Origin of the sequence: Brevibacillus sp. M2.1A, assembly GCF_013284355.2 — a bacterium.
Lineage (GTDB): Bacteria > Bacillota > Bacilli > Brevibacillales > Brevibacillaceae > Brevibacillus.
Genome location: NZ_JABSUY020000001.1, coordinates 1,517,672 through 1,632,101, shown reverse-complemented (window position 1 = coordinate 1,632,101; position 114,430 = coordinate 1,517,672). Strand labels below are relative to the sequence as shown.

The 114,430-nt window shown below is 45.9% G+C and carries 121 protein-coding genes, 3 pseudogenes, 1 riboswitch and 1 other annotated feature (1 of these 126 only partly in view); of the genes and pseudogenes, 57 read left to right on the top strand and 67 right to left on the bottom strand.

Translation table 11 applies throughout. The features are described 5' to 3' along the window. Positions 1–92 precede the first annotated feature (92 nt). Positions 93–1,340: a threonine ammonia-lyase IlvA gene (ilvA, locus tag HP567_RS07970; protein ID WP_173611373.1), complete on the bottom strand. Its 1,248-nt coding sequence runs from the start codon at positions 1,338–1,340 to the stop codon at positions 93–95. Positions 1,341–1,436: 96 nt separating this feature from the next. Further along, positions 1,437–1,696: a binding site (T-box leader), on the bottom strand. A gap of 152 nt (positions 1,697–1,848) precedes the next feature. Continuing rightward, positions 1,849–2,190 carry a hypothetical protein gene (locus HP567_RS07965; RefSeq protein WP_048031397.1) on the bottom strand — a complete coding sequence of 114 codons (342 nt, stop codon included), beginning with the start codon at positions 2,188–2,190 and terminating at the stop codon, positions 1,849–1,851. A gap of 169 nt (positions 2,191–2,359) precedes the next feature. Between HP567_RS07965 and rlmD the strand changes: the two genes are divergently transcribed. After that, positions 2,360–3,742 carry a 23S rRNA (uracil(1939)-C(5))-methyltransferase RlmD gene (rlmD, locus tag HP567_RS07960; RefSeq protein WP_173611372.1) on the top strand — a complete coding sequence of 461 codons (1,383 nt, stop codon included), beginning with the start codon at positions 2,360–2,362 and terminating at the stop codon, positions 3,740–3,742. Between the two features lie 395 nt (positions 3,743–4,137). After that, the gene (locus tag HP567_RS07955; protein ID WP_173611371.1) at positions 4,138–5,226 is read left to right on the top strand and encodes a hypothetical protein; all 1,089 of its coding nucleotides are present in this window, start codon (positions 4,138–4,140) and stop codon (positions 5,224–5,226) included. Between the two features lie 137 nt (positions 5,227–5,363). On the opposite strand, the gene HP567_RS07950 is transcribed toward HP567_RS07955, so the two are convergent. The 6 genes from HP567_RS07950 to HP567_RS07925 all read right to left on the bottom strand — a co-directional run bounded on the left by HP567_RS07950 (position 5,364) and on the right by HP567_RS07925 (position 8,995). Further along, complete coding sequence (locus tag HP567_RS07950) at positions 5,364–5,624, bottom strand: hypothetical protein (RefSeq protein WP_173611370.1); 261 nt, start codon at positions 5,622–5,624, stop codon at positions 5,364–5,366. 56 nt (positions 5,625–5,680) lie between these two features. Beyond that, positions 5,681–6,082, bottom strand: a complete 402-nt coding sequence (locus HP567_RS07945; protein ID WP_173611369.1) for a hypothetical protein — start codon at positions 6,080–6,082, stop codon at positions 5,681–5,683. Between the two features lie 201 nt (positions 6,083–6,283). Beyond that, the gene (locus HP567_RS07940) at positions 6,284–6,559 is read right to left on the bottom strand and encodes a hypothetical protein (RefSeq protein ID WP_173611368.1); all 276 of its coding nucleotides are present in this window, start codon (positions 6,557–6,559) and stop codon (positions 6,284–6,286) included. Then, positions 6,549–7,691 carry a site-specific integrase gene (locus HP567_RS07935; RefSeq protein WP_173611367.1) on the bottom strand — a complete coding sequence of 381 codons (1,143 nt, stop codon included), beginning with the start codon at positions 7,689–7,691 and terminating at the stop codon, positions 6,549–6,551. Before HP567_RS07935 ends, HP567_RS07940 begins: the two co-directional genes overlap by 11 nt. A 12-nt stretch (positions 7,692–7,703) precedes the next feature. Further along, positions 7,704–7,901, bottom strand: coding sequence for a helix-turn-helix domain-containing protein (locus tag HP567_RS07930; protein ID WP_173611366.1), 198 nt, complete (start codon positions 7,899–7,901; stop codon positions 7,704–7,706). Positions 7,902–7,927: 26 nt separating this feature from the next. Beyond that, positions 7,928–8,995 (bottom strand): replication initiation factor, encoded by a 1,068-nt coding sequence (locus HP567_RS07925; RefSeq protein WP_173611365.1) that lies wholly within the window; start codon positions 8,993–8,995, stop codon positions 7,928–7,930. A gap of 58 nt (positions 8,996–9,053) precedes the next feature. Between HP567_RS07925 and HP567_RS07920 the strand changes: the two genes are divergently transcribed. Then, positions 9,054–9,302, top strand: coding sequence for a hypothetical protein (locus HP567_RS07920; protein ID WP_173611364.1), 249 nt, complete (start codon positions 9,054–9,056; stop codon positions 9,300–9,302). Between the two features lie 231 nt (positions 9,303–9,533). Beyond that, positions 9,534–10,319 (top strand): LexA family transcriptional regulator, encoded by a 786-nt coding sequence (locus HP567_RS07915; RefSeq protein WP_173611363.1) that lies wholly within the window; start codon positions 9,534–9,536, stop codon positions 10,317–10,319. 944 nt (positions 10,320–11,263) lie between these two features. Here the strand turns inward: HP567_RS07915 and HP567_RS07910 are convergent. The 3 genes from HP567_RS07910 to HP567_RS07900 all read right to left on the bottom strand — a co-directional run bounded on the left by HP567_RS07910 (position 11,264) and on the right by HP567_RS07900 (position 13,059). Beyond that, the gene (locus HP567_RS07910) at positions 11,264–11,524 is read right to left on the bottom strand and encodes a hypothetical protein (RefSeq protein WP_173611362.1); all 261 of its coding nucleotides are present in this window, start codon (positions 11,522–11,524) and stop codon (positions 11,264–11,266) included. A 250-nt stretch (positions 11,525–11,774) separates the two neighbouring features. Beyond that, the gene (locus tag HP567_RS07905) at positions 11,775–12,185 is read right to left on the bottom strand and encodes a YjdF family protein (protein ID WP_173611361.1); all 411 of its coding nucleotides are present in this window, start codon (positions 12,183–12,185) and stop codon (positions 11,775–11,777) included. A 343-nt stretch (positions 12,186–12,528) separates the two neighbouring features. Further along, positions 12,529–13,059, bottom strand: a complete 531-nt coding sequence (locus HP567_RS07900; RefSeq protein WP_173611360.1) for a GNAT family N-acetyltransferase — start codon at positions 13,057–13,059, stop codon at positions 12,529–12,531. Between the two features lie 12 nt (positions 13,060–13,071). Between HP567_RS07900 and HP567_RS07895 the strand changes: the two are divergent. Both HP567_RS07895 and HP567_RS07890 read left to right on the top strand, forming a co-directional pair. Beyond that, positions 13,072–13,347, top strand: a pseudogene (locus HP567_RS07895) (hypothetical protein); the annotation flags it as partial. A gap of 56 nt (positions 13,348–13,403) precedes the next feature. After that, positions 13,404–13,973, top strand: a complete 570-nt coding sequence (locus HP567_RS07890) for an SF0329 family protein (RefSeq protein WP_173611359.1) — start codon at positions 13,404–13,406, stop codon at positions 13,971–13,973. A 107-nt stretch (positions 13,974–14,080) separates the two neighbouring features. Here the strand turns inward: HP567_RS07890 and HP567_RS07885 are convergent, their stop codons facing one another. From HP567_RS07885 to HP567_RS07870, 4 genes are all read right to left on the bottom strand, one after another. Next, positions 14,081–14,662, bottom strand: coding sequence for a type 1 glutamine amidotransferase family protein (locus HP567_RS07885; RefSeq protein WP_173611358.1), 582 nt, complete (start codon positions 14,660–14,662; stop codon positions 14,081–14,083). Positions 14,663–14,768: 106 nt separating this feature from the next. Continuing rightward, on the bottom strand, positions 14,769–15,101 hold the full coding sequence (locus HP567_RS07880) for an AzlD domain-containing protein (protein ID WP_173611357.1): 333 nt from the start codon (positions 15,099–15,101) through the stop codon (positions 14,769–14,771). Then, the gene (locus HP567_RS07875) at positions 15,092–15,826 is read right to left on the bottom strand and encodes an AzlC family ABC transporter permease (RefSeq protein ID WP_173611356.1); all 735 of its coding nucleotides are present in this window, start codon (positions 15,824–15,826) and stop codon (positions 15,092–15,094) included. Before HP567_RS07875 ends, HP567_RS07880 begins: the two co-directional genes overlap by 10 nt. A gap of 82 nt (positions 15,827–15,908) precedes the next feature. Next, positions 15,909–16,718 carry a TrmB family transcriptional regulator gene (locus tag HP567_RS07870; RefSeq protein ID WP_012684714.1) on the bottom strand — a complete coding sequence of 270 codons (810 nt, stop codon included), beginning with the start codon at positions 16,716–16,718 and terminating at the stop codon, positions 15,909–15,911. Between the two features lie 145 nt (positions 16,719–16,863). Here HP567_RS07870 and HP567_RS07865 point away from each other — a divergent pair, with 145 nt between their 5' ends. The 9 genes from HP567_RS07865 to HP567_RS07825 all read left to right on the top strand — a co-directional run bounded on the left by HP567_RS07865 (position 16,864) and on the right by HP567_RS07825 (position 25,339). Beyond that, a complete protein-coding gene (locus HP567_RS07865) occupies positions 16,864–17,571 on the top strand; it encodes a DNA alkylation repair protein (protein WP_173611355.1) in 708 nt (235 codons plus the stop codon). Between the two features lie 253 nt (positions 17,572–17,824). Further along, entirely contained in the window at positions 17,825–18,529 is a 705-nt protein-coding gene (locus HP567_RS07860) for an ABC transporter ATP-binding protein (RefSeq protein WP_173611354.1), read from the top strand. A 2-nt stretch (positions 18,530–18,531) separates the two neighbouring features. Further along, on the top strand, positions 18,532–20,856 hold the full coding sequence (locus HP567_RS07855) for an ABC transporter permease (protein WP_173611433.1): 2,325 nt from the start codon (positions 18,532–18,534) through the stop codon (positions 20,854–20,856). Between the two features lie 168 nt (positions 20,857–21,024). After that, positions 21,025–21,462 (top strand): hypothetical protein, encoded by a 438-nt coding sequence (locus HP567_RS07850; RefSeq protein WP_173611353.1) that lies wholly within the window; start codon positions 21,025–21,027, stop codon positions 21,460–21,462. Positions 21,463–21,557: 95 nt separating this feature from the next. Further along, positions 21,558–21,950, top strand: coding sequence for a DUF1259 domain-containing protein (locus HP567_RS07845; protein ID WP_173611352.1), 393 nt, complete (start codon positions 21,558–21,560; stop codon positions 21,948–21,950). Positions 21,951–22,108: 158 nt separating this feature from the next. Next, positions 22,109–22,900, top strand: coding sequence for a TatD family hydrolase (locus tag HP567_RS07840; RefSeq protein WP_173611351.1), 792 nt, complete (start codon positions 22,109–22,111; stop codon positions 22,898–22,900). 149 nt (positions 22,901–23,049) lie between these two features. After that, positions 23,050–23,634 (top strand): hypothetical protein, encoded by a 585-nt coding sequence (locus tag HP567_RS07835; RefSeq protein ID WP_173611350.1) that lies wholly within the window; start codon positions 23,050–23,052, stop codon positions 23,632–23,634. A gap of 111 nt (positions 23,635–23,745) precedes the next feature. Next, a complete protein-coding gene (locus tag HP567_RS07830) occupies positions 23,746–24,276 on the top strand; it encodes an RNA polymerase sigma factor (protein WP_173611349.1) in 531 nt (176 codons plus the stop codon). Further along, positions 24,263–25,339 carry a hypothetical protein gene (locus HP567_RS07825; RefSeq protein WP_173611348.1) on the top strand — a complete coding sequence of 359 codons (1,077 nt, stop codon included), beginning with the start codon at positions 24,263–24,265 and terminating at the stop codon, positions 25,337–25,339. Before HP567_RS07830 ends, HP567_RS07825 begins: the two co-directional genes overlap by 14 nt. Positions 25,340–25,422: 83 nt before the next feature. Here the strand turns inward: HP567_RS07825 and HP567_RS07820 are convergent, their stop codons facing one another. The 3 genes from HP567_RS07820 to HP567_RS07810 form a co-directional block, all read right to left on the bottom strand. Then, positions 25,423–25,884, bottom strand: a complete 462-nt coding sequence (locus HP567_RS07820) for a GNAT family N-acetyltransferase (RefSeq protein ID WP_173611347.1) — start codon at positions 25,882–25,884, stop codon at positions 25,423–25,425. An 88-nt stretch (positions 25,885–25,972) separates the two neighbouring features. Beyond that, positions 25,973–26,716: a suppressor of fused domain protein gene (locus tag HP567_RS07815; protein ID WP_173611346.1), complete on the bottom strand. Its 744-nt coding sequence runs from the start codon at positions 26,714–26,716 to the stop codon at positions 25,973–25,975. Between the two features lie 166 nt (positions 26,717–26,882). Then, positions 26,883–27,806: a GNAT family N-acetyltransferase gene (locus HP567_RS07810; protein WP_173611345.1), complete on the bottom strand. Its 924-nt coding sequence runs from the start codon at positions 27,804–27,806 to the stop codon at positions 26,883–26,885. A gap of 161 nt (positions 27,807–27,967) precedes the next feature. Between HP567_RS07810 and HP567_RS07805 the strand changes: the two genes are divergently transcribed. Both HP567_RS07805 and HP567_RS07800 read left to right on the top strand, forming a co-directional pair. Beyond that, the gene (locus HP567_RS07805) at positions 27,968–28,759 is read left to right on the top strand and encodes an aminoglycoside adenylyltransferase domain-containing protein (RefSeq protein ID WP_173611344.1); all 792 of its coding nucleotides are present in this window, start codon (positions 27,968–27,970) and stop codon (positions 28,757–28,759) included. Between the two features lie 16 nt (positions 28,760–28,775). Beyond that, the gene (locus HP567_RS07800; RefSeq protein ID WP_173611343.1) at positions 28,776–29,348 is read left to right on the top strand and encodes a hypothetical protein; all 573 of its coding nucleotides are present in this window, start codon (positions 28,776–28,778) and stop codon (positions 29,346–29,348) included. 83 nt (positions 29,349–29,431) lie between these two features. On the opposite strand, the gene HP567_RS07795 is transcribed toward HP567_RS07800, so the two are convergent. The 3 genes from HP567_RS07795 to HP567_RS07785 are packed head-to-tail and all read right to left on the bottom strand — an operon-like array spanning position 29,432 to position 33,060. After that, positions 29,432–30,994, bottom strand: a complete 1,563-nt coding sequence (locus HP567_RS07795) for a YcdB/YcdC domain-containing protein (RefSeq protein WP_173611342.1) — start codon at positions 30,992–30,994, stop codon at positions 29,432–29,434. Beyond that, a complete protein-coding gene (locus tag HP567_RS07790) occupies positions 30,978–31,517 on the bottom strand; it encodes an RNA polymerase sigma factor (RefSeq protein ID WP_173611341.1) in 540 nt (179 codons plus the stop codon). The genes HP567_RS07795 and HP567_RS07790 overlap by 17 nt, the downstream gene beginning before the upstream one ends. A gap of 16 nt (positions 31,518–31,533) precedes the next feature. Beyond that, positions 31,534–33,060, bottom strand: coding sequence for a YcdB/YcdC domain-containing protein (locus tag HP567_RS07785; protein WP_173611340.1), 1,527 nt, complete (start codon positions 33,058–33,060; stop codon positions 31,534–31,536). Positions 33,061–33,381: 321 nt separating this feature from the next. Here HP567_RS07785 and HP567_RS07780 point away from each other — a divergent pair, with 321 nt between their 5' ends. Next, a complete protein-coding gene (locus HP567_RS07780) occupies positions 33,382–33,714 on the top strand; it encodes a hypothetical protein (RefSeq protein ID WP_064203004.1) in 333 nt (110 codons plus the stop codon). Between the two features lie 138 nt (positions 33,715–33,852). On the opposite strand, the gene HP567_RS07775 is transcribed toward HP567_RS07780, so the two are convergent. The 6 genes from HP567_RS07775 to HP567_RS07750 all read right to left on the bottom strand — a co-directional run bounded on the left by HP567_RS07775 (position 33,853) and on the right by HP567_RS07750 (position 40,326). Then, the gene (locus HP567_RS07775; RefSeq protein WP_173611339.1) at positions 33,853–34,578 is read right to left on the bottom strand and encodes a DsbA family oxidoreductase; all 726 of its coding nucleotides are present in this window, start codon (positions 34,576–34,578) and stop codon (positions 33,853–33,855) included. Between the two features lie 135 nt (positions 34,579–34,713). After that, complete coding sequence (locus HP567_RS07770; RefSeq protein ID WP_173611338.1) at positions 34,714–35,355, bottom strand: ABC transporter ATP-binding protein; 642 nt, start codon at positions 35,353–35,355, stop codon at positions 34,714–34,716. Then, on the bottom strand, positions 35,352–37,007 hold the full coding sequence (locus HP567_RS07765) for an ABC transporter permease (protein ID WP_173611337.1): 1,656 nt from the start codon (positions 37,005–37,007) through the stop codon (positions 35,352–35,354). The genes HP567_RS07770 and HP567_RS07765 overlap by 4 nt, the downstream gene beginning before the upstream one ends. Before the next feature lie 2 nt (positions 37,008–37,009). Continuing rightward, on the bottom strand, positions 37,010–38,098 hold the full coding sequence (locus HP567_RS07760; protein ID WP_173611336.1) for a Fe(3+) ABC transporter substrate-binding protein: 1,089 nt from the start codon (positions 38,096–38,098) through the stop codon (positions 37,010–37,012). 114 nt (positions 38,099–38,212) lie between these two features. Continuing rightward, positions 38,213–39,652, bottom strand: coding sequence for a sensor histidine kinase (locus HP567_RS07755; protein ID WP_173611335.1), 1,440 nt, complete (start codon positions 39,650–39,652; stop codon positions 38,213–38,215). Further along, the gene (locus HP567_RS07750; protein WP_173611334.1) at positions 39,649–40,326 is read right to left on the bottom strand and encodes a response regulator transcription factor; all 678 of its coding nucleotides are present in this window, start codon (positions 40,324–40,326) and stop codon (positions 39,649–39,651) included. Before HP567_RS07750 ends, HP567_RS07755 begins: the two co-directional genes overlap by 4 nt. A gap of 157 nt (positions 40,327–40,483) precedes the next feature. On the opposite strand from HP567_RS07750, the gene HP567_RS07745 reads away from it, so the two are divergent. After that, positions 40,484–41,020, top strand: coding sequence for a superoxide dismutase family protein (locus tag HP567_RS07745; RefSeq protein WP_173611333.1), 537 nt, complete (start codon positions 40,484–40,486; stop codon positions 41,018–41,020). Between the two features lie 64 nt (positions 41,021–41,084). On the opposite strand, the gene HP567_RS07740 is transcribed toward HP567_RS07745, so the two are convergent. Both HP567_RS07740 and HP567_RS07735 read right to left on the bottom strand, forming a co-directional pair. Further along, positions 41,085–41,930 (bottom strand): 1,4-dihydroxy-6-naphthoate synthase, encoded by an 846-nt coding sequence (locus HP567_RS07740; RefSeq protein ID WP_173611332.1) that lies wholly within the window; start codon positions 41,928–41,930, stop codon positions 41,085–41,087. Then, positions 41,927–42,589, bottom strand: a complete 663-nt coding sequence (locus tag HP567_RS07735) for a futalosine hydrolase (RefSeq protein ID WP_173611331.1) — start codon at positions 42,587–42,589, stop codon at positions 41,927–41,929. Before HP567_RS07735 ends, HP567_RS07740 begins: the two co-directional genes overlap by 4 nt. A gap of 149 nt (positions 42,590–42,738) precedes the next feature. Between HP567_RS07735 and HP567_RS07730 the strand changes: the two genes are divergently transcribed. From HP567_RS07730 to eutH, 4 genes are all read left to right on the top strand, one after another. Next, entirely contained in the window at positions 42,739–43,524 is a 786-nt protein-coding gene (locus HP567_RS07730; RefSeq protein WP_173611330.1) for a class I SAM-dependent methyltransferase, read from the top strand. 332 nt (positions 43,525–43,856) lie between these two features. Beyond that, on the top strand, positions 43,857–44,456 hold the full coding sequence (locus tag HP567_RS07725) for a nitroreductase family protein (RefSeq protein ID WP_173611329.1): 600 nt from the start codon (positions 43,857–43,859) through the stop codon (positions 44,454–44,456). A 247-nt stretch (positions 44,457–44,703) separates the two neighbouring features. After that, positions 44,704–44,904, top strand: a complete 201-nt coding sequence (locus HP567_RS07720) for a cold-shock protein (RefSeq protein WP_048031362.1) — start codon at positions 44,704–44,706, stop codon at positions 44,902–44,904. A gap of 376 nt (positions 44,905–45,280) precedes the next feature. Beyond that, complete coding sequence (eutH, locus tag HP567_RS07715) at positions 45,281–46,552, top strand: ethanolamine utilization protein EutH (RefSeq protein ID WP_173611328.1); 1,272 nt, start codon at positions 45,281–45,283, stop codon at positions 46,550–46,552. Between the two features lie 37 nt (positions 46,553–46,589). On the opposite strand, the gene HP567_RS07710 is transcribed toward eutH, so the two are convergent. The 3 genes from HP567_RS07710 to HP567_RS07700 all read right to left on the bottom strand — a co-directional run bounded on the left by HP567_RS07710 (position 46,590) and on the right by HP567_RS07700 (position 48,149). Next, the gene (locus HP567_RS07710; protein ID WP_173611327.1) at positions 46,590–47,234 is read right to left on the bottom strand and encodes a DUF2625 domain-containing protein; all 645 of its coding nucleotides are present in this window, start codon (positions 47,232–47,234) and stop codon (positions 46,590–46,592) included. A gap of 19 nt (positions 47,235–47,253) precedes the next feature. Then, positions 47,254–47,580, bottom strand: a complete 327-nt coding sequence (locus HP567_RS07705; RefSeq protein WP_173611326.1) for a YnfA family protein — start codon at positions 47,578–47,580, stop codon at positions 47,254–47,256. 83 nt (positions 47,581–47,663) lie between these two features. Beyond that, the gene (locus HP567_RS07700) at positions 47,664–48,149 is read right to left on the bottom strand and encodes an SRPBCC family protein (protein ID WP_173611325.1); all 486 of its coding nucleotides are present in this window, start codon (positions 48,147–48,149) and stop codon (positions 47,664–47,666) included. A 241-nt stretch (positions 48,150–48,390) separates the two neighbouring features. Between HP567_RS07700 and HP567_RS07695 the strand changes: the two genes are divergently transcribed. Further along, entirely contained in the window at positions 48,391–49,272 is an 882-nt protein-coding gene (locus tag HP567_RS07695; protein ID WP_173611324.1) for a YitT family protein, read from the top strand. Positions 49,273–50,152: 880 nt separating this feature from the next. On the opposite strand, the gene HP567_RS07690 is transcribed toward HP567_RS07695, so the two are convergent. Genes HP567_RS07690 through HP567_RS07680 form a run of 3 tightly spaced genes read right to left on the bottom strand, consistent with a single transcriptional unit; the run spans position 50,153 to position 57,592 of the window. Then, a complete protein-coding gene (locus HP567_RS07690; protein WP_173611323.1) occupies positions 50,153–50,386 on the bottom strand; it encodes a hypothetical protein in 234 nt (77 codons plus the stop codon). A gap of 14 nt (positions 50,387–50,400) precedes the next feature. Then, entirely contained in the window at positions 50,401–55,770 is a 5,370-nt protein-coding gene (locus HP567_RS07685) for an RHS repeat domain-containing protein (RefSeq protein WP_173611322.1), read from the bottom strand. Positions 55,771–55,786: 16 nt separating this feature from the next. Continuing rightward, positions 55,787–57,592, bottom strand: a complete 1,806-nt coding sequence (locus HP567_RS07680; protein ID WP_173611321.1) for a hypothetical protein — start codon at positions 57,590–57,592, stop codon at positions 55,787–55,789. Between the two features lie 310 nt (positions 57,593–57,902). Here HP567_RS07680 and HP567_RS07675 point away from each other — a divergent pair, with 310 nt between their 5' ends. After that, entirely contained in the window at positions 57,903–58,397 is a 495-nt protein-coding gene (locus HP567_RS07675) for a GNAT family N-acetyltransferase (protein WP_173611320.1), read from the top strand. Between the two features lie 53 nt (positions 58,398–58,450). Here HP567_RS07675 and HP567_RS07670 read toward each other — a convergent pair whose 3' ends face one another. Both HP567_RS07670 and HP567_RS07665 read right to left on the bottom strand, forming a co-directional pair. Continuing rightward, a complete protein-coding gene (locus tag HP567_RS07670) occupies positions 58,451–60,190 on the bottom strand; it encodes a sensor histidine kinase (RefSeq protein WP_173611319.1) in 1,740 nt (579 codons plus the stop codon). After that, the gene (locus HP567_RS07665) at positions 60,187–60,903 is read right to left on the bottom strand and encodes a response regulator transcription factor (RefSeq protein ID WP_173611318.1); all 717 of its coding nucleotides are present in this window, start codon (positions 60,901–60,903) and stop codon (positions 60,187–60,189) included. Before HP567_RS07665 ends, HP567_RS07670 begins: the two co-directional genes overlap by 4 nt. Positions 60,904–61,012: 109 nt before the next feature. Between HP567_RS07665 and HP567_RS07660 the strand changes: the two genes are divergently transcribed. From HP567_RS07660 to HP567_RS07650, 3 genes are all read left to right on the top strand, one after another. Then, the gene (locus tag HP567_RS07660; RefSeq protein WP_173611317.1) at positions 61,013–61,726 is read left to right on the top strand and encodes an ABC transporter permease; all 714 of its coding nucleotides are present in this window, start codon (positions 61,013–61,015) and stop codon (positions 61,724–61,726) included. Further along, positions 61,726–62,646 carry an ABC transporter ATP-binding protein gene (locus HP567_RS07655; RefSeq protein ID WP_173611316.1) on the top strand — a complete coding sequence of 307 codons (921 nt, stop codon included), beginning with the start codon at positions 61,726–61,728 and terminating at the stop codon, positions 62,644–62,646. Before HP567_RS07660 ends, HP567_RS07655 begins: the two co-directional genes overlap by 1 nt. Before the next feature lie 217 nt (positions 62,647–62,863). Continuing rightward, a complete protein-coding gene (locus HP567_RS07650; protein ID WP_173611315.1) occupies positions 62,864–63,025 on the top strand; it encodes a hypothetical protein in 162 nt (53 codons plus the stop codon). A 76-nt stretch (positions 63,026–63,101) separates the two neighbouring features. Here the strand turns inward: HP567_RS07650 and HP567_RS07645 are convergent, their stop codons facing one another. Then, positions 63,102–63,806 (bottom strand): HAD family hydrolase, encoded by a 705-nt coding sequence (locus HP567_RS07645; RefSeq protein ID WP_173611314.1) that lies wholly within the window; start codon positions 63,804–63,806, stop codon positions 63,102–63,104. Between the two features lie 99 nt (positions 63,807–63,905). Here HP567_RS07645 and HP567_RS07640 point away from each other — a divergent pair, with 99 nt between their 5' ends. Beyond that, positions 63,906–64,181 (top strand): hypothetical protein, encoded by a 276-nt coding sequence (locus HP567_RS07640; protein WP_173611313.1) that lies wholly within the window; start codon positions 63,906–63,908, stop codon positions 64,179–64,181. Positions 64,182–64,186: 5 nt separating this feature from the next. On the opposite strand, the gene HP567_RS07635 is transcribed toward HP567_RS07640, so the two are convergent. After that, complete coding sequence (locus HP567_RS07635; protein ID WP_173611312.1) at positions 64,187–64,597, bottom strand: acyl-CoA thioesterase; 411 nt, start codon at positions 64,595–64,597, stop codon at positions 64,187–64,189. A gap of 140 nt (positions 64,598–64,737) precedes the next feature. Between HP567_RS07635 and HP567_RS07630 the strand changes: the two genes are divergently transcribed. The 3 genes from HP567_RS07630 to HP567_RS07620 all read left to right on the top strand — a co-directional run bounded on the left by HP567_RS07630 (position 64,738) and on the right by HP567_RS07620 (position 66,815). After that, positions 64,738–65,193, top strand: coding sequence for a DinB family protein (locus HP567_RS07630; RefSeq protein ID WP_173611311.1), 456 nt, complete (start codon positions 64,738–64,740; stop codon positions 65,191–65,193). After that, positions 65,190–65,708 carry a GNAT family N-acetyltransferase gene (locus HP567_RS07625; protein ID WP_173611310.1) on the top strand — a complete coding sequence of 173 codons (519 nt, stop codon included), beginning with the start codon at positions 65,190–65,192 and terminating at the stop codon, positions 65,706–65,708. The genes HP567_RS07630 and HP567_RS07625 overlap by 4 nt, the downstream gene beginning before the upstream one ends. Positions 65,709–65,855: 147 nt before the next feature. Next, the gene (locus HP567_RS07620; protein WP_173611309.1) at positions 65,856–66,815 is read left to right on the top strand and encodes a DMT family transporter; all 960 of its coding nucleotides are present in this window, start codon (positions 65,856–65,858) and stop codon (positions 66,813–66,815) included. Positions 66,816–66,870: 55 nt separating this feature from the next. Here the strand turns inward: HP567_RS07620 and HP567_RS07615 are convergent, their stop codons facing one another. From HP567_RS07615 to HP567_RS07585, 7 genes are all read right to left on the bottom strand, one after another. Then, positions 66,871–67,890, bottom strand: coding sequence for a S66 family peptidase (locus HP567_RS07615; protein WP_173611308.1), 1,020 nt, complete (start codon positions 67,888–67,890; stop codon positions 66,871–66,873). 208 nt (positions 67,891–68,098) lie between these two features. After that, on the bottom strand, positions 68,099–68,470 hold the full coding sequence (locus HP567_RS07610) for a hypothetical protein (RefSeq protein WP_173611307.1): 372 nt from the start codon (positions 68,468–68,470) through the stop codon (positions 68,099–68,101). Positions 68,471–68,640: 170 nt separating this feature from the next. Then, positions 68,641–70,077: a sensor histidine kinase gene (locus tag HP567_RS07605; RefSeq protein WP_173611306.1), complete on the bottom strand. Its 1,437-nt coding sequence runs from the start codon at positions 70,075–70,077 to the stop codon at positions 68,641–68,643. Further along, positions 70,077–70,775, bottom strand: a complete 699-nt coding sequence (locus HP567_RS07600; protein ID WP_304502556.1) for a response regulator transcription factor — start codon at positions 70,773–70,775, stop codon at positions 70,077–70,079. Before HP567_RS07600 ends, HP567_RS07605 begins: the two co-directional genes overlap by 1 nt. Positions 70,776–70,970: 195 nt before the next feature. Beyond that, on the bottom strand, positions 70,971–72,305 hold the full coding sequence (gene brnQ, locus HP567_RS07595; protein ID WP_173611305.1) for a branched-chain amino acid transport system II carrier protein: 1,335 nt from the start codon (positions 72,303–72,305) through the stop codon (positions 70,971–70,973). 119 nt (positions 72,306–72,424) lie between these two features. Continuing rightward, positions 72,425–73,354 (bottom strand): DNA-3-methyladenine glycosylase family protein, encoded by a 930-nt coding sequence (locus HP567_RS07590; RefSeq protein ID WP_173611304.1) that lies wholly within the window; start codon positions 73,352–73,354, stop codon positions 72,425–72,427. A 74-nt stretch (positions 73,355–73,428) separates the two neighbouring features. Further along, positions 73,429–74,349, bottom strand: coding sequence for a proline dehydrogenase family protein (locus tag HP567_RS07585; protein WP_173611303.1), 921 nt, complete (start codon positions 74,347–74,349; stop codon positions 73,429–73,431). Positions 74,350–74,550: 201 nt separating this feature from the next. Between HP567_RS07585 and HP567_RS07580 the strand changes: the two genes are divergently transcribed. From HP567_RS07580 to HP567_RS07570, 3 genes and pseudogenes are all read left to right on the top strand, one after another. Beyond that, positions 74,551–76,290 carry a sigma-54 interaction domain-containing protein gene (locus tag HP567_RS07580; RefSeq protein ID WP_173611302.1) on the top strand — a complete coding sequence of 580 codons (1,740 nt, stop codon included), beginning with the start codon at positions 74,551–74,553 and terminating at the stop codon, positions 76,288–76,290. Continuing rightward, positions 76,281–76,553 (top strand): annotated as a pseudogene (locus HP567_RS30110) (winged helix-turn-helix domain-containing protein); the annotation flags it as partial. The gene HP567_RS07580 and the pseudogene HP567_RS30110, both read left to right, overlap by 10 nt. A gap of 924 nt (positions 76,554–77,477) precedes the next feature. After that, a complete protein-coding gene (locus tag HP567_RS07570) occupies positions 77,478–78,734 on the top strand; it encodes an MFS transporter (protein WP_173611300.1) in 1,257 nt (418 codons plus the stop codon). Here HP567_RS07570 and HP567_RS07565 read toward each other — a convergent pair. Together HP567_RS07565 and HP567_RS07560 are read right to left on the bottom strand one after the other, a co-directional pair. Further along, complete coding sequence (locus tag HP567_RS07565) at positions 78,706–79,824, bottom strand: PQQ-dependent sugar dehydrogenase (protein WP_173611299.1); 1,119 nt, start codon at positions 79,822–79,824, stop codon at positions 78,706–78,708. The two genes, HP567_RS07570 and HP567_RS07565, sit on opposite strands and share 29 nt — an antisense overlap. A gap of 339 nt (positions 79,825–80,163) precedes the next feature. Next, positions 80,164–80,784: a PilZ domain-containing protein gene (locus HP567_RS07560; RefSeq protein WP_173611298.1), complete on the bottom strand. Its 621-nt coding sequence runs from the start codon at positions 80,782–80,784 to the stop codon at positions 80,164–80,166. A 119-nt stretch (positions 80,785–80,903) separates the two neighbouring features. On the opposite strand from HP567_RS07560, the gene HP567_RS07555 reads away from it, so the two are divergent. Continuing rightward, positions 80,904–81,077 (top strand): YlaF family protein, encoded by a 174-nt coding sequence (locus HP567_RS07555; protein WP_007722723.1) that lies wholly within the window; start codon positions 80,904–80,906, stop codon positions 81,075–81,077. A gap of 11 nt (positions 81,078–81,088) precedes the next feature. Here the strand turns inward: HP567_RS07555 and HP567_RS07550 are convergent, their stop codons facing one another. From HP567_RS07550 to HP567_RS07540, 3 genes are all read right to left on the bottom strand, one after another. Continuing rightward, entirely contained in the window at positions 81,089–82,144 is a 1,056-nt protein-coding gene (locus tag HP567_RS07550; protein ID WP_173611297.1) for a tetraprenyl-beta-curcumene synthase family protein, read from the bottom strand. A 123-nt stretch (positions 82,145–82,267) separates the two neighbouring features. Then, on the bottom strand, positions 82,268–83,206 hold the full coding sequence (locus HP567_RS07545) for a response regulator (RefSeq protein ID WP_173611296.1): 939 nt from the start codon (positions 83,204–83,206) through the stop codon (positions 82,268–82,270). A 4-nt stretch (positions 83,207–83,210) separates the two neighbouring features. Continuing rightward, positions 83,211–84,494: a sensor histidine kinase gene (locus HP567_RS07540; protein ID WP_173611295.1), complete on the bottom strand. Its 1,284-nt coding sequence runs from the start codon at positions 84,492–84,494 to the stop codon at positions 83,211–83,213. Between the two features lie 167 nt (positions 84,495–84,661). Here HP567_RS07540 and HP567_RS07535 point away from each other — a divergent pair, with 167 nt between their 5' ends. From HP567_RS07535 to HP567_RS07525, 3 genes are read left to right on the top strand one after another with little or no spacing between them, the layout of a single operon-like run. Next, positions 84,662–85,669 (top strand): TAXI family TRAP transporter solute-binding subunit, encoded by a 1,008-nt coding sequence (locus HP567_RS07535; protein WP_173611294.1) that lies wholly within the window; start codon positions 84,662–84,664, stop codon positions 85,667–85,669. A gap of 6 nt (positions 85,670–85,675) precedes the next feature. Further along, the gene (locus HP567_RS07530) at positions 85,676–86,209 is read left to right on the top strand and encodes a DUF1850 domain-containing protein (protein WP_173611293.1); all 534 of its coding nucleotides are present in this window, start codon (positions 85,676–85,678) and stop codon (positions 86,207–86,209) included. Next, the gene (locus HP567_RS07525; RefSeq protein ID WP_173611292.1) at positions 86,210–88,156 is read left to right on the top strand and encodes a TRAP transporter permease; all 1,947 of its coding nucleotides are present in this window, start codon (positions 86,210–86,212) and stop codon (positions 88,154–88,156) included. A gap of 75 nt (positions 88,157–88,231) precedes the next feature. On the opposite strand, the gene HP567_RS07520 is transcribed toward HP567_RS07525, so the two are convergent. Continuing rightward, positions 88,232–89,161, bottom strand: coding sequence for a CvfB family protein (locus HP567_RS07520; protein ID WP_173611291.1), 930 nt, complete (start codon positions 89,159–89,161; stop codon positions 88,232–88,234). Positions 89,162–89,351: 190 nt separating this feature from the next. On the opposite strand from HP567_RS07520, the gene HP567_RS07515 reads away from it, so the two are divergent. Next, the gene (locus HP567_RS07515) at positions 89,352–90,131 is read left to right on the top strand and encodes an undecaprenyl-diphosphate phosphatase (RefSeq protein WP_173611290.1); all 780 of its coding nucleotides are present in this window, start codon (positions 89,352–89,354) and stop codon (positions 90,129–90,131) included. Between the two features lie 33 nt (positions 90,132–90,164). Here HP567_RS07515 and HP567_RS07510 read toward each other — a convergent pair whose 3' ends face one another. Continuing rightward, positions 90,165–90,371, bottom strand: a complete 207-nt coding sequence (locus HP567_RS07510) for a hypothetical protein (RefSeq protein WP_173611289.1) — start codon at positions 90,369–90,371, stop codon at positions 90,165–90,167. Positions 90,372–90,435: 64 nt separating this feature from the next. Further along, positions 90,436–90,795, bottom strand: coding sequence for a toprim domain-containing protein (locus tag HP567_RS07505; RefSeq protein WP_173611288.1), 360 nt, complete (start codon positions 90,793–90,795; stop codon positions 90,436–90,438). A 134-nt stretch (positions 90,796–90,929) separates the two neighbouring features. Here HP567_RS07505 and HP567_RS07500 point away from each other — a divergent pair, with 134 nt between their 5' ends. The 9 genes from HP567_RS07500 (at position 90,930) to HP567_RS07460 (ending at position 99,283) form a co-directional block, all read left to right on the top strand. Beyond that, the gene (locus HP567_RS07500; protein WP_173611287.1) at positions 90,930–91,088 is read left to right on the top strand and encodes a hypothetical protein; all 159 of its coding nucleotides are present in this window, start codon (positions 90,930–90,932) and stop codon (positions 91,086–91,088) included. 49 nt (positions 91,089–91,137) lie between these two features. Next, positions 91,138–91,428: an ArsR/SmtB family transcription factor gene (locus tag HP567_RS07495; protein ID WP_173611286.1), complete on the top strand. Its 291-nt coding sequence runs from the start codon at positions 91,138–91,140 to the stop codon at positions 91,426–91,428. A gap of 77 nt (positions 91,429–91,505) precedes the next feature. Then, on the top strand, positions 91,506–92,690 hold the full coding sequence (locus HP567_RS07490; protein WP_173611285.1) for an MFS transporter: 1,185 nt from the start codon (positions 91,506–91,508) through the stop codon (positions 92,688–92,690). Positions 92,691–92,770: 80 nt separating this feature from the next. Beyond that, positions 92,771–94,018 carry an MFS transporter gene (locus tag HP567_RS07485; protein ID WP_173611284.1) on the top strand — a complete coding sequence of 416 codons (1,248 nt, stop codon included), beginning with the start codon at positions 92,771–92,773 and terminating at the stop codon, positions 94,016–94,018. 124 nt (positions 94,019–94,142) lie between these two features. Beyond that, on the top strand, positions 94,143–95,477 hold the full coding sequence (locus HP567_RS07480) for an ammonium transporter (protein WP_173611283.1): 1,335 nt from the start codon (positions 94,143–94,145) through the stop codon (positions 95,475–95,477). 49 nt (positions 95,478–95,526) lie between these two features. Further along, positions 95,527–96,540 carry a DUF294 nucleotidyltransferase-like domain-containing protein gene (locus HP567_RS07475; protein WP_173611431.1) on the top strand — a complete coding sequence of 338 codons (1,014 nt, stop codon included), beginning with the start codon at positions 95,527–95,529 and terminating at the stop codon, positions 96,538–96,540. Positions 96,541–96,551: 11 nt separating this feature from the next. Next, entirely contained in the window at positions 96,552–97,259 is a 708-nt protein-coding gene (locus HP567_RS07470; RefSeq protein WP_173611282.1) for a 3'-5' exonuclease, read from the top strand. A gap of 54 nt (positions 97,260–97,313) precedes the next feature. Beyond that, on the top strand, positions 97,314–97,805 hold the full coding sequence (locus HP567_RS07465; protein ID WP_173611281.1) for a GNAT family N-acetyltransferase: 492 nt from the start codon (positions 97,314–97,316) through the stop codon (positions 97,803–97,805). Between the two features lie 224 nt (positions 97,806–98,029). Next, a complete protein-coding gene (locus HP567_RS07460; RefSeq protein ID WP_173611280.1) occupies positions 98,030–99,283 on the top strand; it encodes an MDR family MFS transporter in 1,254 nt (417 codons plus the stop codon). A 68-nt stretch (positions 99,284–99,351) separates the two neighbouring features. On the opposite strand, the gene HP567_RS07455 is transcribed toward HP567_RS07460, so the two are convergent. The 10 genes and pseudogenes from HP567_RS07455 to HP567_RS07415 all read right to left on the bottom strand — a co-directional run. Continuing rightward, on the bottom strand, positions 99,352–99,915 hold the full coding sequence (locus HP567_RS07455) for a hypothetical protein (protein WP_173611279.1): 564 nt from the start codon (positions 99,913–99,915) through the stop codon (positions 99,352–99,354). Continuing rightward, positions 99,912–100,400, bottom strand: a complete 489-nt coding sequence (locus HP567_RS07450) for a YbaK/EbsC family protein (RefSeq protein WP_173611278.1) — start codon at positions 100,398–100,400, stop codon at positions 99,912–99,914. Before HP567_RS07450 ends, HP567_RS07455 begins: the two co-directional genes overlap by 4 nt. Next, on the bottom strand, positions 100,397–101,134 hold the full coding sequence (locus HP567_RS07445; protein WP_173611277.1) for an MOSC domain-containing protein: 738 nt from the start codon (positions 101,132–101,134) through the stop codon (positions 100,397–100,399). Before HP567_RS07445 ends, HP567_RS07450 begins: the two co-directional genes overlap by 4 nt. A 24-nt stretch (positions 101,135–101,158) precedes the next feature. Further along, positions 101,159–101,956 carry an NAD kinase gene (locus tag HP567_RS07440; RefSeq protein ID WP_173611276.1) on the bottom strand — a complete coding sequence of 266 codons (798 nt, stop codon included), beginning with the start codon at positions 101,954–101,956 and terminating at the stop codon, positions 101,159–101,161. 100 nt (positions 101,957–102,056) lie between these two features. Beyond that, positions 102,057–102,506, bottom strand: a complete 450-nt coding sequence (locus tag HP567_RS07435) for an NUDIX domain-containing protein (RefSeq protein ID WP_173611275.1) — start codon at positions 102,504–102,506, stop codon at positions 102,057–102,059. Between the two features lie 96 nt (positions 102,507–102,602). Next, on the bottom strand, positions 102,603–103,001 hold the full coding sequence (locus HP567_RS07430) for a YugN-like family protein (RefSeq protein WP_173611274.1): 399 nt from the start codon (positions 102,999–103,001) through the stop codon (positions 102,603–102,605). A 151-nt stretch (positions 103,002–103,152) separates the two neighbouring features. Beyond that, positions 103,153–103,947 carry a hypothetical protein gene (locus HP567_RS07425; protein WP_173611273.1) on the bottom strand — a complete coding sequence of 265 codons (795 nt, stop codon included), beginning with the start codon at positions 103,945–103,947 and terminating at the stop codon, positions 103,153–103,155. Between the two features lie 88 nt (positions 103,948–104,035). After that, on the bottom strand, positions 104,036–105,139 hold the full coding sequence (thiO, locus tag HP567_RS07420) for a glycine oxidase ThiO (protein WP_173611272.1): 1,104 nt from the start codon (positions 105,137–105,139) through the stop codon (positions 104,036–104,038). Positions 105,140–105,735: 596 nt separating this feature from the next. Next, positions 105,736–105,852, bottom strand: a riboswitch (TPP riboswitch). 64 nt (positions 105,853–105,916) lie between these two features. Then, positions 105,917–106,141, bottom strand: a complete 225-nt coding sequence (locus HP567_RS29965) for an excisionase family DNA-binding protein (RefSeq protein ID WP_307723640.1) — start codon at positions 106,139–106,141, stop codon at positions 105,917–105,919. Between the two features lie 15 nt (positions 106,142–106,156). Beyond that, a pseudogene (locus HP567_RS07415) lies at positions 106,157–107,506 on the bottom strand (glucose-6-phosphate isomerase); the annotation flags it as partial. A 210-nt stretch (positions 107,507–107,716) separates the two neighbouring features. On the opposite strand from HP567_RS07415, the gene HP567_RS07410 reads away from it, so the two are divergent. From HP567_RS07410 to HP567_RS07400, 3 genes are read left to right on the top strand one after another with little or no spacing between them, the layout of a single operon-like run. Then, positions 107,717–108,994 carry an efflux RND transporter periplasmic adaptor subunit gene (locus HP567_RS07410; RefSeq protein ID WP_173611270.1) on the top strand — a complete coding sequence of 426 codons (1,278 nt, stop codon included), beginning with the start codon at positions 107,717–107,719 and terminating at the stop codon, positions 108,992–108,994. Positions 108,995–109,020: 26 nt separating this feature from the next. Beyond that, positions 109,021–109,740 carry an ABC transporter ATP-binding protein gene (locus tag HP567_RS07405; RefSeq protein ID WP_047073491.1) on the top strand — a complete coding sequence of 240 codons (720 nt, stop codon included), beginning with the start codon at positions 109,021–109,023 and terminating at the stop codon, positions 109,738–109,740. Continuing rightward, positions 109,737–110,924 (top strand): ABC transporter permease, encoded by a 1,188-nt coding sequence (locus HP567_RS07400; RefSeq protein ID WP_173611269.1) that lies wholly within the window; start codon positions 109,737–109,739, stop codon positions 110,922–110,924. The genes HP567_RS07405 and HP567_RS07400 overlap by 4 nt, the downstream gene beginning before the upstream one ends. Positions 110,925–111,019: 95 nt before the next feature. On the opposite strand, the gene HP567_RS07395 is transcribed toward HP567_RS07400, so the two are convergent. Genes HP567_RS07395 through HP567_RS07385 form a run of 3 tightly spaced genes read right to left on the bottom strand, consistent with a single transcriptional unit; the run spans position 111,020 to position 111,666 of the window. Further along, positions 111,020–111,196 carry a hypothetical protein gene (locus tag HP567_RS07395; protein WP_007724726.1) on the bottom strand — a complete coding sequence of 59 codons (177 nt, stop codon included), beginning with the start codon at positions 111,194–111,196 and terminating at the stop codon, positions 111,020–111,022. Positions 111,197–111,244: 48 nt separating this feature from the next. Next, complete coding sequence (locus HP567_RS07390) at positions 111,245–111,391, bottom strand: hypothetical protein (protein WP_173611268.1); 147 nt, start codon at positions 111,389–111,391, stop codon at positions 111,245–111,247. Continuing rightward, on the bottom strand, positions 111,391–111,666 hold the full coding sequence (locus HP567_RS07385) for a DUF3886 domain-containing protein (RefSeq protein WP_173611267.1): 276 nt from the start codon (positions 111,664–111,666) through the stop codon (positions 111,391–111,393). Before HP567_RS07385 ends, HP567_RS07390 begins: the two co-directional genes overlap by 1 nt. Before the next feature lie 96 nt (positions 111,667–111,762). On the opposite strand from HP567_RS07385, the gene sspK reads away from it, so the two are divergent. The 5 genes from sspK to HP567_RS07360 all read left to right on the top strand — a co-directional run. Continuing rightward, complete coding sequence (sspK, locus tag HP567_RS07380) at positions 111,763–111,894, top strand: small acid-soluble spore protein K (RefSeq protein WP_007724732.1); 132 nt, start codon at positions 111,763–111,765, stop codon at positions 111,892–111,894. A gap of 127 nt (positions 111,895–112,021) precedes the next feature. Then, complete coding sequence (locus HP567_RS07375; protein ID WP_173611430.1) at positions 112,022–112,378, top strand: DUF3905 domain-containing protein; 357 nt, start codon at positions 112,022–112,024, stop codon at positions 112,376–112,378. 143 nt (positions 112,379–112,521) lie between these two features. After that, a complete protein-coding gene (locus HP567_RS07370; RefSeq protein WP_173611266.1) occupies positions 112,522–112,824 on the top strand; it encodes an iron-sulfur cluster biosynthesis family protein in 303 nt (100 codons plus the stop codon). A gap of 68 nt (positions 112,825–112,892) precedes the next feature. Continuing rightward, entirely contained in the window at positions 112,893–114,005 is a 1,113-nt protein-coding gene (locus tag HP567_RS07365; protein ID WP_173611265.1) for a site-2 protease family protein, read from the top strand. Between the two features lie 217 nt (positions 114,006–114,222). Next, positions 114,223–114,430: the beginning of a hemolysin family protein gene (locus HP567_RS07360; protein ID WP_173611264.1), read on the top strand. Its footprint extends 1,130 nt past the window's final position; 208 of the gene's 1,338 nt are visible here — the first part of the coding sequence; its start codon is at positions 114,223–114,225; the stop codon falls past the right edge of the window.

Genomic DNA, 114,430 nt, shown 5'->3' with positions numbered 1-114,430 from the left:
TCTTTCTCTCTCGCTCATTTTCTCTTTATTGCTCCTCTTTTCGCTGTATTCATACATTTTTGCAAATTCCGCATCTGTTGTAACACAAAGGCCTAAATCAGCAGATTGAACAAATACGGATCATTCGTAATCTCTACATAGCGGATACCATGCTGCTTCATCCGACTGACTAATGGCTGATAGTCATCCTTGCATTTCATTTCAATGCCAACCAGCGCTGGACCATTGTCTTTGTTGTTCTTTTTCGTATACTCAAAGCGTGTGATGTCATCGTGTGGCCCCAATACTTTTTCCATAAACTCTCGCAAGGCTCCGGCACGCTGTGGGAAATTGATGACAAAGTAGTGCTTCAAGCCCTCATGCAGCAGGGAGCGCTCCTTGATCTCTTGCATCCGGTCAATGTCGTTGTTTCCCCCGCTGATGACACACACTACGTTTTTCCCGGCGATTTGATCCCGGTAGTAATCGAGAGCGGCAATCGACAGGGCACCTGCTGGTTCTACAACGATGGCATTGCTGTTATACAACTCCAAAATGGTTGTGCACACCTTGCCTTCTGGGACAAGCACGATGTCATCCAGCAGCTCCTGGCAAATACTCATCGTTAGCTGCCCCACTTGCTTGACGGCTGCACCATCGACGAACTTGTCAATTTCATCTAAGGTGACAACATCGTTTTGCTCCAGAGCGGCTTGCATCGAAGCTGCTCCTGCCGGCTCCACACCAATGATCTGTGTGTGCGGGCTGATGCCTTTTACGTACGTGCCCACACCCGCAGCCAATCCACCTCCGCCGATACTCATAAAGACGAAATCAGCTGGTTCTTCCATGTCATTCATAAACTCCAGACCGACTGTTCCTTGTCCAGCTATCACCAATGGATCGTCAAACGGATGGACAAAGGTCCGATCTTCCTGAATGCAATATTTCATCGCCTCTGCGAAAGAATCATCAAAAGTGTCACCGATCAATACAACTTCTACATAGGAGCCGCCAAACAGCTTGACCTGCGATATTTTTTGACGCGGGGTGGTCGCTGGCATAAAGATCGTGCCCTTGATTTGCAAATGGTTACACGAATAGGCTACACCCTGCGCATGATTGCCCGCACTCGCACAGACGACACCACGCTCCCGCTCCATTGTGGAAAGATTCCGCATAAAATGATAAGCACCGCGGATTTTGAAGGAACGAACGACCTGCAAGTCTTCTCTTTTCAAATACACGTTGCAGCCGTAGCGCTCAGACAGTACTTTATTTTTTTGCAAAGGTGTCTTCTCCACCACGTCTTTCAATGCGTGATTGGCTACTACGATGTCTTCCACTCTGACCGTATGCATGTATATGTTCCTCCCAAGTTTCTCAATTGTAGTAAGGACCAGACCAAATCAAAAAGCCCCCGCCCCAAACCAGCTACGCACAATTTGCGTACGGCTGGCTGAGGCGAGGGCATCGCGGTACCACTCAGCTTCTCTGTCTTCCTCACGAAAAACAGACTTTGGCAGTTCACTATGAAACTCCCGTCCGATAACGAGGACGAATTCGTTGTCCTATACTCACTGGCTAAACAAGCTGATTTTCCAGGACAATGCTCCAAGGTGATTTTCAAAACAGGCTGGCGGCCATTCTTTCAGCACGGGGAACGGCTCTCTGCACACTGCTTACTGTTTCTACTCTTCCTTTTCAACGCTCATAGATACGAACTATTCGAATTAGTTAAACATTCTACGCCGAAACCCACAAGTTGTCAATCTTCTTGTTAATTAGCAGGAAAGCAATGACAAAAAAACGGGTTCCCTTTCGAGCTACTGCACTCAAAACGGGACCCGTTTTTCTCTTCAATACATCCTATACTGCTTCGTAAATTGCTTCGTAACGCTTGCCGATTTCTTCATCAGTCAAACCAGCTTCGCGCAGACGGCCAATCAGTGCATTCGCCCAAATCTCAGTGCGTTGCGCCATTTTCGCGTATTTTTTCGCTTCTTTCACTTTGCGCTTGGAGCGATCTTCACCGTTTGACTTGAGGTTGTCGAGGATGAACAGCATGTGCATGGTATCTTCCTCGTTCAGCGTTTGCCAGCTATCATTTAGAAACGCAGTTACCTTTTTGTAGTAGCCATCAAACTCGTCAAAAGAAATCTCAGTATCCATGTTGAGATATTCTTTCATTTTTTCAAATAGATCTTGCATCTAGCGTCACAACTCCCTCATTATTCTCCGCACTATTATAACAAAAACAACGCTGGACAGGAAGTTGCCATTATCTTACTGGCACCCGTGAAGCTCTCGCATACATGCAACGTCTTCCGTAATGCTCTATAATAGGGAAATACTGAATTGCTTGAGGAGAACGGAACAGATGACAACGCATAAAAAAGAACAAGACGCCAGCATCCGTGTCGGCCAGCAAATGACGCTCACGATCAAGAGTTTGGGCATTAATGGCGAAGGGATCGGCTATTTTAAAAGAAAAATCGTCTTCGTAGAGGGTGCCCTCCCTGGCGAGGTCGTCCATGCAGAGGTGACCGAGGCAAGAGAAAAATACGCGACCGCGCGTCTTTTGCGAGTTGTTGAAAAATCAGCATCTCGCACGAATCCCCCCTGTCCGGTCTATGCGGAGTGTGGCGGATGCAGCTTGCAGCACATGGATTATGCCGCACAGCTCGCGAGCAAGCAGGAAATCGTCATCGAATCACTGCGCAAGTACGCTCGACTGAATCAACCACCCGTCGCCCCTACGATTGGTATGGATAACCCGTGGTCGTATCGAAATAAAGCGCAGTTTCAGGTGGGCAAGGAAAAAGGCAAGCTCATCGCTGGACTGTATCAAACAGGGAGCCACAAGCTCGTCAACCTGGAAGGCTGTCAGGTGCAGCATGAAGCAACAACAAAAATTGTCCAAACAGCGAAGCAAATCATCGAGGAGCTCGGGATTCCGATCTACGACGAGAAAAAACGGACGGGCGTCATCCGCACAATCGTAGCTCGCGTCGCTTTTGCTACGGGCGAAACGCAATTAACGCTTGTTACGGCTACCCCAGAAATTCCACGAGTGAATGAGCTGCTTTTGGAACTCCGCACGAGACTGCCTGAACTGGTAGGAATCGCGCAAAACGTAAATACGCAAAAAACATCGCTCGTTTTTGGTGACAAGACCGTATCGTTGTGGGGCAAAGCTTCCATTGCTGAAAAGCTGGGTGAACTGTCCTTCGACTTGTCGGCTCGTGCCTTCTTCCAATTGAATCCCGAGCAGACGCAAAAGCTGTACAATCAAGTGAAAACAGCTGCTGGACTGACCGGAAAAGAGCTCGTACTCGATTTGTACTGTGGTACAGGGACGATTGGCTTATGGCTCGCTCCTTATGCCCGCGAGGTACGCGGGATCGAACTGATTCCTGAGGCTGTCGAGGATGCCAATCGCAATGCAGAGCGTAACCAAGCATCGAATGCCAGCTTTCACGTGGGGCGTGCCGAGGTCTTGATGCCAAAATGGGCCAAGCAAGGGACTCGCCCAGATGTCGTCGTAGTCGACCCGCCGCGGACTGGGCTGGATGATGCGCTGATTCGTTCCTTGTTGGATGTGCAGCCGAAGAAGATTGTGTATGTGTCTTGTAATCCTTCTACATTGGCGAAGGATGTTGGGAAGCTGATGCAGCGGTATGAGTTGAAGAGTGTGCAGCCGGTGGATATGTTCCCGCATACGGCGCATGTGGAGAGTGTGACGTTGCTTCAACTTAAATGAGTAGAGAAAACCCTTGTCATATCAAGGGTTTTTCATATTTTATAAGCTCATTATAAAGTCGAAGATACCGCCACGACCACATATTGACCACATAAGTCTCGTATCAAACCTCTTTAGCAAATATCAATAGTCATTACCCAGTGATAAACTGAATAGTGAGTGGTCAATTTATTTGATCTTAGTCTCATAGGTTAGATAATGGTATATTTTCGAAGGAAAAAACCCCAGTTCTTTAAGAGGTGGGGTTTTAAAAAACGTGTAAAAATCCAATCAAAGATAGTTATTTGGCTGTCGATTTTTAGATATCTTTGTTATTTTCTGTAATCAACAGCGATGTTCTGCTAGAATAAAAGTGAATAATTAGGAGATATTTCCTACTTGGGGAGTGAGAACGAATGAACGTTGGTAAATTCCACTATGTAATTTACACCGTTGAGACAGAAATAAGAAAGAATAATCTCTTAGCGCTACTCGACCAATTCAGATCATCATTTTCAACATATCTATCACAACGTAGTACCGAATCAAATGAAGAATTCAAGAGTTCGCTAGAAAATTTTAAGACAGCTACAGATTCATGCCCTAGTAATAATTTTACTGTTTCTGAACAGAACATATTGCAGCAATTAAAACTGAATGAGATGCATGGTTCAGAACTTACTGGTAAGGGGCTGTACAACAAAGTTCTGAATGCACTAACGATTAATAATGTGACACTAGCCGATGCTCTGCAACAGATAAATGAAGTGTACAACAATCTTTCAACATTCTACTCAACAATTAAGCGTATTGATGATTCTTTTACAGAACTCCAGATCGAGTTTGACGATATGGAAAGAAATGAATGTGAGATCGGATATTTAATACCGAGAGACATAACAGATAATACCATGAAAGGTCTTATTCATGAGTTTAAAAGTATCGACGATTTTTTAACCACAATAAAAGAGATTGTTTCGGAAGAAGCTAGCAGTACCAAAATTCGAACCATAAGCAATAGTGAATTTCAAGTCTTCTTAGAATCAACTCCAGCCGTTATTGGGGCAGTTATGCTTTCAGTAGAGAGAGTTGTAGCATTAATTCGAAACATCATTGAAACGAAAAAACTTTACGAAGAAATGAAAAGTAAATCAATCCCAGCCGAAATTACAGACCCATTGAAAGCATATATTGATGCCTCAGTATCTGAAGGAATAAACAAGTTGGCTGATCAACTTGTAACTGAAAATTATAAGAAGGGAGATGCAGGTAGGGCAAATGAACTGCAAGTTTTGCTGAAAAGACATTTACTTTATCTTGCTGATCGCATAGACAAAGGAGCGACTGTTGAAGTTAGAACACATGTAGAGACTGAGGGAGAGCAATCAGAAGAGCAACAACAACTTACGTTGCAAGTGGAAAATTTCAGGAAATTGATTTCTGAAAGCTCTACCTCACCAAAGAATAGTCTTTTGTTAGTTGCATCAGAAGATGAAAAAAATTGAGCGATAGTCATTATAACCCCCACGAACCTAGCGTGGGGGTTTGTTTCGCAGAATTAAAATTCCACGCCACTATAGTGTAATCACTACAACTTTTTACACTAAATCACTATTTTTGAATCCAGTGAAGGGTTACATACTTATAGATTTTTAGTACCTATCCCTTGTGGTGGATCAAACTCCGTATCAAAGATCGTGACAGGACGGATTCGGGCTATTTCCTCATGTCCTAGGAATGTTAACTTACCGATTCTTGTACGGCGAATCCAGATACCATCAAATGCTTGCTTGGCCAACGACATAGGTAATCCATAGCGCTCCTTATAAAAATGAGCATTGGGTTCTGTTTCAACTCCGATTAGTCTATAGCCTTGAACTGTTTCATATACTTTTTCTTGCATTCCTTAATCCCCTTTCAACTTAGTAGTTCTATTCGAAATCGCACGCCCTATCTTTTTTAAAGTTCTTCCTGGTCAATTAGCCCTTCTTTTTCTGCCTCTAACATTACTTGCGAATTTATTGAATACTGAATAAATTTTTGGACAACCTCGATGTTTCTTTTTTCATCGAATGGTTCATTCAAAGCTATTACGCTTCCGATCGTATCCAGTATTGATAGCATATATTTATCGAATAGTTCGTAATCTCCATCTGCATCATGTTTTAAATCTATTGAACTTATCAAATGTTTTATAGCTGCTAACCTAAGATCCGATCTCCAATAGTTCTCTCTTTCCCCCTGTATAATCAACGAAAGCGTCAAACCATTCTCATTACCCGATCCAGTTATATCAAAAGGTTTGTTAATGTCAAAGCCCATTTCAGTTATCATAGAAACAAAGTTTGATTTATTCTTCATTGTCTACCCTCCTATAATTATGGAACACATATAATTTATCAGTCACAGCCCACGGCGTCGCTTAACGCCGCCATGGGCTTGGCCCTGTATTCCCCGAGAGCAAATACAAGGTACCCTTAATCTGTCCTGCTCAAATATCAGAACTCCAAGCATTAGAATACTCCCTACAGCAGCATTAACCTACTAGACACTATTACCTCATCATTCGTAATCTCTATACTCCCATTCTGCATCATCTAAATCGAGTTGTTCCAAAATCTTATTCCTTTCATCAAAAAAATTAACGTCCTTATACCAATAGTCCTGATATTTCATAATAACTGCCTTAGCTCTACGATGTACTTCAACATCACTAACAGAAGTTAAATCCGTTCCTGACATAAGTTCGAGATATGCAAAGATAAGAAACTCCGTGTAACCTTCAAAACCCACATCATCCATAGTTTCTAAAAAGATTGCTTGCTCTCTAGTCATCATTTGATCTTCCCTCCAATTTCAATGCTGTTTCAAACTTCCTTGCTGCCTCTTTTTGCATATCACTTGTCACATGACTATACACATTCATCGTCATGGCTGCGTTTGAATGTCCCAAACGTTCTGAAACAATCTTTACATGCTCCCCGAGCTTCAAGAGAATTGTTGCGTGAGTATGCCTGGTATCATGGAAACGGATTTTTGGTACACTCGCCTTCTGTATCATTCTCCTGAAATGTCCTGTCAAACTTCTCGGATTAATTGGTTGACCAATTTCATTTGCAGCTATCAAGTCGTAATTTTCGTATACACTTCCCATTTCTCTTTTGTGTAGCTCCTGTTCTAAACGATAAGACTTTAATACCTCGACCACACTGTCAGGTATCGACACCAATCGGTTTGAACGGCTCGTTTTAGGCTCTAAGAAATGAAATTGCTGGTTAGAGTAATACAACGTGTGACAGACGCTAATTTTCCCCTGATTAAGATCGCAATCCTTCCAACGTAGTGATAATATCTCTCCCCTTCTAAGCCCTGTATACAAAGCTAATAGATACACAATGTAGTAGGTCTGGTTTTCCTCTTTAGCAACTTCTAAAAAACGGACTGCTTCGTTAATTGACCACGTCCTTTGTTCTTTACGTCCGATCCTAGGTGGAACAGCAAGTGCGACTACATTTTTTGTAATGTTCTGTAATCTGACTTGATACGTAAAAAAACTCTTTAATATGGAATGGAGATACCGAATATATTCAGGAGACAGTCCTTCTTTTACCAACGTCAAATAGAAAGATTGAATTTGATCTACTTGAACGTCTTTTAGTTTCAAATTACCCAAAGCAGGGATTATTCGTTTCAGTATTGCCTTAGAGTAATTCTCATAGGTTGAGATACGCAAGGTTGACTGTAAAATAGTCTGTAGCCAAGCTTCCATAGCTTCCTGTATCGTCTTTTTACTCGGTTCCAGATAATCTCCCTTGGTTAGTTGCGTGATCAATTCAGCACACGCTTGTTCAGCCTCTCTCTTGGTTTTGAAACCGCCTTTCGTCTTCTGATTTCTTGAACCGTCCCCCTTTCTTCCAATGTCCACTGTAAAAGACCAAAGACTGCCGCGCTTACGAAAGTATCCCTTCATGTTTAACTCCCTCTAGATGTACTGCTCGTTTAACCACTTGAACAACGCTTCTCTAGTTACACGTTTGCACCGCCCAATGCGAATCAGTGGAAAATTCGAAAGCTCCATTATGTTGTATGCCACTCTTTTGGAAACACCGATGATTTCAGCGATGTGACTCGCTGTTAATACCAAGGGATAATCCTCTATTCTAGTGACCTTAATAGTCATTGATTTTTCCTCCAAATCTGTATATGCTAATCATTGAATAAGAATTTTTTTCTTCTACGCTCTTTCTCTTCTTGGAAAGACGTATTTTTTTTGTCTAAACCAATCTCAGTCCATGTTTGAAATAATCGAGTAGTCTCCTCAATAGAATCGTGATTCCCTATCGCTGCTATAGAGAGTAGTATCCCTCTCCCTTGATCTAATAACTGTTTCAAACTGCCTTGTTTCACAAGCTCTCTAGTTAAAGGTGAAGCTTCGTAGTCCATACCAGCTTTTTGAATTACATTCCATTTCCTCTTAATTTTCCAACGGGAAACGTTGTCTCGTGATGGTTGCCTTATTGTAAACCATTCATGTGTGAGATAGGCCCACAAGCCCTCCTCCTTTTCCAGCAAATCTTCTATAGTGTTGATTGAAAACTCTTTTAACACTTCACGGCGCAATTGAAACTCTACTCTCCAGACATCTTTATCTTCATTCCATCCATGTTCTCTCCAGATTTGTTTGAACCAGTCTTTCCCTGATTTTTGAATCTCCATCGTTTTATTGTAGATCCTCGCTAGTAACGGACCACCAATACCAACTCGGAAGCCGCTAAACCTTCTTCCATTCGTGTGCTCCCCACTAACAAAGCAATCTTCCTTTTTTCTCGCTCTAGTTATCACACCTTTGGTATCAATTTGTTTAAACACTACCGAATCACTATCGGCGCATATATCTACACGTGAGACTTGATTACGATAGTAGGAGTCTGTCAATGTTTCAAACCATCCTACAAAGTTTTTATAAGCACCAGCCAAACCGAATGACCATATGTAGCCTGATAAAAAATGAACAAAAACAGGAGAATTCGTTTTCAATTCCTTATCGGCGAAAAAAATGATAAAGTCATCACATGACAATCTGTAGGGATAGAATCGTTTACCAGTACGATGAACAGTCAATGCAACGTTGTTCAACAATATTGTCTTTTCTACCCCTGTCTCTTGTGCTTCATCCTTAAACTTTTTAAAAATGTCTAAATGCGGTCTGAGACTAGATTCGTAGTTTTCAACATTTAAACCAAATTCAAGAGTATCAAAACCTTTTAATATCAAGCTTTCTACCACCTTTTCATTGTAATTTGAGAGGCGCATGTTATAGGGGTTGCGCCCTATGCGAGTGGCTAACGCCTCAGTCTTGACATGGAGCCTCTACGAGTGTGCAGGACAAGGCTTAGCGGTCAAGCCAAGTGCGGGCTTGTCCGCTAAACCAGCCTGGCACATCTCGCATCTCCACCTCAAGACCGAAGCCACCATTCCGCTTCGCTCCATGATGGTATCGGCTGCGCTACCTCGTTTCTTGCCGGGCTTGCGCAATCTTTGCAAGAATCTTTTTTTCAAACTGAATTTGAATGGCTCTTGATTTCGCTAACATTTGTAGATAGTTCTCAATCTCACTGTAGAAAGTATCTGGATAAGAATTAGACTTGTTCTGTATACCAACCACCCCGTTTTTATAATATAAATTCAAGTGATGAGTTTTTATTACAACAAAAAGGTATAACAAACCAAGGTTACTGTCAATACTTTTATGTAATTACCATTCATGATGTGAGTTTTTATAACAAAATATCTAAATTAGAAGGTGTTCTTTATGAGTTATAGTGAAATGCTTAGTAAAATGATCGAGGAAAGTGGCTTAACGTTGAAAGTGATTGCGGAAAAATGCAATGAATTCGGTGTGAAAATTGACCAGTCATATATTAGTAAACTAAAAACCGGAAAATTACCTCCAGCTTCGGATGAAGTTAATGAAGCAATTGCAAAGGTTTGTGATTTTACAATGGTTGAGGAGCTTTTATACGAGGCTTATTTGGAGAAAGCACCAGATTATATTCGTACTTTTATCAAAAACCTGGTAAAAACAACTAAGGAAATAATAGTTACCAGCTATAGAAATAAGGTTAGCGAAAAAGAGTATGCAATGTTAGAAGTGTATTATAATCGGTTATCGGACTTAAAGTTTTCAAAGCACCTTAGTCAACACACCTATAATTCAGGTTTGAACATAGGGTTACCAAACGAAGTTGGGCTTAGTGAAGAACATGAAGATGATAGCTTTGCTCCTAACGAATATATCCTAGAAATGGAAGATGATTCGATGGAGCCAACGATTCCTAAGGGTTCTATTATTCGGTGTGACAAAAGTACTCATATCAAACCAGGAGATATTGTCGTTGCCGTGTCTAGATATGACAAATCGGAGGGCTTTATTAAAAGGTATTATCCAATGGACTACGAGCCTGGGTTTGACCCTGGGATTGATCAGGAAATAATTTTTACTAGTGATAATCCTAATTACAAACCCATTATAGAAAACATTACTGACATTGAAATTGTTAGTAAAGTTATTTCAATCACCTCTACCACAAATCTATAGTTATAGAGGGAACATTCATCTGTTCCGAAAGTACATTTGTAGATGTATTGTGTAGTATGTAGTATTATACAATTACAACATACTACAGGATTCAAGACGTTAAGAGGCGCGGGGCAAAGCCCTCGCGCCATCTTGTGCGTTACTCCATTTCAATACGTAAGGCATCCCTAAAATTGCCTGTTCCGATTAACTATCATCTCAAATCCACTCTAATATTAGATGTTTCAACAGGATGACATTGACCACATTTTTGACCACACACTTGCATTATTCAACGTGATCATTGATAAGCTGAGATAAGTTGCTGATGCAATTAGCTGCACTATAGAGCACCATAATAAAACATGTTCATCTAAAGTTACACCCATCCCGAAACGGCGCATGTGGAGTCAGTGACGCTCTTGACGTTGAAATAGGTGTTAAAGAAAAGGCTAAATTCCCTTGATGCAATGGGAGTTTAGCCTTTCTCATTTGAAATAGTAGGTTTCTTTTTTGTCGCTTTTCGGAGGTCTTGGAAATAATTTGGCGAAATAAGGTATTTTGAACTACTTAGCTACAAAATAGTTTCGTTTTCGCGAAATTAAAAAAGATAAAAAGGCTGAAATATTATTACGTAGCTATTAAACACTTCAAATAAACAATAGAAATTTAATAAAGTGTTATGGGAATTGAAAAAGAAAACTATGTGGGATAAAACAACTATACTAGCGCTAAGACTTTATGATAATGCCATTGACTTTATAAATAAGAGTATGGAGGTGTAATGCTCTCCGTTGTCAAGACACGATTTTTTGAGGAATAAGTTATGTCCTCCTTTTCGTAGTCCTAGTGTTTAAGATGCGATTTTTCGATAGTATGGGCGTAAAATTGATCGGGTTTTGCTTCATTTAGAGATTGATGAGGGCGCTCCTGGTTATAAAATTGGACATAACGAACTATCTCTCTTAACTCTTAACGAACTTTATCATCAATACACCATCTTGCAGTTCGGCAGAATAACAATTTTCGTTTAAATTTTCAGTTGAATATTGATATTCGAGAATTGCATCTGCCATTTCTTGAGTGAATCTCCCCTTAAAATACGGTATATTTAGCTTCGTTCCAACTTGAAAATCTTCATCACAACAATTAGTATCAATGTGTTCTATTATCGTTTTAACTGGATCGCTTAAATCAGCCCATTTTAAATTACATTGATTATTCACCACTTTCTTCCTCCTTAAAATTATCTTTTCATTACATCAGAAGTTAAGTCATAGGAGGCGCCCCCCTACTTTGAGACAGTCTACAGAAGCACAAGGTAAGGACAATTACAGGAGTCGTTTGCCCCTGCATATCAAAATTCTCCTTTCTATCAAGCTTTATAAACAGGGTTTTTTATATAAAAAAGAAGTGGGGCTACACCACTAAAAAAGATGGTGATAGCCCACGTACTTGCATAAAAAACTATCCAAATTATTTACCACGATGCTTAGCTTTAGCTTTTTGAAGTCTTAATTCTCTTTTTCGTTCCTTCATTTCGTCTCTTTGCTGACGAGTGTATACTTTTTTCTCTATTTTTCTCTTCTCATACTCCAATTTCAAAGCCTCTTGAGCATAAGAAGAGATTCCTTTCATGCTTAGCTCGCGAGCCACTTGTCTGGCTAAACGCTTTGGATTAACCCTTCGGTCACAAGAGGTATTAATATCCACCTCTTGTGATAATTTGTTTGTGACTTCATGAATATTTTTCTGGATGAACTCCAGAATTTCATTATCCTTTGGTTCAGAACCAAATAAATATCTGCCTGCTTTTAACTTACCGAAATCATTTTCCTCTACAACACCTACCCAAAATTGACCATCATAGTAGACAGTCAGCTTCATAAATATTCCCCCTCAAAAAGTATTACGGGTAACGATGGACATCCCGAGGGGGGAAGGTTACTGACATGAACAAAATTATGACCATGCGTTCGGACTACCAACCGAACCGTGTTTTTTCGTTCCCGTTGCAATATTACTGGCTCATATTGTATCATTCATTCCCTGAAACTTCCACGAAAACGCCGCCCTAATACACGACTTAATATCGCCTTCATTCGTTAAAACCTTTCCTTTATTTTGGCAGGAAGGTATTTTTCTATCATTCACCATTTCTTAGATGTTTTGGAAACTGAAGATCATATATTACATTTCAGAATCCTACTTCACCTATTCTTCCTTTAAGTTAGTATGGAAAGGTATCTTCTATTATTGTTTTGGTATTGTTCTCCCAGTCTTCTCGTATCATTGCATACCCAACAGAATCGAATAATTGTTCGCCTTGTCTCCATGATCTACGGTTATAAGATTCTTTTACAAATCCGCTATGAAAGAACGTTTTTCTCATCGCAAAATTATCATATCTGGTATGACCTTCGATTCTAATAATATGAGTGTACTTATTGAATACATATGTACTTAACCAATTAAGGACATCCTTTGCTATTCCTTTGCCTCTAAACTTTTCTTTCAATCGCAAATCGAATAAACATATGGGATCTTCTAAATCAAACACTCTTATTAAACCAATTTTTGTATGATTATCCATGATCCAAAATGTTTGGTTCCCGTTTTCGTTATAATTTCCGTTGGCTACCTTTTCTCTTATAGACTCCTCAGTAGGATTCTCCTGTCCATGAAAACTCCATGTTTCTGATGTTAAAAATTCTACTAATTCATCAACCATTTTGTTTTCAAACTCTAAATATATGTACATCGTTCTCCCCCTTTGAAACATGATTCAAATAGTCCAAGTCCGATTTATAAAGACATCCAAGCATATAATCCTTACACAAATAAAGATAATTTATCAAGTTATGATATGATAGCAAAGTATTTTCATTTCAAAAAGCTTGTCGATACAATTAGAGCTGATAGCATAGACACATAGAAAGACAACATAAACTTTCAAGTGAGCAACGAGGTTTGTGGTGGTATGTTACTTTGTGCTACATACGGAACAATCTATGCCAATAATAAGCTAGAAGTTACGCATAATTGTTAATAAAAGAGTAACTGCCGCAAATACCGGTAGAGGACCTTGAGAACATAGGAGGATACATGTCCTGGAGCAAAGTGAAGAAACAACTGGAGAGCTTTCTCTGTCCTGCGCTAAATGGAAGGGTCGAATACCGTGCAACCGGTTACCGTTATTTACCTGATAAATCCGGAATTTGTTATATTTCCGTAGATAAAAAGAACGTACTTACTATGAGTGATATAACTGGCTCAATCCGATGGTATCAGACGGAGCAGGAAATTAAGAATGATTCAGATATCCAAATTCCTATCACCAATGAAGAAATGGAAGCAGTCAGAAATGAAACCAAGGGGAACGTTCCGGAGGATCGTCTAAAAGTCATTGCAAGAAATAGAAAAATATCCGAATATGCAAAGGAGCTTTTGTCAGCACAGGCAACATTAAGTAAATCAAATTTTATCGTTGTGGCTAATCAGTTTTTATCTATTTCTATAGAGGAAAGCATAGAGAGCAATGATATCCTATTGAATATTCTAGCCTTGGTGGACAGAAGAGTTGGGAAAAAGAGGATTTTGAATATGGCCGAGAAGATGAAGTTAAAGCATCCAATTGTGCAGTATTTCTATGAATTACGGCTTAGTACATTATGAAAAATAAATATGTCAGGAAATTCGTTGTCATTATTAAACCGAAGACCCTTTTCGATTCAGGTCTTCGGCTTTTCATTTGATGGGGGCATATCGTGTCTACCAAACCGCTAGGAGGGAAAGTAGCCCTTTTTAAATATTTCGTACCATTGATTCAATTCCTCGCCTTCCAAAACACCCAATCTCTCCAAAATATGCCTTGAAAACTCCAATGCACCGCTTCCATTCGCAGTGATGAGATTCTCGTCCCGGATTGACTGACCCTCTACATAATGTTGATCTCCTCTGTAGTTGGGAGCTCCTTCCTTCAAATAAGGTAACGTATTGCCTGTATGTTTATGATTGTCCAAAAATCCGTGATTCCCCAAAAAAGTCGTAGCATCACAGATGGCTGCGACAGGAATATTCTTGCTCACACAATAATCAACCACTACTTTTGCTATCTGATTCTTTTCTTCTCTCCATCCCGTTCCGCCAGGTATGATTAACATGGCGATGTCCTCAATCGGGTTAAATGCGTTTACGCTATAATCTGGAAGGACCGTTAAACCACCCATCGAAACTTTAGGTTCCTGATCAATGGCGATGGTCTTTACACGATATCCTGTTCCTGGCTTGTTCAACTCTGAACTGACGTAACTTGCCTCCCAATCAGCAAAACCATCCGTAATAAAAATGAGCACTTCCTTCAAAGTGATTCCCTCCCTGTAACTTCATGTACAAATGAATTGTAAAACAACTTCACTGACAGTTATGGTCAGGAAAGAAAACGGAAATCACATGAACATTTTGAAGCGATCAAGCTGGAAACAAAAAACGTAAAACCATCACGGCAATAATGCCTGCGAGTACAGTTACCAATAAGCTACGTGTTTTTATCGCAATGAAAAAGGTTGGTATGGCTGCTAGAAGTTCGACATTGTTTGTAGAAAAAGAAATATTTTCACCATGTTTAAATACCTCTTGCGCTACTAGAGCAGCCATAACAGATATGGGGACATAGCTTAACCACCGTGTTGCCCAATCTGGCAATTGAAAACGACTCAATACCATAAGAGGAAGGACTCTTGGGATGAATGTAACAATTGCTGTTCCTACAATCATCAAAAAAACATCCAATCTTACTTCCATTTTTCCATCACCATCCCTATCGTTGAAGCAAAAATTGTAGCAACAATAACTCCCATACTGCTAGACAATACCGAACTGGCTCCCACAGCAATAACAACTGCGATTATCGCGACAACCACATCACGTCTGATTTTCTTTCGACTTAACATCGAAAGTACCAGAAGTCCAATAAACATCGCTGTCAAAGCAAAATCCAAACCTAATGTTTCGGGATTTGAAATCCATTGTCCCAAGAATGCTCCCGCTATATTGGCTACGCACCAGTTTAGATAAGCAGTTACATTTAGACCGTGCATCCATTTTTCACTAATGTAATTCTTTTTTGCAGCTTCGTTGATCGCAACTCCAAACGACTCGTCGGTAAGTAGAGACCCTACTAGCATGTTTCTAAGCGGAGAAAGATGCCGAAAATATGGTGCCAGGGCTGCACTAAGTAAAAGATGCCGAAGATTAACAAAGAAAATGGTAATAATAATGGTGGTAATCGAACTGCTTGCTGCCATCATTCCGGCAGCGATAAATTGGGCTGAGCCAGCATAAAGAATTAAACACATCAGGGCTATTTCAGTTATACTCAGACCCGCTGTCCTTTCGATCACACCAGCAGCGAATCCAATACTTAAATAACCGAGTAGCGTAGGGACACAATCCTTTACACCTTGGCGAAAAGTATCGTTATCTCTTGAATCTGCCACTGTTTCGATTTGGTCATTTGCCAGTCCCATTTTATCCCTCCTTAGTCTTATTTACATTCAGGGAGTTATTGTGATAACTACTATGAAAAAGTGAAAGAAAATACGGTTCAAATTACTTGAACCGTTTTCCTGTAACCACGTGGAACAGGTCAGGATGGTTAATCCAGACAGCTTCGGCTTTCTCGGGTCCAACTTCCTTAACTAATTGCGCAAACATAATGTCGTGCCTGATGTACTCCACTGCTACTAATACAAGTGCTGGGTCTTGTGTTTTTATAGCCCAAGCAGCGGTATTTGGAGCGAAATTTGCTATTAATACTTCTTCATTGTCCCTGGAGACAATGGTTAAACGACCACTCATACGTTCCTCTGCTACTTTCGGAGACATGTAATCATGATGAGTGGTTGCCCCTAACTCGGTATCGGGTGCTCCAAACAACATAGAAAATACAGGAACACCTTCTTTTACCCGCTTATCTACGTCCTGTTTAATAAAAGAAATCTGTGGTTGCCAAATCGATAACCATAGTTCTTCTCGGGCTTTGTTTATCATATCGACCATTTCTGTGATAACCAGTTCATCAGTACTAATGCGTCGAACCACGTCTACTTGCTGTTCACTTTCTAAGGCAGATAGATTTTTTTCAAGATAATCAAATGATTGCTCGAAGGAATTGCGCAATCGCGTGATTAATTCTTTAGCGGGCAAAGGAGAGTAGGTCAGAGGTTCAGATGGTACCGTATAAACTGCTCCTTTATCTAACAATTTGCCCAATACTTCATAAATCATGGAACGCGGTACACCCGATCTTTTACTAATCTCATATCCAGTTATAGGAGACTGCTTCAAGAGTCCGATATAAGCTTTGCATTCATATTGTGAAAATCCCAATTTCTGAAGTTCTTTATAGATTTCATCCAAAGAAAACCAGCACCTTTTTAGTGATTATTGTTATAACCTCTAAGTTCTATGGTGGTTATTATAATAATCACTAATCATATCGTCAATCATTTTAATGATACTTTGCGTTTGATGGCCGAGAAAACAACGAAAGAAGGGATATACGATGGATTTAGAGATGGTCATGCAAGAGCTTGAAGCTCTCGGCAAGGAACGAACCAAGAAAATTTATCTATCCAATGGCGCTCACGAACCACTTTTTGGCGTGGCTACAGGCGCTATGAAGCCCATGGCGAGAAAAATCAAGATCAATCAGCCCTTGGCGGAGCAGCTTTACGCTACCGGGAACTACGACGCCATGTACTTTGCCGGTGTGATCGCAGATCCAAAAGCAATGACCAAGGCGGATTTTGATCGATGGATGGATTCCGCTTATTTTTATATGCTGTCCGATTATGTGGTGGCAGTCACCTTATCTGAAGCAGATATTGCCCAAGAAGTTGCCGATCAATGGATCACAAGCGGCGAAGAGCTCAGAATGTCTGCTGGCTGGAGTTGTTACTGCTGGCTTTTGGGGAATCGCCCCGATCGTGAATTTTCCGAAAGCAAAATTGCCAGTATGCTTGAAACTGTAAAAAATGCGATTCACGATTCTCCCGAACGAACGAAATACGCTATGAATCAATTTATTTACACCGTGGCAACCTCCTATTTGCCACTCCACGATAAGGCGGTCGAAATTGCAAAGGAAGTAGGACCTGTAGAAGTCCAAAAAGACAAAGCAAAAAGCAAGTTCCTAAACGCTCTCGATAATATTCAAAAGGCAGTAAGTAAAGGGCAGCTTGGCTTCAAACGGAAACATGTGAGGTGTTAACCCCGTCATGTTCAAACGGAGTATCCTTTTAGAGGTTGCTCCGTTTTTTTGCGAGCAAGTCGAATTCCTCCTATTGGTAATAGTAGACGAATTTACAGGCGATACTGGACGTGTAGCGATTTTTCTGACAAGCGCGAACAAACTCCTTCTGAAGACCGAGGTCAAAATACATCGACTGCGGGATGTAACTACTCTCTGTTGGTATATTATGGTACCTAAGCTTTCGAAAATAAGATACGAGGAGATGTAGTATGTGAAGACGTTAATTGAATTCAAAAAAGTAACGAAAGAATACAAAATCGGAGAAGTGCCAATCAAAGCGCTTAATGGTGTTGATTTTTCCATAGCAGAGGGAGAATTCGTCGTTATTTTGGGGGCGAGTGGGGCTGGTAAAAGTACGATTTTGAATGTGCTAGGCGGTATGGATACGGCTACCTCAGGTCAAGTATTTGTTGGTGATCAAGAAATCACCCGATTCAACGAAAAAAAATTAACACAATACCGCGGTGAGAAAGTCGGTTTTGTCTTTCAATTCTATAACTTAATTCCGAATTTAAACGCCCTGGAAAATGTTGAATTCGCCACGGAAGTATGCAAAAACCATCTGGATGCGAAAGAGATTTTACATAAAGTTGGATTACAAAATCGCATGAAAAACTTCCCTTCTCAGCTCTCTGGCGGCGAACAACAAAGAGTTGCCATCGCAAGAGCTGTTGCCAAAAATCCTTTGCTTTTACTTTGTGATGAACCAACCGGAGCTTTGGATTATGTGACAGGTAAATCCGTCTTAAAGCTTCTCCAGGACTTGAACAAAGAGACAAAAAAGTGCGTCGTATTGGTCACACATAATTCCGCCATTGCTCCTATGGCTGACAAAATCATTAAGGTGAAAAGCGGAATGATTGAAAGCGTTACCATTAATCGTGAAAAGCAAAGTGTGGAAGGGATTGAGTGGTGATGATGAAATTATTTTTAAAAGTAGTAAGGGATATCAAACAATCGATCGGGCAATTCATCGCCTTTGTTTTGGTTATCGCAGTAGGAGCCTTTTTCTATGGGGGGCTCGTAACTTATAGCAATAATCTTAGTGCTTATACAGAAGGCTATTTTCAAGAACATAACCTAAGCGACCTGTATGTATATTACGATCAAATTTCCCAAAATGATGTCGCTGTTTTAAGTAAAATAGAAGGCATTAAAAAAATAGAAGGACGCTATACTTTTGATGCCACACAAACCTTTGAAGGTGATAAAGCTTCTTTGAAAATTCATTCCATCCCTATCAAAAACGAAATTAACACGATTGCTATGATTGAGGGCAAAATCCCGACCAAAAAGAATGAGATATTATTGGATTCTCGTTATGCGAAAGAACATCTTTTTCAAGTCGGTGATGAAATCAGTATTCGTGCGAATGAAAAAAATTTTACATTTACCATTAGCGGCTTGGGTGAGAATGTCGAACATGCCAAAAAGAACGAAATACAAGACCATAAAACCTTCGGAGTCGCTTATATTGCCGAAGAGACCATTTCTGAAATCTTCGGTGACCTTTCCTATAATGAAATCATGATCGATGCTACAGAAGGCTACGATATTGACAAATTAGGTCAATCCATTGAAGCACAATCCAAACACCTTCCTTATGTAAATCAAGTAAGCAAAGAACGGACTTTCAGCTATTCGAAAATAAATGAAACGATCCAGAATAATAAATTGATGAGTATGGTCATCCCTTTCGTTCTCTTTTTGATTGTCGCTATTATCCTGTTTCTTACCATGTCGAGAATGATTGATTCTCAAAGAACTCAAGTAGGGATTATGAAGGCTTTAGGTATCAAAAACAGTTACATCATGCTTCATTACATGGGATACCCTGTGCTGGCAGGCCTCATAGGCTCCATCATCGGTTGTGCAATTGCCGCTCTTGTATTTGTCCCATTCGTAACGGCATCGAGTGCAAGAGCCTACTCTCTGCCTGGCATTACTTACTCCCTTTCTTTCTATTCTTTTATTCCTCCCATTATTTTCTCGAGTGCATTTGGAATCCTAGCGTGTTACGTAAGTGGTAGAACCATATTAAAAGAACGTGCGGCTCAGGCTATGCGTCCTAAACCGCCAAAGAAGATGAAAACGCTACTGATAGAAAGATTTCCGGGTATTTGGAGTCATATCTCCTATAGCTACAAACTCATTTTGAGAAATATTTTCCTCAATAAACAAAAAGCTTTAGCGAGCTCCACTGGTGTCGTTGTAAGCACGGTCCTATTGATCACCGCTTTTGGCACTCAATCCGCGTTGCAAAAAGTAGCTAGCCAAATTGAAGATGTCTATACGTATGATTTACGAGTCGATTATACACTGGGAACATCTATGGATATGATAAAACTCCCCTCTGGCATGAAAAATCATTATTATTTATCCACCTTTCCTGTTGAATTCATAAAAGGTGATGAAAAAAATAATGCCACTCTCGTTGTTACCGAAAAAGAAAACACGCTCATTCATTACTTTGACGAAAATGATAATCGGATCACTTTGGAAAACAACGGTGTGCTCGTACCAAAATCCTACGCAGACAAATATCACATTGCTGCAGGAGTTACCATCCAAATAACGTTCGATACACCCGAGCATAAAAATAAAACTGTAGACATGAAGGTTTTCCATATCTCTACGCAGTATTCGAACCCTTCGTTTTATATCACACCAGACTATTTAAAGAGCTTTGGCATTGACTACAGTCCAACCTCACTTTTCGTTGAAGCAAATAGCTCTGCAGATCTTATAAGTGTTCGTAACTTCTTTGAGCAAGATTCTCATGTTGAAACCATTTCAGATAGCGATGATCTAAAGAAAACCGCTGAATATATTTTGAAACAAAACAATTTTGTATTTATCATGTTTATTGTTTGTGCCGTCATCCTCTCTTTTGGCGCGATATACTCGATCTCTTCCATCAACATTTATGAAAGGAGTCGCGAGCTTGCAACACTTAAGGTATTAGGCTATCAAAAACATAAAATAAACCGACTCATCTTTTTTGAAAACCTGATACTCACTACATTTGCGATTCTTGTTGCTTTACCGATAAGTGGTTATGTTTATTCCATGATCGTCAAGGCACTGTCCAGTACCCATCAACAAATCCCGGATCAATTAACGATTCCTAGCCTGTTGGTTTCTGTTGTTCTTGCCTACTTGCTTACGATTCTGTCCAACTTGCTACTTCAAAGAAAAGTATCCAACATCAATATGATTGAATCATTAAAGGGAGTGGACTAAAGCTATTGACCAACTGCTTTACACGCCTGTCTTATGTCTGATCTATGTTAAAGGATAAGCTGTGTGATTTATTCGAAAATATGGATTCATCTGTTTTAATTCCCTTTTATTTCTATTATATTATACGTATGTCCAATATTTTACATTTACTATCAAAGGAGGATTTCTATGATTAACAAAAAAGCCATGAGCGCAATGTTCCTAGCTACAATGGTAGCAACAGGAGTCGTAAGTTATACAGTACCTACAGCAGCAGCAAAGATAAGTGAATCTACAAGTCATTTAAATCTTTATCCACCAGGAGTATTTTCTTACACACCGACGCCAGAGGAAGAAGCGCAATGGGGTTACCGCTGGGCCTTTTTGGATAAAGAACAGACTCTTAGAAAGTACGTTTATAAAGAACATGCATTGATGCAATACAATCAATATGGACCGGAATCTGATTGGAAAGGCTCAAACAAAGGAGTGTTTGCATACAAACCAACGCCAGAGGAAGATGCACAATGGGGCTATCGTTGGGCATTTATCGATAAAGAAGGCAAGGTTCGAAAGTTTGTAAAGAAAGAGAATGCTGATTTGATTTATAAGCAGATTTTTGGTTGAGCTATAAAATCTTATACTTTGGGTAATAGGCCGTCATCCGTTTCCATCCTGGACCTGTCTTCATACGATAAACAAAAACAGGGAGGAAATGAGGAATGCCCAAAAAAGTCTCGCTTTGTGAGCAGTTCTCCAGAATTATTAGGGGGCAATCCGGTTTTGCCGGCGGAAAATGTGTCTCAACCATCAATCGCAATCAAATAAAATCGACTATTTTGGGGAAAAGATTTCGCGTAACTTCTTCTTTTTCATTTGAATCCTTGAATCCAAAAACGGGCAAAGCGCTTTGCTTAGGGAGAGCTGCCTTCTTGCAGAAAGAAGTCAATCCGTTCATTACAACCATTCGGAAGCAAGGCATAAAAGTCTCGTCTATCCATAATGAATGGTTATTCGATCGTCCCCGCTTGATTTATGTAAATATAGAAGCAGTCGATAGACCTCTGGCTTTCGCAAGAAAAGTAAGGCGAGCATTGGATGCCATTCCTTCATGAGAATAGAAAGAAACGAGTCCTCTCTGTCACGGCAGGGAGGATTTTTCGTCTATAGAACCTAACTGCTCCATCAGCTATAATGAAAAACAACCAAAAATAGGGATTTTAGTGAAAAATCAGTACTCACTCAAACCTCCTACTAGGAAGGATGGATTCTCTTGGATACACAGATCATCGATATAGGCGTAAACCTGATGCACCGCTCCTTTCACCAAGACCGCGATGAGGTCGTTGCGAGAGCAGAGAAACAAGGAATATACCCGTTAATTTTGACAGGGACAAGCTTGAGAAACAGTTTGGATGCCTCACGATATGCGAGTCGCTCCAAAGGAAAGCTGTACACTACGGCAGGTATTCATCCTCACGATGCAAAAAGCTGTGATGAATCGACGATCAAGAAATTGAGAGAACTGGCATCGCTTCCCCATGTGGTAGCGATTGGAGAGTGCGGGCTGGATTATAACCGCGACTTCTCCCCGCGTGATATCCAAAGAAAGTGGTTCATCGAACAAATCTCCCTGGCCACAGAACTTCAACTGCCGTTGTTTTTACATGAACGCGATGCTCACCTTGATTTTGTCTCGATCTTCAAAGAGCATCGTCAAAATATCAATCGTGGGGTTGTACACTGCTTTACCGGAACCTCCAAGGAATTGGAAACCTATTTAGAGATGGACTTCCATATCGGGATTACGGGATGGATTTGTGATGAACGACGCGGGAAGCATCTTCGAGAGCTTGTCAGAAAGATTCCCCTGAATCGTTTGATGATTGAAACAGACGCGCCATTTTTAACCCCTCGTGATTTGAAAGAAAAGCCTGTGGATGGCCGGAATGAGCCAATTTATTTGAGACATATATTGCACGCGGTCGCACAATGCATGGGATTGAGCCCTGAAGAAGTGGCCAGCGCTACTACCAAGACTGCGAAAGAATTTTTTAACGTATAGGTAGTTTTCTAAAGAGGGCTAATGCCCTCTTTTTCATTTTGTGACAAGGCAGTGAATAGAGAGCATTTCACAAAAACGCCGCTTTACGATTGTTAAAAATAGATTTAAATTACAAATAATGGATATCAGAAAAGAGAGGTGGTTTGTTTATGCTAAAAAAAAGTATGGTTTCAAGTCTCGGTCTTTTATTCGTTGTGATGTCTTTCACACTTCCTACTCAGGCTGCAGAACCAACGCTTTTGAAATCGTCCGAACAAAATATTTCATCCCATGCATCACTAAAGCAATCCTTATCAGCGAGCTCTTCTTATGGAGCGAAAATGTGGATCAAGAACAATCAACTAGTCCCACAAGGCTGGGTAATTACCGACAGTACTAGTACCCAATTCGAAATTACATGCGTGATTGGGGCTACGTACCGAGCGACACTCTGGATCAAGTACAACCAACGGATTCCTGATGGATGGGCTGTTATAGATAGCAGTGGTACTTCTCTTCAAATGATTTATACACAAGGCGCAGGTTACGGTGATAAACTGTGGATGCGGAACAATCAAATCGTGCCGCAAGGATGGGTCATTACAGATAGTACGACGGATAAATTTGAAATTACGAGCATTCAAAGAGCGCCAAAGGGAGCGAAGCTATGGATCAGGTATAATCAACAGATTCCAGCAGGCTGGGTCGTTACCGATCGGTTTAACATGCGAATAGAAATCACATTTATGGGCTAGGACCACTATTGTAGTGGGACGCGAATTATCTGCGTTCCACTTTTTTATTTTGAAAGTGAAAGATTGTCAGCAGCTTTTCCGTCTATACAGTGACAAGGAGGTGGAACACCAGTGGAGGATCATACTGGCGCACGAATTGAGCAATGGTTTCACTCATACAGCCAAGATGTTTATCGTTTCCTGGTCTATTATACAGGACGAACAGACATCGACGATCTGGTGCAGGAGACCTTTATTCGTGCCCTCAAAGCTATGCAGGCAACAGAGGTTGAGAATCCCAAAACGTGGCTGTTTGCCATAGCACGAAACGTAGCCATTGATGAAAGACGCAAAACAAAGCTACTCAGATGGTTGCCGGAAATCTTCTTGCAGCATCTCGTTTCGCACGACAAAACTCCGGAAGAGTCGCTGATGTTAAGTGAAAATAAGCGTTTGCTCTATGAAATGATCAATCAATTAAAGTCTTCTTATCGGGATGTGTTGATACTAAGAGGGATCAAAGGACTATCGAGCAAGGAGACTGCAGAGGTGTTGGGCTGGAGCGAATCCAAGGTCAATCTCACGATGCATAGAGCGATAAAGTCGATTCAAAACAAACGAAATGTTTCGATTGCGGAGGTGATGAACGATGCGATCATGTGAGGAGCAGATCATTCTGGAAGAATTGAATCAATTCCCGGAGCAAATCCTTTCCCGAGAACGAAGCCAAGCAATATTAGAAGGTGTGCGAGAAGAAGGAGGTAAACTTCAAAAAGTGAACAAACGAAAAATGTATTATGGATGGATGGCAAAAGGGCTGATCACCTGCGGCCTGTTACTCGGTTTTTTCTGGATGAAACCATTTTCTGCACCAGCAGAATCAACGAGCAGTGCAGCCTTGAATCCTGAAGAACAAACGTATTTTGCAGCTGCTCAAAAAGCCGTACAAGATGCGAGTGGCATTCAAAAGACCTTCTCATTTGGAGAGATTGAGAAAGACGCAGACTCCTATAGGGTACAGGCAAAGAATCAAGAAACCCGAGAAGCCATCGTCACTTTTAAGCCTGGTACCACAGAGGTTCTTACCGTCTTTGCGAGGTTTGCGATCAACGAATTACCGAAGTCCTATCATACATATGTAGAGACTGCACAAGAAGCATTTAAGGATACGAAGCAACAGGTTACCTTCCAAAATACCGGTTTTTTCAAAAGTGAGAAGGAAGCATATTTTTCCTTTTGGACAGATGACAAACAATATGTCACAGTCGATCTCCCAACAAATAAAGTGTCTGATTTCATATTATATTACAACCTAGAAGACGTCGATCAAAAGATCATCTCCATGGCGCAAACAGCTTTGACCCGTTTATCCAATGAAAAAAATCTTTCCTTTACCCAGGCCCAAAAACGTTCAGATGAACGTGAAGAGAAATGGTTGCTCATGAATAAACAAAAGAAATATGAAGTAATGATCGGGGCAAAAACAGGTCAAGTGTATGAAGTAAGCCATGGAGCAGAAAACTATAAAATCAAAGCACTAAATGAAGTCATCCCTGTAACCAAGCCACTTATTCAGGACATTTTTGGCGTAGATATCTCTGGATATACGGCTTACGGCGGTCGGGACTGGGGCGGCTATATTTTGAGAAGTCCGGGGAAACCAAGTTTCTCCATACAGCTTGGAAATTTGGATGTTGGTGATATTAATCGAATTGAAATCGAATAGGCGACTTGGCTCGGTCATAGCAGAGGAAAACGGGTTCTATATTACGTATATGGAACCCGTTTTCCTTTTCCATCGTACTTTTGTTAGTCGATGGACAGCTTCATTTTCAGCCCCTCATGCGTCGCTTTAAATCCTAAGCGTTCATAAAAGCGCAACGCATCTTCTCGTTGTTTATCTGTCGTTAGTTGACACAGATGGCAGCCCCTCTCTTTCGCCCGTTCAATCGCCCATTCAATTAACTCGCTCCCAACTCCTTGACCCCTTTCCGTAGATGCTATCCGAACCCCCTCAATCGTCGCTCTCCAGCTACCTTGAAGTGTCAGATAAGGAGTAAACGTAATCTGAAGGACACCAATAATTTCCTCATCCCGGCACGCCACAATCAATTCGTTATTGGGATCTGCGTCAATGGATTCAAACGCTTTTATGTAACTTTCTGGTAGCGGAGTTTCGTAACGCTCTCTCGTCTTGCCTAATTCATCATCCGCAAGCATTTGAACAATTCTATTCAGGTCTTTTGCTGTTGCGACTCGAAAATGAATCATCGTTTGCCTCCAACTGATTTTTGTGTGATTATTGTAACATCTTACAAAAAACCCCTTTAGTAAAAAGGGGTCGGGAATTCGTATATTTTTACTTGCACGTATTTCTTCTATTCGGATTCAAAATCAGCGCATCATCTTCCAGCTCAAACAATTTATCCAAAAGCGCATCCATGCCATGCTCCAATTTATATTCCATCTCTTCTTTATACAAAGGAATCAAGAAATAGGTATGAATCTTGTTCCCGTCCTTGGTGGGAATGACACTGATTTCCTCTGATAGCTGAAACAGAACGACTCCATTTAAACCCGTGCCATCCGCATACGGTTCATATTCCTGATAATTCGGTATCGTATGTCCGTACCCCAACCATGTATTGTACTGATGGGGAAACCGTGCCAGCATCTTCATCAGTCTAATTGGCCAGTAGTTATTTTCATCCTCTAGCGACTCTTGTGTCAGTTCCCAGGAAGCCGGCAAAAATATCATCAGTTCTGCTCGCTCAATATTCTCTTCCATCTGCTCCTGTATTTCATCCGGGATCGTCATCGGCAGATCACTCATCCCATTCGTATACAGAACCCAAAATGGCTCTTCTTCTGTAGGGCTCATCACATTCACATCAATATGGATCGTATCGGAAATAATTTCGTGAAAAACATTGCTTTCTCTTCCGGCAAATACCTTTTCAAAGTGGGCAACGATTTCTTCTACATATTCCATGGGAGCTGGGGGTTCATAATCAGCTTGTTCGTTATATGTGTAAATCGTAGTACCGTCTTTTGACTTTTCTCCGTTGTTTGTACCGCCGAATAGCTTTTTGAAAAAGTTCATCGCAGATCCTCACCTTCTTATCATTCAGACGCTTGGTCCTCTCTATTGTATCGGCTTAAGATACACCCATGTTTTACCTTATCTATGTATTTCTTGCAAGAGAATTCCGAATCAACTTGCATAAAAAAGAGGGAAGCCTCGCTAGCGCTCCCTCTTTTCGTCTTTCTTATTTCCATTCTGTATAATACCTGATCTCTTCTTTATCTACCTTGAATCCAACCGATTTGTATAGAGACAAGGCTGATATATTCGTCGTTTCAACAATGAGATACGCTGATTTCAGCTCATGCGATTTTAGATACTCCAATGCTTGTGCCAGTAAAAACTTCGCAAAGCCACGCTTCCTCCAATGGTCTTGTACGAAAACATCCTCGATTACTCCATCTTCTTCCTCTCGCCATGCCATCAAGCCCGCAGCTATCGTATTGTTATAACGAATCACCATTGATGTCCAGAGCGCTTTACTCTTGTATTCAGACAATCGTTCATGTCCTAACGGAGCATCCGGCCAGATCGTGGCTTCCACATTCAAGTAATCTTTTTCTTCCCCTGAGCTCTCCATTTTCCAATATGAAAAATCAAAGCCTTCGTCCAGCGTTAACACAGGAATAGGTTCTAGTAAATCGCGTTTCATCTGATACAAGCTATTCAAATGCTTGTAGCCCATTTGAGTGAAAAATCGGTTGTTCTTTGTTTCAGATGAATCGTTGCCGACACATAGCATCGTTTGGTACGTAGCTGGCAACGTTTCTTTTAATTGCAGAGCTCTTTGCAGAAGATGCTGGTACACCTTTTCTAGCAATTCGGCGTCATCGTCTCGTTCCGGGAGCGTTTTTAGATTCACGTAGATTGAATGCTTGTTTTCTTCTGAACGTCCGGGAGGGATCGTATTTATGATACTGACTTGCCCCTTCGCGATCATTTTTCCATTTTCAAATGCACAATAAACATTACACCAATTTGCTTCTTCACCGACCCACCAAAACGTCGCGTTTTCTTTTGCAGTAACAGCTTGATATAGTTCGCCAAGTAACGGGAAGTCTTCCTTTTGAAAATTCCGAATAATAACGTCAGTTGAAAATTGCCTCACCTTTATACCCCTTTCAAAATTTTGCCCTTTGTTAGCATTTGCTCCATCACAATAAACGCCTCCTTTAACAGTTGTTGTCATATGGATTATACTGGGGTATGAAAACGATGGAAATACCTAGCGAGTTCAGCTAATCTTGATCTTCAAAAAGGAGCTTGCTTATGGACACGAGAATCCCGGAAAGCATTAGACCTTTCGTACACGACTATACGCAACGACTTATGACTGAACTGCCTACTGTCATCTACGGTGTGTATTTGTATGGTTCTATTGCTCTATCTGGCTTCGAGGAAGATAACAGCGATATTGATTTTGTAACACTTTTGCATAGAGGATTAACGAATGCTGAAATAGAAACGCTCAAGAACATTCATCAGGCTCTGCAAAACACCAACCCATTCGCTAAAAGAATGGACGGCATGTATATCCAGCTGGATGACGTCGGAAAAGCCAATCCATCCCTGGAGCCTTATCCTTACGTTGACAATGGGACATTCAAATCATCCGGCCACTATGATGTCAATCATGTGACGTGGTGGATCCTCAAGCAACGGGGCATTACCGTTATGGGGAGAAGTGTTGAAGCATTACACATCCCTACCCAATGGTTGGATGTCGGGGAAACGATGAAATACAATGTCCATGATTATTGGGCGCCGAAAGGAAAAAGCATGGTAAAATTCATGCTCGATGAGTGGGTAGAATTCGCCGTTTTCACCTTAAGCCGAATCTATTACGCGCTCATCCATGAGAGCATTATTCCGAAAAGAAAAGCCGTAGAACAGGCTTTGCAAGAGCTTCCCAGTGAATGGCATCCCTTGCTGAAAGAATCCTTGCGAATACGCTACCAACCAAATGAACCATCTTTATTTTCGAACAGATTCAAGCGGGCAAAGGAAACCCAGAGATTTATTCGCTATATCTGCGAGTTGTCGCCTAGTCATACGGAATAAAGAAGGAGATTGGCTTATGAAGATCATGGAGCATTTGCAGCTTGAGCATTTTAAACAAATGGAACAACTCGAGCTTCAATACTACGATGCTGAATTTATTACACCGTACCAAGAGAGCTACAATTGGTATTTGTTTCGTCCCGATTCGGTCGTTGCGATCGAAGAGAATGGGCGCATCATTGCTTTTATGAACCTGCTTCCCGTCAAGCCGCATATTTACCTGCAAATTGCACAAGGGACATTTAAAGACAGCCTGATGACGACCGCGGATATCGAGGATTTAACGACTTCTCCCGAGCAAGTTTATTATTTTCTGTCCTGTGTCATTGTCGATCATTCTTATCGGAAAAGCCCTGCCTTGCGCATGATGCTACATCATTATCTCGATGTACTGGCTCATGTCGAGCAGAGTGGCTGCCGCATACAATCGATCATCATGGATAATATCACAGAAGCAGGCAATCGGTTCGCTCAGCGCCTTTGCATGAAGCATGTATGTATAAGCGACCACGACTCTCATATACATGCCTCGGATTATGAGAGCTTCAAACAGCATGTACACGCGAGTTATCCCCTGCTTTCCAGCTAAAGGCTTCGCATCGACCGTTCTCGAACCAGTAAAGCAACTTACCTCCATGAAGCATCTTTTCATGGAGATAAGTTGCTTGCTTTTTAGTTGATGACCTTACCTGTCGAGGCTTCTATTGCCCATGGCTGTTCTGAATCCCGGCGGATTTGGTAAGCAAGTACTGGCTCTGCCCCTTTTTCCGCGGGCAAGTACACGAGTTCCAATGGAGCATGTTGCACAAATTGATCAAGTGCCTCTTCCTTGGAGAGCGTTTTTGCTGTCTGATCGGTCTGTATCCATGATAAATCCGAAAAATTGCCCGTAAGCTCGGTAACAAGCCCGCTAGCCAGCTCGACAGCCACTTTATAAGGATGATCCATGACGGGAATCCCGTTGACCTTCGGTGCAAAGGTAAACTGAATGGTGCTAGGTGACTCTTGCGACGCTTCCAATGACAGCTCACGAACATTGGCGGGGAGGAATTTCTCCAGGTGGGCTATCGCCATTGCTTGTGCCTGTTCGTAGGTCGTTTCTCGTTGGTACTTACGTTCATCTGTAGTCATCCGTGAATACCCGAGAAATGCTCCGTCATCTGTCGTCTCAACAGAAACGCCGTTGCCCTGCCCATCGTTCCAGGAATATGAAATACCGTGCGGATTTACACCGATGAATGCTTTTTGTTCCACCTTTATGCCCAACTTGCGCTCAAGCAGCTTTGCCACCTCACCAGAAGTTTTCAGCACGAGTGGTTTTCCTTGTCCTGAAACAGCAACGGACTTTTTCTCTGCTCCCGCTTGGCTGATCAGCTTGCCCGTTTTTGCGTGCACAAAAACATCTGATGCTACTACATATTGAAGCTCTGGTTGTTTCTTTCCTGCATAAACGAGGCGAAGCGTACTCCCCAGCTGTTGGGCAGCCTTCTTCTTGTCGATTGTCCCTTCACGATTGGCAGGCTGTGATGCTACGCCACTATCTTCGAGATCAGGGTAAAGAAGCAAGGTCATTTCCCCCGTTTTTGGGGAGATACGAACTGTCGCACTATTCTCCTGAAGAGGAATGCCATTGATGATTTTGCGAAAAGCCACTTCTCCCTGGGCCAAATTCGAGTGAACATAATCCACTTCAAACTGTTTGCTCTGTGCTCCCAGCTTCTTTTGCAAATAGGCCACTGCCTGATCTTCCAATGGTGATTTCTCACGTGTTGATGTGGGTTGACTCCTATCTGTTGGGTTCGTTGCAGGCTCCTCGGCTACGGACTGCGGCTGTAGAGCATCACGTGTAGCCGTTTGGTTTTGAACGATTTTGTTGCCTGCTTTTGGGGTAGCTTCCTGCTCCTGCTGTGGCTTAGCCTTGCTTTTCACTGGCGGAGAAGGCGTAGCAAGCGGTGGCGTAGCTGTTATGACGGCTGGAGGCGAGATGGTTGTTTGCGTATCAACAGATGGCTTCTGCGGTGAATCATAGCTCAGCCAAACACCCATGAATACGGCTGCTGCAAGGGAACCAGCTCCCGCGACAACTCGCTTGATCTTCGCTGCTTGCTCCATTCGATAAGCCTCACGAATGAGTCTCTCCTTGCCCATCTGCTTCCACACTTGACGAGGTGGGTTGCTCTCCTGCCTGACGTGATTCAGTAATTCAACTATGTGGTTTTCATCTGGCAAACTCATTGGCAATCCTCTCCTCGCAAACGTTGCCGAGTATTTTCTGCAACGCTTTTAGTCCCCTGTGACAGTCCACTCTCACTTTTGTCTCTGGAATCGCCAAAATCTCGGCTGTTTCCTTGACACTGTACTCCTTTATATAGCGAAAAATTACTATGATACGCTGATCGGGCTTCAACTGTTGCAAAGCCCGTTGAATACTATGCATCTCTTCTTTTGTCGCAAGCTCCTCTTCTGGAAGGCCCTCCGTAGACTTCATGAGGGCCAACCAGTTGTCTGAGAACAAACGCTGCCACTTTTGTTTGCGGTAATGATCAATCGCGACATGCTTGGCGATGGAAAATAGCCATGTCTTCATGGCGACCCGACCATCGTACCTCGGCAAAATTTTTAACAGTCGTGAAAATACTTCCTGCACCATGTCTTCTGCATCTTCTTGTCTGCCCGTAAAGTAGAGCAAAAAATAGTAGATGTCATCATAGTGAGCCTCGTAAATAACCCCAATTCGTTCCGCCAACTCCCCAGACAACAGGCTTCCCCCTTTCTTACTCGGTTTCTATCTCTTCTCCATAGGTGTAGAATTCGCCGGTTAGCGCATCGATTTCTTCGTTAGAAACGAGTGGAGAAATATAAACGAGCTCGGCCATGTTTTTATTTTCCTCATTTAAGGAGTAATACAGCTTCAGCGGATATTTTTTAAGAAACTTCTTGGCTGCTTCCTCTTTTGTCATAGCGTTCTTGATATCCGGGAGCTTGATCGTTTGAGAGACTCTCCAATCTAGTAAAGTTGCTTTTCCCGTAGCTGCATCTACGTGCGCCTGTCGAAGCATACCATCTACCGGATACCCCTGATGAAGCACGGTAAAGTCAAAGTTGTACAAATTTTGATCGGGTTCATATCGATTCGCAGTGACGGCCATTTCTTTATCGGTGAGAGGAAGGAACTCAGACATGGCTTCCACGGCAGCTTTTAGCGCCTGCTCTTCGCTCAGCTTTTTGTCTGCTTCACTTTTCCGCTTTGTATCCAATACTTGATAATTCGTGACCTTTCCTGTCTTGGTTTCAAAGAAGATATTGGCGATGACCTCCTCCTCCGTCATCCACAAATAGTTGGTGACCCCGGTTTTCGGATTGCTCTCTTCCTGAAAAGTTGCGCGCCCTTTTGTGGGAGTGTATCCTGTCTTAGCTGTCAAGAAAGCTACAGCCTCTTCTTTTGATTTGATGATCGTTTGCTTTGCTTTTGGTTGGAACTGAATGATTTTTTCATTTGGTTTGGCTGACCGTTCAGCTCCGGTGCTCGCATTGATTTCCTCGAAAGAAGGGGTGTATAAGAACCTGTAGCTTTGCCCATCTGCACTTTGTCCGTAGTAAGGCTTCATAGCAGATGCAAACATCGCTTCTACCTTTTCTTTTGGATGCACCTTATTGGGATCAGCGAATTGAATTTTGCTGATATCCTGTTCCATTTCCATTGGATCTGCATCCCCGTCGCCTTTGGCCAGATGCTGAATTTGCCCTTCGCTATTGATGGCGAAATTCAGTGTGTCATTGCGGAACGGAATCCCATTTACCATTTTGCGAAACAATATCGAAGAATTACGATTAGAGGCTTCCTCGTCCAACTGATAGTCCGCCATATCCTCGCCATACCATTGCTTCATGAACTCCGTTGCCTTTTTCTTCGCATCCTCTAGGGGGTAGGTGGAAGAGAAACCTTCTTTGCCTGTGATGTGGCTGAAAAATTTTACTTCACCTGAATTTTGATCGACATGCATTCTCACAAAGGGAGCTTTCTTTTCCTTCGTTTGATACTTTTTCACTTCAATCCGGGATGTTTCTGCGTTCATCTCAAATTCGGTGATCGGGTAGTTCCTTAGATAAGGCACAACTTGAACGAGTCTCTCAACAGACTTTTCGATCTTCTTGACCAGCTTCTCATCGATTGCGCCATCACCTTTGCTCGCTCCCTGAACTGTTACGCTCGATTCTTTTGCCGCCATAGAACTGATGGGTGTCGTCACAGCCAGACTCGCTGTCATTATTGCCAATACGCTTTTCGTCCATTTATTCATGGTTCGTTCATTCCTCACTCTTTTTGGATAGTGATGCTGGGGCCCCAGCTATTTTTCGCTCTGTCCATTATTCGAATGAGTTCCCTTTTTGTTTCAGGGGGAGAGAAAATTTTCCCAACAAAAATAGACTGTAACGAGTTGTTAGGGCCCACCAAAGAAACGGAGCAGATAGTGAGACCTGAAAGTGGATTATCATTATCCAGTTAATAACAAATTATGAGTCATATGGAAATAGGCGTGTTATACCGACAACTTTGGGCACCCAGGGCATATGATGACCAGTAGAAACAAGGCACAAGGCGACTACGGGAGGTAACTAATATGAACCTGACATTAAATCGACTCAGTCTGACGAATGTGGATGACTCTGCTGGTGGGTGGCAATATGAAGGTGGTAAAGTGTTTGAAGGAAATAACCATGTAGCCAATTACGCGAGTACCAAGCGCACCGTGCATCAGGGAACTGAAGCGCAGAATACGGCAATGCTCACATTGACACTTTTCTTTTTTGGTCTCGAGAATATTACTCTACAAGGAAGTCATGACTTCAGCTCTGGCAAGCAAATTGGAAGCGTTAGCGCTGCTTCATCCCTATTTGCTTCTAATATTGGTAAACAGTTCACAGTATTAGGAAATAATCTCGTTATTCAGTGATTTCAAGCGATGAGAAAAGCCGATTCCCCTTCATTTAAGGAGGATCGGCTTTTGAGATTTTGCTGTAAGGGTAGCACCAACAACATAACCAATTTACAGCATTAAGGGTCTAGCATTGAGTTATTCGTTTTGCGTCGCTTATATTTTGCAGGAGCCATCTGCGCAATTGTCGCCGGATTGCTCATCTTTTTTCTCGTCGTTCTGCACGAATTTCAGAGCAGGAGCTGCGCTTTCTTCTTCCCATACCTGGTTCAATGCTCCCAAAAAGACTTCACCTGGCTGCGCGCCAGAGACTGCATATTTGTTATTGATGACAAAGAACGGTACGCCCGTGACACCCAAATCGTTGCCTCTTTGTTTGTCCTCTTGTACTTCCTCTCTGTATTCGTCTCCTGCCAGCATGGCGAGCGTCGCTTCCTTGTCCAAGCCCACCTCAGAAGCAAGCTGTGCCAGCACCTCGTGGTCACCGAGATGAAGTGATTCGGTAAAGTACGCCTTGAGCAGTCGCTCCTTCATTTCCTTCATTTTTCCATGAGCGTGGGCAAAGTGCGTCAAGCGGTGCGCATCAAATGTATTGGTCGGGATCATCGTGTCAAAATGATAATCAAGACCCACACCTTTTGCCATTTGGGTAACTTGGTCATTCATCCCCTTCGCCTGTGCGAGTGGAATGCTATACTTGGCTGCCAGTACTTCATGCATGTCCATATCGGTATCGCGTTCCATCTGCGGGTCGAGCTGGAAGCTGCGATATACGACCTCTACTTGATCCTTATGCGGAAATTGAGACAGCGCTCCTTCCAGACGGCGCTTTCCGATATAGCAAAACGGGCAGGCAAAATCAGACCAAATTTCAATTTTCATGTTACATCCTCCTCTATTTGAACGGAGCTGACCAAAAGACAGCAAACCGCACACTGCAAATTTCGTCGTACGCACATTATACAACAACACACGGTACGACTATGCACTTTGGAGGCTGAAAGCTGCACTTTGCCCTTAGCGAGTCATGCGAATGATGCGATCACAAATCGTTTCCGCATCTGCTTTGTCATGTGTGACCAGGATCGACGTCATCTTGGCAGCCCGCAGCATTCGCTTCAAGTCATCGCGTATTTTCGTTTTGAGCTCGGCATCCAGATTACTGAATGGCTCATCCATCAGCAAGATCGCCGGCCTAGGCGCCAGTGCACGCGCAAATGCGACACGCTGCTGCTGTCCCCCGCTCAGCTCATGTGGATATCGCTTGCCGTAGCCTTCGAGCTGCACGAGTGCCAGCATCTCTTTCAAACGAACCAGACGCTCTGCTTTGGACAATCGATGCAGACCGAACAAGATGTTTTGCTCGACAGTTAAATGCGGAAACAGCGCATAGTCTTGAAAAATCATGCCGATCCCTCGTTGCTCTGGCTCCACAAACTGCCCCTGATCGACCAACACTTTTCCATCGATCTGGATGCGCCCGCTCTTCGGGGACTCCAGTCCGGCTATCAAGCGAAGCAATGTACTTTTTCCACAACCGCTATTTCCGAGTAGCCCAACAACTTCCCCTTGCTCCATCTGCAAGCAAAAATCCCGGATGACGCTGCCATTCCCGCTTGCATAACCAAACGTCAGGTTTTTCACTTCAAAAAAAGTCATTTTGCCTGTCTCTCTCCTAACCAATGATAGAAAATAACGGAGACGATTCCCACCGCAATGATACAGAGCGAAGGAATCGCGGCCTGGTGAATTTGTTCGTCGCTCGCATATTGATACGCCTTTGTTGCCAGCGTCTCGAAGTTATAGGGACGAAGAAGCAAGGTAAGCGGCAATTCCTTCACGATTTCCATGAACACCAAGATAAAACCGGTGAGTACAGCCCCTTTGATTAAAGGCAAATCCACTTTAAAAAAGGTCCGTGTCATGCTCATCCCGAGCATACGTGCCGCTTCTGAATAGCGGTTTCCCGTCTTCTCAAACCCCGCTTCGACTGCATTGAATCCAACTGCAAGGAAGCGGATGATATAGGCAAACGTCAGCATGAACAAAGACATGCTGAGTACCAGCTTGTTTGCGCCCAAGCCCAGCCAGCTATAGAAGGAACTCAGTTCTTTATCTACGGACATCATCACCGCCATTACTCCAATAGACAAGACTGCGCCCGGAATAGAATAGCCCATGGAAATCAAGCGCGTCAGTGCCACAGCGAATATCGAGCCTCGGGAGAATCGGATGACATTCGCAACGATTACCGCGAGCAGCATCAAGATGGTGATCGAGATACAAGAGATGAACAGCGTATTGCTCAAGAGCTTCCAGAAGGTCTCGTTCAACACTTCCCCATACGTCCACGTCGCCCAGACAATCAACTGCCCAACAGGGATCACAAACGAAAATGAAACAATAACCAATCCGAAGATTACGGCAGCGTACATCGGGATTCCGCGCAATTTTCTGCGTGTAAGCGGCGTGCTCCTGTTCGTAGGCGAGCTGTATTTTTTCCGCTTACGCACGAGTCGCTCAACGATAAAGATCCCGATAATCAAGGTCATGAGCCAGGCGGACAAACGAATGGCCGATTCTACGTCATACATGCCAAACCACGTCTTGAAAATCGCCGCTGTAAAAGACTGAATCCCAAAATGCTTCGTCACTCCAAAATCATTGAGCACTTCAAATGCCACCAGACTGGCTCCACCGACGATGGCTGCCTGCGACATAGGCAGGACGATGCGAAAAAAGATATGCGTTTGGTTTTTTCCGAGCAATCTGGCATTTTCAATGAACACAGCACTCTGTTTTTCAAGAAAGGTTTTCGTAATCAAATAGACGTACGGGAACAAAAACAACGTAAAAATAAAAATAGCGCCCTTCATCGACATGATGTCAAAGTAGCGTTGATCGAGCGTCAATCCGAATGCATCGCGCAAAAACGTCTGGATACTCCCCGTATAGCTGAGCATGGAGCCGTACGTGTATGCTGCGATGTACGGAGGAATCGCCAGCGGCAGCACGAAAGCAAATGAAAAAAAGCGACGCAATGGAAAATCGTAAGCAGCGACCAGCCAGGCCAAGGTCACACCTACGATGATCGTACAGGCTCCGGTACCGAGCACGAGCCATAACGATTGCAGCGCGTAATCCAGCAGCATGTACTCTTGGATATGCTGCCAGTTTTCATTCTGTTTTTGAAAGAGTCCAAAAAAAATATAAAGAGACGGGAGAAGGGCCAAAAAGGCCCCTATCACGCTCAGCGTTACCCACCCGTTCAGTTTTCGTCTCAGGCTTCTACGCAAAAGTGCTCCCGTCATGCTTATTTCCAACCTGCTTGATTCAGCAGTTCTACCGCTTTTTTGTTATACTCACCGAGCTTGGCAAAGTCGAGCTTTTGCGTTTTGAATTCTCCCCACTCTTTCAAAAGAGCAGGCTTGTCAGCCTCTGCATTGACAGGGAACTCGTAGCTTCCGTTTGTCAGCATCGTTTGAGCCTCTTTCCCTGTGACGAACTCAATCAACTTCACGGCATTGTCCTTGTTTTTCGCGTGCTTGGTCAAACCAATACCGCTGATGTTCAAGTGTGTGCCTGTCGTTTCTTGGTTCGGGAAGAAAACGCCGATGTTTTGCGCGACTTTTACTTCCTCTGCATCTTTGGAGTTCAGCATTTGCCCAACATAGTAGGTGTTCATGATCGCAACGTCACCGACTTTGGCAACGACAGCCTTTGCCTGATCGCGATCTCCACCTTCAGGCTTGCGCGCGAAATTGTTTACAAGACCTTTTGCCCAATCCAAAGCAGCCTGCTCGCCATTCAGCTCTATAAAAGAAGCAACGAGTGACTGGTTGTACAGGTTGGAAGAAGAGCGTACCAATACTTTGCCTTTCCATTTATCTGTAGCCAAATCTTCATACGTAGACAGCTGCTCTGGCTTCACGCGATCTTTCGCATAGACGATTACTCGCGCACGGGTAGCCATACCGATCCATTGGTTGTCAGGATCACGCAGCTCTTTCGGTACGTTTTTCTCTACTTCAGCAGATTGAATCGGTTGCAGAACGCCATTTTGCTTCGCGTAGTTCAGAACTCCACCGTCAACCGTGATGAACAAATCCGCTTCGGAGCTCTCCCCTTCACGCTTCAAGCGCTCAACCAGCTCTTCTGCTGTGCCCTTCACTTCATTTACCTTGATGCCTGTTTGCTTGGTAAATTCAGCGAACAATTTGCTATCAATATCATAATGACGCGCAGTAAATACGTTCACGACTTGCTCTGTGGCAGCCGGCTCCTGTGCCTTTGGCGCTTCTGTTTGCGGCTGGGCAGTATTCGCGCCGTTTCCGCATGCAGCAAGTAAAGGCATCGTCAGCATCGTACTCAGCATGACCGCCAGCATCGATTTTTTTCTCATTTTGATTCTCCCTCTCTATCGCACTGATTATTGATAATGAATATCATTGCCAATTGACAAGGCTTATTGTATCGAACAAAAATGAGAAAATGCTGTGAAAATAAAAAAACATCCTCAATTTTTTATTTGAGATGCGGATCGGTTGAAATTCGCTGAACGAAGCGGCACAAAAATAGACACAGTCGTCCCTTTCTGCTCCACACTCTGAATCGTTATGATACCGTTGTAACGCGTGAGCAATCGTTTGGCGATGGCAAGTCCGAGTCCATACCCGCTCTCCCCGCTGCTTCTTGCTTTGTCTACCCGATACAACCGGTCCAAGACATACGGCAAATCCTGCTCGGGTATGCCGATTCCTTCATCGATGATTTCCATACAGGCTACCGTTTCTTCCACCTTGGCCCTCACGCAGACTCTCCTGCTCTCCCCGGAATACTTGACCGCATTATCCAAAAGGATCAGTAGCACTTGCTCCAAGTGTTCTTCCGATATGGCCAGAATTTCTCCAGCCAAAGGCGCAAGTTCTTGCTCAATCGTAAATGTCGGCTGAATCATGGCGAATTTCTTGACGATGTGATAGACAGCTCGATCCGGCTCATGGAGCGCGACATCCTCTTCTACCTCCACATGCTCCGCTCTCGTCAAAGCGAGCAGCTCCTGCACCAGTCCTTTTAATCTGGCGAGCTCTTGAACCGATGTCTGCAAGGATTCCTCCAAAACAGCCGGATCATGTTTACCCCAGCGCCGGAGCATTCCCAGATGCCCTTCGATAATCGCAATCGGCGTCCGCAGCTCATGTGAGGCATCTTCGACGAATTGTCTCTGCTGCAAAAAGGAACGCTCCACCTGATCCATCATTTTATTGAACATTTTCATCAAGGTCGCAATCTCATCCTGATTATCGTGAAACTGCACACGTTCATGGAATCCTTTTTGCCGGACGTTGCTCATCGTTTCATTCATCGATTGCAGGGGTCGAAGTAACTGCCTCGCGAGCAATCTGCCACCCAGACCGCTTATAATCACAGCAGTGAAGCATCCAATAGCCATGACCTGAAAGAGCGCACCACTCAACTGCCCAAACTCTTTCATATTCTTCAGAATCATCACTGTCCCGTTAAATTGAAAGATCGTAAGCGGACTGCTCATGATCAATAGGTCACCACGCACTTCTTGGGTCTGGGTGCGAATCGACTGAACAGGCGGAAGCGGTGGCAGTGTGATATCTTGAAAATTTTCCGATACGACAACAATCGGATTACCCTCTTCGTCCAGAATACGAATCATCTGGTTTCGTTGATTGATTTTCTCCAGGAAGCTGCGCAGCTCTGTGAGGTCCTCGCCCTCAAAAGATTGCTCTTTTTCCAATGCGTAGTTAAGAAATTCTCGCATTGTCTGCTGCACAACCTGCTCTTCCTGATTAAACATCCACTTCTCTACAAAAAAGTATTGGAAGCCATTATAGCCAATGAATACAAGAAAAAGCAGAAGCGACGACCAGAGTGTCAGCTTCCATTTGATCGGGAGCTTTAAAAATCTCGATGGTCCTCTCATTTTCGCATCACGTAGCCAATCCCGCGTACAGTCGAGATATAGCTGTCCTCATTGGGGGAATCGATTTTATTGCGCAAATACCGAACATATACATCGACAACATTGGTCTCGACAGCCGCCTCGAAACCCCATACAGTATCGAGCAGCACCTCGCGAGGTAGGACTCGATTGATGTTTTTCATAAACGTCACGAGTAAATCGTACTCTCTTTTGGTCAGCTCGACAGGTTGATTATTTTTAGTGACGATACGTCCCTCCATATGGACTACCAACCCTCGATGCGCGAGCATGGTTCGAGGGACATTCTCCTGTTCTTCCTGACGGCGGAACACGACGCGTATGCGTGCCAACAGCTCCTCAATCGCGAATGGCTTCGGAATATAATCATCGGCCCCACTGTCCAAGCCTGAGACGCGGTCCGTAATACTGTCTCTGGCTGTCAGCATAATTATCGGCGTTTTTTTCACGCTGCGTATTTTTTGACAAACCGCAATACCATCAAGCCCCGGAAGCATGACGTCCAATAATATGACATCCCATTCTTCCTGCAAAGCGAGCTCGAGTCCTTTATGTCCATCATGCGCGACTGTAATCGCAAACGATTCGTAGCGCAGCTCCAGTTCAATAAATCGGGCCATATTGATCTCATCTTCTATCAGCAACACTCTTTTCACGTTTTGCCCACCCTTTTGCCCATGCCGGGGAATTCCACCTGATTGTAGATGAAAATAATTATCAACGTCAATGTTCTCCTACCCAGCCCAGTAACCATACGCCCATCACCTACATAAAATATGTCAAACTGGTTCATGAAGTAAGGTGGTGTATAACATGTATGGATATCAGCCTTATGAATACCCATATGAACATGACTTGCGAGCCGTGTCCTCCCAACATGGACGGAGAACAGGACAATCTTTTGCCGAAATTCAGGGTGGCCCACTGGCACCGAACCTGCACGGCTACGTTGTTTTTACCGATGTCCCCTACGGCACCGAAGTGTTCGTCGAAGTCAGCGGCCTCCCCGCTTTCCAGCCAGCCACTGGCAATCAGCAGCAAATCGGGCCATTTGGTTTTCATTTGCATGAGCATGGCGTCTGTACGGTAGGAAATCCGGAAGATCCTTTTACCGCAGCAGGCAGTCATTGGAACCCTACACAACAACCACATGGCAACCACGTCGGCGACTTTCCCGTGCTGTTTTCCAATGACGGCTATGCACGAATGACTTTTTTCACAAACAAAATCAGTGCAGCAGATGTCGTCGGCAGAAGCTTGATCATCCATCAAGGTCCGGATGACTTCCATTCACAGCCGGCAGGAAATAGCGGAAAACGCCTGGCATGTGGATTGATCTACGCTGGATAACGCTTCCCTCGAACAGGAAAAGGGGGCAACCCTGGTTAGCTGCCCCCTCGCATTATTGAATTAGCTAGCGCCGTAATGTCGACAAATCAAATGCTGGTACAAGCCCTTCCTCGGCTGCACGACCGAGCAACGCCTCGACAGCTGCATAACCATCGTTACCCAAATTTCTCGTAAATTCATTCACGTACAAGTTAATATGCGCTTGCGCTACCTCCAGGGATAACTCCTGGGCATGGGACATGACATATTCTTGTGACGCAGTCGGATTCGCCCACGCATATTCCACAGAGGAGCGCGTCCAATTGGTCAGAGCCTCGATGTCCATTGATTTTTTCGCAATAATGGCACCCAGTGGAATCGGCAGATTGGTATCAGACTCCCACCAGTTGCCCAAGTCAGTCATGAGAGACAGCCCGTAGTTTTGATACGTAAAACGAGCCTCGTGGATTACGAGTCCTGCATCGATCTTGCCGTCACGTACAGCAGGCATAATCTCATGAAACGGCATGACGACGATCTCCCCTACACCACCCGGGACATTTTGTGCAGCCCAGAGCCGGAACAGTAGATAAGCTGTGGAGCGCTCACTCGGAACCGCTACCCGTTTGTTGGACAGGCGTGCTGGATCATTCGCGCTCTGGCCAGAATTTCCTTGCGTCAAAACGAGTGGCCCGCATCCTCTGCCCAGTGCACCGCCGCATGGGAGCAACGAGTAGTTGTCCATCACCCATGGCAATGCCGCATAGGAGATTTTCATTACTTCTGGGCCTTCTCCCTGTGCAGCAAGCGTATTCGTAATATCGATATCTGCATACATAATATCGAGCTTTGGCGCTCCCGGAATCAAATCATGTGCCCAGGCATGAAAAACAAAAGTGTCATTCGGACATGGTGAAAATGCAATTTTCATGATAGTACCTCCCGTAGTACAGAGCTTCCCTTTTCCAGAGATTCCAACGCATCTTTTATCCGCCAAGCGGATTTATCCCGCGGTCCAATTGCATTCGATACCGTGCGAATTTCCAGAACAGGTCGTCCAGCAGACTCGGCAGCAGTCGCAACGCCGTACCCCTCCATTGCTTCAGCTAGTGCTTCTGGCATCCGCTGTGCCAAAGCCGTCGCAGTTTCCGCTGTTCCCGTCACGGTGGATAGTGTGAGAATGATGCCTTTTTTGGCGACCAAGCCTGCCTCTTTCATGGAATTGGCCAGCCGTTCGACCAACTCCTGATCAACTCTTACCCGAGCTGATCCAAATCCGAGCTCGTCCACACTGCAAAAGCCCTCAGGCGTTTCTGCACCCAAATCGGCACAAATAATCTCAGTTGCGACAACCAGCGACCCGATCTCTGCTTGTCCCACGAATCCACCGCATATACCTGCACAAATGACGAGATCATAGTCCGCGCATGCAAGTGCTCTGGCTGTACTCGCTGCGGCTGCTGCCGGCCCTACTCCCCCAGCGATAACAGTGAATCGCTCATCTCCTTGAAGGCCGCGCATCACTGCATCCCGTTCTGCGTCAACGGAGGTCACGACCAAAATGCTTCTATATTGTTGTGACAAAATCATTTGCCCTGGCTCCTTTCAACCGCTTTCCATCTTCCACGTTATCGCTACTTTTCGTCTATGTAAAGCCGTTTAAAAAGTTTGTCAAAAGACAGGGAAATACTTACAATGAATCCTGTTGTCCATTTCCGTTAGATGAGAGGTGACCGATCATGCTTCATCCACCGAATCCGAACACCCATCCCGACTGGCTTGCTCCCCACTCTTTGGCCTGGTACACACAGTTGGGCAAAATGACAGGTGAATACGTATACCCATGGCGCTCTACCATTACAGAACCGAATGGCGAGTCGCTTTTTATGGAAGAAATTAGTCGTATCGTTCCGAATCAATCCGTTCTTGACATCGGCTGCGGGCATGGCGCATTCACACTGCACTGGAGCCGTTCTGCCAAAGAAATCGTCGGCTTGGATGTGACAGAAAACTTTGTGCAAAAGACCCGTACGCAAACACCCGAAAACGTCTCCTTCGTTGTCACCAATACGAAATATACCCTCCCCTTCCATGACGATACGTTCGATTGCGCCTACAATCGCAAGGGACCTACCTCCGCCTATCCAGATATAGCACGCGTCGTCAAAAGAGGAGGCGCATTCATTGGATTACATCCGGGCGATCAGTTGTCCGCCGAATTATTCGAATGGTTTCCTCATTTATTTGGTTCACGTACAGCAGACACCCCGATCTTGCAAAATCTGCAGGAGAGACTGAGACAAGCCGCTTTTCAGCGAGTGGATATTCAGACCGTGATTGCCACCGAGTATTTTCAGGCCCCGCTCGATGTCATTCGCATGCGTTGCTTTGGGCAAAGTCCCACTATTCTCACGTCCGCCATCGAACAACACATGGAGAGTGTTATGCCGATTTTTGACCGCTATGCGACTTCTGACGGTCTGCCTACTACGCATATGTATTACCTCGTACGCGCGATTGTTTGATTCGTCCTGTTAAAAAACCTCCAGCCGCATTTGGCCCGAGGTCGTCACTTCGCTTATCCTTTTAGCAAATTGCTGTTGCCGTCTTCATCCTGAAAAGTCGCATAGGTCCCCGCCATTTTGGTAATCATAATATCCTCCTTACTAATTCGAACCTTCTCATCCCATTTTAACCGTAAAAAGTTTACTTATCGCTATTAGCAAACCCAGAAGTTGACAATAGTTGCACAGAAATTTATATTTAATTACGAAATGTAAGAAACAAAACATTGAATAAGCTTCTCCCTAATAATGCATCATGTTAGTGTAAAAACAAGTTGCAGGAGGAATGCAAAGTGGGTAAGGATTTTATTGCAGCCGTAAAAGACAGAAGAACGTACTATGGGATCAGCAAGGAAAATGTTGTCTCTGATGAACGCATTAAAGAAATCGTACAGGAAGCAGTAAAGTACACACCATCCGCATTCAACTCCCAAAGCGCTCGCGTTGTCGTCCTCTTGGGTGCAGAGCACGATAAGCTGTGGAACATTACCAAAGAAACGCTGCGTAAAATCGTTCCCGCTGAAAATTTCGGAGCCACGGAAGAAAAAATGAACTCCTTCGGTAGCGGCTACGGCACTGTTCTTTTCTTTGAAGACCAAAGCGTCGTCCAAAACCTCATGCAGCAATTCGAAGCGTACAAAGATAATTTCCCGATTTGGTCCGAGCAATCTTCCGGAATGCTTCAGTATGTTGTATGGACTGCTTTGGAAATCGAGGGCTTCGGTGCTTCCTTGCAGCATTACAATCCACTCATCGATGAAGAAGTCCAACAAACGTGGAAGCTCCCTAGCGAATGGAAGCTGAGAGCACAGATGCCTTTTGGCAAGCCAACCGCTCAACCAGGAGAAAAACAATTCCAATCGTTGGATGAGAGAGTGAAGTTCTTTTCCTAAGTAACATTTTGCTCCATGTTTGTAATGGACGGCTCAGAATTTCCTATTCGGGCCGTCCTTTCGTGTATTGAGCGATTGCTTTCCTCTGTCGTCTGTGATAGTATTAGCTTAAACAAAAGATTCTTATTTAAAGCGTTCACATATTGTAAAGGGTTTACACTTATGTTTGAACCTTTTACAATGTGTGAATTTTATTTTATATAAATAAAAGTTACATATTCATTTTATTTTGTTGGAGGTAACACCCATGCAAACAGGTACAGTTAAATGGTTCAACGCAGAAAAAGGTTATGGCTTCATCGCAGTTGAAGGCGGAAACGATGTATTCGTTCACTTCAGCGCAATCCAAGGCGACGGTTTCAAAACCCTCGAAGAAGGCCAACGCGTAGAATTCAACGTGGTTGAAGGCAACCGTGGTCCACAAGCTGAGAACGTAGTAAAACTGTAAATTACACATAAAGCTGCCCTTGCGAATAACAAGGGCGGCTTTTTTTTCCAGCACTTTTTCCTCACATAATTCGTTCTTTGTTCCTAAAGGGCAGTTGACATTAGCCATGCCTCCCCATATAATCTCTTTATAATGCAGAGTAAAGCAACGGCGCTTTCTAGCATAAAATATTCAGAATGTACACATATGGAATAAACGCGACATGTATTTTCCGTTTATTTTTAGCGAGCTATGAAAGCGGTTCCAGTTGGCTGTTATTACCATTACCTGTAAACAAGTTCATACAAGTAAGCAAAGGCGCTTAGGGTATATCTCATTTATTTAATGAGATCCTAAGTGCTTTTATTGTTTACATCCGCAAAAAGGTGGGATATCCATGGAGCACATTGGAAGCGTTATTATTTACATCATCATGTTATGTGCAGTAATTGGTGCCATTGCCGCGATCCGCAACAGCGATGAGGGTCTCGGTAAGGAGTTCATGGAAGGGATTCACTCAACAGGTTACATCTTCGTTCCTGCTGCCGGTATTATGGCATCCCTCCCGTACATCTCTTGGTTCGTTGAAAAAGCGGTATCACCCATCTTCAACAAAATTGGAGCAGATCCTGCGATTGCGGCAACTGCGATTCTCGCATCTGACATGGGTGGCTATCAGTTGGCAAACCTCCTGAAGACCTCCACGGAAGGTTGGATTATGGCGATGATCGTCGGTCTGATGGCCGGTGCTACGATCGTGTTCTCCATCCCAATGGGACTTGCTATGTTGGACAAGCGCGACCATAAATACATGGCGCTTGGCGTAATGTCCGGAATTTTGACAGTTCCGATCGGTGCTTTTATCTCCAGTGCCATTCTGGTTTTGACAAATGCAGAGGTTCGCAATGAAATCTCGACGAATGCTGAATCGACTTATGCTTTTGCCATTGGCTTCGGACAGGTACTTCTGAACCTTTCACCAATTTTGTTCTTCGTATTAGCAATTGCTGCTGGTCTGCGCTTCCTGCCAGACTTGATGATTAAAGGCTTCATGATTTTCGGAAAGACAATGGATGCAGCTATCAAGCTCGTACTCGTATTCTCGATCGTGCAACACTTTACTGGTATCTTTACAAAGATTTTCGGAGCATGGGGCTTCGATCCGATCATCGCCGATCCAACCGACCAATACCGTGCGTTGGAGACCGCTGGTTACATCGGTATCATGCTCGCAGGTGCGTTCCCAATGGTTTACATGCTGCGTAAATATGCAGCGAAGCCACTCGAAGTATTGGGTAATAAGCTAGGCATGAGCCCTTCTGGTAGTGCAGGCTTGCTCGCAACGAGCGCGAACATCCTGGCGATGTTCCGTCTCATTCGTTCCATGCCGCCAAAAGACAAGGTGATCAACATTTCCTTCGGGGTTTGTTCCGCTTTCTTGTTGGGTGATCACTTGTCCTTCTCGGCAAACTTCCAACCAAACATTATCTTGCCGGTCATGCTTGGTAAATTGGGTGCAGGTATTATCGGGATTGCTTTCGCTTACTGGCTCTCCGTACCGAAAGCCCTTGAACTGGAAAAACAAGATCGTGCTGCGGGAATTATCGGTCCAGATGAGTACTTGGATCATCACAGCGCTCAAGCTGAAGTTGCAGCAACCAAACAATAAAAGCAAAAGAGCGGTCCTTCGAGGGCCGCTCTTTCCTTTACTCAACTTTCTTGCTCATCTCCCAAATTTCCAATGCAGGTACCGGCTTTTTGGAGCACCCCTCCATTGTTAATTCACGAGCTTCCTTCGACCACAAAAAAGGATAGATTGCAAACATTTCATCGCCTTTTAGCTTGGAAACGTCCTTCTCCCAATCCTTCCAGAAAAATGTCTCATAAAACGTATGGATATCCCCGGTCATTGCCCATTGCAAAAAGTCGGTATAGCCAATTTCAAGATCCTCCCACGCAAGACTGTCCGGAGCGAAATACCATATACCGCCTATCGAATCCGGAAACATTCCACCATTGATCGCAAAGAACCCCCCTATGACATCGTCTGCTACCAGCAGCATCCCGTTCAAGGCACATTGCTGATTCCAAGAAGTGATGGAACGGGGTAAATAAGGATGGCCAGACCCTAGAATCCGTAGCCAGCCTTGGTGTATCAGAATCCCGCCTGTTTCAAAAGCAACAGCACCTAGAGTTGACCTCGTCGTCACTTGTAGATCAACAAGCTGTTTTTTCCCCTTCTCCTTTTCAGATGGAAGAAGGGTAATTTTCCGGTCTGATGCTGACTGCCATTTGTTTATTTCTTCCAACGCTGAATCCTTTTCGCAGTACAATTCCTCGAAGCTTTTCATTTCTGCCTCCACTCCCAAACTATTGGCGCGGCGCCCATAAGATGACGCTCACTCCGACCAAGCAGATGATAGCGCCCACCCAATCATACAAATCGGGTGTCTTTTTATCCACCAACCATCCCCAAAAAACCGCAAGAATGATAAAAACCCCTCCATAGGCGGCATATACCCGCCCGAAGGAAGGGAAGCTTTGAAGCGTAGGAATGATTCCGTACAAAACCAAGATCAGCGCACCAACGATACCGTACCAGTACGGCTTGGACTCCTTTAGCCACAGCCATACCAAATATCCCCCGCCGATTTCCGCCAATCCCGCCAAAATAAACAAGAGTATCGTTGCTGTCATTCATGTCTCCTCTTTTCCTATCAAAACAAGTAAGCGTAAAGATCACGTCTATTGGCTCGCCATGACGGACAAATCCTCAAAATCTATCCTTGATGGGCAGCTTGTGGAGAGCAGCACAAATCTCCTTCGCCCGATTCAAGTGCAGATTTCAGGCTCCCCAGAACATGAGACCAAGCCATTTCGTGCCAACCCCGAGCCTTTTCCCACTCCTCTCCCTCTTTCCAACCGAAATGCTCGACCAATACTTGCGTTTTCCCCCCTGCTTCAGACAAAGTGACAAGCACATAAGTCAAAGCATCCTCGTGATTCATGGTATCTGCGAATTCATCCGGTCCCTTCCATGTAAAGCCGAGGCGCTCCTTCGGTTCAAAATGGGTAATGATGCAGCCTTTCGTCCCCATCTGGTCGCGATTGGCTGGATGGAAGTACAATTCATACGCTCCGCCCAGGTACGGCTCAATCGTTGCATCAGGCGCAAACCACTGCACAAGCCGTTCCTTTCGTGTCCATGCCCACCAAACCAGCTCTATAGATGATGATACTTCTATCTCCGCTTTCAAGAAACCCATTATGCTTCCCCCCAACTATTTTCCTAACAGTTTGAAAATAGCAATTTCTGTATAGCCAGTCAATACAGAACACTCGCTACTTCCAACTTCACGTCCGAGCGAGATTTCAAGTGTAAAAATGAGTCTGAATAAGTCTGAATGGAATATTTTTTACTAAAAAGTGTAATTGTGCAGTAATCGCATAAGAATGAATGCTATAATAGCTAAGTAAGTAAAAAATTTCACAATGGGGAGAGGAACGATGGAACAACCACTTGCTAAATCGGCTCATCAGAAATTACCCATTGGAAAATTGCTCAAGAGGATCTTCGGTATCCTGATTGGTGCTTCCCTGTTTTCGGTAGCGCTCGAGATTTTTCTCGTACCGAACAATATTATTGACGGTGGAATCGTAGGTATCTCGATTATTACCTCGCATCTGTCTGGGTTGCCTCTTGGCGTTTTCCTGTTCGTGCTTAACTTGCCCTTCTTAATTATAGGGTATAAGCAAATCGGAAAAACGTTTGCACTCTCAACCCTCTTTGGGGTTACGATCATGTCAATTGGAACGACACTCCTTCACCCTGTCAAAGGGCTAACGGATGATCCCCTGCTTGCAGCTGTTTTTGGCGGCATACTTCTAGGGATTGGCGTAGGACTCGTTCTCCGCTATGGAGGCTCTCTGGACGGTACAGAGATCGTCGCTGTACTGCTTAACAAGAAATCTCCGTTCTCCGTTGGTGAGATCGTAATGTTTATGAACTTATTCATTTTGAGCAGTGCCGGATTTGTATTCGGTTGGGATCGCGCGATGTACTCGCTGATCGCCTATTACATTGCATTCAAAATGATCGATCTGACCATCGAAGGCTTCCAGGAGTCGAAAGCGGTATGGATTATTAGCGACAATCACAAGGATTTGGGAGATGCGATTGTTGCTCGTCTGGGTCGTGGCGTTACCTATTTGAATGGGGAAGGCGGCTATACCGGAGACGACAAGAAAGTGATTTTCTGCATTATTACGCGTTTGGAAGAAGCCAAGCTGAAGCTGATCGTGGAAGAAGTGGACCCGAATGCCTTCCTGGCTGTGGGCAATATTCACGATGTGCGCGGTGGGCAGTTTAAGAAGAACGCGATTCATTAAAAGGAAAAAAGTGTACCCTATAGAGTGGGCGTTGGGGAACGTCTGTCTATAGGGTATTTTTTTGTAATTACGAGTACAAATTTTCTTTGTAAGAATGCTTTTTACATGAATAAACCCCAAAGGACTCTCCACTCCCGGTTCATTCTACCTATTGCCTCTTCTAACGTAATATGAAATAGCTCGACCATATCATTAGCAATCAACTCTAAAAAATTCCTCAGAGCGCTCATCGGTTAGCATTTGAAATTTACTCATGGATTTTTCACCTCAACTTATACTACTGATACCCTGATCATTTGTTATTCTAAGTTAATTTCACCTGTCACTAAATTTAACGCATTGGGTATTTCCCTCTACTCATTCATCAGGCTCGTTGACATCATTTCTTTCTAAACAATTCTGTTCATATCTACTAGATATTTCGTTCCTGAAAAATACCATCTAGTACCTCAAAGCATATAAAAAGGCTACCATTTACACTAATTCCATTACATAGATCTTTTAAAACGGATATTTCCTCTATATCATCATCAGAAAAAATTGACCAAGTACCTCCACTTTACATCATCATCCTATTCTGTGATGTTTTTGTGAGTGATTTGTCAGTTGTCTCCCGGTCTTACATGTTCAATAGACTGTTATTGAAATAAGAATAATAATTCAAGCAAAAAAAGAAACCTTCACTCCTTCGCTTAGCTCCGCATTTTTCACCTTGACCGGTTCGCATGAATCCGATTCTAATAAGAAAATCTCAAAAAGGGTGATGTTACCTATTAGGGATAAAACGGTTCATTTGGGTCGGAGCTATTTTTCTCTTCCTCAAGAGCAAAATATCACAAAGAACCCCAGACAAGCATATGCTCGTCTGGGGTTTATAACATTAGTCTTTCTCTAATACATAGGTTTTTACAAGATTATCTTCTTCGTCAAATACGTATATTCTTTCACAATTGTTGCATCGCCAGACATCATTTTTTGGTGGAAATATATCTCTGATTGATGATAACCCAAGAATTTCTTCGTACTCTAGATCAGAATACACCCTTAGTTGAACTTCATTAGGAGAACTGGTGTTCGAAAGTATCTTTCCACATTTACATTGCATTCCAGCCATTTATTTTTCATCTCCTATGTCATATTTTCAGGATAACCATAATTAAATTTGTAAATCCCGTCTTTAGTCCAAATATGGACTTCCTTTCCCCATACTTGATCTTTCATTTTTCTAGCTGTGTCATAAATAACCTCATAAATATTGAAGACTGATGGATCACTTTTCAACTTTCTCATATCATAAATTACAACATGTGCTTGTTGTTTCAGTAGACCTTCACGTATCTTGTCACTTGCTGAATTAATGTTCAGTAGACCATTTTGAGGGTTTGCTGTTTTTAACTCTGTAGGGACACCATCAACATCAAAATCGTAAGTTTTTTGACCTTTTATCCTTGGAATAGGCTTTACATCATGCCCCATTTCCAACAAGTTCTCCACTACATTTTTCTCATCATTATCAAAGTCATTCAGGCTTCCAATTATGTCCCCTCGACTTCTATCATCCCCGCTTCTCCAGCCATAATGTTTAATACCTACACCTTTCAGAAATTCTGAGTCTGTAATATCTCCGTCGAACCAAGCATCTACGTACGTGCCATCGTGAATCCCATATTGATACGTAAAAAATGACCACGAAAAATCTATACCTCTTTTTCTATGTCCACTTGGATCAGTGTATCTCAATGGATTATTCTCCACATACGTATACCTGTTAAGCGTCAGCGGATTATCCACCGCACCCTTATACGCATCCTCCGAAATAAACCGCCCAACACTCGGATCATAGTACCTAGCACGTAGATAATACAGCCCTGTTTCCGAGTCGTAAATCTCGCCCGTATACATAAACGGATTTTCCATAGACTCCGACTTCGCAACAACGTTACCCCAAATATCGTATTCGTAGGTGTTGAGTACTTGTCCGTTTCTGTCTACGATCTTTTTGACATTGCCCAGACTGTCTCCGAGGTAATAGCCACCTTGCTGCCCGCCACTTTGGAGCTTGCGGAATAAAATGCCGTTGCCCCAGATGTTTCGGGCTTTCACATTTCCGTTTTGATCTAATTCTTCTATCACATACCCATTTACGTAAACATATTTCGTAGCATCCCCATTGGATTCCTTCACAGCACGTAATCCATCCGGATTGTACGCGAAAGAACCGCTGTCCCCATTCTGTTTCGAATAGGTTTTCAAGCGGTTCAATCCATCATAGGTAAATGTATAGCTGTCTCTTGTATGTGGCTCGGTGCCTTCCACATGTTCCCGATTGCCTCTTGTGTCGTAACGATAGGTGCGCTCGCCCTGCGGATTCGACTCCGTCGCGATTCGATCAATCTGATCGTACTCGTAGCGATAGGTCTTTCCGTTTTGCTGAATCTCTGTTTTGTTGCCAAATGCATCATAGCGTAACTGTTCCGACCACACGGAAGCACCATTTTGCGTATGCCCTGTTGTGACAGCTTCCCCAAAGGAATTGTATTCTTTCCGAGCCTCTACGCCATTCGGATAGCGAACCGTCTCCGTGTCACCAGAGGAGCTGCGTGTGTAATGATAGGTGATCAACCCGGAAAGTGTACTATCGACGCTCTTGATTCTGCCTTCATAGTCGTAAGAATAGTTGACTCTCGTACCATCTGGATATGTCAGGTAATCCATGGCACTATCGTCGTTTTCGTAGCCAATCGTGTAGCTACGGTTAAACGCTGTCTGGTTTTTCAAGCGACCATATGCATCGTAGCTGTATGCGATTTCTTGCCCATCGCTGTTTGACTGTCTGATGATCTGGCGAGTAATGGCATCATACTCATTTGTACTCGTATAAACAGTGGTGCCATCCGTTTTGCTTACACGTAACTCGGCTATTTCATAAAACGGCGTGTAGCTGTATTGATGAACATTTCCTGCCTTATCGGTGACAGAATCAATTTCACCGTTCAACTGATAGCGTATGCTTTCACTCTGATTTCCCTGTCCATCGGATTCTCCCAATTTCCAGGAGAGATTATTATAGGCATACTGTCTAGTCTCTGTGCCATTTTCCGTTACCTTGACGAGGTTACCTTGAGGATCATAATCATAACGATACTCTTGATTCAGTGGATCAATTAAATATACAAGGTTTCCTGAAACATCGTACAAATAGTTCCAATGACGGACTCCTCCATCGTAGCCATAGACTTCTTTCGCCGAGAGCCTGCCCCATCCGTCATAGTCATATTCGATCCGTCGTGTTTGACTGAGGTCCTGCTCCACTTGTACATAACCGAATTGGTCAAACAACTGAACAGTTTGCAAGCCATTCGGGTGCTGGGCAACAGCGGCTCCTTGTGGCAAATAGCTGTCCTCAGTTACTGCTGTGTTCGCATAGGAATGAGACGTTGTTTCTCCCTTTGAATTCGTAACAGACTTCAGGCTGCCATCCGTATAGTAGTCATATTCCAGCTTACGTTCTTCCATTCCATTCGGGGTAGTGGAACGAACATGTCTGCCGTCAAACAAGCTTCTGCTATACTCGTTGGCAACCAGCGATCTTGCACCGCTGTCACTCACTTCTTCCTGTAATTCCACATCACCATGAACGGTATAGTACGTAACCTGTTTCAATGCATAAGGGTCTGCTTCTCCATTCGTAAATACTTCTTTGGTCACTTTACGCGAAGCATCGTCGAAGGTATACGCAACTGTCTTTTTCTGTCCGTCGTGATCAAAAACTTCTTCGTTAAGACGATCCAGATTGTCATAGAAGTAGTGAACTGTACTGCCATCACTGAAAGTTTGTGTCTCTAACAAATCCAGACCATTCACATATTCATAGTGAAAAACAAGATCGGTAGTCTGATTGCCCAAATCAACTTCCTTGATAGCCTTTTCGATCACGTGTCCATAATTGTCGTACTGATCAAATGTTGTCACCAAATAGCTATCAGAAATCGCAGGATCAGTCGTAGAAGTGATCTCTTCTATTTTCGAAACCTGTTCGTCAGTGTTGTACTCCAGATTACGGATAACCGTATCTGTTCTTTCACCTGTACTGGTTGGGTAGGTTCGTTCTTCTGTTTCCTGATCAATCAGCCTATCGGCATTAAAGGTGAACGAATTAGTCTGTACCAACGTGTTGTCACTTGATTTTTTGGTAATCTTTTCAACAGGGCGATATGCTCGATCTTCTCCCCATACGGTAAAAAACTCATAGTTCCATTTCGTCACAATGCCACTGGCGTCAACATGCTCAGTGATATCTCCGAAGTCGTTATAGCGGAACTTTGAGATCTTTGCATAATTGGGTAAAATCTCTTCGGTCGCAGAATCAATTTGCAAAGAACCATCGGCATCTACTTGCGGGTCCATCAAGAACTCACGAACCGTTTCGTTGGGGACACCGTCCATAAAACTGAATTGATAGATTGGCTTTTTATTCTGATAGGCATAGGTTGTATATTGGATGGGGTTGTATTTGTAGGTTGTATTACCGTCGCTGATTTGCAAATCTGGATTGTTCCGCAGCGTTTTGGTTCGAATCCGCTTTACTAGATGGTTCCCGCTTTCATCAGTCTCAAAGGTCTTCTCAACTCCATGTAAAAAGGAATCATATTCAATCGTAGAAACAATATCGCCGAAACGCTCATCTGCGTCGATCAATCGATGGAACGACCAGCTTCTTGGCTTCTTCCAGATTTCCCACATTTTCCCTATGCTGTATTCCAAGCTGTACATGACTTCTTCTTCTGTCTTTCCGTACGGAATGTAACTGAAATCAACCATACTTACTGGATGATAGCTGACATAGGACAGAATATTGTCATCCTGGTAAAGTCGAACAACTCCACGGCTTTGTGCCACTTTATTTTCCTGATAGATGGAATAGTAATAGGTCATCGTTAACCCATTGATCGGATAATGAACCGATCGCAACAGCATGTAATCCAAATTTTTGTTGCGATTTTCGTTATCCTGATCCAAGTAATCGTACGACTCAAAAGCAAAGGAATCATCACGACTGAAGGTATAATCGCTAATAAGGTTAAATTCTGCCTCCCTCATTTCATACTCATAGGTAGCAACGACTTCATTGTTTTGTTCAACGGAAACCAACTCAGCAGATGTGCTGCGTTCAGGATTCGTATTGTTGCTGTACACGACATCATAGTCAACCGTTTTGATTGGCTCATCCTGATCTTTATCTGTTTCATCTCTGTACAGCTTCAGGTTTTTAATTCCGCCTGCCGTATCACGCTCCATCACTACAAAGCGTCCATAGGTATCCTCGATTTCGACGACAGAGTCATTTTGTTCATCCATTCGATATCGGATCGTATCGCCAAATGGGTTGCGTTTTGTGACCAACAGCTCACTGCCAGATCGCTCAAACGTATAACGAAATCCATTGACAATTAATTCAACATCTCGTCCCTCTGCTTGTTCGGTAAAGGAGATTCCTTCATAGGGATAATTCACCCACTTATTCCCTTCCCGGATGAGAGTCGTACCGTCTTCCAGATGAAAAACATAGCGCGATACGCTTCTGCCCGCTTCGTCCTCCCGAACAGCTAAACGATATTGCGTTTTCTCCTCCCCATTTTCCGTAAAGAGACTGACTTCTTCTGTTGTAATCTCGTCATAATATTCAAACATCGGAATATTGAAGGTCCACCCTGTTGCAAAGGGAATGAACTCGTTTTTAAACAACTTAGTTTCCCTGCGATTTTCCCACGTTTCATTTCTACTATCGTATTTCAATACAGGTTCTCTCGTTTTGCTATCCAACTGGTTGTACATCCGTTGAATGACCAGATCCATTCCGTTCTTCCCTGACAAAGCCAAGTCTGTCTCAACCAGATTCGCAGCACGATAAAACTCGTCTACGGGTTTGCCCGAGTACGTTTTCGTGTAATACTGCGCCATTTGTCCTACTGAGTATTGGACGTCTTCAGCTGCAAGTGCGAGCCCCATTGTCTGCTTGCTCCATTCAGCTACTTCCTGTTTTTTCTCAAACGTAAAAATGTCAGGAACGTGGGTCATTAATTGTTCCCGTTGACTAGTCGTTACACTTTTCAGCAAATCTTGGACCACTTTATCGTTCCATGTATTTTGCTCTACCTTTTCCTTGCTGCTCAACAGCTTTCGCAGCTTCGGATAGAAGTAAGAGGCGATCTGCATCGATTTGCGATCAAATGTTTTCGTCATTTCGGTCACTGTCTCAACTGAGAGCGGGTCCCATGACAGTTCCTTCAGCTCCGCTTGTGTCAACACTGGCACTTGAGCAGCGTCTGTTTCCTGAGGGCTTTTAGATGGGACGTTATTGATTTTCTCAATGACCCATTCTTTCGTATCCTTCTTTACAGACTTATTGGTTGGTGTCGCATAGGCCATACTTGGAAAAATCGCGGTCGTGACCAAAGCGGCTGTTACAAATGACGTTAGCCATTTTTGTAAGTTCATGATGGTTATCCCTCCTTTAATTCACTCTTGTTTTTGTTAACACGATCCCGTTTTCATCGTAGGTGATCTCGATAATTAGAGTCCCGTTCTCATAAATTTGAGTCAATTGATTCCGGTTATTGTAAACATATTGGAATGAACCTCCGCTGACAGTGTCGATGAAATCAAAACGAAACGGATTACTCGTAAGATTGGTAGAGGCACCGACTACTTTTGCGGGATCAATAGATACAGTTGCGTTCGATACGTCATTTACGTTCGCATGATTCATTGCCTTGCCCGTAAATGCAATAAATATTTGTGTGTCACTTACCCTTGTAACCTGAAGACCTAAGCCTGCGGGTAAGTTATTCACAGTGACTCCGGAAGACATGTCATGAACAAATGTTCCATTGGCAAGTGTAACAACCTGTGTAGCCGTAATGGTTCCGTCATTGAGCAAGTTTTCCTGGATAACCGCAGATCCTACTGAAATCGTAGGGCTCGCTGAAGGATCAGCACTCGTATTCAGCCTCACAAAAGAGAAATCATCACTATATGCCCAAAGCACAACATAGATAGTCTCACCGGATGTTACATACATCTGAATCTCTGAAAACAGCGATTCTCCATTGTCATCGTTCGTGGCAATTTGATTCGTCAGATTTTCGTCAGAATAGAGTTCGAGTACAGTATCCACAACCATATCCCCTTCGCCAAAAGGACTTGTGGAAAATTTTACATATCCCGAAGCATCAGGCGTAAATTTGTATACATTTCTTGATACGCCTTCCAGCGTGACGTCCAGAGGATTGTTCGTCTTCAGTTCTGGATACGATTGCGGGTCGAGCTCTGCCCGAATTCGCGTGTGAAGATTTCCGCTGAGAGCACTTAGTTTGACAAAATACGGTTGACCTCCAACCAAATGTGACGTTACCTCTGAGAAGCGTGTTAGGTCGGAAACATCATCGTTGTCTGCGAGCAAATCTGTCAGACTCGAATTGGAATACAACTCAATCATCGTGTCATTTTCCGGGCCAACGTCACCATATGGTCCTGTATAAATCCGAAAGACTCCATCGGTTGTCGGTGTTAATTGAAAAACCTGATCGACTCCTTCAGGGAGACTGACATCGTATGGCTGAAAGACATATAACTGATCTTCTGCCAGCCGTAGTTGATACGGTTCGTCGGTAGAAAAATCAAACCCATACACAACTGGATAATACTTGCTTCCGGCCGTTGCCTGGAACGAAGCCATTTCTTCTTCACCTGTACCATTGGCACTGCTTGCTACTACCTCCCCAAGCTCATCAAGGACATAGACGTCATAATCCATGGCAGAAGGAACTTGCAGGCTGACTGTTATCGGAGCATTTTTCTTGGCCTCGAACCAATAAAAGTCCTGATCGCCTGAGTACGACAGGTAACTTTCGATTGAATTCCCAATGCTGACCGGAGAAGCCTGTGAAACCTCATCATTCGGCTCGTATAGATCGACAGAAGCTACAGAAATTGCTTTTGCAGCAGCAAAAGACCTCACAGGCGGACTCGTTAATTGCATCCGTGCCGTTTTCAATTCAGCTTGGTATTTCTCAAGTGAACCTCCTGTTCTCTTGTCTTTCCATTTTGCGAGAAGTTCGTTTCTTTCCCGATTCAATTTTTTTGCCAGTTCGAGATCCTTGTTTTTGACGGAAAGCTTCATGAGCAGCTCCCATTCATTTTGATAATGGACCCACTCACGATCTATTTGCTGGATAGACCGATCTGTCGCCTCCATTGGCAAAGCCTTTTTGGAAGGATTGTCTCTTTCTTTTGCAATAATCGATGCGGGTTGCAACATGAGACAACAAACCAAGAAAAAAATAAGATGCTTCCTTTTCATGTGATTCCTGTACCCCTTTCTTTTGGTTTTGTTAAACGATGAAACCAACCACCAAACGCAAACAGCCACCCGGCTGATCACCGGATGGCTGCTATCTTGCTTCGTATTGATTTCTTTCGTTTGACTCTAGTATAGCCTGACTGGAACTATCTCGGGCAAAATGAACGCTTGTGTGAGCTTCTGTAAAGAAGTGTCTACCATATGTTTCCACAACGTAAAAAATAGAGTACGATACTCCTATATCTCATGGAAAAAGGAGGTTTTCTCAGTGAATCAAGCATTCTCGATAGAGCGCGTCCCTTTTGAACAGAAGCACGCTCTCAAGCAACTGTTGGAGCTGTATACGTACGACTTCACTGAGTTTGAGCCTTTCGAAGTAGATGACGACGGCTTGTTTGGCTATGACTACTTTGAGAAGTATTGGGTCGAACCAGAACGCCATCCCTTTTTTATCAAGGTTAATGGAAAGCTGGCCGGGTTTGTCCTCGTCCGCATGCTCACAAGCTCTGATCCGGATTTGCCATCCATCCACTCCATTGCCGAATTTTTCATCATGAAACGCTACCGTCGGCAAGGGATCGGAAAAGCGGCCTCTCATCAAATCTTCAAATTGTTCCCGGGTGCCTGGGAAGTCTTTCAATTGGAAAACAACGTGCCTGCCATCGGCTTTTGGCGTGCCAGCATCCGCGATTACACAGCCAATCACTATCAAGAGCGTCAAGTGGATGGCAAAGTCATACAAACGTTCCTTTCGAAACCATAGCAGAAAAAAGCCAAGGGACAGCGCAAATCCCTTGGCTTTTATTTAAAAAACAACTAGCTGATAACCGCAGGAAAGGTCATCACGACAACCGTTCCGCCACCTAGCTTGCTGTCCACGGTAATCTCTCCCCCGTGAGCCAAAATGAGCTGCTTGGCTATCGCCATACCCAGCCCCGTTCCACTGGTATCCTCCCCTGTATGCCCGCCTCGGTAGTATCTTTCGAACAGATTGGCCAGTGTAGTCTCATCCATGCCTGGACCATTGTCCGCAATTTTGACCACAAACTGATCGGCTGCAATCGACTGGACCTCTACGAGCACGTGTGTACCTGCTGGCGTATACTTGATCGCGTTTGTCAAAATGTTGACGATGATGCGGCGAAACCAGATTGGATCGACCTCGGCCGTTATCGATTGGACATTCGTCGAAAATTCGATGTCATGCAAAGACGAGCTCGGATCGTTCACCATATCCACCACAATTCTGCGAATGGTTTCCACGATCGGGACAGGTTGTTTGACCATCGGCAAAGCTTGGTTCTTGAGTCGATAGGTCAAATTCAAATCCTCAATCAGCCCGTTCATGTAGTCAGACTTTTCCCGAATCGTTTTCCCAAATTCACTGACTTCCTTTCTATCCCACTCATATTGTTCCGACTCCAAAAAGGTAGCATAACCGTAAATCGAGCTCAGCGGTGTCTTGAGATCATGGGAGAGCCCGGTAATCCATTCCTCTCGCGTCTGCTCGATCTCTCGCTGAAGCTTTTCGTTGGAGCGCAAGGTTTCACTCAGATGCCGGAGAGCGTCAAACACATCCTTGAAAACACGAAATGACTTCTTTTCCTTCCCTCGCCAATTCCTTCCGATTGGTTTCCCCTTTTTTCCGATGGGCTCCTCATAGCGGCCCTGTGCCAGTCTTTCCAGCCAATTCACCATGTGCAAGAGCGGCTTGCCTACCCGCCACGCATACCAGCTGCCTGCGAATAGAACGACCAGGATCAAAAGAATACCGATCTGAAGGAACGTTTCCTTGACCATGGCATCCTCAGATGTTTCTTGGACACCAGACTGATAGGTTGGATTCGGAGTGCCCACTATGTACGTCAGTTCGCTCTTTGTGTCATATCGACTCGTGATACGGACAGGAACATTATTTGCTGTCTCGCCGTTCTGAAGAGCTTCCGTCATGTCTAACTGGGCAGAAGCGTTCGGATGATTCCATTGATGGATGAGTTTCCCCTTACGATCGTACACCAAGTACCATGCCTTTTCTTGGGAAAAGCTTTTGTTCAACTCGTCCCATGTCTCCTTGCTTGTTCCTGTTTTTGCTGCGATCAGGCGCTGCATCATTTCTTTTTCTGGAGCGGGTGTTCCATAGAGGATGATTATATTTTCGTCAGCTTGGTTTATAACCCAGTGCGTTACGTGATAGCGTGAAGCATCACGGTCTTCAACATAACTAATCCACTCTCCTGGCCCAAATTGACTGGGAACGTCAGCAGGTGTCCGATAGTTGTACAGAATTTTGCCGTGCTTGTCGATGATCTGCAACCAGCCTTGATGTCTCGCCACACTTTTCTCGATTTCCGGATTGACGTGAATACGCTCCGCCTCATAATCAATCTTCAACGTCAAATCAGATGCATTCAGTCTGGACAAATCGGTGGACAACTGCTCGTTCATAATGCGCCAGCCTAACCCCAGCATCGCGATAATCAGAAATAGCAGCAAGACGAGGAGAAACCCAAACAGTTGTCGGACATATTGAAAAATCAGCTTGTTCCGCAAATTCATGACTGTCTTGCCGGACTAACCAGCTTGTAACCCAGCCCTCTTACTGTGAGCAGAAGCGTTGGCTGTCCCGGATTTTCTTCTATGCGCTGACGCAGCTTGTGAATGTGCACCATGACCGTATTTTCATCAAACATCCCGTACTCGTCTTTCCATACATGATCGTAAATTTGTTCTTTCGTAAATACCCGGTTCGGATTCTGGCAGAAAAAGACGAGCAATGAAAATACTTGCGCCGGGCAGTCCACTCGCTCTCCGTTCACGAACAACTCGGCTGCCTCCACATTTACTTGAAAACGTCCAAAATCAAAGCGCTTTTCTTCCTGCGATGGAGCAGATCCCCCCAAGGTTCTGCGCAGATGAGCCTTCATCCGGGCAACGACCTCTAGTGGATGAAATGGCTTCGTTATGTAATCATCCGCTCCATAAGCAAATCCGCTTAATTTATCAAAATCTGTGCCCTTTGCTGTAAGAAAAAAGATCGGTGCCTTCGTTCGCTGGCGCACTGCTCCGCACAGCTCAAATCCATTTTTATCAGGCAGCATGACATCCAGTATCAACAAGTCGTATGTCTTCTCCTCCACGAGACGAATCGCCTCTCTTGCTGTCGTACATGTATCGATCTGGACAAAGCCTTCCTTTTTCAGCACTGTTTGGAGCATCTGCAAAATTGCTTCTTCATCATCTACCAGCAAGATTCTTGCTTCTTTCTCCATGGCCGTTCCCTCCCTTGCTGTCATTCATTCTACCATGAGAAATGACGCCAACAAAAAAAGATAAGGAAATGGTAAGGTAGCGTTTTAGTAGGGGAAAGGTCTGGCTATTATGATGAAGGAGAAAGGAGCGGATTCACCTATGTGGGCTATTTGCCAGCACGAATTTTTTCGGTTGTTTAAAAGCATTAAATCGTTAATTACCGTTGCCTTTATCGTAGGCATCTCGTACTTGGTTTCTGACCTCGTCAATCAGGCAGCAAGCTTTTTCCCACAAAATGAGCTGGCGCAGGGACATGCGCTTGGTATCTTTGTACTCATCATGCTGTTCGGGCCCTTATTTGTATTCAGCCTGTCTCATGATGTCATAAATCGTGAGCTAGCGGGCAGGACGATTCGCTTTCTCGTCACCCGGACTTCACGCAATCAGATTATTTTGGGGAAATTTCTCGGAGTCGCGTTCTTCTGGCTAACCTGCATGATTATTACGTTTGGTGTAGTTTTCGCCACTGTGCAAACGTTTGACGCGAAGACCTTTTACCTCTGCATATCCCTGCTTATCTATTGCATCTCGCTGGCACTGCTGCTCTCGCTCGTGATACCTCGCCCCAGCTACTCGATGTTTTTGGGAATTGTGATCGCACTGATCTTGCCAGGTCTCGGGCTGTGGAGCACCTTCTCCAGTCACTCGGCAGCACCATGGATTAAATATTTGACACCCTTTTCATTTATGGAAAAAGGCGGCGCTTGGACCGGCTTCATTTGGCTCTATGCGGCAGCATTCCTGATCGCTTCTATGTACTTATTCCGACGGAGGGATTGTTAATGGCAATGATCGAGACCATACAGTTGAACAAGCGCTTTGGCAATCGCACGGTCGTGAATGACGTCAGTCTTACTGTGCACAGCGGGGAGATTTTCGGATTCCTCGGTCGAAATGGCGCTGGAAAATCGACCTTTATCAATATGCTGACAGGCATTCTGATTCCGACAGCGGGCACCATTCGCATGTTTGGAGAGGATGCCCATACAGAAGGGTGGAAAAAACGAATTGGTGTACTGCCAGATTACTCCACCTTCTACGACCATTTATCTCCAGCGGAGCACCTGCACTATTTCGCTCGGGTAAAAGGCGTCACACTCACAAAGGAAGACTGTAGGCGCATCCTGACAGCCGTTGAGCTCGAGGAGCATGCATCCCGCAAAGCCAAAACGTTTTCCTTCGGGATGAAAAAGAAGCTGGGCATTGCCCAAGCCTTAGTCGGAGATCCGGAGCTCATCTTCCTTGATGAACCTACTTCTGGCGTAGACGTCGAATCAGCCCTGCATATTCAAAGTTTGCTGGGCAAGCTCCATCAACAAGGAAAAACGATCTTCATGACCTCGCACAATTTGAATGAAGTCGAGAAAATCTGTACCCGGATCGCCATCATGAAAAGCGGAAAAATCAGTTCACTCGGTACTCTCGATGAGTTGCAAGCTGCCCATCAGGCATGGCGATCTGTGAACGTACGTCACTCGGCTTTTGCTACGGACGATTCTGGAAACCTGCGCAACTTTATCGAGTCCCTCGGGCGCAATACGATTTGGGAAGACGGTCGTCTCTTGATCCAGGTCGATGACGATCAAAAAGTGGCAACCCTCGTTCGTGCTCTTGTTCAGGCACGCGTAGATATTTATGGCGTGAACGTTGAAGTCCCTTCGCTCGAACGAATTTTTATGGGGGAAGAGTCTCATGATGCTTAATCTCGTTTTTGTCCTACTCCTATCCGGGATGCTGCTTTTTAACATCTCGATAGGAAAAAGCATGACCATCGGAAGTATGTCAATCACAATTGGCCTGATCGTCCTCAATCTCATCTTTTTCATCACAAAGTACAGGAAGAGTCAGCATGAAAAAATGAAAGATCAGGTTAGTAGATACGAGCGATAATCAGGCTCATATAAATGGGGGAAGATTCGCATGGCCAGTAGGTATCTGGAGTTTGCCATTATCCTGACAGGGGTTTTGCTGTATAGAATCTTTTGGGGAGATAGTCTTACACCAGGAGTTATCGGGATTTTAATTGGGATGATTTTCGTTTCTCTCATCCTCTTTATGAGAAAGCAGTACGCAAAACGCTAGGAACAAAAGAAGCAGCTTGATTGCCACCGAAAACAGCCTGCAAATATGCGGCTATGGGGCAATAGGCTGCTTTTTTCTACAAGATTTCGAGAAGCTGATCGAGTCGTTCAATGACAGCGAGTGGCTGATGCTCGGAAGTAGGCTTTTTCCCTCGTGGATTGATCCAGACAGCTGAGAAGCCTGCGTCCATCGCGCCTGCTACATCTGCCTCCCACGTATCTCCGACAAATAACACCTGCTTGCTCTCGACTCCGAGCTTTTCGCGAACATGTTCATATATTCGTGGATCAGGCTTATGATGTCCGATAATTTCGGAGAGAAACACACGCTCCCGCGGAAAATACGCAGACAATTCCAGCCGCTCCAGCTTGGTAAATGCCATATCGACAGGACCATTGGTGACAATCCCCAGTGTATGCTCTTCTGCCAACCTCGCGATCGTAGACTGAACAGTGCCATCTGGCTGGATTGCATCCAAACATGCCGCTTGATAGGAGCGTTGAAAATCGTCGACTTGCTCCACTTCAATCTGTCGGTCACAATCAGCCATGGCTCGCTGAAAACGCAACCTTCTGTATTGTGTAAAATCGTAGCGCTTGGCAATAACATCGACCCACAAATCATCTCCGTGGCGCCGCAGAGCCTCAAGGAATTTCGCTTGGTCCAGTTCTGCTGTAAGTGCATGGGTCGCAATCGTCTGCTGCATCCCTTTCTCCCAGCAAGCTGAAAAATCGAAGAGAGTGTCGTCGAGATCAAATAGGATTGTTGTAAATTTGGACATGGCTGAGTTGCCTCCCCTTCCTTTTTTCTTGCTGTTTTCATTGTGCATATGACTCTGTCTTTTGTTATGATCATTGTAACGGAAAAAGGAGGTGGAAACATGTCTAACGAAAAACTCGATATTTTGATAGAGGGTATGAATGAGTTGCGTTTGGTTGCTCATGCTCTAATGGATCGGCAAGACGAATTCGATACCAAGATGGAAGCTTTGACTATGCACGTTCACCAGTTAAAAGCAGATGTTGCCGAACTGAAGCAGGATGTTGCTGAGTTAAAGGAAGGTCAAGATCGCCATGAGCGTATCTTGGAGACATTGGCGCTGCGTGCTCTCGAATGGAATAATTTCCGCCTCGACTTCATTCGCAAATCATCCTAATGCCTTTAGCTTTTAGGCAATTCCACAAGTAGTGCCTCTTTCAACTCAACTGGCAAAGAAATAGATTGGCGTGTGTTCGCATCGATCATGACCATTGTCACATCGGCGTCCGCCACTAATACATCTGCAGCATTGTACAGCTCCTGGCGGATGACGAAGCTTTTTTCACCCACCTTGACCACTGTAGTAATCGCCGTTACCTCTTCACGCATCTTCAACTCTTTGCGGTAGTTAATGTTGATATTGACCACTACCGGCATGATGGCCCGTCGCCTCAATTCATCCAGCGTAAATCCTTGTTCCCATATCCACTCAAAACGCGCCCACTCCATGTACTCTAAATACTTGGCATTGTTCACATGTCCGATTACATCAATGTCAGTAGAACGAACCGTTAGATGATAGCGATGAGCCATCGTTCTCACTCCTTGTTTTTCTTCAGTATAACGAATTCAAGTCGCTGAGTGAACACTCATTCAAAATATTCCGAATGATCATGCTGTTCTTTCCTGATCTTTTTCCTATAATAAAAATAAACACCAGAAAGGAAGATTGGATGTTCGAACAAGAACTATTGCCGACCTTGCAAACAGCTCGATCCCGGTATCAGGATGCACTCGTCCATTTGGATGAAGCCGAGCTAGGCTGGAAGCTGGCTCCGGGCTCCAATTCCATCGGATTTTTGATTCATCATATCGCGGAAGTCGAATATCGATTCTGTATGATGTTTTTCGGAAGAGCAATCCCGCCCGAAATCACCCTCACTACAATTGGACCTGTAAAGGATGAAGGAAACTTTACCGACTTGTCTGCCTTGCTTGCTTTCAAAGATGCTGCCTATCACCACTTGGTGGATTCTCTCGCTGCTCTGCCAAAAGACGCGTGGGACATCCCCTGTAAAGCACCAATCGCCACACTGACTCCCCGTCAGGCACTTGGTCGACTGATCTATCATATGGGCTACCACGGCGGGCAGATTGGACTTATCCGCAAGTACGGAGGACCTCAATGAGTCTCATTCTGACAGGTGAGCGACTCATCATTCGCGAATTGCTGCGCGAGGACTTGACCGATTTACTCGCCGCCTACAACAGTAATCCAAAGTACAATCAGCTTCGAAACGGCACCAGCACAGTAAGTCTTGCCGAACTGGAAGCCGAATATGACGCCACCATAAGCATACCTTCCGGGCATTGGCTCGCCATTACTCGTGAAGGTACGATCATTGGAGTCATTCATATCGTCCTCTCCAGTGAAACCGATCCAAAAAGCTGGATTAGTCTCTTGCTTCTGCATGCCAATTATCAGCAGCAGGGCTTCGGAAAGGAAGCAGTGACGCTCATAGAAGCTTTCTGTATCCAACATGGCAATCAGCATGTTCATCACGGTGTCATCGCGTATAATGAACCCGCCCTTCTTTTCTGGGGGCGGCTTGGCTATGAGCAGTATCGTCAGGTGGAGGCACCAGTCGGTCGTCTGACACAACCGGTGCTCCTGGTAGCCAAGTGGCTAACCCCTGCAAAGTAAAGGAGGTGAAATACATGAACCGTCGCCTTTTTGAAAATGATGTGCCCGCTCTCCTCTCCTAGTCGGTGAGGATGCGGTTCTCTTACTGCCTCCCGGCTACGGAATAACGCTAAAATGATTCATTCATTATTCCGGGAGGGACTTGTTATGTCACAATCACAATGGAAGCAAATGTTTTTAGGGGCTGTTTGCCTATCTCTTGCTGCAGCGATCTGGGGCGGTGTTTATGTCGTCAGCAAGGTCGTGTTGGAAGTGATTCCACCGTTCACGCTATTGATTTTGCGTTTTTGCATTGCTTTCGTCGTGCTGGGGGCATTTACCATTGCTCGCAAGGAGAGTGTCGCAAAAAAAGATTACCCTCTGCTGATGGCCATCGCCTTCGTCGGGGTCACGATCTCAATCGCCGCGCAATTTCTCGGCACCAAGCTGTCTACTGCCCACATGGGTGCATTAATTACCTCTGCATCGCCTGCCTTTATTGCCATTTTTGCGGTTTGGCTATTAAAGGAGCGCATCCATCTGAAGCAGGCAATAGGTATATTGTTAGCGACGATTGGTGTCATCATCGTCATCGGTGTTCCAGATCAAGCTGACGCCCAGTCTTCCCTGGCAGGCAACCTGATTTTGTTCATAGCAGCAATTAGCTGGGGATTGTATACCGTTCTCAGCAAAAAGGCAACGCAGCGCTATTCTTCCCTGCTCGTCACTACCTACGTTGCATTGTTTGGCATCATCTTTACGAGTCCGCTCATGCTTTGGGAGCTGTCTGTCACGCCTGTCTCCTGGCAATTTGGCTGGGACATCTGGGCAGGCGTCCTCTATATCGGGATGATTTCTACCGCAGGTGCTTTTTATTTGTGGAACAAAGGCTTTGAGCTGATGCCCGCAGGAAGTGGGGCCGGGTTCTTTTTTGTTCAGCCCATTGTCGGTGCATTTTTAGGCTGGCTGTTACTACATGAACATTTGGGTGTCGGCTTTTTCGCCGGCGGCGCATTTATTTTCCTCGGTGTCGCCTTGTCCACTCTGCGTACACGTGAATCGGCAAAAAACAAACGTGAATCGATGGAGGGGTATCCTCTCTCCCATCACAACGAGAAGCAAGGCTAAATGCTTATATGCTACGAGGACTTCCCATTCGTTGGGAAGCCCTCGTTTTTTTTGCTTATGGACGAAAATATTGCCGGACGTTTCCTTTCTCGAAAGACAGCTCCACTTCAGCAAATGCGCCATTAATAAACGTGATTTGCGGCGGCATATGTCCACAATCCACTTCGTAGAGGACAGGAACTTGGAGCTCAGCAGCCAGATCCTGATAGACATCTTCCACGGTATAGCCGTCGACCGCCTGATTCGCTGGACTGCGCCCAAACATGATCCCCGCACAATGATCGAACCATCCAGCCAGCTTCATTTGTACCAATGATCTGCGCAGATCAGTTGTAGAAAGCTCACAGTTTTCCAAATACCAGATGATTGCTTCGTTCCCGATCAGTTCTTTTTGAAACCTTTGCACGTCCCCATACGGTGTTCCGATCACATGACGAATGATATCGATACAGCCGCCAAGTAACCGTCCCTGCATATTTACGTGGGGAGTAGTCTTTGTAGTTTTCCATACAGTCGGTTCCGTCAGGTGAAAGATATGCGGCGAAGGATTCGTATGCTGCCATTCCTTTTGATACCTCGGAGAAGAATACTGCAAGACCGACTCGCCCTTTTGCGTTGACAGAACTGTTTCCCACATAGCCGTCGTCTCATCCATAGCTGCTCCGCGCAAATCTACCAGATTCGTCCCATGGGCCGTAGCCATCCCCGTTTTTATTGTAATCGCAAGCAACAGCACACTCACATCCGAATAGCCTAACACCCATTTGGGTTGCATGGCATCAAAATCAAGCTTGTCTAAAATCTCAATCAGCAACTCGCCACCCCAGGGAGGGATGATGATATCGACGTCTTCATCTTTCATCAGGGAATTGAATTCGGCTGCGCGGTTTATGGCAGGTGCTGACTTGGCTTTTTCCTGTGTCCAGACTGTATCTTTGCAAACGATGGAATACCCCCTGCTCTCCATACGACTGCATGCCAGCCTGATTAATTCATGCAAATACTCTGGTACACCTGATGATGGTGCAGTTACCCCTATCGTAGCGCCCTTTTTCAACGATGGATACGTGATCATGCTTCTCCCTCCCGCTCGCTATGTATGATTTTGGATAATCATACCACATACCCTGGTTTTTAAAAGCTGCGAAGGGAGAAGTGCATTTCCAGTCTAGCGCCTCTGGTTTTTTGGACAAAAAAAAGACGGCCTATAGCCGTCATCAAGTTATATAAAACGGGAGGGAAGTAGAGGAGTTCAAACGAACGTGTTTCCTGTTCGTGAATGATTACTTCTTGCTGGCGTCAGTCGTTGTAGACTGACCAGTGGAACCGCTGCTTTCGGTTCCCGCAGCACTAGGCGATCCAGTGCTGGTACTTGCATCAGATTTGGCATCTGTCGCAGGCGCTTCCGTAGACGAACCTGTGTCCGTCGATGCATCAGAGCTGTTCGCTGAAGCATCCGGAGTGGACTGATCTTGCGAAACCGAGCTATCGGTCGATTGTCCGCTATCAGAAGTGGAGGAGCCCGGAGCGGTTTCGCTTGTCGTGCCCTCTGGTTGTGTCGCAGGTTCAGGTGTTCCTGTTGTGTTAGAGCAGGCAACCAAGCTGCCAGACAGGAGTAATGCGACAGTGGCAATGGAGAACCACTTTTTGTTCATGTTCATTCCCCTTTCATTCCTTGGCTTCGTGACCTTCTCGCTGTCACACCTATATCGTAACGGGCAAAGATAACCATTCTATAAGGAAAGTAGGAAAAAACGATGATCAAAATATGAAAAAAGTATGACCATGATCATTTTGATCGGATTCATTTTGATCGGATCATACTTTAGTTCTCCGGCTTAATCCTTGGAAGCCATATCGTAAAAGTACTGCCCTTACCAGGCGTACTATCCACTCTGCATTTGCCATCATGCAGCTCTACCAGCTCTTTTACAATCGCGAGTCCAAGTCCTGTTCCCTTATTGTTCTTGGAACGTCCCCGATCCACTTTGAAAAAGCGTTCCCAGATGCGGTCCAGGTCATCTGCTGCAATTCCCATCCCTGTATCAATCACTTGAATCTGTACGTATTCTCCTTCCAACGAAGCACGCATGCAAATTTCACCTGTAGCCGTAAACTTGAGTGCATTCTTCACCAGATTTTTCAGAATTTGCGCGATCCTGTCTTTATCGGCATAAATTCGCGGAAGCTCGTCCTCTACCTCTACTCCCAAACGAATCCCTTTTTCCTCTGCTTCTTGATGAAAGGAAAAAGCAACCCGATTCATGACATCTGCCACATCTACAGGGAACTTGACCAGATTTACTTCATTGTTCTCCAGCTTCATTAAGTCCATCAGGTCATCCACCAAGCGATTCACTTGCATCGTTTCGGTGTACATCACAGCGTAATACTTCTGTCGTGCCTCTTCTTCTTCTACCAAGCCATCCTGCAACGCCTCGAGAAAACCTTGGATCGCCGTGAGAGGCGTACGCAATTCATGGGAGACATTCGCCAAAAAATCATTGCGCACTTGCTCCAGATGATGACGCTCCTGCTCTACCTTCTCCAGCTTTTGTGCCATCGTATTGATCGTTTGCGCCAAATCGCTGATCTCGTCGGACGTATCGACCTGGACGCGCTCTGCATAATTCCCACGACCAATTTCTGCCGCTGTTCTCTCAATGGTTCGCAATGGGCGGGAGATTGACCATGACAAATACGAGACCATGATCGTAGATAGAAGCACGCCAAACAAGGTCGCCCACAAAATCGACTCGCGCATTTGCCCAAAGGTTTTCTCAATTCCTTCAATCGGCGCGTGCAAAATAATTCCGCCATAGACGTTTTCGCCCTCGCCCCACGGGACAGAGACCGACAACATCGGGTCATCCAGACCTTCGATTTGTAGTTCGGTTACCGCGCTTTTTCCCTTCAGCACGTTATCCGCGATAGAAACTGCCACGGACTTGCCCGTAAGCATCTCATCCTTCATCGAAGTGGCGACAATTTTTCCTTCTGTATCAAATAACCAGATGCGGGTATCAAATGACTCGTCCAGCATTGCCAGCTTGTCCAAGAGCCGTTTGTTGACTTCATTGCTGTTATGGATAGCGGCATTCACTTTTTTCGCCATTCGCAAAAGCTCTTCTTCTTTAGCGTTGTAAATATACTCTTTCGTAAAAAAGGAGAGAACGATCCCTGTAATCCCCAACCCTACCAAAACGGTCGCCAAAAAGCTGACCAGCAGTCTGCGGTAGATACTTTTCGACATGCCTAGCATCAGTTATCCACCCCAAACTTGTAGCCGATCCCCCAAACCGTTTGAATACATTCGTACGGGAGCTTATCTAAACGCTGTCTGATCTTTTTAATATGAACATCGATCGTTCGAACATCACCAAAATAATCAAAGCCCCACACTTGTTCCAGCAATTGCTCCCGCGACCATACACTTCCCGGCGACTTGACGAGTTGAACAAGCAAATCAAACTCCTTCGGGCGAAAGCTCACTTTTTCCCCGGCAACGATCACTTCCCGTTTATCCAGATCAATCGTCAATTGCTCAAAAACAAAGGTTCGAGCCACTGCCTCATCTTCTACTTTTGGCTTTGGCTGCAATCTGCGCATAATCGCGCGGATACGTGCAACGATTTCACGTGGACTAAACGGCTTCGTCACGTAATCATCCGCTCCGAGCTCCAAGCCGAGAACACGGTCAAACTCCTCATCCTTTGCCGTCAGCATAATGATCGGCGTATCCCACTTCTTGCGGATTTCCCGGCATGCTTCAAAGCCATCCAACTGCGGCATCATGACATCGAGAATAACCACATCCGGCTGTTCCTTTTCCATCATCTCAAGAGCTTCTCGTCCATCTGTTGCTGCGATGAGCTCGATTTGTTGTTTTTCAAAATAAAGGCGAATAATTTCGCGTACGTTTGGATCGTCATCGGCAACCAAGACTTTCATCGTGGACATAGCCAATAACCTCCCTTCTTTCAAAACGACATATAATGAAACATGCCGTTCAGACAATTTACGTTTTTCCATGGTAACATAGATCACCCGTGTTGTGGACGGATAGAAGTCCTATCCAGCTGGTAAAAGCAGGACAAAATGGTTTGCAACAATAAAAAAAGCGAGTGGACCTAAAGCCCACCCGCTCTTCATTCATTACTTCGTTTCTCTTACAACCGGAACACTGCGTGTGAGGCTAGCCCACAACAACCCGAACAGTGCGCCCGCAAAGGCTGGCACCAGCCAACCAATTCCTACTTTGTACAGAGGCAATTGTTCCAAGAATGGTGTCAGCGAATCGATAGACAATCCAAGCTGGGAAGCTCCATCCAGCAAACTGATGACAGCCGTTGCCGTGATCGCGCCGACGTAAACGGCACGATGTCCTTTGAACATCCGATCACAAAACGTCAGCAGCATCAGCACGATCGCCAGCGGATAAATCGCCATCAAGACAGGCACAGAGAAGGTAATCAGCTGTGTCAAACCTACGTTTGCTACCGCAGCGCTGAACACACTCAGGATCACAGCCATTTTCTTGTAGGAGATGCCAGGAATACGACTCGAGAAAAATTGACTGCACGCTGTGACGAGCCCGACAGAAGTGGTGAGGCAAGCAAGCGTAACAGCTGCTCCCAACAAAAGCGAGCCTAACGGACCGAACAATTGATGCACGACCCCTGTCAAAATTTGTCCACCATTTTCCGATTTCGCAAACGATACACTCGTCGCTCCCAAATAGCTGAGAGCAAGATAGACAAGTCCAAGTCCGGTAGCTGCGAGAATTCCTGCTTTAATCGTAGACCACATCACTTTTTTGCGATCGATGATTCCTCTTTCCTGAACAGCCGTTGTTACTACCAGACCAAATACCATTGCAGCTAATGCATCCAGCGTCAGATAGCCCTCGATAAAGCCTTTGAAGAATGCTGTATCCTGATAGGCTCCTATTGGTTGTGCCACCTCACCCATTGGAGAAATGAGTGATTTGACATACATCAGGCCAATGATGATCAAAAGTGCAGGTGTCAAGATTTTACCGATTCGATCCACAAGCTTGCTCGGGTTCAGACTCAACCAGAAGGTGATGGCAAAATAGACGATTGTGGTCACAAAAAGCGGTACCCAACTGTCTTTCATAGATTCAGGCAAAAACGGCAATACGCCCATTTCAAAGGTTACTGTACCTGTCCGCGGAATGGCCATGAATGGACCAATCGACAGATAAACAATAAACGTGAACACGACTGCAAACATCGGATGGACTCTTGACGCCATCGTTTGCAAGTTACCGCCAGCCAATCCTACTGCAATGATTCCAAGTAAAGGCAGACCTACACCAGTAATCAAAAAGCCGGCCATCGCGATCCAAACATTATCTCCTGCAGCTTGTCCTAGAGCTGGCGGAAAAATCATGTTCCCTGCTCCAAAGAATAGGGCAAACAGCATCAAACCAATTGTAATTGTTTCTTTCGTGGAAAGTTCTTTCATATGAATCCTCTCAATATTATTTAATAAAATAAAATTTTCATCAGTATAACTTAAAATTAACTTACTATTCAACCTTTAATTTTTTAAAATTATTGAACTTTTGTTAAAAATGAAAGTTTTTACAGGTCAAATACCTCTTTTCTCTTGATCGCCCCCACTGCTTCCCATACGTACAGACAATAGATACTGCGCCATGGAGCCCACTTTTCCCCCAGCTTGCGAATGTCGTTTTCATTTGGCTTCGTTTTCATCCCATAAAGGTGAACAATTCCATTTCGCAAACCGATGTCAGCAGCAGGCAACAAGTCTGGACGCCCCATCCCAAACATGAGTAGACACTCTACTGTCCATCGTCCAATTCCTCGCAGCGAAGTGAGATAAGTAATGATTTCCTCATCCTCCATTGTCCATAGTCTTTCCAAATCTACCGTTTCATTCACAATGGCGCGGGCGAAATCGATGATATACTCTGCTTTTCGCTGACTAAATTGCAGAGAACGCAAATCCTCCACAGTCAATCTCGCTACCGCGTCAGGCGTCGGAAAAGCGATGATGCCTTCGCCGTTTGAGTTTTCTACTGGGTCGCCTGCTCGTGTAACAAGCCTCTCGCTCAAATTGGCTGCAAAGATCAGATTGATCTGCTGTCCGATGATCGTCTTGACCATACATTGAAACAAATCGGCATCCAGCATAAGACGAAGACCGCGAAACCGTTCAGTCAAGATGGCGAGCTCCTTTTCTTCCCTCATCTGCTCGTAAATAACAGATAGATCCAAATCGGCACTAAAAGTACGGCGGATCATTTTTTCTAGCAGCTGCTGGTCTGTTTTGGGCAAAATCACCTGTGTCTCGTAGCGTAGTGCAGGCTCTTCCAAGCTGCCTATAAATTGCATACTGACTAGCACAGGCCGTAAGCCGATACGATAGACGCGCTGTAGGCTATTTTTTTCTTTATTCACACGTATCTGCGTATCTGGATGTGTCTCAAGACGCCGAAGCAGCCGGTCAAAAGAATATGGAGGAGTAAGCGAAATAATCGAACAATTCACAAGACTCTCACCTTTCCAGATAAAATAAAAACCTCCGGAGAATCTCCGAAGGTGTCAAGTATACTTCGCAAAACTTATTTCGTAAACATCCCTTTGAGAACAAATTTTACGTTTGCCGGACTTTCTGCCAAACGGCGCATGAAATAACCGTACCAGTCGTTTCCATAAGGTACATAAACACGCATTTTATAGCCTTCACGAGCCAAATCAATTTGGGACTGCGTGCGAATGCCATACAACATTTGGAATTCAAACTGTGTACGCGGGATATTGTGTTCCTTTTCCAGCTTTTTCACAAAATCAATAATGTTGTCATCATGAGTTGCCACAGCAGCGTACCCGCCGTTCAACAGATGCTGCTTGATGATTTTTTTGTAGTTCTCATCTACATCTGGCTTGTTTGGGTAAGCGACTTCAGGAGACTCCTTGTAAGCTCCTTTTACGAGGCGGAAATTCACTTTTTTGTCCTTCAGGCTATCGATATCATCCGATGCTTTGTAGAGATACGCCTGAATAACCGTTCCTACGTTGTTGTACTCTTGCAGCAATTCGTTCAGAATCTCCATGGTCACATGATTGTGTGCGTAGTCCTCCATGTCGATACGAACGAAAATGTTTCCGTTTTTCTTGGCCGAATCCAAAATGCGTCTCATGTTGTCCATGCAAAGCTCGCGGCTAATATCCAGACCGAGAGAAGTCATTTTCAACGAAAGATTGCAATCGACACCGGATTGGTGGATCGCTTCCAGCGTTTTGATGCAATAGTCAGCAGACTCGTTTGCTTCCTCCACGCTAAACACGAATTCGCCCAGATGATCCAGTGTGCACACGAGACCTTGCTGGTTCAGCTTGCGTACAGCATTGATTGCCTCCGCAATGGTTTGACCAGATACAAAGCGGCTCGCTCCAAAGCGCAGACCCCACTTTTTCGCGGCAGAGTTTAAGGTTTTGTTTTTGGATAAAAATAGAAAGAAATCCTTCATAGCTTGTTCCATCGTTGACTGTCTCCTCCTCAACGTACTCTGTCCACTTCTATTAGCATGAATCGTGCCAACTTATTCTCGTAAGCGCTATCGTGATGTCTATCTGACACATTCAACACATATGTACATTACGTGTTTATTCTTGTACACTTTTGATTAGATGTACAACAGGGACGATCCCTTTTCCTGTTAGTTTGGATAAGAGGTGACGATTTGAAACCGTTATTTTCGCTGGACAGTACGCTCTCTTCCTTTGCGATTCCGATTCCACCTGATATTGTCAAAATACGCACAGGTGAAACTGTAGGTGAATGGGTAGATAAAGAACGAAGAGGCAAAGTCGTTATCGTCTCTCCTACAACCACGCTCGAACAATCCATCAGCTACATTCTCGTTGGCCCAGGTGTTTCCGATCTGCCGACACTCGTCATCGTGGATGAACAAGGGACTCCGACGGGAATGGTCGAGCCATACCAGCTCATGACTGCCTTTGTCGTGTTAACCCAAAACCAGTCTGCCCTGCTCAGTACCTTGATGGATACGATGAGTGAGGCTGTCACCATCGTGGACTCCCGCAATGTCGTCCAACACTGGAATCGGGCAGCAGAAACGATTTATGAAATCGATCGCGAACAAGTCGTCGGAACTTCGCTCGATGAGCACTTCGCCAGTGAATCGATCCGCCTGCTCGATGCACTGCGTCAAGGGACATCTGTTCAACGTGTCTATCACATTCCTCGTCCAGACAGTCATGTACTCATTAATGCGGCACCGATTCGCCGTGAGGGCGAGATTATCGGCGCGATTTCCATCGAACAGGATATTACCGAGCTGGTTCGTCTCAATGAAGAATTAGCGCATACGACGGCCCATCTCCACAATTTGCAGCAAGAGATGAGTCGGTTTCAGGCAGCAGACGATCCTTTTTACGCGATCAAGGGGCATTCGGCCTCGATCCAATCCGCTATTGGTTCCGCAAAAAAAGTGGCGCAGACAGATGCCACTGTGCTGATTTATGGAGAAAGCGGCGTCGGAAAAGAGCTGTTTGCCAAAGCGATTCATCAGGCAAGTCGCCGACATGACAAGCCCTTTATTGCGATCAACTGCGGTGCCATTCCTGCTGCTCTGTTCGAAAGTGAGCTGTTTGGTTATCAGGGTGGTGCTTTTACCGGAGCCGAGAAAAAGGGCAAGCCTGGCAAGCTGGAGCTGGCGCATGGCGGTACGCTTTTCCTCGATGAAATAGGAGAACTGCCGCTAGAATTGCAGGTCAAGCTGCTACGTGCCTTACAGGAACGACAGTTTTACCGTGTAGGCGGAACAGAGCCGATCACCGTCAATACACGGATCGTAGCGGCGACAAACAGACAGCTGGAGCAAATGGTTGCAGACGGTCGTTTTCGCGAGGACTTGTATTATCGGCTGAACGTCTTTTCTCTGGAGATCCCTCCACTGCGCGAACGACGTGAGGATTTGCCAGAGCTCGTGCAAATTTTCATTCATGAGTATTCGGTGGCCCATGACCACTCTGTACCACGCATCTCCCCCGAAGTTATGCAGGCGTTGTTCGAGTACAGTTGGCCGGGAAACATCCGACAGCTTCGCAACGTCATTGAACGTCTGTCGATCCTGCAAGAAAACGGTGTTATCTTGCCCGAGCATCTGCCGTCTGTCATTCGCAGTCACGCAGAACCCGCAAACGTCTCTATGCTGACGCCGATGGGGGGAACGTATGCACAGCCGACACCGACCCCGACACCGACGTCAATCATACGTTCATCAATTCCATCAAACCCTCCTCCACCTGCGAACGAGAAAGAGCGCATTCTGGCAGCGTTGGAGCGTACGTACGGGAACAAAAAAGCAGCAGCTGAGCTGCTCGGCGTATCTCGTGGCACCCTTTACAATAAAATGAAGAAGTTCAATATTAACGAGGAGTCTTTCAAATGGGATTGATAACATGGTCAGATCATACGTATCAAATCCATTATGCTGGGGAAACGATTGTCCTTTTGCCGAAGGAGTACGCCTTGTTTCAATTTCTGTACACATGGAAAAACCGGGCCTTTTCAAGAAGTGATTTGCTGGATCGCGTTTGGCCGTTGGAAGACCCTACTGACCGTACTGTCGACGATCACATTTATCGCTTGCGAAAAAAACTGCAAAAGTGGTCTCATCTGCTCACGATTGATACGGTCCGAGGAGTCGGCTACCGGCTTACGCTAAAAGAGCAGCAATCGCCTAGTCCATCCGCATTACACAGTGATTTCTCCGAGAACATCCAGAAGATGCTAACCACCTACCACGGCATGGGTATGGGGGCCGCTTTGCAGACGCTCTATGCGAATCAGCAAGTGCTTGGCTTCCAGATGGACTCTTTTTATGCTACCTATTTGCGGTTTGTTGTCGGTGACTTCGGCTGGTTCGTCGAGGATAACACTCCCATTTTCAAAAAGCTGTTTTATTTGTTCCATCTATACCATATGACAGAAATTGACTCGCAAAAAACAGTAGAAATTTTACAATGGGCTCTGAAAAACGCGAAAAGTATGCCTGAAAATTATCAGGATGAGATGCAGATCACCGCAATCAGTGTCTACGCCCAGGCCAAAGAATGGGAGCGAGCCAAAAAACAGCTGCTTCCTGCCAGGGAGGTTGTTGCGCGAGTCAATTCACCTGGCTTTCAACTCTTTTTTCAAGCGGAAGAAGCCCTCTTGTATCTGCTCATGGGAGAGGTTGACGAAGCTGAGAAAGTTATTCAACGTTCTGAAAAGATCTTGCAAGAACTCCCTATGCAGCGTGAACTCGGCAGCTTTACCATTGCGCGCGGCCTTTGTCTGTACCATCGACAGGAGCTTGCCAAGGCGCGCCGCTTGGTCGATGAAGGTCTGGAGGTGTTACGGAGCACCAAGTTCGTCCCCCATCTCATTTATGGCGCACAAAAGATCTTGTTGTTCTTGAAAGACTTCGGCTACGACGCAGAATGGGAGCGTAAATACCAAAAAATCTGGATGGAATTATCCGAAGAGTATCGGTTTGACTACTTGCAGAAAAAGATTCGGGCCATCATCTCATCAACTATCTGATATTCCTCTGACAAATCCCTTTTATCATCGAGTTAACAGATCGATGGAGGGATTTTTTTGTTAAAAGAAAATAGAACGTTTCGCACCCTGTTCATCTCGTACGGACTGTCTACGCTTGGCGATTGGTTTGATTTTATTGCGGTATCCATCCTCTTGGGGTTTGTGTGGAAGGTTGATCCGATGACGATGGCCCTCCTGCCCGTTGCCTATGCAGCTCCAAGCATTTTGCTCGGGCAGTTTGCCGGAGTACTTGCAGACCGCGTGAACAAGGTACGAATGATCATGACCATGAATATCATGCAGGCTGCTCTCACTCTGCTCCTGCTTGCCATGCCGAATCCATTTTGGTTCTTGGTGGTCATTGCCTTGCGTTCAGGTGCTTCTGTCTTCAATGATCCGGCGCAACAGACCTTGACACGTCAAACCGTACCCGAGAATCAATTGTTACAAGCCTCTGCTTTGAATGGAGCCGTATTCCAGATGGGGAAATTAATCGGTCCACTTGCCGGAGGATTGGTAGCGGCGATTTTTGCCCCCGCCATTTGTCTGATGATTAATGCTTCGACCTTCCTTCTCTCTACTGGATTTCTGTTCACGATTCGCAAAGTGGAGAATACGTTGTCTCGTACATCCGCAGAAGAGCAACCTATCCCTTACCGTCAAGCATGGCAAGAGGGCTGGCGCATCTTTTTGAAAAACCGTATCCTGTTGTTCAGCACGATCTTCGCAACCATTACCTCGTTGGCGATTCAGTTGGCGGATACACAGCTTCCCGTGATTTTCCGCGAAAAGCTGCCCGACAATCCGGAAATGCTCGGGGTTACGGTCAGTGTCATTGGATTAGGGGCACTTGTCACCGTCACCTGGCTCCATCGTCTAAAAGAGATTCGTTCTTACGGGTGGGTGCTGGGCGGTGGCGTTTTGCTCATCGGAATTAGCTTTACGTGGATTGGATTTTTCCAGCCGGCTGATGGCATGTATTGGCTTCTGATTCCCGCTATATTGGCTGGAGTCGGAACAGGCCTGACTTCGGTCGGCGCCAATTATTTGGTACAAAAAGAAAGCCCTCCGCAAGCACTGGGCCGCGTAAGGGGAATTATCGATTCAATGACGAGCGCCACTTTCATTATTGCTCCGTTGCTCGGTGGCGTCATCATGACCATTTGGGGTCCAAATACCGCTTTTCTATGGGTCGGAATGTTAATCGCTTTGATTGGCGGAGCAGCTGTCCTCCTACAACGATGGATTTGGGGGAATCGAACAAAAGACGTGGCTGTTGCTACCGCTACGATTGGATCGGAACGAGTCGGATAATTTTATCGTCCCCTTCCCTCGGATTTCCGCGACCATCGCGGTTGTTGGTCAACAAGTAGAGTGTGCCGTCTTTTCCTTCGACCACATCGCGCAGTCGCCCGAACTCGTCTTGGAACAGAGTAACAGCCTCCAACACCGTATCTGGTTGAGTAACGTCTAAGCTAATTTTCTGAAGCTGCTTACCCCTGAGGTTCGCTACGAGCAGTTGTCCTTTCCACAGCCCTTTGGATACAAACGTCATGCCAGAAGGAGCCCATGTCGCATCACCGCTTTGCAGGAGGGGGGATTTCATCCCCTCTTTTTGCTGTTCACCTGAAATGACCGGCCAGCCGTAATTGGCGCCCGGCTCGATCCGATTGATCTCATCGTGTGCAGTCTGGCCGTGTTCCGAGCTATAGAGTATCGCTGTATCCGGATACCATGCGATGCCTTGCGGATTGCGATGTCCATAACTGTAAACAGGTGAGCCTGAAAAAGGATTGTCGGCAGGAATGGTTCCATCCAGATTGACGCGCAAAATTTTTCCGGCGAGACTTGCCCGATCTTGCGCAAGCATCGGCTCATGCGCATCGCCTGTCGTGATATAGAGGCGCTGATCCGGACCGATTTTGATCCGACCTCCGTTGTGGATCGAGCTTCCCGGGATTTTGTCGAGGAGCACCTTGTCAATCTGTGCTGCGTTGTTTGCTTCCCGCAGTCGCAGGACACGATTGAAAGTGGCGTCTCCCTCTCTGTATGTATGGTAAACGTACAAGTAGTGATTATTCGCAAAATCGGGATCAAGCACAAGGCCCAACAGCCCACCTTCTCCCTCGCTTATGAACGGGGCAGGGAATGAGATGAGTGGCTTTGGCAGTAGCTTGCCTGATTGAATTACTCGCACTCTTCCTGGTCGCTCTGTAAAAAAGATTCGACCATCCGAGGCTATGTCTATGGCCCAAGGCACATCCAATTGATCAGCCAATACCTCCATCCGATAGGGAAGAGTCTGTTGAGCTGGCTGCGATTCTGTTGCAGGATTCGCTTCGCAAGCCACAACCGGCATACTCAAGATCAAGGTAAGCACACACACCATCCATTTTTTCCACATCTCACGTTTTCCTCCCTGCGCGATTTTGTCCAATAAGAATCAGGAAGCATGCTAGAAAAAGTTTCGCTAGTGCACGCTTATGCTCCTTTTTCACTGCGTAAAAAATCGGTTTGGATGCCCTCCAGCAGTTGCCGAAGCTGAGGCGGATGTCCAGCTTTTAGAGCTTTTGCTTCATTCGTCATGAAGTCTATTTAGTTTTTTTGCCATTTCATCCTCTTTTATGCCTTTTCAAATGGTTGACTGATGCCGCTTCTTCCCTCCCCTCCAGCCCCTCCAATCTCACTAGCCAAAAAAGACAAAAAAAAAATTGGTCCCCATTGAACCAATTCACAAAAATACCTACTCAATATTCACTCGTCTTCGTTCCTCGATTTGTCGATGCAAAATGTACTTGCGCAAATTGTGAAAATGACGTGCATTGATTCCTTTGATCGTACAGCCATAAAAATAGTTCGGACCCTCTATTCGTTCATGTATGATAACCAGGTCAGTTTTCACTACCCCATCCGGGCGATTGCGACCATACAATTCAAAAGAAAAGACAATTTGCTGATCCGCAGGCATCTGTTTGTCTGAGCGGAATGCCAAGCCTCCCAGGCTCAAATTCACCAAGTACACCATTTGACTATAGACGGAAAAAAATGAGTCTGGCTCCTGCGTCGGATACTGGATCCAGCCCTTAACCTCCATGTCGAAACGGGGATAGCGCCTGCGCTGTTCCCGAAACTCAGCAGCTGTTGGAGAGTGGAACAAAAACAAGCGATTTTTGTCTTTAGCCACGACCACGGCTTCAAACGTACTGATCGTTTCATAGTCAGCCGTCAATAGACAAGGGATCTGATCCCCTACTGTGACTTCCAATGGGCCGGGAAATACGGCTTCGATCAAGTCCCCTTCTTCATAGGTAACATGACCTTCTATCACTCGATTCCCTTTTCTAATTTGTATTATGCTTTCCATCTGCGTTCTCCACCACTTCGCACAAATATATTACCGGGATTTCCGAAATCTTTACCTGGATGCTTTTCGCGGAAAATAAGGTATAATGGGAACATTGACAGATAGGAGGTTACAGACCGATGAATCGTTATCAATTGGTAACACTGGCTTTGGCATTTTTGGTAACCGCCTGTCTCATCGGAGTTGGCATTGCCATTGGGGAAAAAAGCCCCCTCGGTATCCTTGGCTGTATCGTTGTTGCCTTCTCGTTGATGGGATTTGGCTTTTCGTACAAGCGCAAGCATATGCGCTAACCTCTTCTCCGTTATCGCCGTACAAGCAAACTGTTCACATAAAACAGGACAGAGGGCAAGCCCTTAGCCTGCTTCAGTAGTTGTCTAGCGATAGTATAAATGTGTGGCTGGCTCCGATTTACCTTGCGATCCGCGAGATAAAACGCGACTAGCCCGTCCACGATCATACGGTGAAATGCAGGATTTGGCAAGCGTTTAACGCTTGCCTTTGCTTGTTTTATGAAAAGCTTCAAGCGTTCAGTCGCTATCCGTTCCGAATCGTAATAGCTCACGAAGTTTAAATCTCCACCCATTTTATCTTCTTCCAGGTCAATTAAATAGTCCAATAAAATATGTAACCCGCACAGCCACGGAAAGTAAGCTTCACTTACCGTTTGTATTTGCTCTTCCCCTACATCCGGATCAGTCGCCAAGCAAAAAAGAGCGAATATCCCGATGGTCGAGCCTGTGACAGCCGCAAATTCTTGCCAGTGCAAATCGTGATAGCGTTCTTTATACTGATCCCACCACGTCAACAAGTGATCCTCGCGCAAATGGGGAGCAATGTGCTTATATACTTGCAAATCGCTATACAAACAAGAAAACTCGAGTATCTTCGCCTGGACTTTTTCATAGGCTGGCAATTGTGCAACATGCTGTTGACAGGTCTGAACCAGCCCGGCCAAAAAGCCGCCGTCATCCTTATCCTCGCGGTACAAATAATAGTCTCGCAAGGACGCGCCTGGTGTCAGTGCATCCTGCATCGACACGTGAAGCTGACGGAAGTCTTGCGGGTCTAGTGACGTGCTGCGATCACACAGATTATCCAAGTAGTCGCTGATTGTTTGATAGGCGACAATCAGCGGAACTATTGTCTCTACATGCGGGATGACTTGTGCTGCATAAACACATCCCCCTTGGCAGTGAAACTTTTTGGAGTTCATGCTGTCTTGTGCCTGTTTTCTCAGCTCGGGATTGGGAATCGCCTGTGCTCTTTTGTACCAGGCCGCAAACTCCCGCTCCAGAACAGGTTGCACATGACGATAGACTCGGTATAGTAGCTGCCATGGATTACGTAGTTCGCTCACTTATTTCCCTCCCAAAACAAATGGTAAACGAAAGACATTCCGAAGCTTTTACCAGCTTACATCGAAGTCTTCGCTCATGACCAATAGAAATATCTTATCACATTTGGATGCCCACTCCAAAAGTCAGCCCTGAAATACACCAATTCGCCTTTTTGACTCCATATAGAGTACGAAAATGAACTTTTTAGTATTGATACGAGTAGAAGAGATCGTCATTTCCTTCTGCTTCTCCAGCTCCAGCATGCGTTTTCGCACCTCGGTAAAATCAAAGAATGTGGTCGCGTAGCTCTCAAATTTGGGATTGCTGTAATCGGTCAGCCCAAGGGAAGCCAGATGGGTTAATGCCTGATAAATGGCTCTGCGAACCCGCTGCTCAGCGGCCTTCGTTTCCTTTTGGATCAGGACATTCACTCCCTTCCCCAGCTTGCGGGCAGCAATCGCCCAAAAAATATCGCGTAAAGGAGGAAGATTTACTTCTCCATCCCTTTCCTTCTCCCAGCGATACAGCCACTCCATCATGTCGAGCAAATCTTTGCTGCCTTTTTCGCTAATCATTCCCAATTCAGTCAAGAGAAACCGTGCGGAAGACAAGATGCCTTTTTCCGGAAACGATGCTTCTTTTGAGGGAGCTGCCGTCACATTCATACTGCCGGACAAAACGGAAAGCGACCGCTGAATACCCTCGATGGATTGTTGGAGCAATATGCGTTCCCGTACCTTTTGCAGGACACTGATGACCTCCAGGCGATTCACCGGTTTGGTCACGTAGTATTCGACCCCTGCCGCATACGCCTCAGCGATCATCTCCTTCGTTTCGATTTGCGAGATCATGACAATTTTGCCTGTAAAACGCCTCAGTTGGCGCACCGTTTCAATGCCATCTCGATTCGGCATCAAAAGATCAATCAACAAGATGTCTACTTGCTTCCAATTCAAAAAATCGTGGTCTATCTGTGAGCCGTCCTCAGCTTCCCCACATACCTCTCCCAAATCAGCATCCTCAATCATTTGACCGAGCATGAATCGAATCCCAGGATCATCGTCCACGATGAAGTAGCGCATGAGGTCACCCTTTCTGAATCAGACTTGCGATTGGCAGGCGAATGCAAAATTGTGTCGTTTGTCCGTATGAGTCCTCGGATAAATCAATCATTCCTTGGAGGCTGTCTGTCACTTCCTTTACGTATGAAAGTCCGATCCCCGTGGATGGTCTGCCTGATACGTCATATTTGGTCGTGAATCCAGGCATGAACAAGAGCTCCTTGTCCTTCACCACAATGCCTGGCCCATTATCGGTTACACGAAAATGAATCCACTCCCGACTCTCGTCAATCGTAGCCACGATCGATACCATCCCCCGGTCACGAATGGCTTCGACACTGTTGCCGACCAGATTGTTGATGAGTGAGAGTGTGGTGTAAATGTGGCAAGCGAGATACGGCACCTCCACATTTGTTTCAAACTGAATGTCCTTCTCCAACATTCTTGCGTACTTTCGTTGGCCCTGAACAATGATCCCTATCAATTCGCCAAGTGGCATGTAGTCTCGATCATTCTCGTCAGAAATCAGCTTGGAGAGGCCTGCATATATGCGTTGATTGTCCTTTTTTACTTCATGTACTTGTCCGGCAAGGGACAGCAACCGCTTTGCGTATCGTTTACCCGTCCCATTCTTTTGTTCCACCTCGTTCATTTCGCGATACAGCTCATAGCAGTTGCGCGTGATTTCCTCAACCTGATGCAATGTCTTTTTTAGAAGAACAGATTCCTCGTACAAATTGGAAATGAGTATCAACATCTGCTCATTTCGATTACGCTGTTGCTTTTCCATCCATTTCGCCTGACGCAGCTGAATTATATTGAAAAAACCAAGTACAAAAAAACTGCGTATCAACGCAATGACGGCAATCGGTCCTACGACCTCCAACTGAAAGACTCCCTCCCAGGACACTGCACGGAAGGACAGCTCTACCAGATTCGCTGCTATTTCTGCGACTGTCCCCAACAGTCCCACCCAAAGCGGTCGATGATGTAGCATATTAACGCGAAAGAGCGAGAATAGACAAGCAAAGGTAGCATAATAGCAAAATGCGGGGAAGTGCATCTGAAGAGAAGGCAGAAACGCAAAGACATCTCCATACACAAAATCCAAGACTATTCGAAATAGAACAACAATTAATCCCGTTACTATCCCTGCTAAAAAAGAAGGACGCAGCCACAATAAAAAAAAGAAAAAAGCCGTTGTACCAAAACTGATGCGGAAATCATCTTGAAACGGGTGAAATTTGAGCTCTCCGGCAATCGGGACAGCAATGAGCATAAGCAGCAGGATTGAAATGGTTTCTCTCATAAAATGTTGCCCGCACTTCCTCATAAGAAGTTGTTCAAAAAATTCGTCAACGTTTATTTCCTAGTTTACTATATTTTTCTATAGATTTTTGTAGTTTTTTATAGACCTCCCCTTACAATGCCGTAGAAAGCCATATAAACAGAACATTTAGACTAGGGGGAATTATCTTGAATAAGCGTCATTTTCTTCTCTCGCTCACACTGCTTCTGTCCATGTCGCTCATGACAGCATGTGGAGGTGGCGGGAACTCTGCACAAGGAGGTGCAGGTGGAGGCAGCTCCAACTCAGGAGGAAGCGCCGATCCCTCCCAATTAATTATTGCAACAGGCGGTACAGGAGGCACTTATTTCCCACTCGGCGGCGGCATGGCTGACCATATTACGAAAAACGCTGGGATTACTGCTACAGCACAAGCCACAGGCGCTTCAGCAGAAAACATTCGCCTCCTTCGCGATAAAAAGGCGGACATCGCCTTTACACAAAACGACATTGCCGAGTATGCGTCAAAAGGAACGAACATGTTTCAGCAAGACGGTAAAATTGATTCCTTCCAGGCATTGGGCGCTCTCTACGATGAGACCATCCAAATCGTGGTCTCTGCTGACAGCAATATTAAAAGTGTTGCCGATTTGAAAGATAAGCGCGTATCTGTTGGAGCTCCCGGAAGCGGTACGGAAGTGAACGCCCAGCAAATTTTGGAAGCATACGGGATGACCTTTGAAGATACCAAGCTCCAGCGCCTCTCCTTTGCTGACTCCGCCAAAGCCATTCAGGACGGACAATTAGATGCTGCCTTCCAAACCGCTGGTACGCCTACCGCAGCAATCACGGAGCTGGCAGCGACAACTGGTGTTAAAATCATTCCAATAGACGCGGACAAAATCGATGCAATCATCGCCAAATACCCTTACTACGTGAAAACAACCGTGCCTGCCAATACGTATCAAACCGTTCCAGAAGAAGTGACAACTGTCTCCGTCAAATCGATGCTTTTGATTCGCTCCGATCTCAGTAACGACCTCGTGTACAAAGTAACAAAGGCAATCTATGAGAACAGCGACAAGCTCGGTCACGCCAAAGCCAAGGAAATCAAGCTGGAGAACGTGAAGAACGGCGTCAGCATCCCTGTTCACCCGGGTGCCCAAAAGTACTTCGACGAAAAAGGCGTGAAGTAAAGCCAGATGGTTTTTATCCAGGCAGTAACAAAGGGAAGAGGGCGGACGTTGTTCCGCCTTTTCTCCTTCCTACTTCTCGTCCTTGTCATTTATGTAGGCATCTCCACTCCGCTGTTTCCCGCTTTGGTTATTCGGGATACACAGTCAAATCAAGTAGTTTGGAGTGCCAACATACAGGATGAAGCAGTCTTTGGCATCCGCTGGACTCATTCCATTCATCGCTCCACAATTGAGGAGCAATACCGGATTGTAGACAATCAAATTATTTTGTCAGAGATGAGCTTTCACGACTACGGTATCGGCATGGAAAATGAATTGGCTCCTGGCGAGGAGCTGGTTCTGGCCGATGGACGATTCCACATTCGCAATATGCAGCGTTCTTTTCCTGCCCTACGGCTATTTATCGGGCAAGTACGGGCTAATCATACGTTGCTTTTCGCTGGACAGGATATTCCGTTGAGTTTGATCGACAAGCCGGGAGAAGCCATCACGATTCAGGCAGAAAAGCGATCCATTTTGAGCGAGTTAGGAGGTTACTAGATGAGTACAGCATCGAATATGAACCAGCAAGAGATGGATAAGCTGATCGCGCAATACGACAAAGAATCAGCCACACGCCAGCTCGCGGGTCCCATCAAGTGGATCTCTTTTGGTCTACTTGTCCTCTTCTCCCTGTACCAGTTATCCAGCACACTTTTCTTTACATTGCCTCCCCAGATTCACCGCCCGATCCACTTGGCTTTCGGGCTAGCACTTGTCTATCTGTTATATGCGGGGACATCCAAAGGGAACAATCACAAAATCGGAATCGTGAACATGATTCTCGCCCTGCTTGGAGTCTTCGTATCATTGTATTGGGTCATTGACTACGAAGGACTCGTGACCCGAACAGGCAACTATACAACATTGGATATGGTGGTCGGCGGTATTGCTGTCGTGCTTGTCCTTGAGGCTGCACGACGAGTCGTCGGAATTCCAATCGCTCTCATCGCCACTATTTTTCTTTTATACACCTACCTCGGACCTTATATGCCCGGCTTTTTGGAGCATCGCGGCAATGATGTCGAGCGGATTATCGGACACAGCTACTACACACTAGAGGGGATTCTTGGTACGCCACTCGCCGTTTCCTCTACTTTTATCTTTTTGTTTGTACTGTTTGGTGCGTTTCTCGAAAAAACAGGCGTCGGTGAGTATTTTAACGATTTGTCACTAGTCATTGCAGGCAGACGAATCGGCGGTCCTGCGAAGGTAGCCGTTTTTTCCAGCGCCCTGCAAGGGACGATTAGCGGCAGCTCTGTGGCCAATGTCGTTACCTCCGGCGCCTTTACCATCCCGATGATGAAGCGGCTCGGCTATCGCTCCGAATTTGCCGCGGCGGTGGAAGCCTCCTCCTCTACCGGGGGACAAATCATGCCTCCGGTAATGGGAGCTGCTGCCTTTTTGATGGCGGAGTTCATCGGCGTTCCTTACTTGGAGATCGCCAAATCAGCGATTCTTCCTGCGATTTTATTTTTCGTAGGAATCTGGATTATGACGCACTTTGAAGCGAAGCGACTCGGATTGCGTGGACTCTCGAAGGAAGAACTGCCGAACAAAAAAGAAGTTTTGAAAAAAATGTACTTGCTCCTCCCCATCGTGATCATTATTACAGCCTTGATGATGAACATCTCCGCCGAGCGGGCAGCGATTATCGGTATCGTCTCTACGATTGTCGTAGGAGCCTTCCGAAAAGAAACCCGCATGTCTATTGCTGATATTTTTGCAGCGCTTGCCTCTGGTGCCAGAATGGCTCTCGGCGTCGTGGCCGCAACCGCGTGTGCCGGAATCATTGTCGGTACGATTACGTTGACAGGGATTGGGTTGAAGCTGGCAAATGGTCTGATTGATCTGGCTGGCGGCCAGCTTTTGCTTACGTTGTTCTTTACTATGATCGCATCGCTTATTTTGGGAATGGGAACGCCAACAACGGCGAACTACATTATCACTTCGACCATCGCGGCTCCAGCGCTCATTCAATTGGGCGTTCCTGCTATCGCGGCTCACATGTTTACCTTCTACTTCGGAATTGTCGCAGACATCACGCCACCAGTTGCGCTTGCTGCCTTCGCTGCTTCAGGCATTGCCAAGTCAAAGCCAATCCAGACAGGCGTAGAATCAACGCGGCTATCGATCGCCGCTTTTATGGCTCCCTATATTTTCGTCTTCTCGCCAGCCTTGCTGCTGATTAATACCACCTTGCTGGAATCAATCTGGGTCATGCTGACATCTATACTTGGGATGATCGGAGTAGGCGCAGGATTGATCGGATACTGGATGTCCAAGCTAAACGTATTGGAGCGAATCCTGGCCATTGCTGGTGGCGTGCTCGCGGTCATCCCCGGAATTGAAACGGATATCGCCGGCTTTATTTTGATCACACTCGTATTTGCCCTGTCGTATTACAAAGCCCGGAAGCAAAAGCAATCTGTACAAACGACACTGTAAGAAACAAACAAAAAACCCTCCCAAGCGTTCGTTTCCTGTTGTCAGGAAGCTTTTGCCCAGGAGGGTTTTCTTCATTTATTCTTCTTGTTCGCTTCGAATGATTTTGGTCCAGCCATCTACTTGCTCCACGCGGCGTTCCTTCATCAGCTTGCCGAGTGCCCGCTTGAAGCTGGATTTGCTCATTTGGAATTTTTCTCGGATGACATCTGCGTCTGTCGAATCGGTATAAGGCATCGCTCCGTCACGATTGATCATATAGCGCAGCAGCTTGTCCGCATCTTCGCCATACTGTACTTCCTTGCGCTCTTTCATGGAACCGTTCAGACGGCCATCCTCACGCACAAAGCTGACGCGGCAGCGCACAGTTTGTCCGAGGCGCAGACGCCCTACCATTTCATCACGATGAATGAAAAGGATATGCTCGTCCTCCGTCAACAGGAATGCACCTGCTTGAATCACTTTGTAGACCGTGCCTTCGACAGACTTGTTTTTCATACTCTCATCTGCCATTGCTGCGATCTTGACGATTTCGTTTTCAGTGACCGGCTTTGCCAAGAGTCTGCCGAGCTTGTCTTGCTTCAGCGCTACCAGCATTTGATCCTTGGGGCGCGGCCATTCATCGCTATGCTTCGGCAGGTCATCGATAAACAAGAGCAGATCCTTGTTAATGCCGTTGTCCAGAAATACACCCATGCGCGGAGAAATGTCCACTACTTCCAGCCAGCCGTATTCACCCATGCCGACATGAGGCATGTCCATGGTCGCAGCCAGTCGGTTTTCGTGATCATGGTACAAAAACACTTCGACCTCATCATCGATATGTAAACGCTCATGCGCTTCATTGGCATGGAGAAACACTTCATCATTGCCATCGCTTAAAAAATAGCCGATTTCCGTTTTACGCGCTACCGTCATGGTAAGCGTCATTCCTGCCGCCAAATTGCCGTTCTGAATGATTTGGGGCTCACGCTTTTCACGTTTTTCACGCTGTTGTCTTTTGTACATATGTATTTTTTCCTCGCTCTCTACCTTTGTGCACACTAAATATACCCATCCCCCGCGAGAAAATACCACAACTTTTTTCTAACAAAATAACGATGCCCAACGAAATAGGCAAGTCTTCCATTCACGAACATACATATGACAGTAAGACTGGCTTGGCCCTACTTTTTCAAGACTGGAGTGACTCTTGCCTATGCTGTTGTTGCTTGAACATATTTTTCTCGGCATTGTACAAGGCTTGACTGAATTTTTACCGATATCCAGCACGGGTCATCTCGTCCTGTTTCGCAAAGTGTTTGGCATGCAGGAGGTCGGACTTTTATTTGACACGATGCTCCATTTCGGTACGCTGATTGCTGTTGTTATCGTCTTTTGGCCACAGGTTCGTTATATTATTATGAATCCGATGAGCAAACTGACAAAGCTATTGGTCGTAGGCACCATCCCTACGGCTGTGATCGGACTCGCCTTTGAAGATTATTTTGAAGAAATCTCCCAGACGGGCATTACGATTGGGTGGGAATTTCTTGCGACAGGCGCCATCCTCTGGGCGGTGGAGTCCATGCGCCGTGGCAATCGAAAATTTGAGGAAATCAACTACACGGACGCCCTCATCATCGGGACACTGCAAGGTGCTGCCATCCTGCCTGCTATTTCCCGCTCAGGACTGACAATTGCCGGTGCTCTCCTGCGCGGAATCGACCGTGCGGACGCTGCACGTTTTTCGTTTTTAATATCCTTGCCTGCGATTCTGGGTGCTTGTGTCTTGCAAACAGCCAAGCTCGTAGAAACACCGCTTGAAACAGCTTTATTGATCCCGATGCTCGTGGGCACCATGTTTGCCGGACTAGCTGGATATGCAGCCATTCGCTGGATGCTTACGATCATCAGTACAGGGTCGATGAAGGGCTTCGCTATCTACGTCTGGGTATTGGGTGGGTTCATTTTACTCATGCAGCTCTTGGGCTGGTAGTGTGAAAAAAGCCGGCTGCTTGCTCGCCGGCTTTCATCTGCTTTCTTCCTTGTCTGGATAACGGCTGGCAATTAATTTGCCTACCAATAAAATTACGCCGTAGAACGCCGTTGCCAAAAGCGAGGTAGCCAGCCACGTTGCCGTTCCCAGCACCAGATAAAGCGCAGCATGAGCAGCAAAGATACCTACCAGCCACAGCATAATGTTCATTCGATTAAAAAACGTCATCAAACTACGCAATTGCCTCGCACCTCCACCATTCCATTTACTACTGTTATAGCCGATGAAACGGTGTTTTATCCCCTTACTGCTCTCCAAGATCAGGATGAGGCACAATAACCGCAAAGCCTGCTCGCTCCAAAATTTCTGCCAGTACCGAAAGAGGCGTGTCGGCAACCTCTCTGTATATTTTCGGCGTATGCAGATGGATCGCATCAGGAAAATCTTCACTTAAATGCGTTCGCAATTTTTTCCCACTGTCATCTTCATCCGTAAATAGGTATACCTCATCTGCATCTGCTGCTTCCGTTTGAGCAAGCAATTTCTCTCCTTTTTCCAAACTGTAGGAACCGTATGTACAAAGAATCGTAACAGGCTCAGCCAGCACTCGAAGCAAGCGTTCCTTGTCTGTCTTCCCCTCCACGATCATGACACACCCTGCCATCCGCTCCCATCCTCCCTGGCACAGCATTTTTATTTAGTATACCTCAACTGCCATCTAGGAAAATGAGGATGACTACTCCCCTTCGAAACAACGCATCTTAAGGAAGCATCCATTAACAAACAGGGGGTAGTAATATGTCCAAATTCAAAAGCGCCAAAAACCTGAATCAAAAAGGATTAGCTGTAGCAGGGCTGACCAGCAGTACGGTTGCGGATGATACGCATACAGAAAACAACCAAGGATCTTCCCATCAGCATCAATACAACAACGAAAATAGGAAGAATCAAAAATAAAAAAAATGAAATGGTTGCCTGAATAGAGTTTCCTTAGTAAGATAGTTTTATGAATATTGAACAACTTGAACTAACCGAAAAGCGAATCAAAATTTTTAAAGCGTTGGCAGATGAGACAAGGCTAGCCATTTTAAAAGCCTTATATCATTCCGGCAACGAGCTGAGTTGTACAGAAGTGGGCTTGACCTGCGATACTTCCAAGTCCAATGCCTCCTATCATTTCAAGACACTTCGAGAGGCAGGACTGATCAAAGTCAGAAAGGAGGGGCAAACACGGTACATGCGCATCTATAAAGAGACATTTGATCATATACTGCCTGGCTTTTTAGATACCTTGTGATTGGTATCCTTTTTTTGCCCAGTAGTTCAAAAGTTATTTAACTATAGGATTATAAAACAAAGAGGAGAGTTTTCATAATGGAGCGCCTATTTTTGATGATCTTTTTCTTCACCATGTTTTTGATTGGCACGAACACATTTATCATTAGCCCACTGCTGCCAACCTTGCGAGAGTTATATCACGTATCCACGAGCCAGGCAGCCTGGCTGATCGGAACTTATGCTCTCGGATTTGCTTTGGCCGCTTTAGTCGCTGGTCCGCTATCTGATAATCGAAATAGGAAACATGTGATGGCAGTCGGTATGCTTGGATTTGCACTTTCCACAATTGCATGTGCCTTTGCACCTAGCTTCACCGCGATGCTTTTCTTTCGCTTCCTTGCCGGGATCTGTTCTGCCTTTATCGGACCTCAAGTGTGGGCTGCCATTCCTGTTTTGTTTCCCCCTGCACGTATCGGAAAAGCAATGGGAGTTGTCATGGCTGGTCTTTCCGTTTCCCAAGTGATCGGTGTCCCTATAGGCAGTTTTCTGTCAGCTTATCATTGGTCGTTCCCTTTTTTGGCTGTAGGAATTACTTCTCTCGGAGCTTTTGTACTCATTATCCGAAAACTTCCTGATTTATTGCCGCCTACCTCCATAGCCGGGCTTGGAACAAACAACGCCCGAGTGGCTATTTTTGCACGTTACAAGGATCTGTTGCGACTGCCACAAGCTTCACGCAGCTTTATCGGCTATTTCGTTTTCATGACGGGTGTCTATGCAGTCTTTTCATTCTATGGTGTATGGCTTTCCGATCAATATCAGCAATCCGTTACCGAAATTGGCTTGATCACTTTAGTTATCGGGCTTGGCAACACCGTTGGCAGCTTACTCAGCGGTTGGTTACTCGAGCGTTGGAAGAGAAGTACGATTTTGACCGTTGGGTTTCTGGGCAGCGCCCTACTCTATCTTGTTTTGCCTTACATACCGGGAGTCGGCTTTTTGCAGGTTGTCCTCTTCTTCATGTACTGCTTTGGCGGTGTACTCGTGCCTGTTCTGATGGGTTACTTGCAATCATTGTCCGACACCTCGCGCGGTACTATATCGAGCTTGGCCAACGCTTGCATGTACATAGGGACATTCATTGCCTCTTCTTTCGCAGGCAGTTTGTATTCTAATTTTGGTTTCGCGGGGGTCAGCACCTTCGCCTCATTCACGTTTCTTATCGCTTATTTTCTCTTTGTTTGGAGGACTGGTAAATTAAATGTAACCGCACAAGCATGAGTCCTTTACATTCCCTCTTCGCCTTGCTACGCTATGGTCAAATTCATTTTATCGAAGTCAGCAGGACGGAGAGGGTCAACGTGGATTCATCCCCATCTTTATGGAAAAATAGTTCGTTCCTCAAGCTCTGGCTTGCACAAATGACCGCAAGCATCGGAGATCATTGCTACAGCTTCGCTTTACTCTGGTATTTGCTCCAAGCAACCAAATCGGGTACGGTGTTGAGCCTGCTCGCAATCCCGGAAATGGTGGCGGGTCTCATGTTTTACCTCGTCGGCGGGGTTATGGCTGACCGGTACAGCCCACGCATGCTTATGGTGGGTGCAGATGTTGCGCGAATTCTAGTCGCGATCACGGTAGGCATCATGGTCTACATAGGTGTGGAAGAGTTTGCTTTTTTTCTGGCAGCCCAATTCTTGTTGGGTTTGTTCTCCAGTCTGTTTCAGCCAGCACGAACCGTTGCACTCAAATCAGCGGTTCCCCAAGAGCAGCTAGGGCGAGCAAATGCCATCTTGGATACAACTTTCCGAACGATTCGGATTATTGCGCCTATGTCAATTGGACTGGTCGCTTCGATCATGCCGCTGTCTACTTTGTTTTTTGTGAATGCAGGCAGCTATTTGATTTCCGTCTTGTTCCTTTATGCCATTCGTATTTCGTTGACTGATCAACAACAAGGATCTACTACGAAAATGACACCCAGTCAGTACGCCCGGGATATTGCCTCAGGTTTACGGGAGCTTAAACAAAATCGCGCTTTGTTCTTGATTCTTCTTTTTAGCAATATGGGCTTTCTCGTCTGGCAGGTTACTTACACGGTGGGCTTTCCGTTTATGGCAGAACGCATGCAGCAAGGTAACGGAAGTACATTAGCTGTCTTGTTGGGCTTCTACGGCATCGGGAACTTGCTGGGAAGCCTGTACATGGCTCGCTCGTTCTACACCCGGTATTTATTTGTGATTTTGGTTGGATGGGTGTTTCAGGCAGTCGGATTCCTGTTGCTAACGACAGGAGGCACCGTTCACTGGGTTGCCTTCCTCGGAGCAGCCGTGGCAGGGATCGGGGGGCCGCTCATTGGTATCCCGACCGTGACTGCTATTCAAATCAAAGCATCCAGCAGCAGCACAGGCAAAATTTTTGCGATCAACATGCTGATGTTCACCTTCTTTTGCACATTGTCCAGCAGCCTCGGTGCCATCTGGCTGGGCAAATGGCCCGTCGAGCAGCTTTTCCTCGTCAGTGGACTATTCCTCGCTGCCATGAGCTTCGCAGGCCTCCTGATTGAAAAACGAGCACCAGCCGAACAACACCAATCCTCCTCCGTTTAAGACGGAAGATTGGTGTTTTCTCATTATTTGCAAAAAAACAATTGCAACCGATTTTTTCATGTCATATAATCTGACATAAATAAAAATAGTGTCAGGTTATATGACACAGAAAAGAGGTGGATGGATGGAACCTACTGTCGCAAGTCTCTCGTCTGCCATTGACGCCACATGGGTCATGGTCTCTGCTATTCTGGTCATTCTCATGCAGGTTGGATTCGCCCTGCTGGAAGCTGGTTCTACTCGCATGAAAAACGCTGGTCACGTCGCAGGAAAAACAGTCCTAACCTTCGGCATCTGCTCGATTGCCTTCTGGGCCTTTGGCTTTGGTCTGACGTTTGGAGACGGGAACTCTTTCATCGGACTTTCCGGATTCTTTTTTGACGGCATGCAAAAAGAAGCTTTCTCCGCTTTTTCCGCTGCAACTGTCCCTATCTCGATCCTCTTCCTCTTTCAGCTCGCTTTTGCAGCCGTTTCACTCGCGATCGCCTGGGGCGGTTTTGCTGAACGCGCCAAGCTATCCATTTATTTTATTTTCAGCGTACTGTTTACTGTCCTCATCTATCCTGTCGTCGGTCACTGGGTATGGGGCGGCGGTTGGTTGGCGCAGCTCGGGATGCAAGACTTCGCTGGTTCTACGGTTGTCCATCTCCAAGGGGCCATCGTCGCACTCGTCGCCACTATCCTTTTGAAGCCCCGTATTGGAAAATACAATCGCGACGGCAGTTCCAATCTGATTCCTGGTCACAACCAAGTCTACTCTGTCTTAGGTGTCCTGTTTCTTTGGATCGGTTGGTTCGGGTTCAACGCCGGCTCTACATTAGGCAGCACATCTGGATTTTTCGGCTATATTGCCGTCACTACCAATCTCGCTACCGCAGCGGGTGCTGTCGCCGCTCTTGCTATCTCCTGGATCGTCATGGGAAAAGCAGATATTCCAAGCATGCTCAACGGCGTCCTCGCTGCTCTCGTCGCGATTACAGCATCTTGTGCCTTTGTCGATCCGTGGGCAGCTGTCGTGATTGGCGCTGTGTCAGGTATTCTCACATTTTATACATCCATTTGGTTTGACCGCATGGGGATTGATGATCCTGTCTTCGCTTTTTCTGTGCATGGGGTGGCTGGTATATGGGGAACGTTGTCCACGGGCTTATTCGCTACCCCAGAGCTTGCTGAAAAGGTCGGCGTAGGCGGTCCTGGGCTGTTTTATGGCGGTGGCCTGCATCAGTTAGGGGTTCAGGCGTTGGGGTTGGCTGGCTCCGCGCTCTACGTCTTCGTGGTAGCCTTCATCATTTTGTATGTATTAAAAGTAACCATTGGCCTGCGAGTCACTGAAGAGGAAGAGGTGGTTGGTCTTGACCTTAGCGAACACGGGGGATACGGCTATCCCGAACTGCTCCAGCCTGAACGCGTACGACCGGCTGCAGCTACCCAAAGCAGCACCTCTCACTCTCTCACCTGAACAAGTGGAAAAAATACGGAATGTTGACTCCTTTGACGAGCTTGCCTTATTGCGACGAGAATTGTTGGACCCTTCTGTGTTGCGTCCATTAAATCGCGCAGGGGAATTAGCCCCCTTTTCCATCGTCGTCAATCTGATTCACGACAATCTCATCCGACAAGGGGTGCTCCTCGCCGTAAACGACCTTGCCAAAAGAGGCTTGGGTACCCCTCCAGTCCCCTTTGCCTTTCTGCAATTCGGCAGTGGCGGTCGATCAGAGCAAGCACTCATCAGCGATCAAGATAACGGTCTCGCCTATCAAATGCCAAATCATCTGGGCGAACAGGAAAAAGAGAAGATACATGGCTACTTTCAATTGCTGGGGGCGACGATCGTTGCAGGCTTGGAAGTGGCTGGTTATCCTCCCTGCCAAGGGAATGTGACTTGCCTCTCACCAAAATGGCGAGGTAGCACCGAGCAATGGCTGGACCAAATAGACAGATGGGTCTCTCACCCCATATGGGAGAACGCCCGTTATTTACTGCTCGCAAGTGATGTGCGTGTCTTATGGGGGGAATCGGCCATTTTTACTCCCGTCCATGATCGTTTCCGTCAATTGCTTGCAGGGAATGTCTTCTTGCTGAATCGACTGGTGAGCAATACGTTGCATTATCGGGTGCCGCTCGGAATCTTTGGCAGAGTTTTACCTGAGGTCCATGGACGATTCCGGGGTGCCATCAATGTGAAGTATGGCATCTATTTGCCACTGGTAAATTGCGTACGGCATTTTGCCTTGGCGCATGGAATCTTTGCCAGTTCTACCTTGGAACGCTTGGATCTACTCGGCGAAAAAGGCGTCTGGAGCAAAAGCTTTTGTGACGAGGTAGCCGCATACTTCCGCCAAATTCAAGGTTTGCGACTGATCGCCCCCCTCCATTGGGAAGATGGGCAATACACAAGCAATAGCTATATCAAACTAGGGGAGCTTTCTCCTGACACCCAAGCGATGGTGCGACAGTCGATGAAGCTGGCGATCCGCCTGCAAAAAATGACCGAAAAGCTCCCCTCCGTTTTTGGGGGATAGGAGGAGATTGCGTGGCAAAATGGGACTTATTCGGTCGCATTTGGCATATGAACCGCGACGTTCCGGGTAATGCAGATGACAAACAACACATCGCCTATTTACGATCCATCTCCAAAGCGAATAAACCAGTCGATTCCAGTGCCGATATTCCTCTGCACGATCTGGAGGTTGTCGTCGTTGATCTGGAAACGACCGGTTTTTATCCCGATCACGGGGACGCGATTATATCGATGGGAGCAGTCGCCATGAGAGGAGAACACCTCCTCCTCGGTGATTCTTTTTATACGTTGGTCAATCCAGGACGGGCGATTCCTCCACACATCCGCTCTCTCACTGGGATTACCGATGATATGGTTGCCGATGCTCCCGAGCTAGTAGAGGCTTTGTCCCGTTTTTTTCAATTCGTTGGAGATCGTCCGCTCGTTGCCCATCACTCTCGCCATGAGCGTGAATTTTTGCGATCTGGGCTTTGGAAAACGAGCAGGCGTCCATTTACCCATCGCATGCTGGATACGATGCTGCTCATCCGATTGTTGAGCAATCCGATTGGCAACGGCTCGCTGGACGCCCTCTGTGTGGCCCACGACATCCCGATCTCACGCAGGCATCACGCTTACTGTGACGCTGTTGCCGCTGGTACACTCTGGGCGAAGTATTTGATTAAAGCACAATCCCAAGGCTATACACACCTGCGGCAGGTTTACGAAGCCGTACGCTAGAATTAATGCGAATCGTTTAACAAGTCCTACCAACCAACTTGAGGAGAGAATATCATGCTACAGATCCGAGACGCAGTTCTGAGTGACCTGCCCGCTATGCTCGCTATTTACAACTACGCGGTGGAAAATCTGGTTGCTACCTTTGACTTGGAGCCACAGACCTTGGCCCAGCGCGAAGTGTGGTTTCACAAACACGGTGGCAGACATCCGATCATCGTCGCCGAATCCGAAGGGAAAGTGATCGGATATTGCAGTCTGTCCGTTTTCCGCGAGAAGCCCGCCTATCAAAAATCAACGGAACTGTCTATTTATATCGCCCCCGATAAAAGCGGGAAAGGTATCGGCACTGCCTTGATGAGTGCGATTCAGGAGCGCGCCAGACAACTCGAATACCATACGATCATGAGCGGAATCGTAGGCGGCAATGACGCCAGCGTGAAGCTACACGAGAAATTCGGTTTTACATTGGCAGGGAAGTTTCAAGAGGTGGGATTCAAGTTCGGAGAATGGCACGATGTTCATTTTTATCAATGGATGGTCAAGTAACAACATACGAAAGCCGACACCCCTTTCCACAAGGAAGTGTCGGCTTATTTGTTTTTGTAAGAAGCGAATCCCTAAAAGTGGCACATCTTAAGCCAGGGTCTAATCCCTTAGCCCTTATGATATTAGTGTAACCGACGGATGATTATAAGTCTATATCTTTTTGAAAATTTGCACTAAAGTAGGTTTACCTGGCCAGGGAATCAAAAACAGGAGGTAGCCCTGCTGTGCAATGGCTGTCATGGGATCTGAATCTAAAGACCAGATTGATCGGCGAGACGCTTTTCAACTTATTGTTTTGGATGTACTTTCCCTTCCTCACCCTCCACTTTAGTGATACCTTTGGCAAAAATGTTGCCGGGTTACTCATGGCAGTACCACCGATTATGAGTACGATCGGCAATCTTTTTGGCGGCTATTTGGCTGATCGATTTGGTCGTCGATATGTCATGCTGTCAGGAGCGTTTTTGCAGGCAGGCATGTTTGTGCTGTTTGCCTTCTCCCTCTCTTCTTGGATCGATTATCTTGCGTTTATAGGAATCGGGCTTGGTAAAGCGCTATACAGCCCGGCGAGTTCTGCCATGGTCGCTGATCTCACCTCCGAAAAAGACAGACGGAGAGTCTTTGCTACCTTTGTTACAGCCATGAACATTGGCGCTGTTTTGGGACCCGCTCTGGGTGCTATCTTTTTCTTTCAATACCGAAGTGAGCTGCTATGGACTTGTGCGCTTGTCACTTTTTTGTATTCGATTGCAATCTGGTTCAATGTGAGAGAGACACTGCCACAGTCCGTAAAAAGCTCTGTCGCCTCTATCCATTTCCCTTCCGTTATGAAGGAGCAATGGCAGAGCTATGCCGTCATTCTACGCGACAAAGCTTTTGCGATCTATATTTTCGCAGGCATGCTGATTACGATCGCAATCGTGCAGCTCGATCTATTTTTGGCAGTCTATGTAAAAGAATTCGTCCCAGCACAGACGCTGTTTTCGTGGAATGCCTGGTCACTCTCGCTTAGCAGTACGGAGATTTTCGGATGGATGCTGGGAATAAGCGGCCTTCTGTTTGTTCTGTGCGCTTTGCCTGTTACCAAATGGTTTGAGAACTGGAGCGACCGGAATGTCTTCCTCTTGTCCTCCCTGCTATTTGGCATGGGCATGTTTTTGGTAGGATTCACGACGAATGCCTGGCTGTTGTTCGGATGCGTGGTCGTCTTTACCGTAGGGGAAGTGATGAGAACTCCGGTTGAGCAGAGCTTCGTCAGCAAATACGCACCAGAACATGCACGCGGACAGTACATGGGTGCGGCTAACCTGCAGTACTCACTTGGCCGCTTCCTCGCTCCCGTGACCGTCATTCTTTCGGAGTGGATCATACCGATTGGCGTTTTTGGGTTTATCCTGTTCTGCTCCCTTTTGAGTGCCGTTCTTTACGTAAAGCTATTCCAAATCGTTCAGAACCGCGAGTCCTCTCCTTCCAACTAAACGACAACAAAAAACGAAAAGTGGTTGCGCAGCCATAACCTCTGCCAACCACTTTTTCCTTTTCAGCATTATAATTTTTTGGGAGCTTCTAACTTCACAGGGTCAACCATTACTTTTATCTGTGCTGGCGTTCCTTCAATCGTTACTTTCACATCGGAAGCAACCATTTCTTTTGGCGTTTTTGCAATGTTCGTAACCGCAATGAACTGATCCAGCTCCGGAGTCCAGGCAAGTCCAGTAGCTTGGATCATCGCCTTCACTGTATGAACGTCAAAAACCCCTTCATACATGATACCGTCTATTGTTTTTTGATCACCGCTCAGCATGACGCTAACCCATATTGCTTTTTCACTTGCCACGTTTTCTTGTTTTGGATAATAAAAGCGGTAGTAATTCGTCTGCTTGTCTAGCTCAAGCTGAAAAGGAAGGGTATGAATTCCTTTCACAGCTAAATCTTCTTTGATTTTGTTGTAATGACTCAGGTACGTGTCTGTTGACATCTCTTTAAACGAGGAAGCAGAATGGGAGATGCTGTTTTCAATTGCAGTCGTTTGGTTAGACATTCCGAGGATGGCAAGACCAGCGACTACGACAATGGCTACTGCTGCGATGGAGACTGCAATTTTTTTCATGATGCGCTCCCTTCAGCAGAAGCCGCATCGATTTCCTTTGCCCCTGTCATTTCCAACAAGGCCTCATAAGAGACTGGCAAAAGTGATTCTGCGATACCAGCCGCCGTATAAACCACAGAAAAGCGTTTCAAGGACCGATCCACATAGACAGGCACTTCTTCCTGCAAAGCAAATGGACAAACCGCTCCGACACGGAAACCTGTCATTTTTTCTACTTCTTCCGGCGTAGCCATCTTTGGCTTTCCTTGTCCAAACGCTGCCTTCACTTGCTTGGGATGGACGCGTACATCGCCTGCTGCCACGAACAAGGCGAACTGCTCATCCACCCGAAACAAGATCGACTTTGCAATTTGGCCGATCTCGACACCTAATGCCTGTGCAGCCACTTCGGACGTAGGCAACGGCTGTTCAAACAAAATCGGCTCGATACTCGAATCATAACGTTGTACGTAGCTGCGAACCTTTTCCAAAGGGCTAACAATCATTCCCCGTCACTCCCAATCTCCACTAAAAAAACGTCATCGCCTTGTGACACGCTGCCCGTCGTGACAACCGAAGCATAAACACCAAAGTGATTATTATGACGCTTGACGCATGCCTTCAATACGGCAGGAGTCATCGCCAAGGTTTCTGGATCGATATTGACATACACACAGCGCTCGCAGTGCTTGTTGACTTGCAAGGTCACATCATTGATTTTGATCTGTTTGCCCAGCCATTTGTCTTCAGCAAACGGCTCATCATCCTCCAGGACAACGACCAAATTCCCTCGAAAGCGTCGTGGATCTACCTGTTCTGCCCCAATCTGCCGCGCGATCTCTCTGAGAGATGCATCCGTGACCAGCAAAATGTGGTCTTCCCAGTTCACGCCGCCTTTTTGCGGACTACTAATCATAGGCGTAATGGAGCGCTTCACCGTCTCCGCGACATGGGCAAATAAAGCATCATCCCACGTATGTACACTGCCATCCCGGGCTTCAATCCGAATCGGCGGGTACGCTTCTTTTCCTGTCCCTTCGCTCATGCTGGCATGATATCCGATAAGAGCGGGCACAACATCCGCACTGAGATACTTGCCTTGACGAGTATTGTCCCAAAAATAATAGGCACGGTCTCCATACAAGCCAAATTCATCGACCGTACTTGATGATAGCTCTTCCCCTCGCATTCCTTTGACAGGATGACGGAAAATGGTCTGTAGTGTTCCTACTTTTTTCATTCGGCTCCCCTCCCCAACGCTTTCCTATCCGGATATAAACGAATTGCGAACCCGCCCCCAAAACGTCAGTCGCTTGTAGCGAGCGAATTTCACTTTGTCAGGTCCCACTCTGCAACGAATGGAACACACATCTTTCCACACTGCCTGCTCGCGATCCAAGCCGATCATAATCTCGGGATTCATGACGATCAGCTCTACTTCATGATGCTTCGGCAATACGAGCGAGCTGTTGATCGTCCGATACGCTTGGTTATTGATCGAAGCAATCTCGGACAACTGAATCGCCTCAATGGACGGATGGACAATCGCTCCATCCACCGCCTTGTTGTAGGCTGTACTTCCTGATGGTGACGAAACGATCAAGCCGTCACCGCGAAACGTCTCCAGCTCATCGCCATTTATATAGACGCATGTCACCAAGGTAGACAAATTCGCGTTACGCAAAACCATTTCATTCAACGCCCACTTTTCGTACTGCTTTCCATCTCTTGTACTGATCCTGCATTGGACAGTCGGGTATTCCGCGATCAGAGGCTCTTCGTGTATCAAACGCTCAACGAATTCGTCCAGCTCCTCGGGACGCCAGTCCGCATAGAAGCCGAGATGTCCCGTATGAATGCCCACATAAGACGGCTCGATCCCGTATTGATGGACGGCTTCCAAAAGTGTCCCGTCTCCCCCGATGGACAACACCATATCCGGTTGCTCACCGGGTCCCTTCACAAAAGTAAACGGGCTGTTTGCTGCATGCAGCTTTTCTTTTAATGCTTGTTCTACTTCTCGTGTATAATCGTCATTTCGCAGTACAGTCGCAATCTTCATGCTGGTCTGCCCTCACTTATCCTTACAAGCGGTCATGTACGCTCTGTTGTTTGTCTTCACTATACCATAGGAAAAATCGACTTGCATAAAATCCCACTTGTCACCAGCGGTCACTCTGAAAAGACTGGTTGCGAAATTGAGATAAACGCCTCTTCGTAGCTGGTGATATTTCCCGAGGAAGCTCATCCCAAGCGAAAAAGCGCATTTCCGCTACTTCTTTGTCATCCTTATGCAATTCTTGGCCAGTTGTAAGGTCGACATGATACAAGGCAATATGATCTCGTTTCCCTTCTCGCTCACTGTAAAAAAGATGGCAGAGGGTAAGTCCGTCCGCTCGTATTCCGCACTCCTCCCACAGCTCTCTGCGAGCAGCATCCCCAAACGACTCTCCTCGCTCCACTCCCCCTCCCGGCAAATACCAGCCATGGACATACGTATGTCGAATTAACAAAACTCCCTTTTCTTTATCCGTTACAATGACACGAACACCCAAGGTGAGAGGCTTGCGGATTTTCCAATACCATTTCGCCACTGTATGGTACCAGGCCATATTTCCACCTCGCTTTTTCCATGTGCTACCATTCTTTAGCCACCTATATTTTCCCTGCCATAAACAAGAAAAAAACAGGCCTATCAACGGCCTGTCTCACGCGAGGCGATTCTCCAGCTCTTTGACAACCGCTTCTGCTTTTCGAATCCATCTCGAATCAATCTGTGCGTCCTTGTCTACCGGCTCTTGAAACTGATTCATCAAGCCCGAAGCGAGCGCCTCCGTGTAGCCGATATCTTCCTCTACCCCAGTCTGGTACACATGTCGGATCACAAACGGCCGCCCGATTTCCAACCATGCATCTGGGCTATCAAGCTCGCCTTGCAATACTTTTACAGGTAAGCGCAAAAAGACCGTGTTTTTGTCATCCAGCGCCCGGTCGAAGTACCCTTGCTCATAATCCCAGTTGGATAATGTAAAATGCGGTTGAAGCGCTTCACGAAAATAACCGAATGTCGCCCGCGTGCCTGGCAAATTGCTGTTTATGTGTTGCATCGTCAATCCCTGCCTTTATTTATTTTGTGAGAAACGTCCACCGTTTTGTTCGTAGTGTGTGACAAAAGGCGAAGTTGTACTCTCACGTCTACAAAAAGCAGCAAGCCTCCTAAGCCGTGATGGCCTTGAGAGGCTTGTAAGTTCCCCACCATTAAATCAAGACAATTGTCAGGAGTGTAAAGAGCGCCAATGGAATGATTTTACGTCCGTTCCGGCATCTTTTACGTCTTCTCCCTTGAACTCTTGGCAAAACATATGGCGGTGGGGGTGGTGGTGGCGGACAAAAAAATGGCGGATACGGCGGGAATGGTGGGAATGGCGATAGATTTTGCCCGTAAGGACTTACCTGCGGATTTTGCTCGCTATACGGACTGACTTGGGGAGCGGGGCGATTACTGCTGCTATACGGGCTGACTTGGGGGGCGGGACGATTGCTGCTGCTATACGGGCTAACCCGTGAGTTGTTGGAACTGCCGAAAGGGCTGACCTGACCGTATGGATTGTACCCATCACCGTAAGGACTTACCTGCGGATAGTATGGATTGCCTCCATAAGGACTGAGATCGCCATAGGGAGGATAACCTGCATACGGATTATAGCTCACATACTGAAAGTAATAATCAGGATATTGCCCCCATCCTCCGTACGGCTGCCGATTGGCCACTTCCATTACTTGATAAGGATTGTAGCCATCATAGTTCTCATAATCATACTCATCGAAAACTTCTTCTTCCTCCGCATCCTGGTCCACAACTTCTACGTATACGTTCTGATCATCATAATCGACAATGACGCCTTCAAACACTTGCCCGTCAATCGCTTCGATGCGCACTTTTTTCTCCACGTGCTCCTTGCAGATGTTGTGCACATTTTCTCGCATATCCTTTAACAGGCTGACAAATTGAATGTCAGCCTGATACAGGTTTTTTTCAGAATCAGACTGCATGGAAACTCCTCCCCTTCTGGTGTTTCTTTATTACCATATACAAGTGCCCATGGGGAGGTTACCGGATTCTAGGCCAGACTAGCCCAATTTACAGAAAGCGGGCAGGTAAAAATGGCAAAAGGCGCTCCGTCTCCCCTTTTTCCACAAAGTCCGCCATCGATTTTGCAGTGACAGGAGAAAGCAAGATGCCATTGCGAAAATGTCCACCTGCGATCGACAGTCCTTCCCAGCCAGGAACGGGGCCCAATAGCGGCTTGCCATCTTGTGTCGCAGGTCGAAGTCCACCCCAAGCCTCCAGAAAGGTAGCGGAGTGAAGCGCAGGAACATACGGCATGGTCCCTTGCAGGATACTCGCCAAACCTGCCATTGTAACGTCTCGCTGGAAGCCACTCTCATCCTCAGTCGCACCAATGACAATTTTTCCATCCTTTTTCGGGGTGATGTAGCCTGTCGTTCCGAAAATCACCGTTCGCAATGGAATGCCCACGGACGAAACGGCCGCAATCTGTCCACGAACAGGGCGAATCGGCACGGAAATACCAAGCATCTCCAGCATCATTCCAACCCACGCTCCCGAGGCAATCACGGTCTGTTCGGCACGCAGTGACCCTGTAGAGGTCTCGATCCCGATTACTTTTCCGCCTTTTACCGCAATGCCGCTCACCACGCAGCCAGATAGCAGCTTCACTCCTTGCAATTGGCAAGCAGTTGCCAAGGCGCGAAGAAGCATTCGATTGTTGATGTGTCCTTCGTACGGCGAATAGATGGCCGCTTGCACTTGATCGGTCAGAAGCGGCTCTATCTCTTTCACTTGTGCTGTAGTCGAGAGCCAGTGTACAGCATGGCCCGCTTCTTTTTGCCAACGGTACTTGTCTGCAAGCTGTTGGACTTCTTCCTCATTTAACGCGACGGTCAGCAATCCCTCCAGGCTTAGCTGTACATCTCCGCCAGTCAATTCTTCCAGCTCTGCAGCCCATTCCGGGTATAGCGCAAGTGACTCCATGCCCAAATCGAGCATCGGTCCAAGTGCTGTGAATTCTTTCAAAGGAGCAAGCATTCCTGCAGCAGCCGAAGACGCCTGCCCTCCCCATTCACCCTGCTCGACGAGGGTAACGCTCACCCCGCGCCGCGACAGCTCGTATGCCAAGCTCAATCCGATAATTCCTCCACCCACTACCAGACAATCACTCATCTTTTTCTCTCTCCTCACCATGTTGACTAAAAACGACTTGTACGTTGCTGTTGTGGCGTGGAGGAAACAGGAGAAAACGCTCAGCTTCTAGGGCCACCCCCTGGGGGATTGACTGCACGACTCCATGCAAAAAGCGAAACCGCGTCCAAAGCGGTATCTTCAAGGATGTGTTTCAGAGGTGGACGCTTAAGAGCGTGTTTCGCGTGTTTCGCTTATTTCTCCTGTTTCCTCTACGAGCCTTTCGTGTTATCCGATTTTTAAAGATTTTTAATTAATGAAGAACGCAATCAGTTACGCCAGAGAAGAATATTTCCAGACGTAGCGACTTGTGGAGTCCTACCGAGCGGAGAAGGGATTCGCGGGCAACAGAAACGCAACCGTGCCCATACGACGTAGCGGCTACCACTTTTGCGTTTCCCCGCGAATCCCTTCGGAGCGGGCAGTCCCAGCCCCCAGCAGGACGGAGCCTGGAGCTTAGACTGGAAATATTCTTCTCTCCACTACAGCCACACATAGCCTCCATAACAAAAAGCCCACCAATTCCCGAGCAGGAAAAGGTGGGCTACATGCGCATAGGTAACAATCAAGCGAAAAGCGCTGTCTGCCGGCAACCGTATCCCTGCGCCGGCATGATCCGGATCAGGTGCAATGGGTCGATGGTCAGTTGCTTCCATCCTCTCAGCCCCGCATGAAGGACTCCCCAAGTTGCTTGTTCATTATGATATTCCTTTGTAAGTATAGTCCTGTTTGCAACCATCTGACAAGCACGTCCGCTGGTTAATCCTCATCCTTCACATCGTAGCTCTCCGGAATCGGTTCATGACGCGCGGCATCCTCGAACTCCCGGAGCTTGCGAATTTCCTCCAGATGATGATTGAATTGCTCTTTGTTGATAATGTACTCATTGCCGTCATGGACAGCACGGATGCGCCCCTGCTTGATTTTTTCCATAATAAACGTCTCGGGAAGCTCCAAATAGGCGGCTGTCTCCTCAACGGTCAAATACGTCTTATTCTCGCGCAATCTAGCCTCCAGTTCCGCTTTCTGCCGCTCGTAGCCCGGTTTACCCAGCAAGGCAAACATATTGGCTTTGTACGCCTCCACCCCTGGCTGATCAAACGGATTGACGCCTAGCAAATAGCCGCTGATTCCGCATGCCTTTTCAAAAAAGTAAATCAGTCCGCCAAGATAGTAAGCTGTCGCCTCCGGTATTTCCACAAGCAGATTCGGTACGCCGCCGTCCACATGGGCCAGCACCGTTCCCTCGAAAGCCTTTTTATTGACATACCCCATTCGTTTGCCAGTCAAAAAATTCAATCCATCGACGTCAGCGGGGTCCTCCTGGACAGTCAAATCCACAGCGGGCTTTGTCACAGACAGAACGGTCTCAAACAAATGCCTCATGCCGTCCTGTATGTATTGACCCAACGAATGCAAGTCCGTTGAAAACTCGGCTGAAGCCGGAAAAATTCCTTTGCCGTCCTTGCCTTCCGATTCCCCGAAGAGCTGCTTCCACCACTCCGCAAAGTAGCGAAACTGCGGTTCATAGCTGACCAACAGCTCCACCGTCTTGCCTTTTCGATAGAGTGCATTACGAATGGCCGCATACTGATAACACGGATTGTCACGCAAATCCATGACCATGTAGCGTTCGCGTGCATCCTTGGCCCCTTGCATGAGCGCATCCATGTTCGCCCCGCTTACAGCGATCGGCAACAATCCAACCGCGGTCAGGACTGAATATCGCCCACCAATATCATCTGGAATGACAAAGCACTCATATCCCTCATCATCCGCCAGCTTTTTCAGGGCTCCTCGCTGTTTATCCGTCGTAATGTAAATTCGTTTTTTGGCCTCTTCACGTCCGTATTTCTTTTCCAGCCATTCCCGAAAAAGTCGAAACGCGATAGCGGGCTCAGTCGTCGTGCCCGATTTTGAGATGACGTTGATGGACACATTTTTTCCTTCTACTACGTCCATCAGATGAGAGATATAAATCGGACTAATATTGTTGCCCACAAAATAAATCTCTGGAAAACGACGCTTGGACTTCGGCAGCAAATTGTAGAAGCTGTGACCTAAAATGTCAAGCACCGCTTTTGCCCCTAGATACGACCCTCCGATGCCAATCACCAGAAGCACATCAGAATCTGATTGAATCCGTGCTGACGCTTGGCGAATTCGCTCATACTCGTCCCGGTCGTATTGTTCCGGCCAATCGACCCAACCAAGATAATCCTTTCCGGGTCCAGTCCTTGAATGAAGCATTTGATGCGCAATCTCGATCGCTGGAGAAAGCTGCTCCCACTCATGCTGTTTGACAAAGGCTCGAGCGTTGGCGTAATCAAAGCGAATCGGTTTGTTCATAGCTCCCCTCCGAGGAACGTCATCTCATCTTTATCTATGATATCACGGCAATTGGCGGCAAAGAACTTCCCGATAAAACGTATCAAAATGCGTTTAAATGTGTCCAAAATGTGAACATTCGGCGTTTTATGTTACCTTTTTCCAGCACTACCGTAAAACCCTTTCGAGCAATGAAATAATATGGTTCTTACCAAAGCAAGGAGAATGAACATGAAAAAACGATGGTGGATCATCGGTTCCGTCGTAGTCCTCCTGGGCATCGGGGGCGTTGCTTTTTCCATGATGGGATCGCAACAAGCTATGGGAATGCCTGTCAACATCGGCGCACCAACGAAATCGGCTTTGGAAAGCAAGGTTTTGACATCAGGGCTCGTCACCGTAGAAGACAAGCTTAAACAGTACGCCAACGTCACCGGAACCTTACGGGAGTTTGTTTTCAAGGAAGGCGATAAGGTGAAAAAGGGGCAAGTGATTGCGAAAATCGACACATCCGATGTCGATAGCAAAATTCTCGAGCTGGAAGCGCAAATGGAGTTGGCCAAAGCCAACCTCGCCAAGGCACAAATCGGCAACGAGCCGGAAGAAGTCGCACAAGACCAAGAACGTGTCTCCCAAGCCCAGCGCGAATACGACGCGGCAAAGCGAGAATATGATCGGATGAATCAATTATTCACTTCTGGCGCTTCTACCCAGCAAGAGCTGGACAAGGTGAAATCACAAATGGATAGCGCTCTATCTACGCTGAATGTCGCCAAGCAACAGCTCGCTCTCAAGCAAAAGGGACCACGCAAGGAAGACATTGCCGCTCAGCAAGCCCAAATCAACAAGCTGAACGTAGAAAAAGCACAGCTGAATAAAGAACGTGTCCAAAGCGTCGTTGTAGCACCTATGGATGGAACCGTCGTTGGCGTTGCAGCGGATAACGGTCAATACGTCAACAAGGGAACGGAAATCTTGACCCTTGCCAATCTGAACAATCTGTTGATTGAAGCAGATATCAACGAATCCGATGTCAACAAGCTCAAAATCGGTCAATCTGCCACGATTGAAGGCGTGACACTCGGAAAGAAAAAGCTGAATGCGGAAGTTACTCGCATCTCTCCAACCGCGACCACTACTGCCACCAAGTCGGGGCAAGGTGAAAAAACACGCGTCAAAGTCACCCTCAAGCCATCTGGAGATCTCTCTGCTTTGAAGCCTGGCTTCCATGTGGACATCAACATCTCCGTCGAAAAAATCGATAATGCCTTGCAAGTCCCAATCGAAGCTGTACAGCAAGATGCTGACGGCAGCACCTTTGTCTGGGTATCTGCTAATGGTGTTGCGAAAAAGCAGAAGGTCGAAACCGGTATGGAAAATGAGTTGTTCACTCACGTCAAGTCCGGACTGAACGGTGATGAGCAAGTGATTCTAGGCCCTGTCGAATCCCTGACTGAAGGAGCACCAGTCATGCCGATGAGTGGCGGCGGCGCACCAATGGGCATGTAACACGTAAAGAAGGAGGTCAGCCGACGATGCTTCATGTAGAAGGCTTGACGAAAGCATACAAGACGGGTGATACCGTACTGCCCATCTTAAAAGGTGTCTCCCTGCTGGTGGAACAAGGCGAATTCGTTGCCATCATGGGGCCATCAGGATCAGGGAAATCGACGTTCATGAACATGCTGGGCTGTCTGGATCGTCCAGATTCAGGTTCGTACATGTTAGATGGCATTGAGGTCAGCAGCCTGAAAGATACCGAGCTCGCCGTTGTTCGCAACCAAAAGATCGGCTTTGTGTTCCAATCGTTTAATCTGCTCGCCCGCTCTACCTCCTTGCACAATGTAGAGCTGCCGATGATGTACGCCAATGTCAGTCGCTCAGAACGGCGCAAACGGGCTACAGAAGCACTCAAGCGAGTGGGACTTGCTGAACGTATGGATCATAAGCCAACCCAACTATCCGGTGGTCAAAAACAGCGTGTGGCGATTGCCAGAGCACTGGTCAATAAACCAGCGATCCTGCTGGCAGACGAACCGACGGGAAATCTGGACAGCCGCTCCGGGGTCGAAATCATGGCCATGTTTCAGGAGCTGCATGCGCAGGGCGTTACGATCATTCTCGTTACCCACGAATTGGATATCGCCCAGCACGCTGAGCGGATTGTGACTTTCAAGGATGGCGTGATCATTCGCGATGAAAAGGTTACGGAGCGGATATTCTCCAAGCCGTCTGACGAGGTGATTGTCACATGAATTTTATGGAAAGCTTTAACACCGCCGTGGAGGGTATTTGGGCGAACAAAATGCGCTCGATCTTGACCATGCTCGGGATCATCATCGGGATTACCTCCGTCATTGTCGTCACGGCACTCGGTGAAGGTGGACAGAAAGCCATCAATGAAGAGATGGAAAAGTTCGGGCAAAACACGTTTAGCGTCTTCATCAATTGGGAGACAAAAGAAGAGATAGCCGCAGAAGATATGACCGTGGAAGATACCGAGGTGCTCGGCAGGATTAGTCCTGCCATCGAATACATCGTGCCTTCCAACTCCAGTACGATTGATTTGAAGGGGCCGAAAAAAGAAGAGCGCGTCAACCTCACTGCCTCCACTGCTGACTATTTTTCGATGCAATCAACCTTGAAGGTGGCAAAAGGGCGACTTTTCAACGAGGTAGATGACAAAGAGCAACGCGCTGTCATCGTTCTTGAGGAACCTCTTGCTCAAAAGCTGTTCGGTCAAATGAGCCCGATTGGTCAGCGCGTTCGTTGGGGCAATCAATCTCTCGTCGTAATCGGGACGTATACGGAAGAGAAGTTCAAGTTTGACATGGCAACGAGCTATGGAGCGATTATTCCCATCCGTTACGAAATGAGCCTGCAGGAAGAGCCTTCTGTTCAAATGATCATGGGAAAAGCGATCGACAAAGCCTCTGTCGACCCAGCCATGCAGCAGGTCAAACAGTATTTAGGCCGCAAGCATCAAAAGGAAGACCATTACAGGGTTCGCAGCATGCAAGAATCGATGGATCAGTTTAATCAAATGACGGGCACCTTAACGCTGATCTTCAGTATCATTGCAGGAATCTCCCTCGTGGTTGGCGGTGTCGGCGTTATGAACATCATGCTCGTATCCGTGACAGAGCGTACTCGCGAAATCGGGATTCGCAAAGCCTTAGGGGCACGCAGACGAGATATTTTGATTCAGTTTTTGATTGAATCGGTCATCGTCTGCTTGATCGGTGGATTGATCGGGGTGTTGTTCGGCCTTGGTATCGCTTCGATCATTGCCTATTTTGCACAGTTGCCGCCGCTAATGTCCTGGAACAGCGTATTTATCGCATTCGGCTTCTCCAGTGCCATTGGTATATTCTTCGGCCTCTATCCGGCCAACAAGGCAGCTAAGCTCGATCCAATCGAAGCACTGCGCTACGAATAAGGAAGAATGGTGCAGCCAATTTTCCTTCCTTAAATGGGCGTGTAGCCTTTTCGAAAAAACAAGCACCTGTAAGCTCTCTGGCTACAGGTGCTTGTTTATGTTGGCAACGTATCCGTTACCAGCTTCAAAAGAAAAAAAAGCGCAATCCCCACGCTCGCGACTGTCCACCAGAGCGGCTTGCTGTCAGCCTTTTCTGCCTTGTAGATCCCGATTAACTTCCAGGTCCCTACTGCCACACACAAGAGGCTAAACAGGAGCAGGATTGTCCCCATGACCTCCCTCCCCTCACTCCTAGCTATATGGGAATGGGAGAGAAAAAATCACTTCTTCGAGTCCTTTTTGCCCAATCGGCCGAGGACCATCCGGCCCCGCTCCTTGATCGACTCGTCCTTGATATCTTGTTGCCGCTTCTTCATCAAACCGTTTTTGGAAGTATCCGGTCGGTCCGTTTGCCGTCCATCCCGCATTAGCTGTACTTGCCTCCGCTTTTTTTCTCGTAATCGTCCAAAAGCTCAGCAAAGCTCTTGTTGCGCTCGCGTTCTTCCTGCTCCCGGCGCTTTTGTTCGGCTGCTTCCTTTTCTTTGCGCTCGCCTTCTGTCTTCATGTCTTTTTCAAGCTGCTTGAGTGCTCCGAGCGCATCTGCATTCAGCATATCTTTCAAACTGTTCAATCCGCTTTTCGCGTCTGCCGTAGTTGTTGTCACTGCTTGACGCTGTTGTGGTTTTCGTTGTTTTTTCGCCATTGAATTGCCACCCTTTCCCTATCCTCATTCTGTCCTCATTCTCTGGCCCCATCCGGGTCATACTATCTTCATCTTTCACAAAGAGGAGGACATCACATGGTTCGCAACAAAGAAAAAGATTTTGGAAAAACCGCTGAAATTCGAGGACCCAAAGCCCAATCCGAGGCTGTCCGCTCTGACGGCTCCATTAATAGTGAACCACAAGAAAGGCTAAAAGAAAACCGCTAACAAGAAAACCGCCGGGCAGCCATTATGCTCGGCGATTTTTACTGGACGGCAGGCGCAAGCTCCCATCCGAAACCGAATAAGGGGTCAGTGACTGATGCATGCTATGGGAAAAAAGGAGGTCCAGATGATGGATAACGAGAAGCAGAAGAACGATCAGACGAAGGATATTTCCCTCGATGGGACGCTGCCGCATCAAATCAGTGCTCCTGACTTCAAAAACTCGTCCCGTACGATTCAAAAGCCATTCGTCAATGAGTTCGGAGTCGTCATCGGTGACAGCTTGTACGAGTCCAAGGAATCTCCCTTACACAACTGGAGCACAGAAACCGATCCCTCCGTCATGGCAGGGGACCGGTGGGTACATCCGACCAATGACATTGGCTGGAACTCGATAGAAAACCGTGAGCTCCTTGAGGATCAAGAAGAACCAGATAGAGCGCGCTTTATGCACCCTACCCTCGATGTGAGCAAAGGCAAGGACTAATACCAGCTTTTTCATGCAAGCCCGTTCGGCAGAGGCACATCTGACCGGACGGGTGTTTTTGGATTGCACCTGCACCTTGAGCCTCGGGACACTACTCTGACTTGTGTTACAATGGAAGTCAAGTAGCAGAAAGGAGCTAGTCCATGAGTATTACACTTGCGATAGAACCAGCGTTTTCCCTTGCCTATCAACGTTATGCCGGCTTTGTTCCGGGAGATACGCTTCGATTATATGTACGAACAAGCGGCCCCGGGACCGGTGGCATGTTTTATGCGATTGAAAAAGATGAGACCCTCACCGATGATGCTGTGTTTGAAGTAGAGGGATTGCGATTTGTCATTCGTCCGACTGATTTCTGGTACTTCGACGGGGGACATCTGAGCTACAATCCGCTCCATGGCGAGTACGGCTTTTACTTCACCAACCCTCGTCTGGATGGCAACTAGAAAAGAAACTTCTCTCTCTTTGATTCGTAAGAAGGAATATCTGCCTATATCTTCTGGGAGGAAAAACGATGAAAAAAAGCCGTTCAGTCCTTTTGGCGATCGGTGCTTTCTTACTTGCCAATTTAAAATGGATACTTAGCATACTGAAGTTTTCGAAATTCGGAACCACCATTATATCCATGGGGATTACCTTGTGGGCGTATGCCGTTTTCTACGGATGGAAATTCGCCGTGGCTCTCGTCTATCTGATCTTCGTCCACGAAATGGGCCATGTGATTGCCGCCAAGCGAAAAGGAATCGCGACTTCACCCGCTGTCTTCATTCCTTTTGCCGGAGCCTTCATTGCCATGAAAGACATGCCGCGCGATGCAAAAACGGAGGCGTACTTAGCCTACGGCGGACCCTTGGCGGGGATGATTGCTTTCTTGCCTGCCCTCCCGCTGTATTGGTATACGCAGGACCCTTTCTGGGGCTTGGTTATCTACTTGGGCGCCATGCTCAATTTATTTAACCTGCTGCCCATCTCCCCGCTGGATGGCGGCCGCATCGTTTCGGTATTGTCGACGAAGATTTGGTTTATCGGGTTAGTCGGGCTTGGCGTTATGCTGTTCGCCAACCCAGGACCGATTACTGTGATCATTTTCATCATCGGCTTGATTACGTGGTACAACCGCCTACGTGGAAGCTATCAACAAAAGCTCCTGCAATACGAGCGCGAAAAGATTGCAGACTTCCAGCAAAGCATAGCCAAATGGCCCGCTCTGGAATCGACATGGGATATTCGCACGCAAATGAATGCCGAGGTCAATGCGATCAATCAGGAAGATTTGAAGAAATTCTATGTTCCATTTTTGCAGGACAAAAAACGCCTTCAGCGTGATTTCAAGCGACTCGATAAAGTGTATGTGAACAGAAAATGGGAACTGTTCAGACTGTGGGAACGAGAGCCTGTACTGTATTACGATTCTGACCCGAACCGACCGATCCCATCGGATGCGCTCCGTGATGGAGAACGTGCGGCGCAAGAGAGGCTGGCTGAACTGGATGAGCAAATGCACCAGCTCACTACGTACTACGACGCACCTGCCTCTACGAAGTGGAAAGTGTTGGCTGCCTATCTCGGTTTAGCTGCTGTTTTGTCAGCGTTTTTCGTGTACGCCCAACAAATACTGCACAGGTAACCGCTTGCACTTTGCGTTGCTTGACAAAAATGGATGCCCATCTGCGGCGTTCTCCGAGCGCAAAAACATGCGCTACGGTTATCTGAGAGTCGCTCTTCCCGACCAAAAGGGCGTAAAACGCCCCCTACGGTGGTATATCGCTTTTGTGCGTTCCACCCAATCAGAGTAAAATAGAAAATAGTACTTTCATAAAATTCCAGAGAGGATGACTTGTTACTTGGACACCGTCCCGATAGTGCTCAACCTACTGCTTGTTATATTTCTTGTTTTTCTCAACGGCTTTTTCGTAGCCGCAGAGTTCTCACTCGTGAAGGTGCGGCAGACGCGCCTGACACAGATGGTGAATGAAGGTAACAGACGTGCAGTCTATGCCCAAAAAGTAACGCATAAGCTAGACGCTTACCTATCTGCCTGCCAGGTCGGGA

Excerpts from the sequence above, each read along its gene's own strand:
- HP567_RS07525 (WP_173611292.1), top strand. The coding sequence starts at position 86,210 with ATGAGTACAGCATCGAATATGAACCAGCAAGAGATGGATAAGCTGATC.
- HP567_RS07615 (WP_173611308.1), bottom strand. The coding sequence starts at position 67,890 with ATGATCACGTATCCATCGTTGAAAAAGGGCGCTACGATAGGGGTAACT.
- HP567_RS07815 (WP_173611346.1), bottom strand. The coding sequence starts at position 26,716 with ATGAACTTTTTCAAAAAGCTATTCGGCGGTACAAACAACGGAGAAAAG.
- HP567_RS07760 (WP_173611336.1), bottom strand. The coding sequence starts at position 38,098 with ATGAGAAAAAAATCGATGCTGGCGGTCATGCTGAGTACGATGCTGACG.
- HP567_RS07450 (WP_173611278.1), bottom strand. The coding sequence starts at position 100,400 with ATGATTGTTAGCCCTTTGGAAAAGGTTCGCAGCTACGTACAACGTTAT.
- HP567_RS07625 (WP_173611310.1), top strand. The coding sequence starts at position 65,190 with ATGAGTCTCATTCTGACAGGTGAGCGACTCATCATTCGCGAATTGCTG.
- HP567_RS07435 (WP_173611275.1), bottom strand. The coding sequence starts at position 102,506 with ATGGCCTGGTACCATACAGTGGCGAAATGGTATTGGAAAATCCGCAAG.
- HP567_RS07740 (WP_173611332.1), bottom strand. The coding sequence starts at position 41,930 with ATGAAAATTGCATTTTCACCATGTCCGAATGACACTTTTGTTTTTCAT.
- HP567_RS07395 (WP_007724726.1), bottom strand. The coding sequence starts at position 111,196 with ATGGGGACAATCCTGCTCCTGTTTAGCCTCTTGTGTGTGGCAGTAGGG.
- HP567_RS07455 (WP_173611279.1), bottom strand. The coding sequence starts at position 99,915 with ATGAAAAAAATTGCAGTCTCCATCGCAGCAGTAGCCATTGTCGTAGTC.
- HP567_RS07935 (WP_173611367.1), bottom strand. The coding sequence starts at position 7,691 with ATGAAGGGATACTTTCGTAAGCGCGGCAGTCTTTGGTCTTTTACAGTG.
- HP567_RS07905 (WP_173611361.1), bottom strand. The coding sequence starts at position 12,185 with ATGAAGCTGACTGTCTACTATGATGGTCAATTTTGGGTAGGTGTTGTA.
- HP567_RS07900 (WP_173611360.1), bottom strand. The coding sequence starts at position 13,059 with ATGTACATATATTTAGAGTTTGAAAACAAAATGGTTGATGAATTAGTA.
- ilvA (WP_173611373.1), bottom strand. The coding sequence starts at position 1,340 with ATGCATACGGTCAGAGTGGAAGACATCGTAGTAGCCAATCACGCATTG.
- HP567_RS07805 (WP_173611344.1), top strand. The coding sequence starts at position 27,968 with ATGGACACGAGAATCCCGGAAAGCATTAGACCTTTCGTACACGACTAT.
- HP567_RS07490 (WP_173611285.1), top strand. The coding sequence starts at position 91,506 with ATGGAGCGCCTATTTTTGATGATCTTTTTCTTCACCATGTTTTTGATT.
- HP567_RS07825 (WP_173611348.1), top strand. The coding sequence starts at position 24,263 with ATGCGATCATGTGAGGAGCAGATCATTCTGGAAGAATTGAATCAATTC.
- eutH (WP_173611328.1), top strand. The coding sequence starts at position 45,281 with ATGGAGCACATTGGAAGCGTTATTATTTACATCATCATGTTATGTGCA.
- HP567_RS07785 (WP_173611340.1), bottom strand. The coding sequence starts at position 33,060 with ATGAATAAATGGACGAAAAGCGTATTGGCAATAATGACAGCGAGTCTG.
- HP567_RS07940 (WP_173611368.1), bottom strand. The coding sequence starts at position 6,559 with ATGATGACTAGAGAGCAAGCAATCTTTTTAGAAACTATGGATGATGTG.
- HP567_RS07560 (WP_173611298.1), bottom strand. The coding sequence starts at position 80,784 with ATGGAAAGCATAATACAAATTAGAAAAGGGAATCGAGTGATAGAAGGT.
- HP567_RS07505 (WP_173611288.1), bottom strand. The coding sequence starts at position 90,795 with ATGGCAGGGTGTGTCATGATCGTGGAGGGGAAGACAGACAAGGAACGC.
- HP567_RS07400 (WP_173611269.1), top strand. The coding sequence starts at position 109,737 with ATGAATTTTATGGAAAGCTTTAACACCGCCGTGGAGGGTATTTGGGCG.
- HP567_RS07945 (WP_173611369.1), bottom strand. The coding sequence starts at position 6,082 with ATGAAGAATAAATCAAACTTTGTTTCTATGATAACTGAAATGGGCTTT.
- HP567_RS07965 (WP_048031397.1), bottom strand. The coding sequence starts at position 2,190 with ATGCAAGATCTATTTGAAAAAATGAAAGAATATCTCAACATGGATACT.
- HP567_RS07920 (WP_173611364.1), top strand. The coding sequence starts at position 9,054 with ATGCGAGTGGCTAACGCCTCAGTCTTGACATGGAGCCTCTACGAGTGT.
- HP567_RS07370 (WP_173611266.1), top strand. The coding sequence starts at position 112,522 with ATGAGTATTACACTTGCGATAGAACCAGCGTTTTCCCTTGCCTATCAA.
- HP567_RS07425 (WP_173611273.1), bottom strand. The coding sequence starts at position 103,947 with ATGCAGTCTGATTCTGAAAAAAACCTGTATCAGGCTGACATTCAATTT.
- HP567_RS07950 (WP_173611370.1), bottom strand. The coding sequence starts at position 5,624 with ATGCAAGAAAAAGTATATGAAACAGTTCAAGGCTATAGACTAATCGGA.
- thiO (WP_173611272.1), bottom strand. The coding sequence starts at position 105,139 with ATGAGTGATTGTCTGGTAGTGGGTGGAGGAATTATCGGATTGAGCTTG.
- brnQ (WP_173611305.1), bottom strand. The coding sequence starts at position 72,305 with ATGAAAGAACTTTCCACGAAAGAAACAATTACAATTGGTTTGATGCTG.
- HP567_RS07800 (WP_173611343.1), top strand. The coding sequence starts at position 28,776 with ATGAAGATCATGGAGCATTTGCAGCTTGAGCATTTTAAACAAATGGAA.
- HP567_RS07735 (WP_173611331.1), bottom strand. The coding sequence starts at position 42,589 with ATGATTTTGTCACAACAATATAGAAGCATTTTGGTCGTGACCTCCGTT.
- HP567_RS07640 (WP_173611313.1), top strand. The coding sequence starts at position 63,906 with ATGTCTAACGAAAAACTCGATATTTTGATAGAGGGTATGAATGAGTTG.
- HP567_RS07755 (WP_173611335.1), bottom strand. The coding sequence starts at position 39,652 with ATGAGAGGACCATCGAGATTTTTAAAGCTCCCGATCAAATGGAAGCTG.
- HP567_RS07770 (WP_173611338.1), bottom strand. The coding sequence starts at position 35,355 with ATGACTTTTTTTGAAGTGAAAAACCTGACGTTTGGTTATGCAAGCGGG.
- HP567_RS07695 (WP_173611324.1), top strand. The coding sequence starts at position 48,391 with ATGGAACAACCACTTGCTAAATCGGCTCATCAGAAATTACCCATTGGA.
- HP567_RS07690 (WP_173611323.1), bottom strand. The coding sequence starts at position 50,386 with ATGGCTGGAATGCAATGTAAATGTGGAAAGATACTTTCGAACACCAGT.
- HP567_RS07720 (WP_048031362.1), top strand. The coding sequence starts at position 44,704 with ATGCAAACAGGTACAGTTAAATGGTTCAACGCAGAAAAAGGTTATGGC.
- HP567_RS07850 (WP_173611353.1), top strand. The coding sequence starts at position 21,025 with ATGATTAACAAAAAAGCCATGAGCGCAATGTTCCTAGCTACAATGGTA.
- HP567_RS07775 (WP_173611339.1), bottom strand. The coding sequence starts at position 34,578 with ATGAAAATTGAAATTTGGTCTGATTTTGCCTGCCCGTTTTGCTATATC.
- HP567_RS07915 (WP_173611363.1), top strand. The coding sequence starts at position 9,534 with ATGAGTTATAGTGAAATGCTTAGTAAAATGATCGAGGAAAGTGGCTTA.
- HP567_RS07405 (WP_047073491.1), top strand. The coding sequence starts at position 109,021 with ATGCTTCATGTAGAAGGCTTGACGAAAGCATACAAGACGGGTGATACC.
- HP567_RS07520 (WP_173611291.1), bottom strand. The coding sequence starts at position 89,161 with ATGTACAAAAGACAACAGCGTGAAAAACGTGAAAAGCGTGAGCCCCAA.
- HP567_RS07780 (WP_064203004.1), top strand. The coding sequence starts at position 33,382 with ATGAACCTGACATTAAATCGACTCAGTCTGACGAATGTGGATGACTCT.
- HP567_RS07835 (WP_173611350.1), top strand. The coding sequence starts at position 23,050 with ATGCTAAAAAAAAGTATGGTTTCAAGTCTCGGTCTTTTATTCGTTGTG.
- HP567_RS07730 (WP_173611330.1), top strand. The coding sequence starts at position 42,739 with ATGCTTCATCCACCGAATCCGAACACCCATCCCGACTGGCTTGCTCCC.
- HP567_RS07515 (WP_173611290.1), top strand. The coding sequence starts at position 89,352 with ATGCTGTTGTTGCTTGAACATATTTTTCTCGGCATTGTACAAGGCTTG.
- HP567_RS07365 (WP_173611265.1), top strand. The coding sequence starts at position 112,893 with ATGAAAAAAAGCCGTTCAGTCCTTTTGGCGATCGGTGCTTTCTTACTT.
- HP567_RS07480 (WP_173611283.1), top strand. The coding sequence starts at position 94,143 with ATGGAACCTACTGTCGCAAGTCTCTCGTCTGCCATTGACGCCACATGG.
- HP567_RS07865 (WP_173611355.1), top strand. The coding sequence starts at position 16,864 with ATGGATTTAGAGATGGTCATGCAAGAGCTTGAAGCTCTCGGCAAGGAA.
- HP567_RS07385 (WP_173611267.1), bottom strand. The coding sequence starts at position 111,666 with ATGGCGAAAAAACAACGAAAACCACAACAGCGTCAAGCAGTGACAACA.
- HP567_RS07430 (WP_173611274.1), bottom strand. The coding sequence starts at position 103,001 with ATGCAACACATAAACAGCAATTTGCCAGGCACGCGGGCGACATTCGGT.
- HP567_RS07645 (WP_173611314.1), bottom strand. The coding sequence starts at position 63,806 with ATGTCCAAATTTACAACAATCCTATTTGATCTCGACGACACTCTCTTC.
- rlmD (WP_173611372.1), top strand. The coding sequence starts at position 2,360 with ATGACAACGCATAAAAAAGAACAAGACGCCAGCATCCGTGTCGGCCAG.
- HP567_RS07585 (WP_173611303.1), bottom strand. The coding sequence starts at position 74,349 with ATGGAACAAGCTATGAAGGATTTCTTTCTATTTTTATCCAAAAACAAA.
- HP567_RS07845 (WP_173611352.1), top strand. The coding sequence starts at position 21,558 with ATGCCCAAAAAAGTCTCGCTTTGTGAGCAGTTCTCCAGAATTATTAGG.
- HP567_RS07635 (WP_173611312.1), bottom strand. The coding sequence starts at position 64,597 with ATGGCTCATCGCTATCATCTAACGGTTCGTTCTACTGACATTGATGTA.
- HP567_RS07465 (WP_173611281.1), top strand. The coding sequence starts at position 97,314 with ATGCTACAGATCCGAGACGCAGTTCTGAGTGACCTGCCCGCTATGCTC.
- HP567_RS07875 (WP_173611356.1), bottom strand. The coding sequence starts at position 15,826 with ATGGGACTGGCAAATGACCAAATCGAAACAGTGGCAGATTCAAGAGAT.
- HP567_RS07655 (WP_173611316.1), top strand. The coding sequence starts at position 61,726 with ATGGCAATGATCGAGACCATACAGTTGAACAAGCGCTTTGGCAATCGC.
- HP567_RS07685 (WP_173611322.1), bottom strand. The coding sequence starts at position 55,770 with ATGAACTTACAAAAATGGCTAACGTCATTTGTAACAGCCGCTTTGGTC.
- sspK (WP_007724732.1), top strand. The coding sequence starts at position 111,763 with ATGGTTCGCAACAAAGAAAAAGATTTTGGAAAAACCGCTGAAATTCGA.
- HP567_RS07705 (WP_173611326.1), bottom strand. The coding sequence starts at position 47,580 with ATGACAGCAACGATACTCTTGTTTATTTTGGCGGGATTGGCGGAAATC.
- HP567_RS07855 (WP_173611433.1), top strand. The coding sequence starts at position 18,532 with ATGAAATTATTTTTAAAAGTAGTAAGGGATATCAAACAATCGATCGGG.
- HP567_RS07955 (WP_173611371.1), top strand. The coding sequence starts at position 4,138 with ATGAACGTTGGTAAATTCCACTATGTAATTTACACCGTTGAGACAGAA.
- HP567_RS07660 (WP_173611317.1), top strand. The coding sequence starts at position 61,013 with ATGATGAAGGAGAAAGGAGCGGATTCACCTATGTGGGCTATTTGCCAG.
- HP567_RS07600 (WP_304502556.1), bottom strand. The coding sequence starts at position 70,775 with ATGTCCACGATGAAAGTCTTGGTTGCCGATGACGATCCAAACGTACGC.
- HP567_RS07795 (WP_173611342.1), bottom strand. The coding sequence starts at position 30,994 with ATGAGTTTGCCAGATGAAAACCACATAGTTGAATTACTGAATCACGTC.
- HP567_RS07650 (WP_173611315.1), top strand. The coding sequence starts at position 62,864 with ATGGCCAGTAGGTATCTGGAGTTTGCCATTATCCTGACAGGGGTTTTG.
- HP567_RS07555 (WP_007722723.1), top strand. The coding sequence starts at position 80,904 with ATGAATCGTTATCAATTGGTAACACTGGCTTTGGCATTTTTGGTAACC.
- HP567_RS07500 (WP_173611287.1), top strand. The coding sequence starts at position 90,930 with ATGTCCAAATTCAAAAGCGCCAAAAACCTGAATCAAAAAGGATTAGCT.
- HP567_RS07375 (WP_173611430.1), top strand. The coding sequence starts at position 112,022 with ATGGATAACGAGAAGCAGAAGAACGATCAGACGAAGGATATTTCCCTC.
- HP567_RS07620 (WP_173611309.1), top strand. The coding sequence starts at position 65,856 with ATGTCACAATCACAATGGAAGCAAATGTTTTTAGGGGCTGTTTGCCTA.
- HP567_RS07410 (WP_173611270.1), top strand. The coding sequence starts at position 107,717 with ATGAAAAAACGATGGTGGATCATCGGTTCCGTCGTAGTCCTCCTGGGC.
- HP567_RS07820 (WP_173611347.1), bottom strand. The coding sequence starts at position 25,884 with ATGATTCATTTTCGAGTCGCAACAGCAAAAGACCTGAATAGAATTGTT.
- HP567_RS07390 (WP_173611268.1), bottom strand. The coding sequence starts at position 111,391 with ATGCGGGATGGACGGCAAACGGACCGACCGGATACTTCCAAAAACGGT.
- HP567_RS07700 (WP_173611325.1), bottom strand. The coding sequence starts at position 48,149 with ATGGGTTTCTTGAAAGCGGAGATAGAAGTATCATCATCTATAGAGCTG.
- HP567_RS07670 (WP_173611319.1), bottom strand. The coding sequence starts at position 60,190 with ATGAATTTGCGGAACAAGCTGATTTTTCAATATGTCCGACAACTGTTT.
- HP567_RS07445 (WP_173611277.1), bottom strand. The coding sequence starts at position 101,134 with ATGAAAAAAGTAGGAACACTACAGACCATTTTCCGTCATCCTGTCAAA.
- HP567_RS07665 (WP_173611318.1), bottom strand. The coding sequence starts at position 60,903 with ATGGAGAAAGAAGCAAGAATCTTGCTGGTAGATGATGAAGAAGCAATT.
- HP567_RS07530 (WP_173611293.1), top strand. The coding sequence starts at position 85,676 with ATGGTTTTTATCCAGGCAGTAACAAAGGGAAGAGGGCGGACGTTGTTC.
- HP567_RS07565 (WP_173611299.1), bottom strand. The coding sequence starts at position 79,824 with ATGTGGAAAAAATGGATGGTGTGTGTGCTTACCTTGATCTTGAGTATG.
- HP567_RS07765 (WP_173611337.1), bottom strand. The coding sequence starts at position 37,007 with ATGACGGGAGCACTTTTGCGTAGAAGCCTGAGACGAAAACTGAACGGG.
- HP567_RS07930 (WP_173611366.1), bottom strand. The coding sequence starts at position 7,901 with ATGACTATTAAGGTCACTAGAATAGAGGATTATCCCTTGGTATTAACA.
- HP567_RS07605 (WP_173611306.1), bottom strand. The coding sequence starts at position 70,077 with ATGCTAGGCATGTCGAAAAGTATCTACCGCAGACTGCTGGTCAGCTTT.
- HP567_RS07495 (WP_173611286.1), top strand. The coding sequence starts at position 91,138 with ATGAATATTGAACAACTTGAACTAACCGAAAAGCGAATCAAAATTTTT.
- HP567_RS07890 (WP_173611359.1), top strand. The coding sequence starts at position 13,404 with ATGTCCTGGAGCAAAGTGAAGAAACAACTGGAGAGCTTTCTCTGTCCT.
- HP567_RS07545 (WP_173611296.1), bottom strand. The coding sequence starts at position 83,206 with ATGCGCTACTTCATCGTGGACGATGATCCTGGGATTCGATTCATGCTC.
- HP567_RS07745 (WP_173611333.1), top strand. The coding sequence starts at position 40,484 with ATGTATGGATATCAGCCTTATGAATACCCATATGAACATGACTTGCGA.
- HP567_RS07880 (WP_173611357.1), bottom strand. The coding sequence starts at position 15,101 with ATGGAAGTAAGATTGGATGTTTTTTTGATGATTGTAGGAACAGCAATT.
- HP567_RS07630 (WP_173611311.1), top strand. The coding sequence starts at position 64,738 with ATGTTCGAACAAGAACTATTGCCGACCTTGCAAACAGCTCGATCCCGG.
- HP567_RS07680 (WP_173611321.1), bottom strand. The coding sequence starts at position 57,592 with ATGTTGCAACCCGCATCGATTATTGCAAAAGAAAGAGACAATCCTTCC.
- HP567_RS07610 (WP_173611307.1), bottom strand. The coding sequence starts at position 68,470 with ATGAACAAAAAGTGGTTCTCCATTGCCACTGTCGCATTACTCCTGTCT.
- HP567_RS07440 (WP_173611276.1), bottom strand. The coding sequence starts at position 101,956 with ATGAAGATTGCGACTGTACTGCGAAATGACGATTATACACGAGAAGTA.
- HP567_RS07540 (WP_173611295.1), bottom strand. The coding sequence starts at position 84,494 with ATGAGAGAAACCATTTCAATCCTGCTGCTTATGCTCATTGCTGTCCCG.
- HP567_RS07710 (WP_173611327.1), bottom strand. The coding sequence starts at position 47,234 with ATGAAAAGCTTCGAGGAATTGTACTGCGAAAAGGATTCAGCGTTGGAA.